97 protein-coding genes and 3 pseudogenes are annotated in these 113,594 nt (G+C 71.2%); 51 read left to right on the top strand and 49 right to left on the bottom strand.

From position 1 onward, the window contains the following. The first annotated feature begins 35 nt into the window (after nt 1-35). The 5 genes from JK363_RS25510 to JK363_RS25490 all read left to right on the top strand — a co-directional run bounded on the left by JK363_RS25510 (nt 36) and on the right by JK363_RS25490 (nt 4,103). Complete coding sequence (locus tag JK363_RS25510) at nt 36-845, top strand: pyrimidine reductase family protein (protein ID WP_201877579.1); 810 nt, start codon at nt 36-38, stop codon at nt 843-845. A 95-nt stretch (nt 846-940) separates the two neighbouring features. Next, nucleotides 941-1,414, top strand: a complete 474-nt coding sequence (locus JK363_RS25505) for an indole-3-glycerol phosphate synthase (RefSeq protein WP_201877578.1) — start codon at nt 941-943, stop codon at nt 1,412-1,414. 91 nt (nt 1,415-1,505) lie between these two features. Next, nucleotides 1,506-2,951, top strand: a complete 1,446-nt coding sequence (murC, locus tag JK363_RS25500) for a UDP-N-acetylmuramate--L-alanine ligase (RefSeq protein ID WP_201877577.1) — start codon at nt 1,506-1,508, stop codon at nt 2,949-2,951. A 12-nt stretch (nt 2,952-2,963) separates the two neighbouring features. Next, nucleotides 2,964-3,371, top strand: a complete 408-nt coding sequence (gene msrB / locus JK363_RS25495; RefSeq protein ID WP_201877576.1) for a peptide-methionine (R)-S-oxide reductase MsrB — start codon at nt 2,964-2,966, stop codon at nt 3,369-3,371. 75 nt (nt 3,372-3,446) lie between these two features. Continuing rightward, nucleotides 3,447-4,103, top strand: a complete 657-nt coding sequence (locus JK363_RS25490; protein WP_201877575.1) for a LysE family translocator — start codon at nt 3,447-3,449, stop codon at nt 4,101-4,103. Between the two features lie 38 nt (nt 4,104-4,141). Here the strand turns inward: JK363_RS25490 and treZ are convergent, their stop codons facing one another. The 4 genes from treZ to JK363_RS25470 form a co-directional block, all read right to left on the bottom strand. Next, on the bottom strand, nt 4,142-5,914 hold the full coding sequence (treZ, locus tag JK363_RS25485; RefSeq protein WP_201877574.1) for a malto-oligosyltrehalose trehalohydrolase: 1,773 nt from the start codon (nt 5,912-5,914) through the stop codon (nt 4,142-4,144). 146 nt (nt 5,915-6,060) lie between these two features. Next, nucleotides 6,061-6,969: a GNAT family N-acetyltransferase gene (locus tag JK363_RS25480; RefSeq protein ID WP_201877573.1), complete on the bottom strand. Its 909-nt coding sequence runs from the start codon at nt 6,967-6,969 to the stop codon at nt 6,061-6,063. 191 nt (nt 6,970-7,160) lie between these two features. Then, nucleotides 7,161-7,901 (bottom strand): response regulator transcription factor, encoded by a 741-nt coding sequence (locus JK363_RS25475; RefSeq protein WP_201877571.1) that lies wholly within the window; start codon nt 7,899-7,901, stop codon nt 7,161-7,163. Continuing rightward, the gene (locus tag JK363_RS25470) at nt 7,898-9,262 is read right to left on the bottom strand and encodes a sensor histidine kinase (RefSeq protein ID WP_236076091.1); all 1,365 of its coding nucleotides are present in this window, start codon (nt 9,260-9,262) and stop codon (nt 7,898-7,900) included. The genes JK363_RS25475 and JK363_RS25470 overlap by 4 nt, the downstream gene beginning before the upstream one ends. A 124-nt stretch (nt 9,263-9,386) precedes the next feature. Here JK363_RS25470 and JK363_RS25465 point away from each other — a divergent pair, with 124 nt between their 5' ends. After that, nucleotides 9,387-9,671, top strand: coding sequence for a hypothetical protein (locus JK363_RS25465; RefSeq protein WP_201877569.1), 285 nt, complete (start codon nt 9,387-9,389; stop codon nt 9,669-9,671). On the opposite strand, the gene JK363_RS25460 is transcribed toward JK363_RS25465, so the two are convergent. Beyond that, nucleotides 9,637-11,166 carry an FAD-dependent oxidoreductase gene (locus JK363_RS25460; RefSeq protein ID WP_201877567.1) on the bottom strand — a complete coding sequence of 510 codons (1,530 nt, stop codon included), beginning with the start codon at nt 11,164-11,166 and terminating at the stop codon, nt 9,637-9,639. The two genes, JK363_RS25465 and JK363_RS25460, sit on opposite strands and share 35 nt — an antisense overlap. 103 nt (nt 11,167-11,269) lie before the next feature. On the opposite strand from JK363_RS25460, the gene JK363_RS25455 reads away from it, so the two are divergent. Beyond that, on the top strand, nt 11,270-12,187 hold the full coding sequence (locus JK363_RS25455) for a LysR family transcriptional regulator (RefSeq protein WP_201877565.1): 918 nt from the start codon (nt 11,270-11,272) through the stop codon (nt 12,185-12,187). Nucleotides 12,188-12,403: 216 nt separating this feature from the next. Here JK363_RS25455 and treY read toward each other — a convergent pair whose 3' ends face one another. Both treY and glgX read right to left on the bottom strand, forming a co-directional pair. Beyond that, a complete protein-coding gene (gene treY, locus JK363_RS25450; RefSeq protein WP_201877564.1) occupies nt 12,404-14,944 on the bottom strand; it encodes a malto-oligosyltrehalose synthase in 2,541 nt (846 codons plus the stop codon). Between the two features lie 90 nt (nt 14,945-15,034). Continuing rightward, nucleotides 15,035-17,173 (bottom strand): glycogen debranching protein GlgX, encoded by a 2,139-nt coding sequence (gene glgX, locus JK363_RS25445; protein WP_201877563.1) that lies wholly within the window; start codon nt 17,171-17,173, stop codon nt 15,035-15,037. 244 nt (nt 17,174-17,417) lie between these two features. Between glgX and JK363_RS25440 the strand changes: the two genes are divergently transcribed. From JK363_RS25440 to JK363_RS25420, 5 genes are all read left to right on the top strand, one after another. Then, nucleotides 17,418-18,212: a Tat pathway signal sequence domain protein gene (locus tag JK363_RS25440; RefSeq protein ID WP_201877562.1), complete on the top strand. Its 795-nt coding sequence runs from the start codon at nt 17,418-17,420 to the stop codon at nt 18,210-18,212. A 55-nt stretch (nt 18,213-18,267) separates the two neighbouring features. Beyond that, a complete protein-coding gene (locus JK363_RS25435) occupies nt 18,268-19,593 on the top strand; it encodes a copper amine oxidase (protein WP_201877561.1) in 1,326 nt (441 codons plus the stop codon). An 88-nt stretch (nt 19,594-19,681) separates the two neighbouring features. Then, nucleotides 19,682-20,935: a DUF5919 domain-containing protein gene (locus JK363_RS25430; RefSeq protein WP_201877560.1), complete on the top strand. Its 1,254-nt coding sequence runs from the start codon at nt 19,682-19,684 to the stop codon at nt 20,933-20,935. A gap of 221 nt (nt 20,936-21,156) precedes the next feature. Beyond that, the gene (locus JK363_RS25425; protein WP_201877558.1) at nt 21,157-21,879 is read left to right on the top strand and encodes a 3'-5' exonuclease; all 723 of its coding nucleotides are present in this window, start codon (nt 21,157-21,159) and stop codon (nt 21,877-21,879) included. Nucleotides 21,880-22,023: 144 nt separating this feature from the next. After that, nucleotides 22,024-22,620 carry a TIGR03086 family metal-binding protein gene (locus JK363_RS25420; RefSeq protein ID WP_201877556.1) on the top strand — a complete coding sequence of 199 codons (597 nt, stop codon included), beginning with the start codon at nt 22,024-22,026 and terminating at the stop codon, nt 22,618-22,620. A gap of 21 nt (nt 22,621-22,641) precedes the next feature. Here the strand turns inward: JK363_RS25420 and JK363_RS25415 are convergent, their stop codons facing one another. Then, entirely contained in the window at nt 22,642-23,544 is a 903-nt protein-coding gene (locus tag JK363_RS25415) for a phosphotransferase (RefSeq protein WP_372444845.1), read from the bottom strand. Between the two features lie 143 nt (nt 23,545-23,687). On the opposite strand from JK363_RS25415, the gene JK363_RS25410 reads away from it, so the two are divergent. The 7 genes from JK363_RS25410 (at nt 23,688) to JK363_RS25380 (ending at nt 30,696) form a co-directional block, all read left to right on the top strand. Beyond that, nucleotides 23,688-24,587: a phosphotransferase enzyme family protein gene (locus JK363_RS25410; RefSeq protein WP_236076090.1), complete on the top strand. Its 900-nt coding sequence runs from the start codon at nt 23,688-23,690 to the stop codon at nt 24,585-24,587. 352 nt (nt 24,588-24,939) lie between these two features. Next, nucleotides 24,940-26,061 (top strand): hypothetical protein, encoded by a 1,122-nt coding sequence (locus JK363_RS25405; RefSeq protein ID WP_236076102.1) that lies wholly within the window; start codon nt 24,940-24,942, stop codon nt 26,059-26,061. Nucleotides 26,062-26,351: 290 nt separating this feature from the next. Continuing rightward, the gene (locus tag JK363_RS25400; RefSeq protein WP_201877552.1) at nt 26,352-27,233 is read left to right on the top strand and encodes a helix-turn-helix domain-containing protein; all 882 of its coding nucleotides are present in this window, start codon (nt 26,352-26,354) and stop codon (nt 27,231-27,233) included. After that, nucleotides 27,230-27,415, top strand: a complete 186-nt coding sequence (locus tag JK363_RS25395; protein WP_201877551.1) for a DUF397 domain-containing protein — start codon at nt 27,230-27,232, stop codon at nt 27,413-27,415. The genes JK363_RS25400 and JK363_RS25395 overlap by 4 nt, the downstream gene beginning before the upstream one ends. Before the next feature lie 190 nt (nt 27,416-27,605). Further along, the gene (locus tag JK363_RS25390) at nt 27,606-28,532 is read left to right on the top strand and encodes a carbohydrate ABC transporter permease (RefSeq protein ID WP_201877704.1); all 927 of its coding nucleotides are present in this window, start codon (nt 27,606-27,608) and stop codon (nt 28,530-28,532) included. Continuing rightward, nucleotides 28,529-29,398, top strand: a complete 870-nt coding sequence (locus tag JK363_RS25385; protein ID WP_201877550.1) for a carbohydrate ABC transporter permease — start codon at nt 28,529-28,531, stop codon at nt 29,396-29,398. The genes JK363_RS25390 and JK363_RS25385 overlap by 4 nt, the downstream gene beginning before the upstream one ends. After that, complete coding sequence (locus tag JK363_RS25380; RefSeq protein WP_201877549.1) at nt 29,398-30,696, top strand: ABC transporter substrate-binding protein; 1,299 nt, start codon at nt 29,398-29,400, stop codon at nt 30,694-30,696. The genes JK363_RS25385 and JK363_RS25380 overlap by 1 nt, the downstream gene beginning before the upstream one ends. Before the next feature lie 388 nt (nt 30,697-31,084). Here the strand turns inward: JK363_RS25380 and JK363_RS25375 are convergent, their stop codons facing one another. Next, nucleotides 31,085-31,453, bottom strand: a complete 369-nt coding sequence (locus tag JK363_RS25375; protein ID WP_201877548.1) for a peptidase inhibitor family I36 protein — start codon at nt 31,451-31,453, stop codon at nt 31,085-31,087. A 168-nt stretch (nt 31,454-31,621) separates the two neighbouring features. Continuing rightward, the gene (locus JK363_RS25370) at nt 31,622-32,626 is read right to left on the bottom strand and encodes a helix-turn-helix domain-containing protein (RefSeq protein WP_201877547.1); all 1,005 of its coding nucleotides are present in this window, start codon (nt 32,624-32,626) and stop codon (nt 31,622-31,624) included. Nucleotides 32,627-32,996: 370 nt separating this feature from the next. Here JK363_RS25370 and JK363_RS25365 point away from each other — a divergent pair. Both JK363_RS25365 and JK363_RS25360 read left to right on the top strand, forming a co-directional pair. Beyond that, nucleotides 32,997-33,383, top strand: a pseudogene (locus JK363_RS25365) (nucleotide disphospho-sugar-binding domain-containing protein); the annotation flags it as partial. Nucleotides 33,384-33,515: 132 nt separating this feature from the next. After that, nucleotides 33,516-34,541: pseudogene (locus JK363_RS25360) on the top strand (CDP-alcohol phosphatidyltransferase family protein); the annotation flags it as partial. Here JK363_RS25360 and erm read toward each other — a convergent pair. The 3 genes and pseudogenes from erm to JK363_RS25345 all read right to left on the bottom strand — a co-directional run bounded on the left by erm (nt 34,463) and on the right by JK363_RS25345 (nt 38,420). Next, on the bottom strand, nt 34,463-35,380 hold the full coding sequence (erm, locus tag JK363_RS25355; RefSeq protein WP_307821863.1) for an ErmE/ErmH/ErmO/ErmR family 23S rRNA (adenine(2058)-N(6))-methyltransferase: 918 nt from the start codon (nt 35,378-35,380) through the stop codon (nt 34,463-34,465). The pseudogene JK363_RS25360 and the gene erm overlap by 79 nt on opposite strands. 310 nt (nt 35,381-35,690) lie before the next feature. Continuing rightward, nucleotides 35,691-35,852 (bottom strand): hypothetical protein, encoded by a 162-nt coding sequence (locus JK363_RS25350; RefSeq protein WP_201877545.1) that lies wholly within the window; start codon nt 35,850-35,852, stop codon nt 35,691-35,693. Nucleotides 35,853-36,132: 280 nt separating this feature from the next. Continuing rightward, nucleotides 36,133-38,420 (bottom strand): annotated as a pseudogene (locus JK363_RS25345) (MMPL family transporter). A 351-nt stretch (nt 38,421-38,771) separates the two neighbouring features. Here JK363_RS25345 and JK363_RS25340 point away from each other — a divergent pair. After that, nucleotides 38,772-39,992, top strand: coding sequence for a S8 family peptidase (locus JK363_RS25340; RefSeq protein ID WP_201877543.1), 1,221 nt, complete (start codon nt 38,772-38,774; stop codon nt 39,990-39,992). Between the two features lie 158 nt (nt 39,993-40,150). Further along, on the top strand, nt 40,151-40,774 hold the full coding sequence (locus JK363_RS25335) for a mycothiol-dependent nitroreductase Rv2466c family protein (protein ID WP_201877542.1): 624 nt from the start codon (nt 40,151-40,153) through the stop codon (nt 40,772-40,774). Between the two features lie 10 nt (nt 40,775-40,784). On the opposite strand, the gene JK363_RS25330 is transcribed toward JK363_RS25335, so the two are convergent. From JK363_RS25330 to JK363_RS25305, 6 genes are all read right to left on the bottom strand, one after another. Next, nucleotides 40,785-42,284: a phosphodiester glycosidase family protein gene (locus tag JK363_RS25330; RefSeq protein WP_307821862.1), complete on the bottom strand. Its 1,500-nt coding sequence runs from the start codon at nt 42,282-42,284 to the stop codon at nt 40,785-40,787. A 214-nt stretch (nt 42,285-42,498) separates the two neighbouring features. Next, the gene (locus tag JK363_RS25325) at nt 42,499-43,191 is read right to left on the bottom strand and encodes a hypothetical protein (protein ID WP_201877541.1); all 693 of its coding nucleotides are present in this window, start codon (nt 43,189-43,191) and stop codon (nt 42,499-42,501) included. Continuing rightward, complete coding sequence (locus tag JK363_RS25320; RefSeq protein ID WP_201877540.1) at nt 43,188-43,865, bottom strand: pentapeptide repeat-containing protein; 678 nt, start codon at nt 43,863-43,865, stop codon at nt 43,188-43,190. Before JK363_RS25320 ends, JK363_RS25325 begins: the two co-directional genes overlap by 4 nt. A 63-nt stretch (nt 43,866-43,928) precedes the next feature. After that, nucleotides 43,929-44,102 (bottom strand): multiple cyclophane-containing RiPP AmcA, encoded by a 174-nt coding sequence (amcA, locus tag JK363_RS25315; protein WP_201877539.1) that lies wholly within the window; start codon nt 44,100-44,102, stop codon nt 43,929-43,931. Next, nucleotides 44,080-45,153 carry a cyclophane-forming radical SAM peptide maturase AmcB gene (gene amcB, locus JK363_RS25310; protein ID WP_268981087.1) on the bottom strand — a complete coding sequence of 358 codons (1,074 nt, stop codon included), beginning with the start codon at nt 45,151-45,153 and terminating at the stop codon, nt 44,080-44,082. Before amcB ends, amcA begins: the two co-directional genes overlap by 23 nt. 44 nt (nt 45,154-45,197) lie before the next feature. Next, the gene (locus tag JK363_RS25305; RefSeq protein WP_201877537.1) at nt 45,198-45,593 is read right to left on the bottom strand and encodes an ATP-binding protein; all 396 of its coding nucleotides are present in this window, start codon (nt 45,591-45,593) and stop codon (nt 45,198-45,200) included. 170 nt (nt 45,594-45,763) lie between these two features. Here JK363_RS25305 and JK363_RS25300 point away from each other — a divergent pair, with 170 nt between their 5' ends. Together JK363_RS25300 and JK363_RS25295 are read left to right on the top strand one after the other, a co-directional pair. Beyond that, nucleotides 45,764-47,119 (top strand): NsdA family TPR-like regulatory protein, encoded by a 1,356-nt coding sequence (locus JK363_RS25300; RefSeq protein ID WP_201877536.1) that lies wholly within the window; start codon nt 45,764-45,766, stop codon nt 47,117-47,119. A 1-nt stretch (nt 47,120) separates the two neighbouring features. Continuing rightward, nucleotides 47,121-47,693 carry an NUDIX domain-containing protein gene (locus JK363_RS25295; RefSeq protein WP_201877534.1) on the top strand — a complete coding sequence of 191 codons (573 nt, stop codon included), beginning with the start codon at nt 47,121-47,123 and terminating at the stop codon, nt 47,691-47,693. Between the two features lie 35 nt (nt 47,694-47,728). On the opposite strand, the gene JK363_RS25290 is transcribed toward JK363_RS25295, so the two are convergent. From JK363_RS25290 to JK363_RS25240, 12 genes are all read right to left on the bottom strand, one after another. Beyond that, nucleotides 47,729-48,487 carry a sirohydrochlorin chelatase gene (locus tag JK363_RS25290; RefSeq protein WP_201877532.1) on the bottom strand — a complete coding sequence of 253 codons (759 nt, stop codon included), beginning with the start codon at nt 48,485-48,487 and terminating at the stop codon, nt 47,729-47,731. After that, a complete protein-coding gene (locus tag JK363_RS25285) occupies nt 48,487-49,443 on the bottom strand; it encodes an ABC transporter permease (protein ID WP_201877531.1) in 957 nt (318 codons plus the stop codon). The genes JK363_RS25290 and JK363_RS25285 overlap by 1 nt, the downstream gene beginning before the upstream one ends. Next, nucleotides 49,430-50,239: an ABC transporter ATP-binding protein gene (locus tag JK363_RS25280; RefSeq protein ID WP_201877529.1), complete on the bottom strand. Its 810-nt coding sequence runs from the start codon at nt 50,237-50,239 to the stop codon at nt 49,430-49,432. Before JK363_RS25280 ends, JK363_RS25285 begins: the two co-directional genes overlap by 14 nt. A gap of 57 nt (nt 50,240-50,296) precedes the next feature. Beyond that, nucleotides 50,297-51,358: an aliphatic sulfonate ABC transporter substrate-binding protein gene (locus JK363_RS25275; protein WP_201877692.1), complete on the bottom strand. Its 1,062-nt coding sequence runs from the start codon at nt 51,356-51,358 to the stop codon at nt 50,297-50,299. Nucleotides 51,359-51,667: 309 nt separating this feature from the next. After that, on the bottom strand, nt 51,668-53,002 hold the full coding sequence (locus JK363_RS25270; protein WP_201877528.1) for a sulfate adenylyltransferase subunit 1: 1,335 nt from the start codon (nt 53,000-53,002) through the stop codon (nt 51,668-51,670). Nucleotides 53,003-53,004: 2 nt separating this feature from the next. Further along, nucleotides 53,005-53,952, bottom strand: a complete 948-nt coding sequence (gene cysD, locus JK363_RS25265; protein WP_201877524.1) for a sulfate adenylyltransferase subunit CysD — start codon at nt 53,950-53,952, stop codon at nt 53,005-53,007. Between the two features lie 91 nt (nt 53,953-54,043). After that, the gene (gene cysC, locus JK363_RS25260) at nt 54,044-54,616 is read right to left on the bottom strand and encodes an adenylyl-sulfate kinase (RefSeq protein ID WP_201877690.1); all 573 of its coding nucleotides are present in this window, start codon (nt 54,614-54,616) and stop codon (nt 54,044-54,046) included. Further along, on the bottom strand, nt 54,616-55,317 hold the full coding sequence (locus JK363_RS25255) for a phosphoadenylyl-sulfate reductase (RefSeq protein ID WP_201877523.1): 702 nt from the start codon (nt 55,315-55,317) through the stop codon (nt 54,616-54,618). Before JK363_RS25255 ends, cysC begins: the two co-directional genes overlap by 1 nt. After that, complete coding sequence (locus JK363_RS25250) at nt 55,314-55,514, bottom strand: hypothetical protein (RefSeq protein ID WP_201877521.1); 201 nt, start codon at nt 55,512-55,514, stop codon at nt 55,314-55,316. The genes JK363_RS25255 and JK363_RS25250 overlap by 4 nt, the downstream gene beginning before the upstream one ends. Then, complete coding sequence (locus JK363_RS25245) at nt 55,511-57,205, bottom strand: nitrite/sulfite reductase (protein ID WP_201877519.1); 1,695 nt, start codon at nt 57,203-57,205, stop codon at nt 55,511-55,513. Before JK363_RS25245 ends, JK363_RS25250 begins: the two co-directional genes overlap by 4 nt. Before the next feature lie 229 nt (nt 57,206-57,434). Then, nucleotides 57,435-57,518: a putative leader peptide gene (locus tag JK363_RS44735; RefSeq protein ID WP_309471194.1), complete on the bottom strand. Its 84-nt coding sequence runs from the start codon at nt 57,516-57,518 to the stop codon at nt 57,435-57,437. Nucleotides 57,519-57,610: 92 nt separating this feature from the next. Beyond that, a complete protein-coding gene (locus tag JK363_RS25240) occupies nt 57,611-58,144 on the bottom strand; it encodes a GNAT family N-acetyltransferase (protein WP_201877517.1) in 534 nt (177 codons plus the stop codon). Between the two features lie 346 nt (nt 58,145-58,490). Here JK363_RS25240 and JK363_RS25235 point away from each other — a divergent pair, with 346 nt between their 5' ends. The 4 genes from JK363_RS25235 to JK363_RS25220 all read left to right on the top strand — a co-directional run bounded on the left by JK363_RS25235 (nt 58,491) and on the right by JK363_RS25220 (nt 63,789). Beyond that, nucleotides 58,491-59,768, top strand: a complete 1,278-nt coding sequence (locus JK363_RS25235; protein ID WP_236076097.1) for a YhjD/YihY/BrkB family envelope integrity protein — start codon at nt 58,491-58,493, stop codon at nt 59,766-59,768. A gap of 139 nt (nt 59,769-59,907) precedes the next feature. Beyond that, complete coding sequence (locus JK363_RS25230; RefSeq protein WP_201877513.1) at nt 59,908-60,792, top strand: SDR family oxidoreductase; 885 nt, start codon at nt 59,908-59,910, stop codon at nt 60,790-60,792. 261 nt (nt 60,793-61,053) lie between these two features. After that, on the top strand, nt 61,054-62,175 hold the full coding sequence (rsgA, locus tag JK363_RS25225) for a ribosome small subunit-dependent GTPase A (protein WP_215911272.1): 1,122 nt from the start codon (nt 61,054-61,056) through the stop codon (nt 62,173-62,175). A 174-nt stretch (nt 62,176-62,349) separates the two neighbouring features. Beyond that, on the top strand, nt 62,350-63,789 hold the full coding sequence (locus tag JK363_RS25220) for a dihydrolipoyl dehydrogenase family protein (RefSeq protein WP_201877688.1): 1,440 nt from the start codon (nt 62,350-62,352) through the stop codon (nt 63,787-63,789). A 298-nt stretch (nt 63,790-64,087) separates the two neighbouring features. Here JK363_RS25220 and JK363_RS25215 read toward each other — a convergent pair whose 3' ends face one another. Then, a complete protein-coding gene (locus tag JK363_RS25215) occupies nt 64,088-64,570 on the bottom strand; it encodes a DUF456 domain-containing protein (RefSeq protein WP_201877509.1) in 483 nt (160 codons plus the stop codon). A gap of 86 nt (nt 64,571-64,656) precedes the next feature. Between JK363_RS25215 and JK363_RS25210 the strand changes: the two genes are divergently transcribed. Both JK363_RS25210 and JK363_RS25205 read left to right on the top strand, forming a co-directional pair. Beyond that, nucleotides 64,657-66,156, top strand: coding sequence for a protein phosphatase 2C domain-containing protein (locus JK363_RS25210; protein WP_201877507.1), 1,500 nt, complete (start codon nt 64,657-64,659; stop codon nt 66,154-66,156). 74 nt (nt 66,157-66,230) lie between these two features. Beyond that, a complete protein-coding gene (locus JK363_RS25205; protein WP_201877505.1) occupies nt 66,231-67,973 on the top strand; it encodes a pyruvate dehydrogenase in 1,743 nt (580 codons plus the stop codon). A gap of 16 nt (nt 67,974-67,989) precedes the next feature. Here JK363_RS25205 and JK363_RS25200 read toward each other — a convergent pair whose 3' ends face one another. After that, a complete protein-coding gene (locus JK363_RS25200; RefSeq protein ID WP_201877503.1) occupies nt 67,990-71,139 on the bottom strand; it encodes an alpha-mannosidase in 3,150 nt (1,049 codons plus the stop codon). 227 nt (nt 71,140-71,366) lie between these two features. On the opposite strand from JK363_RS25200, the gene JK363_RS25195 reads away from it, so the two are divergent. After that, nucleotides 71,367-71,789, top strand: coding sequence for an ATP-binding protein (locus JK363_RS25195; protein WP_307821861.1), 423 nt, complete (start codon nt 71,367-71,369; stop codon nt 71,787-71,789). Nucleotides 71,790-71,871: 82 nt separating this feature from the next. On the opposite strand, the gene JK363_RS25190 is transcribed toward JK363_RS25195, so the two are convergent. Then, nucleotides 71,872-73,065 (bottom strand): DUF2637 domain-containing protein, encoded by a 1,194-nt coding sequence (locus JK363_RS25190; protein ID WP_201877501.1) that lies wholly within the window; start codon nt 73,063-73,065, stop codon nt 71,872-71,874. Between the two features lie 217 nt (nt 73,066-73,282). Then, a complete protein-coding gene (locus tag JK363_RS25185) occupies nt 73,283-74,167 on the bottom strand; it encodes a (2Fe-2S)-binding protein (protein ID WP_236076088.1) in 885 nt (294 codons plus the stop codon). Nucleotides 74,168-74,253: 86 nt separating this feature from the next. Between JK363_RS25185 and JK363_RS25180 the strand changes: the two genes are divergently transcribed. Then, on the top strand, nt 74,254-74,976 hold the full coding sequence (locus tag JK363_RS25180; protein WP_372444844.1) for a GntR family transcriptional regulator: 723 nt from the start codon (nt 74,254-74,256) through the stop codon (nt 74,974-74,976). A 561-nt stretch (nt 74,977-75,537) separates the two neighbouring features. Here JK363_RS25180 and JK363_RS25175 read toward each other — a convergent pair. Both JK363_RS25175 and JK363_RS25170 read right to left on the bottom strand, forming a co-directional pair. Then, nucleotides 75,538-76,377, bottom strand: a complete 840-nt coding sequence (locus tag JK363_RS25175) for a hypothetical protein (RefSeq protein ID WP_372444841.1) — start codon at nt 76,375-76,377, stop codon at nt 75,538-75,540. A gap of 198 nt (nt 76,378-76,575) precedes the next feature. Further along, nucleotides 76,576-78,375, bottom strand: coding sequence for a PucR family transcriptional regulator (locus JK363_RS25170; RefSeq protein ID WP_201877683.1), 1,800 nt, complete (start codon nt 78,373-78,375; stop codon nt 76,576-76,578). Nucleotides 78,376-78,613: 238 nt separating this feature from the next. Here JK363_RS25170 and JK363_RS25165 point away from each other — a divergent pair, with 238 nt between their 5' ends. From JK363_RS25165 to JK363_RS44270, 6 genes are all read left to right on the top strand, one after another. After that, nucleotides 78,614-79,504 carry an FAD binding domain-containing protein gene (locus JK363_RS25165; RefSeq protein WP_201877499.1) on the top strand — a complete coding sequence of 297 codons (891 nt, stop codon included), beginning with the start codon at nt 78,614-78,616 and terminating at the stop codon, nt 79,502-79,504. Continuing rightward, entirely contained in the window at nt 79,495-80,070 is a 576-nt protein-coding gene (locus JK363_RS25160; RefSeq protein ID WP_201877498.1) for a (2Fe-2S)-binding protein, read from the top strand. Before JK363_RS25165 ends, JK363_RS25160 begins: the two co-directional genes overlap by 10 nt. A gap of 2 nt (nt 80,071-80,072) precedes the next feature. After that, complete coding sequence (gene pucD, locus JK363_RS25155; protein ID WP_201877497.1) at nt 80,073-82,463, top strand: xanthine dehydrogenase subunit D; 2,391 nt, start codon at nt 80,073-80,075, stop codon at nt 82,461-82,463. 90 nt (nt 82,464-82,553) lie between these two features. Next, on the top strand, nt 82,554-83,984 hold the full coding sequence (locus JK363_RS25150) for an NCS2 family permease (protein ID WP_201877496.1): 1,431 nt from the start codon (nt 82,554-82,556) through the stop codon (nt 83,982-83,984). A gap of 24 nt (nt 83,985-84,008) precedes the next feature. Beyond that, the gene (locus JK363_RS25145; protein ID WP_201877494.1) at nt 84,009-85,208 is read left to right on the top strand and encodes an XdhC family protein; all 1,200 of its coding nucleotides are present in this window, start codon (nt 84,009-84,011) and stop codon (nt 85,206-85,208) included. 197 nt (nt 85,209-85,405) lie between these two features. Continuing rightward, nucleotides 85,406-87,187: a glycoside hydrolase family 6 protein gene (locus JK363_RS44270; RefSeq protein ID WP_307821860.1), complete on the top strand. Its 1,782-nt coding sequence runs from the start codon at nt 85,406-85,408 to the stop codon at nt 87,185-87,187. Nucleotides 87,188-87,217: 30 nt separating this feature from the next. Here JK363_RS44270 and JK363_RS25130 read toward each other — a convergent pair whose 3' ends face one another. Continuing rightward, nucleotides 87,218-88,102, bottom strand: a complete 885-nt coding sequence (locus tag JK363_RS25130) for a phosphatidylinositol-specific phospholipase C (protein ID WP_201877492.1) — start codon at nt 88,100-88,102, stop codon at nt 87,218-87,220. A gap of 156 nt (nt 88,103-88,258) precedes the next feature. On the opposite strand from JK363_RS25130, the gene JK363_RS25125 reads away from it, so the two are divergent. After that, nucleotides 88,259-89,395 (top strand): winged helix DNA-binding domain-containing protein, encoded by a 1,137-nt coding sequence (locus tag JK363_RS25125; protein WP_215911270.1) that lies wholly within the window; start codon nt 88,259-88,261, stop codon nt 89,393-89,395. A gap of 26 nt (nt 89,396-89,421) precedes the next feature. Here the strand turns inward: JK363_RS25125 and JK363_RS25120 are convergent, their stop codons facing one another. The 3 genes from JK363_RS25120 to JK363_RS25110 form a co-directional block, all read right to left on the bottom strand. Next, nucleotides 89,422-90,786, bottom strand: coding sequence for a pyridoxal phosphate-dependent decarboxylase family protein (locus JK363_RS25120; RefSeq protein ID WP_201877488.1), 1,365 nt, complete (start codon nt 90,784-90,786; stop codon nt 89,422-89,424). 108 nt (nt 90,787-90,894) lie between these two features. After that, a complete protein-coding gene (locus JK363_RS25115; protein ID WP_201877487.1) occupies nt 90,895-92,082 on the bottom strand; it encodes a magnesium and cobalt transport protein CorA in 1,188 nt (395 codons plus the stop codon). Between the two features lie 659 nt (nt 92,083-92,741). After that, complete coding sequence (locus tag JK363_RS25110; protein WP_201877679.1) at nt 92,742-93,545, bottom strand: helix-turn-helix transcriptional regulator; 804 nt, start codon at nt 93,543-93,545, stop codon at nt 92,742-92,744. Nucleotides 93,546-93,693: 148 nt separating this feature from the next. Between JK363_RS25110 and JK363_RS25105 the strand changes: the two genes are divergently transcribed. Further along, the gene (locus JK363_RS25105; RefSeq protein ID WP_201877486.1) at nt 93,694-95,394 is read left to right on the top strand and encodes an AMP-binding protein; all 1,701 of its coding nucleotides are present in this window, start codon (nt 93,694-93,696) and stop codon (nt 95,392-95,394) included. Nucleotides 95,395-95,441: 47 nt separating this feature from the next. After that, nucleotides 95,442-97,133, top strand: coding sequence for an AMP-binding protein (locus JK363_RS25100; RefSeq protein WP_201877485.1), 1,692 nt, complete (start codon nt 95,442-95,444; stop codon nt 97,131-97,133). 30 nt (nt 97,134-97,163) lie between these two features. Here the strand turns inward: JK363_RS25100 and JK363_RS25095 are convergent, their stop codons facing one another. From JK363_RS25095 to JK363_RS25075, 5 genes are all read right to left on the bottom strand, one after another. Continuing rightward, complete coding sequence (locus JK363_RS25095) at nt 97,164-97,991, bottom strand: neutral zinc metallopeptidase (protein WP_201877484.1); 828 nt, start codon at nt 97,989-97,991, stop codon at nt 97,164-97,166. 84 nt (nt 97,992-98,075) lie between these two features. Then, nucleotides 98,076-99,032: an alpha/beta fold hydrolase gene (locus tag JK363_RS25090; RefSeq protein WP_201877483.1), complete on the bottom strand. Its 957-nt coding sequence runs from the start codon at nt 99,030-99,032 to the stop codon at nt 98,076-98,078. Nucleotides 99,033-99,193: 161 nt separating this feature from the next. Beyond that, nucleotides 99,194-99,880: a hypothetical protein gene (locus tag JK363_RS25085; protein ID WP_201877481.1), complete on the bottom strand. Its 687-nt coding sequence runs from the start codon at nt 99,878-99,880 to the stop codon at nt 99,194-99,196. Nucleotides 99,881-100,112: 232 nt separating this feature from the next. Continuing rightward, entirely contained in the window at nt 100,113-101,021 is a 909-nt protein-coding gene (locus JK363_RS25080; RefSeq protein ID WP_307821859.1) for a 2-hydroxy-3-oxopropionate reductase, read from the bottom strand. 38 nt (nt 101,022-101,059) lie between these two features. Beyond that, complete coding sequence (locus JK363_RS25075) at nt 101,060-101,905, bottom strand: TIM barrel protein (RefSeq protein WP_201877477.1); 846 nt, start codon at nt 101,903-101,905, stop codon at nt 101,060-101,062. Nucleotides 101,906-102,049: 144 nt separating this feature from the next. On the opposite strand from JK363_RS25075, the gene JK363_RS25070 reads away from it, so the two are divergent. From JK363_RS25070 to JK363_RS25060, 3 genes are all read left to right on the top strand, one after another. Continuing rightward, on the top strand, nt 102,050-102,319 hold the full coding sequence (locus JK363_RS25070) for a YkoF family thiamine-binding protein (RefSeq protein ID WP_201877475.1): 270 nt from the start codon (nt 102,050-102,052) through the stop codon (nt 102,317-102,319). Then, the gene (locus tag JK363_RS25065) at nt 102,316-102,711 is read left to right on the top strand and encodes a helix-turn-helix domain-containing protein (protein WP_201877473.1); all 396 of its coding nucleotides are present in this window, start codon (nt 102,316-102,318) and stop codon (nt 102,709-102,711) included. Before JK363_RS25070 ends, JK363_RS25065 begins: the two co-directional genes overlap by 4 nt. Before the next feature lie 446 nt (nt 102,712-103,157). Beyond that, on the top strand, nt 103,158-104,237 hold the full coding sequence (locus JK363_RS25060) for an LGFP repeat-containing protein (RefSeq protein WP_201877471.1): 1,080 nt from the start codon (nt 103,158-103,160) through the stop codon (nt 104,235-104,237). A gap of 64 nt (nt 104,238-104,301) precedes the next feature. On the opposite strand, the gene JK363_RS25055 is transcribed toward JK363_RS25060, so the two are convergent. Continuing rightward, a complete protein-coding gene (locus tag JK363_RS25055; protein WP_201877469.1) occupies nt 104,302-104,763 on the bottom strand; it encodes an NlpC/P60 family protein in 462 nt (153 codons plus the stop codon). Nucleotides 104,764-104,873: 110 nt separating this feature from the next. Between JK363_RS25055 and uraD the strand changes: the two genes are divergently transcribed. The 5 genes from uraD (at nt 104,874) to JK363_RS25030 (ending at nt 110,220) form a co-directional block, all read left to right on the top strand. Beyond that, nucleotides 104,874-105,386 carry a 2-oxo-4-hydroxy-4-carboxy-5-ureidoimidazoline decarboxylase gene (uraD, locus tag JK363_RS25050; protein WP_201877467.1) on the top strand — a complete coding sequence of 171 codons (513 nt, stop codon included), beginning with the start codon at nt 104,874-104,876 and terminating at the stop codon, nt 105,384-105,386. Next, on the top strand, nt 105,386-105,721 hold the full coding sequence (gene uraH / locus JK363_RS25045; RefSeq protein ID WP_201877465.1) for a hydroxyisourate hydrolase: 336 nt from the start codon (nt 105,386-105,388) through the stop codon (nt 105,719-105,721). The genes uraD and uraH overlap by 1 nt, the downstream gene beginning before the upstream one ends. Nucleotides 105,722-105,726: 5 nt before the next feature. After that, complete coding sequence (gene pucL / locus JK363_RS25040) at nt 105,727-106,608, top strand: factor-independent urate hydroxylase (protein WP_201877464.1); 882 nt, start codon at nt 105,727-105,729, stop codon at nt 106,606-106,608. 12 nt (nt 106,609-106,620) lie between these two features. Next, nucleotides 106,621-107,991, top strand: coding sequence for an 8-oxoguanine deaminase (locus JK363_RS25035; protein WP_201877463.1), 1,371 nt, complete (start codon nt 106,621-106,623; stop codon nt 107,989-107,991). Nucleotides 107,992-108,333: 342 nt separating this feature from the next. Continuing rightward, nucleotides 108,334-110,220, top strand: a complete 1,887-nt coding sequence (locus JK363_RS25030; protein WP_372444839.1) for an alpha-L-fucosidase — start codon at nt 108,334-108,336, stop codon at nt 110,218-110,220. A 75-nt stretch (nt 110,221-110,295) separates the two neighbouring features. On the opposite strand, the gene aceB is transcribed toward JK363_RS25030, so the two are convergent. After that, the gene (gene aceB / locus JK363_RS25025) at nt 110,296-111,915 is read right to left on the bottom strand and encodes a malate synthase A (RefSeq protein WP_201877460.1); all 1,620 of its coding nucleotides are present in this window, start codon (nt 111,913-111,915) and stop codon (nt 110,296-110,298) included. Nucleotides 111,916-112,124: 209 nt separating this feature from the next. Next, nucleotides 112,125-112,733 carry a nucleotidyltransferase family protein gene (locus JK363_RS25020; protein ID WP_201877459.1) on the bottom strand — a complete coding sequence of 203 codons (609 nt, stop codon included), beginning with the start codon at nt 112,731-112,733 and terminating at the stop codon, nt 112,125-112,127. A 295-nt stretch (nt 112,734-113,028) separates the two neighbouring features. Here JK363_RS25020 and JK363_RS25015 point away from each other — a divergent pair, with 295 nt between their 5' ends. Beyond that, the gene (locus JK363_RS25015; RefSeq protein ID WP_201877458.1) at nt 113,029-113,343 is read left to right on the top strand and encodes a DUF5955 family protein; all 315 of its coding nucleotides are present in this window, start codon (nt 113,029-113,031) and stop codon (nt 113,341-113,343) included. Nucleotides 113,344-113,594: the final 251 nt, after the last annotated feature.

Raw genomic sequence — 113,594 nt, 5'->3', positions numbered from 1 at the left:
TCTGTCCGAGAGGGAGGCATGTCACACTGCGCCGTATGCGACGCCTGTTCCCGTTGTCCACCGAGCCCACCACCGGATCCGCCGCGCCCCGCGGCCCCGAGGACCGTGAATGGGGGCTGGACGAGCTGGCCGACGCCTATGCCTACCCGGACCGGCCGCCGGGCCCCACGGGCGCCTTTCTGCGGGCCAACATGGTCTCCTCGCTGGACGGCGCCGCCCATCACGACGGCCGTTCGCAGCCGCTGTCCTCCGCGGCCGATATGCGCATCTTCGGGGTGCTGCGCGGGCTCGCCGACGCCGTGGTCGTCGGCGCGGAGACCGTGCGCCGGGAGGGATACCGCCCGGCGCGGGCCCGGGAGGCGTTCGCCGAGCGGCGGGCGGCGCTCGGGCAGGCCCCCGCGCCCGCCATCGCCGTGGTCAGCGCGAGCCTGGACCTCGACTTCTCGATGCCGCTGTTCACCGAGCCGGTGGTGCCGACGCTGGTGGTCACCGGCGGCCGGGCGCCCGAGGAGCGGCTGGCCGCGGCCCGCGCGGCCGGAGCCGAGGTGGTGCTCGCCGGAGACCGGGAGTCGGGGCGGGTGGACGCCGCGGCGATCGTGGCCGCCCTCGCCGAGCGCGGCCACACCCGGCTGCTGTCGGAGGGCGGCCCCAGGCTGCTGGGGCTGTTCACGGCAGCCGGGGTACTCGACGAGCTGTGTCTGTCGGTGGCGCCCATGCTGGCCGGGGGGGATGCGGCGCGCATCGTCAACGGTCCCGCTCTGGTGGAACCGGAACGATTCGCTCTCGCGTCCGTCCTGGAGGAAGCCGGTTTCCTTTTCACCCGCTACCGTCGGATTTACCAATAATGTTGCAGTAAACGCGTAAACGGACTGGATTCCTGGATTCCGGCTATTGGATCCGTGAATGGAGAAGGGCGCCTGCCGTGTTCACGAGCATTTTGATGATCGAGAAGCCCCTGACCCCTGCCGACGTGGAGTTCGTCACCACCCTGCACGGCGACGATCCGGTCTCCTTCATCGTGCTGATGCAGCCCCGGGGCAGTAAGGACCGGCTGCTGCGGGCCATTGACGACATCGCGCTGGGCGAGCTGGAGCAGGCCGCCCAGGAGCGTGAGGAACCGGAGGGCAGCGAGGCGCTGGAGCCCGCCGAGCGCGCCCTCACCCACTCGGTGGCGGCCCTGGAGAAGGCCGGATGCCAGGCCAGAGGCCATGTCGTCCAGCGCCGCCCGCTGGACGTGCTGCGCGGCGTCGTCGAGGAGACCGGCGCCGACGAGGTGATCGTGCTCACCGCTCCGCACTTCGTGGAGGAGTTCTTCCACCGCGACTGGGCCTCCCGCGCCCGCCACACGGTGGGCGTCCCCGTGCTCAAGCTGTTCTCCCACGCCGTCGACGAGGGGCAGCCGACGGGAGGCTGAGCCGGGCGGTCTCGGCCATGGGCGGGGCCGGGCGGCGCGGGGTGCGAGAATCGGGCCGACAGCTCGAACTGCGAACCAGGGAGACCCGTACATGGCACCGGCCGGCACCGCCTCCGACGCGCTGGATCGACCGCACTTCATCGGCATCGGCGGCGCCGGGATGTCGGGCGTCGCCAAGGTGCTCGCCCAGCGCGGCGTACAGGTCGCGGGCAGTGACACCAAGGACTCCCCGACCGTCGCCGCGCTGCGCGAGGCGGGCGCCACCGTGCACCTCGGCCACGCCGCCGAGCACATCGCCCCCGACGCCACCAGCGTCGTGATCTCCAGCGCCATCCGCCCCGACAACCTGGAACTGGTCACCGCCATCGAGCGCGGCATCCCGGTGGTGCACCGCTCCGACGCGCTCGCCGCGCTGATGGACGGCGCCCGGCCGATCGCGGTGGCGGGCACCCACGGCAAGACCACCACGACCTCGATGCTCGCGGTCTCCCTCGGCAGCCTCGGTCTCGACCCGACCTACGTCATCGGCGGCGACCTGGACGCGCCCGGTTCCAGCGCCCGCCACGGCAGCGGCGAGATCTTCGTCGCCGAGGCCGACGAGAGCGACCGCAGCTTCCACAAGTACGCCCCCGAGGTCGCCATCGTCCTCAATGTGGAGCTCGACCACCACGCCAACTACGCCTCGATGGACGAGATCTACGAGTCCTTCGAGACCTTCGTGGGCCGGGTCCGGCCGGGCGGCGCGCTCGTCATCTCCGCCGACCACGACGGCGCCCGTGAACTGACCTCCCGGGTGAAGGGCCGCGAGGGGCTGCGGGTCCTGACCTACGGCGAGGACGAGAGCGCGGACGTCCGCGTGCTGGACATCGTTCCGCACGGTCTGACCAGCCAGGTCACCGTGCGGCTCGCCGAGGTCCTGGGCGGTGCGGAGATCACCTTCGCCGTCTCCGTCCCCGGCCGCCACTACGCGCTCAACGCGGTGGCCGCCCTCACCGCGGGCGCCGCCCTGGGCGTCCCCGCCGCCGACCTCGCCCCCGCGCTCGCCGTGTACACCGGCGTCAAGCGGCGGCTCCAGCTCAAGGGCACCGCGGCCGGAGTGCAGGTCATCGACTCCTACGCGCACCACCCCACCGAGATCGCCGCCGACTTGGAGGCGATCCGGGGCGGCGCCGGTGAGGGGCGGGTCCTGGTGGTCTTCCAGCCGCACCTGTTCAGCCGTACGCAGGAGCTGGGCACCGAGATGGGCGAGGCCCTGACACTCGCCGACGCGTCCGTCGTCATGGACATCTACCCCGCCCGCGAGGACCCGGTCCCGGGCATCACCAGCGCCCTGGTGATCGACGCCGCCGCGCGCCGGGGCGCCGATGTGACCGCCGAGCACGACCGGGCCGCGGTGCCCGGGCTGATCGCCGGAATGGCCAAGCCCGGTGACCTTGTTCTCACCATGGGCGCGGGCGATGTCACCGACCTCGGTCCGGAGATCCTCGCCCGTCTGGAGAGCTCGGAGAGCCCGGAGAGCCCGAGCCGCGAGAGCTGAGGAGGTCCGTCGATGGGGTACGAGATCGACAAGCCGGAGGAGCAGTGGCGCGCGGAGCTGAGCCCGGAGGAGTACCAGGTCCTGCGCGAGGCCGGTACCGAGCGCGCCTTCACCGGTGAGTACACCGACACCAAGACGACCGGCGTCTACTCCTGCCGGGCGTGCGATGCCGAGCTGTTCCGCTCCGACACCAAGTTCGAGAGCCACTGCGGCTGGCCGTCCTTCTACGACCCGGCGGACTCCTCCGCCGTCGAGCTGATCGAGGACCGCTCCCACGGCATGGTCCGCACCGAGGTGCGCTGTGCCCGGTGCGGTTCCCACCTGGGGCATGTCTTCGCGGGTGAGGGCTACCCGACCCCGACCGACCAGCGGTACTGCATCAACTCCATCTCGCTGCGGCTGACGCCCCGGGAGAGCTGACGCCGTGGGCCGGGTGGTCCCGGACGGTTGACAAGGGGGTGGCGCGATCGGTGCGGCCGGGCCGACGATGGCCCGATGCTGAGTACGCTCATCGCCTTCCTGGGCGCCTGCACACTGATCGCCGCCGCACCCGGCCCGAGTACCGTCCTGATCATCCGGCATTCGCTCGCAGGCAAGCGGGCGGGCCTGATGACGGTCCTCGGCAATGAGACGGGGATCTTCATCTGGGGCCTGGTCGCCGCCTTCGGGCTGACCGGGCTGCTCGCCGCCTCCGAAGTGGCGTACAACGTCATGCGGATCACCGGCGCGGTGGTGCTGGTGGGCTTCGGCGTCCAGACGCTCCGCTCGGCCCGGCGCGCCAAGCGGGAGGGCGGGGGAGAGGAGCCGGGAACGGAGGCCGAGGAGGCCGTGGATCCCGCGCCGCGGGCACCCGGCTCCGGCCGGCGCTCGTACCGCGCGGGCCTGGTGATGAACCTGGCCAACCCCAAGGCGGCCGTCTTCGCGCTCTCCTTCCTGCCGCAGTTCGTGCCGTCCGGCGCGCCGAAGCTGCCCACGATGGTGGTGCTGGCGGCGGTGTGGGCGGTCTACGAGATCGGCTACTACTCGCTGTACGTCTGGTGCGTGAGCCGGATGAAGGGCCTGCTGAGCCGGGCCGTGGTGCGCCGCCGGATGGAGCAGGTCTCCGGCGGGGTGCTGGTGGCCCTGGGCGTACGCATGGCGGTGGAGGGCTGAGCCCTCGGGCCGAACGGCTTCGGGTTCGGCCCGGGGCGTCAGCCCGTCCCGTGGCGCAGGACGGCGGCCGACTCGGGCGGCAGCCGCAGGACGCCCTCCGCGCCCGGGAGCTCGACCGGTCGCCAGGCGGCCACCACCTCGGTGACCGCACCGGGCCCGGTCCCGAGCGGGATCCCGGCCGGGCGGTCCTGTGGATTGACGAGAACGTAAAGCGGGCCGCGCCGGAAGCCGAACCAGCCGTCGTCCGCCGCGGTCGGCACCCCGCCGGACGGCTCGGACGCCGGCCAGCCCGGATCGGTGAGCGCCGGCTCCGCGCGGCGCAGCGCGATCAGCCGCCGGTGCCAGTCGAGGAGTTCCGTATGCGGCTCCCGCTCCGGCTCCGACCAGTCGAGGCAGGACCGCAGCCGGGTGGCCGGATCCTGTGGATCGGGAATATCCGTCTCGGCCCAGCCGTGGGCGGCGAACTCACGGCGGCGTCCCCGCCGTACCGCCTCGGCCAGCTCCGGGTCCTGATGGCCGGTGAAGTACTGCCACGGCGTACCGGCGCCCCACTCCTCGCCCATGAACAGCATCGGTGTGAAGGGCGAGCACAGCACGAGGGCCGCCGCGCAGGCCAGCAGACCGGGGGACAGGGTGGCGGAGAGCCGGTCGCCGATCGCGCGATTGCCGATCTGGTCATGGGTCTGGGCATAGCCGAGCAGCCGGTGGGCGGGGGTGGTGAGGGTGTTCAGCGGGCTGCCGTACGCCCGGCCCCGGAAGGCCGAGTGGGTGCCGTCGTGGAAGAAGCCACCGGTCAGCGTTTTGGCCAGGGCACCGGCGCCCGCGGCGGCGAAGTCGGCGTAGTAGCCCTGACGCTCACCGGTGAGCAGGGTGTGCAGAGCGTGATGGAAGTCGTCGTTCCACTGCGCGTGCAGACCGTGGCCGCCGGACTCGCGCGGTGCCGTGGTGCGCGGATCGTTCAGATCGGACTCACCGATGAGGAACAGGGGGCGGCCGGTCCGGGCGGTCAGCGCGTCCACGGCCGCGGACAGTTCGGCGAGGAAGTGGCGCGCCCGGGTGTCGTGCAGCGCGTGTACGGCGTCCAGCCGCAGCCCGTCGAGCCGGAAGTCGCGCAGCCAGGCGAGCGCGCTGCCGATGAAGTACGCGCGGACCTCGTCGGAGCCGGGGGCGTCGAGGTTGACCGCGGCGCCCCAGGGGGTGTGGTGGGTGTCGGTGAAGTACGGGCCGTAGGCGGGGAGATGGTTGCCGGAGGGCCCCAGGTGGTTGTGGACCACGTCGAGCACCACACCGAGGCCGTGGCCATGGGCCGTGTCGACGAAGCGGGCCAGGCCCTCCGGGCCGCCGTACGGCTCGTGCACGGCCCAGGGGGCCACACCGTCGTACCCCCAGCCGTGCGTCCCGGGGAACGGACAGACCGGCATCAGCTGCACATGGCTGATGCCCAACGCGGCCAGATGCGGCAGCCGTTCGGCCGCCGCGTCGAAGGTGCCCGCGCGGGTGAAGGTGCCGATGTGCAGTTCGTAGAGGACCGCGCCCGGCAGCGGCCGCCCGAACCACTCCCGCTGCCAGGGGAAGCGGGAGTGGTCCACCACGGCGCTGAGGCCCTCGGGGCCGTCAGGCTGGCGGCGGGACCGCGGATCGGGCAGCGGCGGGCCGTCGTCGAGCGCGAAGCCGTAGGCCGTCCCGTGCCCGGCCCTGGCCTCGGCCCGCCACCACCCCTCCCGGGCGGGATCGCGCTGCATGGGACGCGTCACGCCCTCCACATGGAGCCCGACCCGCCCGGCGTGCGGCGCCCATACCTCGAAAAGCACCGGTGTCTCCTCATCTCGTGGCCGCTGACCTCGCGGCCTCGCCCGGGGTTCCGACCATGCTGGAGGACGCGGTGCCGGGTGCGCAGCAGGACAACACCGGTCAACCGGCAGGACCGGCCAACCGGGTCAGCCCGTCCGGTCAATCGTCAGACGAGGTTGATGACCTCCTGGGTGACCGGGTAGCCCGCCTTGGCGAAGTGGGCGGCCATGGGGGCGTTGCCTTGGTCGGTCGCGGCGGCGATGGCGGTGGCGCCCCGTTCCACCAGGTCATGGGTGCACTCCACCAGCAGGTCGTACGCGTAGCCGTGGCCGCGCTGCTCGGCGACGACCCCGATATAGCCGACGCAGGGGCCGTTCGGATTGTGTGCGGGCACCTGGATGCCGGCGACCTCCCCGCCGGGGGTCCACGCCAGCCGCCACCACTCGCGCGGTGATGGACACCAGCTGAGGAAGTCCATCAGCTCACGGACCGCGGCCTCGACACCGCCTTCGGCGATGGCCTTCAGATCGTGTGCGTCGAGGGTGCCCGGCATGATCCGGCGCAGCACCTCGGCCACCACCGCGTCCTCGGGCTCCGGCCGGAACTCCAGCCGCCCCGGCCGCTCCGGCAGCCCGTGGCCGGGCGTCCACTCGTAGCGGAAGCGCTCCACCAGCGGGGTGAGCCCGCCCGCCACGGCGGCGTCGACACGGGCCTGTGCCGCCGCCCGCTCCTCGGGTCGGTCGCGCCAGCCGGGCGGGACCATCAGGGTGTACTCGGCGTGATGCGGTGCGGTGCGCAGCAGTTCGGCGGCGGCCTCGTCTTCGCCGTCGGCGAAGTCGAACCAGTCCAGTGCGACGGGCTCGGTGCCGCCCGGCGCCGCCCACCAGGCGGCGCGGGCCACGACGCGCTCGTCGCGCAGCGCCACCCAGCTCCACTCGGGGCGGTACTCCCCGCCCTGGCCGACGGTGGCGTAGGTACGGCCGAAGCGAGCCCGGCCGACGAGCGCGGGGTCGGGCAGGGTGTGGAACAGATCGGCGTCGCTCTCGGTGAGCGCGCGGATGACCAGGTCGGTCATGGAAATCCTTCCGGGAAAGCGATGCGCTCCCGGGTCGGATACCTGATCAGACGCGGATACGCCCTGCGGACGGGGGGCGGGAGCGCGGAACGGTCGTCATGGTGTCCATGGCTCTTGCCTCCTTCCTGATCAAGGGCGTGCCCGCACTCTAGAAGCGCCGAAGGACTCGTGTCCACAGGTTTTTTCGAGCGTCAGGGGCCGAGGAGACCCGCGTCGTGGGTCAACAGGGCGATCTGGACACGGTTGTTGAGGCCCAGCTTGGTCAGGATCCGTGACACATGGGTCTTGACGGTGGGAACGCTCAGGAACAGCGCGGCGGCGATCTCCGCGTTGGACTTGCCCTCGCCGACGGCGACCGCCACCTCCCGCTCCCGGTCGTTCAGCCGGGTCAGCTGCTCCCGTGCCCGGTCCCGGCGGGGTTCCGGTCCGGAACCCGCCACATGCTCGATCAGCTGCTGGGTCACGGCCGGGGACAGCACCGGATCGCCCTCCGCGACCCGCAGCACGGCCGCCACCAGCTCGGCGGGCGGGGTGTCCTTGAGGACGAAGCCCGCGGCTCCGGCGCGCAGGGCGCGCAGCACATGCTCATCCGCGTTGAAGGTGGTCAGGATGATGACCTCCGGGGGCTGTTCGCGCCGCCGCAGCGCCTCGGTCGCGGCCAGACCGTCCATGGTGGGCATCCGGATGTCCATCAGCACGACGTCCGGGGCGTACTGGTCCACCAGGGCGGCGACCTGCGAACCGTCGGACGCCTCGGCCACGATCTCGATGCCGCAGGCGCCGCCCAGCATCAGCCGCAGCCCGGCGCGCACCAGCGCGTCGTCGTCGACGAGCAACACCCGGACGGGGGCGGATCCTTGGCCCGACGCGGCGGGCGGTGTGGACGCGGGGGCCGGGGTGGGCGCGGGGGAGTCCGGCGCGGAAGCACTCATGCGGGCCACGGTAGCCATGCGTAGAGCCGGAAGTCGCCGCTGTCCGACGGGCCGCTCTCCAGCCGCCCACCGGTCAGCTCCGCGCGCTCGGCGAGCCCGATGAGGCCCTGGCCCGCGCCGGGGATCGCCGGGAGCGCGGAGACGGAGCCGGAAGCGTCGGCGGCGGGGGTGGCCACGGGAGACGGGATGGCCGTCGGGGCGTCGGATCCCCGCTCCCCGGCGAGCACGGGCTGCTCCCCGGCGGGCACGGGCTGCTCCCCGGCGGGCACGGGCTCACGCACCGCACGTGATCGCTGGACCTGTTGGGGGACGGTGCGGTGGAGCGAATTGCGGATTTCCACGGTCAGCCCTTCGCCCCTGCTCCCGGCCGTCACCACCGTCACCTCGGCGTACGGGGCGTGCTTACGGGCGTTGGTCAGCCCCTCCTGGACGATCCGGTACGCCGTGCGGCCGGTGGCGCCCGGCACCGCCTCCGCCGCCGCGGTGCCGCCGATCCCGTCCCGCAGGATGACCCGCATCCCGGCCTGCCGAGACTCCTCGACCAGCCGCGGCAGATCAGTGAGGGCGGGCTGTGGCCGGTCGGGGGGAGCCGGATCCGCGGGATCGCTGTCCGGGGATCGCAACACCCCGATCACCTCGCGCAGATCCTGGAGCGCCTGGTGGGCACTGCTGCGGATCACCCCCGCGGCGCGGGCGACTTCATCGGGGGAGGCGTCCGATCGGTACTCCAGCGCGCCCGCGTGCACGCTCAGCAGGGAGAGCCGGTGCGCGAGCACATCGTGCATCTCCCGGGCGATCCGCTCACGGGTGAGCCGCTGGATCCGCTCGGCGCGCAGCGCCGCCTCGGACTCCGCGCGCAGCGCGCGCTCGCGCAGCGATTCGAGCAACTGGCGGCGTGAGCGCACGAACATGCCCCAGCCGATGACCCCGCCGATCAGCACCGCGCCCAGCAGCACCGACTCGAGGTATGCCAGGTCCGGGTCGGGGCGCAGGGCGGGGGTGATCAGCAGCTGCGCCACGGCCGCCACTCCGACCAGCGCGACGGTGCGCAGGGGTCGGTGGACGGCGACGGTGAACAGCGCCACCAGCAGCGGCCCCGATACGTAGAACGAGACGGCGCCGACGGCCAGCAGGGTCAGCGCGAGCCCGACCGGCCACCGGCGCCGCTGCCAGAGCGCGAGGCAGGCCAGCGCCCCGGCCATCACATCGGCGAACAGCACGTTGTCCGACATCGACGGATCCTCGGCCACCGATGCGGAGGCGAAGAGCGAGAAGAAGGCCGCCAGCGTGATGATGCTGGGGTCGACGAACCAGTCGCGTACGGTGCGGCGCGGTGGACGCGTGGTCGATGAGCTGCCCATGCGGACGAATGTAACGACGGGCGGGGGCGGGGTCGTCGCTCCCGGCAAGGGAAGCGACCAAAGTCGGGCGGCGCGATACCTTCGGCCGATCCGCCGCCCCGCACCCGGTGCCTAGCCTCGAAGCATGAAGAAGGTACTGGAGGGGGCGGGGTCGATCCTCGTGTTCTGGGGCCTCGCCGGGCTGGTGCATGAGCTGGTGGGCTGGTTCCGGTTCTGGGGCTTGCTGGGTCATCTGCCCTTCGTCGACGGTCATGAGTGGATCGCGAGCGCGGTGATCCTGGTGCTCGGCGTGGTCCTGGTCATGATTGCCGAGGGGATGGCCGGGCGTCCCCAGGGCCCGAAGATAACCGCGGCGGCGGAGACCGGCGCATCGGTCAGTGCTGATGGAGACCGCGCCCGGCCAGAGTGAGGTAGGTCTCGCCGACCGCCTCGGAGAGGGTGGGGTGCGGGTGGATGTGCTGGGCGACATCGGCGGGTTCGGCGTCCCAGCCCACGATGAGCTGGCTCTCCGCGATCATCTCCGAGACATGCGGGCCCACGAGATGAACGCCGAGAATGCGTCCGGCCGGCGCGGATGCCGGCTCCGATGCCTGTACCGGTGCCGATCCCGCTGAGACCGCCGATCCGGATCCTGCCGCCCGCTCGGCGACGACCTTCACGATGCCTCCCTGCCCGTGCACCATGCCCTTGGCGATGGCGGTCAGCGGCATGGTGTTGACCACCACCGCGTCGTCGCCCGCCCGAGCCCGGGCCGCCGCCTCCGAGAGGCCGACGGAGGCGGTCTGCGGGCTGGAGTAGGTCACACGGGGCACGGCGTCGTAGTCCACGGGGCGGGGTGTGCCGCCCGCCAGGGTCTCGGCCACCACCAGCCCCTCCGCGAAGGAGGCATGCGCCAGTCCGAGGGAAGGGGGAGGAAGTAGATCGCCCACGACATGGATGCCCGGCACCGCGGTCTCCAGCCGCGACCAGTCGGCAGGGGCGAGGAAACCGCGCTCGTCGGTGGCGAGTCCGGCGGCGGCCAGTTCCAGTCCGTCGGTGACCGGGGCACGGCCGACGGCCACCAGCAGCCGTTCGACCTCCAGGGTCCGTACCTCGCCACGGGCCGTGCGGACGGTGGCGCGCACCCCGTCGTCGTACGGCTCGGCCTCCTCCAGCCGGGCCCCCGTCAGCACCTCGATACCGCGCCGCTTCAGCCCGCGGGTCAGATGGCGGCTGACATCGGCGTCCTCCAGCGGCAGCAGCCGGTCCGCCGCCTCGACCAGGGTGACCTGCGCCCCCATGGAGCGGTGCAGGGAGGCGTATTCGACCCCGATGGCGCCTCCGCCCAGCACCAGCACGGAGGCGGGGAGACCGGGGGCGAAGAGGGCGTCATCGCTGGTGACGACCCGTCGGCCGTCCGGTGCCGGACCCGGGAGGGTGCGGGGCCGGGAGCCGGTGGCCACCACGATGCCGCGGCGTGCGGTCCACTCGCTCACCCCCTGCCCGTCCCCGGTGCCGGGAGTTCCGTCCGGCCCGGTGGCGGTCACCGGGGTGACGCGGACCGTGCGCGGGCCGGTCAGGGCGGCGGAGCCGCGCACCACCCGGACACCCGCGTGGGCGAGAGTTCCCTCCACTCCACGGTGGTTGCGGGTCACGATGTCATCGCGGGTCGCGGTCAGGGCGGACCAGTCCACCGCGTCCAGGGACGCCTTGACGCCCCAGCGCTCCCGGGCCTCCGCGATGCCGTCGACCAGTTCGGCGGCGTGCAGCATGGCCTTGCTGGGGATGCAGCCGCGGTGCAGACAGGTGCCGCCGATCAGATCGCGTTCGGCGAGTACCACTTCCAGGCCCAGGGCGGCGGCGCGCAGTGCGGTGCTGTAGCCGCCGGTGCCGCCCCCGATGACGATGACGTCGGTTTCATCCATGGACGTAACCCTCCGCCCGGGGCGCGGTATGAGTCCAAGGCATAGCTTTTATGATTCCGATGGATTCTCTGCATGGCGGATCTGCGCGGCACAGGGGGAGCGGATGAGTCTGCGGCAGATGGAATATCTGGTCACGGTGGTCGAGGAGGACTCCTTCACCGCCGCCGCCGAACTGCTGGGGGTCAGCCAGCCGACGCTGTCGCACCAGGTCAAGGCTCTGGAGGCGGAGGTCGGTGGACCGCTGCTCGAGCGGCTCTCGCGCGGGGTGCGGCTGACGGCCATGGGGCGTGCCTATCTGCCGCACGCCGAACGGGCGGTGCGCAGTGCCCGGCAGGCGCGGCGCGCGGCACAGGCCGCCGCCGGGACCGAGGGTGGCGAACTGCACATCGCCACCCTGCACGCCCTGGCGGTCGGCGTCCTGCCCGAGGTGTTCGCCCACTGGCGGCGTGAACACCCGGGTGTGCGGCTGGTGGTGCGCGAGTACGCGACCGGTGATGAGCTGTGTGAGCGGATGGAGCGCGGGGTGGCCGACCTGGCCATCGGCCACCGCCCGAAGCAGTGGCCGGGCCCCGTGGTCCCCCTGGGCCGGGAGGAGATCGTTGTGGTTGTCCCCGACGGAGACCCGCTGGCCCGGCGGGAGTCCATACGGCTGGCGGAGCTGGCGGACCGCGACTGGGTGCGCTGTGCGCTGGAGCCGGTGGTCGAGGGGCGCCGCTTTCTGGATCTGGCCTGTGAGCGGGCGGGGTTCGTCCCGCGCGACGGGGTGCACACCGAGCACTCCTCCACGGCCGTGCGGATGGCGTCCACCGGTGCGGGCATCGTCATCACCCCCGCGCATGTCGCCGCCGGGCACGGCTGCGCGGTGGTGCCCCTCGATCCGCCCTGGCACCGCGAACTGGCCGCGTTCTCACGGGTGTCCCTGACGGGCGCGTCCGCCGCCTTTGTCGATGTCCTCGGCCGCACGGCACATCTGGGCCGCGTGGCGGCCGCCCAGGAGCAAGGCCGGGACACCGTGGCGTGAGACAGCCCGTCCGCGACCGCTGTTGGATGTCCGACCGGTTGGCCTTGGTCGGTGGTCGGCACGGTCGGCACGGTCGGGCATCGGGCGGCTGGTCGCCAGGCAGGGGGACCGGCGCCACCGGCCGGGCCTGCTGTGTCTGCGGCGGTGGCCGGAACGCGGCCCGATGGCCGCCGCGCGCCGCACCGCGCCCCGGCCTTGCTCCCGGCTGTGGCTGTGTCACGCGCGCACCAGGAGGGCCACCGGGAGACGGGTCAGGAGTTCGCCCAGTGGACAGGGCCCCTCGGCCGTGCGGCCGGTCAGCAGGTCCCGCCAGTGGCCGGGCGGCAGCGGCAGCCGGGTGGTGCCCCAGCCGCCCGCCGCCGACAGGCGCCGGGACAGCCGGGTGACCACCGTGACCGCCCCCCCGGCCTCGGCCCCACCAGTCCAGGCCCCACCGGTCCCGTCCCCAGCGGTCCAGGCCCCGTCACCCGTGGTCCCGCCGGGTGTCCGGGCGAAGGCGACGCAGTGGGCGGCGGCCGGGCCTTCGGCCCGCAGCGGCAGATAGCCGCTTCCCGCGCCGAACCACTCCGGGTGTTCACGCCGTAGCCGTAGCGCCGCCGCGGTCAGCAGCAGCTTCTCGGCGGACACCCCGTCCGCCTCCCGTCCCGCGTCCAGGGCGACCAGCGCCTCGGGGCGCAGCTCGGGCGGGCGGCGGTTGTCCGGGTCGACCAGGGCGCGGTAGAGGTGCTCGGTGCCCATGTAGAGATCGGGGACACCCGGCATGGTCAGCTGCACCAGCGCGGCGCCGAGCGCGATGACCCGGGCCGGGGCGTCGAGTTCGGCGGCGATCTCCGCCCACACCGGTGCGCCGGGGTCGCCCGGCCCCCCTGCCGACTCCACGTAGCCGGCCACCGCCTCCTCGTATGCCGTGTCCCGCTCCGTCCACGTGGTGCGCACTCCCGCTTCCCGGACGCCCTTGAGCACCGCCGGGACCAGTCGCGCGGCGTCCGCGTGGCCCAGACCGAGCGCGGTCTGCCACACCGTCCACACCGCATGGGCGTCGGGGACATCCGCCCCGTCCCGCTCGCCCGCCTCCGCCCGTGCCTCCGTCAGCCGGCCCGCCATCAGCCCGCCCCACCACTCCGGAGCCTCGGTCAGCGCCGCGATCCGCGCCCGGACATCGGCACTGCGCTTGGTGTCGTGCGTGGACAGCACCGTCCCCGTCGCGGGCCAGTCGCGCAAGCGCCGTGCGGCGAAGGCATGGAACTCCTCGGCCGGGACGGCCGGGCGCCCGGGATCGCCGCCCACCTCCGTCGCCGAGAGCAGTGGGGTGTAGCGGTAGAAGGCGGTGTCCTCGACCGACTTGGCGCGCAGCGCCGCCGCGGTCTGCGCGAAACGCACAGAGAAGTCCCGGTGGTGCGGTCCGTCGCCGAGCCTGCCGAGCGCCGCGTCCCGCACGGTGTCCACGGCCCGCGCCTCCTCCGCCACCGCGAAGGCCGTCCTGGCGCCCCGCGCCGCCTCCTCCAGCAGCGCGGCGTCCCTGTCCGGCGCGGGCGCCCCGACGGTCACGTACGGGCGGTAGACGGGCAGCCGCACCAGCAGCTCGCGGACGGCCGTGCGCAGCGCCCAGGGCGCGTGGTCGCGGAGCCGGGGCGAGGCGTCACAGATCCGGGAGGCGGTCCGCACCAGCCGCGCCACCTCGGCCGCCAGCTCGTGCCGCACCACCTCGTGGGCGGCGCGGCGCACGGTGGCGGCCCAGTCGCCGCCCTCGTCCGCCCCGGCCGCCGTGAGGTCCTGGTAGATCATGGCCAGCGCGGCCGCCCCGTCCGGGTCGAGGAAGAGCCCGTCGATGTGGTGCAGCGCGTCGTAGCCGGTGGTCCCGGCCACCGGCCAGTCCATGGGCAGCCGTTCGTCCCGGGCGAGGATCTTCTCGACGACGATCCAGCGGCCACCGCCCGCCCCGTCACCGCCCGCCGCGGCCCGCACCTCCCGGTCCAGCCGCCGCAGATAGCCACCCGGGTCGGCGAGCCCGTCCGGGTGGTCCACCCGGAGCCCTTCGATCACCCCGTCGCGCACCAGCCCCAGCAGCGTGGCGTGGGTCGCCGCGAACACCTCCGGGTCCTCCGCCCGCACCGCGATCAGATCCGAGATGGTGAAGAAGCGCCGGTAGTTCAGCTCGGTCCGGGCCAGCCGCCACCAGCCCAGCCGGTACCACTGGGCGTCCAGCAGCTCGGGCAGCGGCAGTCCCGCGGTGCCGGGCCGCAGCGGGACGGTGTGGTCGTGGTAGCGCAGCACGGCGTGGTCCCCCTCGCCCTCCACCGCCAGCCTCTTGAGCTCCTCGCCGAGCGGGCCGCCGAGCACCGGCAGCAGCAGCTTCCCGCCGTGCTCCGCCCAGTCGATGTCGAACCAGCGCGCGTACGGCGAGGCGGGCCCCTCCCGCAGCACCTCCCACAGCGGCCGGTTGAGCCGCTCGGGCACGGGCGCGGCCATATGGTTCGGCACGATGTCGACGATCAGCCCGAGGCCGTGGGCCCGCGCCGTACCGGCGAGCGACCGCAGGCCCCGCTCACCGCCCAGCTCGGCCCGGACCGCCGAGTGGTCCACCACGTCATAGCCGTGGGTGGAGCCCGGCTGGGCCTCCAGTACGGGGGACAGATGCAGATGGGAGAGGCCGAGCGAGGCCAGATACGGTACGGCTCGCCGCGCCGCCTCGAAGGGGAAACCGGGCTGGAGCTGTAACCGGTAGGTGCTGGTGGGTGCCTTCGGGTCAGCCGTCATAGGAACGTATGTACCCACCTCGCGGGCTCCATGAGATGCCCGCGCACCCATACGGGTGCCCCGCCCGCTCCTCAGCCCAGCCCCGGGCGCCTACGCGGGGCGCTGGAGCACCATCAGGCTGCGGTCCACCAGCGTCAGCCGGTCGCCCGCCGCCACCTTCGCGCCACTGCCCGGCTCGACCCCCTCCGGTTCGGCGGTGTCCACGATGACCTGCCACGACTTGCCGTGGCCGACCGGCACCGTGAACTCCAACGGCTCGTGGTGCGGGTTGAACAGCAGCAGGAAGGAGTCGTCGGTGATGCGCTCACCGCGCACCCCCGGCTCGGAGATCGCGTTCCCGTTGAGGAAGACCGTCAGCGACTTGGCGTGGGCCGCCTGCCAGTCCCGCTGCCGCATCTCCTCGCCCTCATGGGTGAACCAGGCGATGTCCGACAGCTCGTCGTGAGTGCCCTCGACCGGCCGTCCGTGGAAGAAGCGGCGGCGCCGGAAGACCGGATGGTCGCGGCGCAGCCACACCAGCGACCGGGTGAAGCGCAGCAGCTCCAGCGCCAGGCGGTCCTCCTCGCCGCCGTCCTTGCCGCGGTTCGGCCAGGTCACCCAGGACACCTCGTTGTCCTGGCAGTACGCGTTGTTGTTGCCGCCCTGGGTGCGGGCGAACTCATCGCCGTGGCTGAGCATCGGCACGCCCTGGGAGAGCATCAGTGTGGCGATGAAGTTGCGCATCTGGCGCGCGCGCAGCTCCCGTACCTCCGGGTCGTCGGTCTCGCCCTCGACCCCGCAGTTCCAGGAGCGGTTGTAGCTCTCGCCGTCCTGGTTGGACTCCTCGTTGGCCTCGTTGTGTTTCTTGTCGTAACTCACCAGGTCGCGCAGGGTGAAGCCGTCGTGGCAGGTGACGAAGTTGACCGAGGCCAGGGGGCGGCGGCCGTCGCCCTGGTAGAGGTCGGAGGAGCCGGTCAGCCGGGAGGCGAACTCCGCCAGGGTCCGCGGCTCTCCGCGCCACAGATCGCGCACGGTGTCCCGGAACTTGCCGTTCCATTCGGTCCACAGGGGCGGGAAGTTGCCCACCTGGTAGCCGCCCTCACCGACGTCCCAGGGCTCCGCGATCAGCTTCACCTGGCTGACCACCGGGTCCTGCTGCACCAGGTCGAAGAACGACGACAGCCGGTCCACCTCGTGGAACTGACGGGCCAGGGTGGCCGCCAGATCGAAGCGGAAGCCGTCGACGTGCATCTCGGTCACCCAGTAGCGCAGTGAGTCCATGATCAGCTGAAGGACGTGCGGACTGCGCATCAGCAGGGAGTTCCCGGTGCCGGTGGTGTCCATGTAGTACCGCCGGTCGTCGGTCAGCCGGTAGTACGAGGCGTTGTCCAGCCCCCGGAAGGAGAGCGTCGGGCCCAGGTGGTTGCCCTCGGCCGTGTGGTTGTAGACCACGTCGAGGATGACCTCGATGCCCGCCTGGTGCAGCGCCCGCACCGCCGACTTGAACTCCAGGACCTGCTGGCCGCGGTCGCCCCAGGAGGCGTAGGCGTTGTGCGGGGCGAAGAAGCCGATGGTGTTGTAGCCCCAGTAGTTGGCGAGCCCCTGGTCGACCAGCCGGTGGTCGTTGACGAACTGGTGCACGGGCATCAGTTCGAGCGTGGTGACACCCAGCTCCGTGAGATGCTCGATGATCGCCGGATGGGCCAGCGCCGCGTAGGTGCCCCGCAACTCGTCCGGAAGCCGCGGATGGCGCATGGTCAGCCCCTTGACATGGGCCTCGTAGATGACGGTGCGGTGGTAGTCGGTGCGCGGCGGCCGGTCGTCGGCCCAGTCGAAGTACGGGTTGACGACCACCGAGGCCATGGTGTGCGGGGCGGAGTCGAGGTCATTGCGCTTGTCCGGCCGGTAGAAGTGGTAGCCGTAGACCTCCTCGCCCCAGTCGATCCGCCCGCTGATCGCCTTGGCGTAGGGGTCCAGCAGCAGCTTGGCGGAATTGCAGCGGTGGCCGAGCTCCGGTTCGTACGGGCCGTGGGCCCGGAAGCCGTAGCGCTGCCCCGGCATGATCCCCGGCAGATAGGCATGGCGCACAAACGCGTCGGTCTCGCGCAGTTCGACCGCCGTCTCCGAGCCGTCGTCGTGCAGGAGGCACAGTTCGATCCGAACCGCTGCCTCGGAGTACACCGCGAAGTTGGTTCCGGCGCCGTCGTACGTGGCGCCCAGGGGGTAAGCCTGTCCCGGCCAGACCTGCATGTGTCGACTCTTCCACTTCTCCTCCGGGGGCCGCGAGCACCCGTGGCACCGGACGGAACCGGATCGGAGGGGAATCCTTTCCCAACTGACCGGGTCCGACGGCTCTTTCGGCGGAACTTTCTGAAATGGCAGGCAACCTACGGCCACGGTGGTTCGTCCTACCGGGTGACCTTCGTATACGCGATTTACCGCTATGCAGAGGGATATGTCGACTGGGGAGGGGTTGGGGGAGAACGTGCGCACGATGATCCACCGTCACCTGGGCAAGGTGGTGGCCGGTGCCGCCATGGCGGTCACCGCCGGCGCGGCGCTGATCGCGGTGACACTGCCGGACAGCGCGTCCGGCGACGAGGGACAGGGTGGGGGAGGGCCGCAGGGTTCCGCGGCCGAGCAGGGCCAGGCGTCGCCGCGGCCCGGAGTAGTGGAGTCCGCGCCTGAGCAGGGAAAGAAGGGCGCCGGACGGGATCCGCTCACCGACGACGAGATGAAGCGCGCCCAGTCGCTCGCGCTCGGCCGCGGCCTGCGCGCCGAGGGCGAGAACGTCAAGGGCAAGACGGGCCCCGAGCACCTCTCCACCGACCTCGCCGAACTGGGGCCGGACGAGGTCGGCGCGGCCGATCCGCCCCGCCGCGCCGAGGTCACGTACTACGACTACAAGGACGACACGTATCTGACCAAGACGGTCGACCTCGGTACGGGCAAGGTCGAGCACACCGACACCCAGCGGGGGGTCCAGCCGCCGCCCGTCCATGACGAGGTCGTGGAGGCCGCCCGGCTGCTGATCAACGACAAGCTGGGCGCGGGTCTGAAGAAGGACTTCAAGGACGCCACCGGCAAGACGCTGATCGGCCCCGGTCAGCTGACCGTGACCGGCTTCGTCTACCGCGGGGGCGAGGACAGCACCGGACCGGCCGCCGTTCAGGACTGCGGCAAGCACCGCTGTGTGCGGCTGTTCACCCGGGTCGTCAACGGCCCCTGGATCGACGTCCGCCCGCTGGTGATCGACCTGAGCGACCGCTCCGTCGCCCGGCTGGGCTGACCCGTCCGGACGCTCGTCCACGCCCCTCCACACGTTGAACCAACAGGAGTCCTCCATGCCTGAAAGAAGGCTCCGCCGCGCCCGCCTCAGGGTCGCGGCGGCTGTCGGCGCCACGACGCTGCTCGGTACCGTGGCGGTCGCCGCGGGCCCCGCCCAGGCCGCCCCGAAGGCCCCCGCCAAGGCCCCCGCGCCGGCCGCGAACTGTAGCTCCGCCTACCAGGTCGAGCAGAAGCTGGACGGCGGCACCACCTGGCGGATGTGCTGGCACTACGAGAGCAACGCCGGGCTGGTGCTCGACAACGTCTCGTACCAGCCCAAGGGCGAGTCCGCCCCCATCAAGGTGCTGAGCTCGGCCAAACTGGGCCAGATCCATGTGCCGTACGACGACGGCCAGAACGAGTACGACGACCTCACCGGCCAGGGCTTCGCCCAGGGCCTGATGCAGCTCGACCCGGCCGAATGCCCCGGCGGCACCATCAAGACCGTCCGGGTGCCGGACGCCTGGAGCCCCGACCGGGAGAAGGTGAAGGGGCTGTGCGCCACCACCCGCGCCCGCGGCCACGCCTACCGCATGGGCGACGCGAGCAACCCGAACAAGGTCTACCAGCGGCAGGGCAAGGACCTGCTGCTCTACACCGTCAACCAGGTCGGCTGGTACGAGTACATCACCGAGTGGCGGTTCTCCGGCGACGGCACCATGTCCATGCAGGTCGGCGCCACCGGCACGCTCTCCCCGATGGACTACGACGCCGGTGACGGCCGCGGCTGGCCGCTCGGCAAGGGCGCCAAGGACTACGCCACCAGCCATGCCCACAACGTCTTCTGGCGGCTGAACTTCGGCCTCGACGGCTCGCCCAAGAGCAAGATCGAGCAGTACGACTCCAAGACCACCGCCACCGGCCGGGGGATCCCCAAGACCAAGACCACCCGCACCCAGATCACCAAGGAGCTCGCCGGGGACGCCGCCGAGGCGCGCTGGTGGCGCGTGGTGAGCACCGCGGGCAAGAACAAGGACGGCCACCCGCGCAGCTACGAGATCGTGCCCGGTCACACCACCAAGTACCAGGGCCGCAGCTACACCAAGCACGACGTGTACTTCACCGACTACAACAAGTGCGAGCAGTTCGCCAGCAACAATCTGCGCAACTGCGGCCGGGGCGCGGGCAAGTCCGTCGACAAATGGGTCAACGGCCAGAGCCTCAAACACCCGGTCGTATGGGTCAACATCGGTTTCCACCACATCGCCCGTGACGAGGACCAGGAGCCGATGCCGGTGCACTGGCAGGGCTTCCAGCTCGCCCCGCGCGATGTCACCGCTATGAATCCGCTCACGCCGCCCGCACTCTCCGGTCACAACGGCCATACAGAAGAGGATCGTTGACCGATAGGTCGATCGAGAGTGCTGCACCGCCTCCGCCCGCGCAGTAGTCTGCGTTGATCGTTGGACGGGGGCGGAAGGCGGTGCACAGGTGAGCTCGGGCGGGCTGGAGCTGCCCCCTGGTGGCGGAGGTCCCGGGGGTGACGGCTCCACCGAAGCACCTCCCGGCGCGGTGTCCCTGGCGCGGCCGATGGAGATCGGGGCGGAACTGGACTGGGGCGCCGATGCCTGGGCCGAGGTGCGGACACGCGCGCGCCGGGCCGGGCGTGCCTACATCTGGCTGAACCTGGTGGAACAGCGGCTGCGCGCGGTCGTCGGAGCCGTTCTCCGGCCCATCTACGAACCGGTCCACGGCGACGACTGGGTCATCGCCGCGGCCGGACCCGCCGGACAGGAGTGGGTACAGCGCGCGGTGGCGGTCCGGGAGGTGAGCCGCCGCAAGGGCTATCTGCTCGATCCGGCCGACGACAATGTGCTCAGCTTTCTCACCCTCCCGCAGCTGCGGGAGCTGCTGGTCCAGCACTGGCCGTGCTTCGAGCCCTACCTCGACGACCGGCGCGAGGTGGAACTCGCCCTGGACGAGCTGGAGGTCGCGCGCAACGTCGTCTCCCGCAACCGCGCGCTGTCCGAGACCGTCCTCGCCCAGGCCGAGCGCGCCTCGGCCCGGCTGCTGGAGATACTCGGCAGCGGCACCGGCACCCCCGCGGCGGACCGGCTGCCCATCGACGCCGTCGAGGATCTCGTCGGCGACCGCTACGCCGATGTGGTCGGGGTCCACTCCGACCGGGTGCGGCTCCAGCGGCAGCTGCCCGTCGAGGACCTCTTCGAGGGTGCCCGCCGCCTCGACGCGGTCGGCATCGGACTCAACCTCCTGGTCCAGAACTACTCCGGCCGCCGCCTGGTGCGGCTGGCCGAATCCGGCTGCCGGGCACGGCTGCTCTTCCTCAACCCCGCGAGCAGCGCGGTACGCCGGCGTGAACGCGAACTCGGCCTGAAGAAGGGCGAGGTGAGCCGCTCGGTGGAGATGAACATCCTCCATATGCGGCGGGTCCGGGCCCGGCTGCGCGACCCGGGCGCCTTCGAGATCCATGTCTTCGACGAGACCCCCCGCTTCACCGCCTACCTGGTGAACGGCGACGGCACCGACGGCCTCGCGGTCATCCAGAGCTATCTGCGCAAGGCCCGCGGTATGGAGGCCCCGGTCCTGGTGCTGCGCGGCGGCGGCCGCGGCCGCGATGTGGTGCGCGCGGGCCAGGACGCCGGTGCCGCGGTCGACGGCGGGCTCTTCGGCACCTACCGGGAGGAGTTCGAGAGCGTCTGGGGAGACTCCCGCCCGGTCTCCTGAGCCGTCCTGCCGTCTCCGGTGTTGTCGTACCCCGTCCGTACGCTCCTGCCATGTCGAACGCGTATACGACCCGGTGGGCCAACGACGTCTGCCGCCACCTCACCGGGCGTTGTCAGTGGTGCATGCGAAGGTGGTGCACACCAGGGGAAACCCATGGGTAACTGGGTTGACCGGTGATAACCGGGGAAAAACGGGGGAGTTATGACAAAGGGAGGGCAGCCATGGGCTGGCACCGTGAGCTTCTGATCGGATTCGATCTGGAGACGACCGGCACCGATCCGCACATGGCGCGGATCGTGACCGCGGCCGTGATCGAGGTGAAGGGCGGGGAGCCGATCGCGCGGCGGGAGTGGCTGGCCGATCCGGGGGTTCCCATTCCGGAGGGTGCCGTGGCGGTGCACGGCATCACCGATGAGAGGGCGAAGGCCGAGGGGCGGCCGGCCGCGGACGTGGTCGACGAGGTGGCGGACGCGCTGGTGGCCCACTGGCGCCGGGGCGCCCCGGTGGTGGCGTACAACGCGGCGTTCGATCTCAGCCTGCTGGCCGCCGAGTTGGGGCGGTACGGGCTGCGGTCGTTGAGCGAGCGGCTGGACGGGGCGGAGACCGGCCCGGTCGTCGATCCGTACACGATAGACCGGGCCGTCGACCGCTACCGCAAGGGCAAGCGGACGCTGGCGGCGGTCTGCGGGGAGTACGGGGTGGTGCACGAGCGGGCCCATGAGGCCGGGGCGGACGCGCTCGCGGCGGTGCGGGTGGCCTGCGCGGTCGCCGAGCGCCACCGCGAGGTGGCCGGGCTCGAGCTGTGGGAACTGCACCGCAAGCAGGTGGGCTGGTACGCCCGCTGGGCCGCCGACTTCCAGTCCTGGCTGCGCCGCAAGGGCACCCCGGACGCGGTGGTGGACGGGAGCTGGCCGCTGCGCGAGGTGGGGGCGGCGGTGGCGTAGGACGCGGGGCGGGAGCGCCGTACGGCGGTCGGCCGGACGGGGGCTCCGCGCGCCGATGAGTTTCCCGGCTCCGGCCGGTCCGTACAGGTAGAGGCAGGTAGAGGCAGGTAGAGGGATGAACGGACCGGAACGAGGAGGACCGCCGTGACGCACCAGAGCCCGATCGTCGATCTCGGCCCCGCGGCCCAGCGGGTGTCCGCACTGCTCAGCGGAGTCTCGGACGATCAGCTGACGGCGCGCACCCCGTGCGCCGAGTATGCGGTGGGGGATCTGCTGGACCACATGATGGGGCTGGCGCTCGCCTTCCAGGACGCGGCGCGCAAGAAGCCGCCGAAGGACCCGGAGCGGTCCGCGCCCGGCCGGGGGTCCGCGGCGCGGCTGGAGCCGGGCTGGCGGGCGGAGCTGCCGCGGCGGCTGGACGGCATGGCGGCCGCCTGGCGGGACCCGGCGGCCTGGCAGGGGAACGCGGAGGCCGGGGGCGTCACCCTGCCCGCCGAGGTCATGGGGTTGGTGGCCCTGGACGAGCTGGTGATCCACGGCTGGGATCTGGCCCGCGCCACCGGCCAGCCCTTCGACTGCGACAGCGGCAGCGCCGAGGCCGTCATCGGGCTGCTGTCGCAGTCCGCGCTCGAGGACCGTCCGAAGGAGCTGTTCGGGCCGGTCGTCCCGGTGCCGGAGAGCGCCCCACCGCTGGACCGCGCGGTCGGCCTCAGCGGACGCGACCCCGCCTGGTCTGCCTGAGCGACGGCGGCGGCGCGGTCGTCAGAACGCGTACCAGCGCACCGCCGGGTCACCCTCCCGCAGGGAGGCCACCCGGCGGGCGAACTCGGCCCGCGCCGCCGGATTGCCCGGTGCGTGCTGGGCCACCCAGGCACAGCTGGCGGTCTCCCGGGCGCCCCGCAGCACCGCGCAGCCGGGCCACTCCCGCACATCCCAGCCGTAGGCCGCCGTGAAGTCGTCGTAGGCGGCCGGGTCGAGGCCGTAGCGGTCCCGGCTCAGGGCCATGACCACGAGGTCGTGCTCGCGCAGATCGTGGGAGAAGGTCTCCAGGTCGACGAGGACCGGGCCGTCGGGGCCGATGTGCACATTGCGCGGCAGGGCGTCCCCGTGGATCGGTCCGGGCGTCAGCCGCGGTACCAGCTCGGCGGCCGCCGCGGCGAAGTCGTCCCGGCGGGCGCGCAGATACGCCGCGTCCGCCGGGTCGATCGCATCCCCGGCCAGCCGCAGCCACCGTTCCACCCCGCCCAGCAGCTCCCGCCGCGGCAGCTCCAGCGACAGCTCCGCGGGCGGCTCCGGCAGGGCGTGCACCAGATGCAGCAGCACGGCCAGATCGCGCGGTCCGGCGGGCCGGACGGGCTCGGGAAGCTGCTGCCAGTAAGTCACCAGATGACCGGAGAACGGAAGCGGTTGCTCCGAGCCGTACCGCCGATCCGGCCGCACCGCGGGCAGCCCCTCCCGCGCCAGCCAGTCGGCCACCTTCAGCTCCCGGGCCGCCCGGTCCCACATCTCCAGATCCCGGCTGACCCGCACCACCAGGGACAGGCTGTCGATCGCGAAGACGGCGTTCTCCCCGAAAGCCAGCAGCCGCGCCTCGGCGTCCCCGGCCCGATAGGGCGGCAGCGCCGCGCCGAGCACCGCCCGCGCCCGCTCCTCCGTGAACGCCACGTCCGCCACGTCATGCTCCTCATGTCTCCCTGCCAGTCCAACTGTCAGTCTCGCATCCGGCACTGGAGCCTGAACGCGTCGTTGGGCACCCCCAGTCGTTGCTGCCTTGACAGCAGGTCAGCCGCCTCGAAAGGCTGACCGGGATGGACTTCCAAGAAACCCATGAAGGGTTAACCGAGGACAACGCACGCCGAGCCATGCTCACCGCATGCAACTCAGCCGGACTGCCTACTCGCCCGGACGCGAAGCTTTTGCGGCTTGGGGAGAACGCACTGTTCGCGCTCCCCGACGTCGGTGTTGTCGTCAGGGTTGCTCGTTCGACAGAGATGGCTGACAGGGTTGCCAAGGAACTGGCCGTGGCACGCTGGCTCGCCGGACACAGGTTTCCCTCCGTACACCCAACGGATGCCTCCCAGCCCGTCGAGGCCGACGGCCGACTGGTGACCTTCTGGGAATACGTGCCGGACAGCTCCACACCCGACTCCGTCACCGTCCTGGCCGCGCTTCTCCGCGACCTGCATGCTCTGCCGAATCCGGACTTTCCGCTGCCCGTCCTGGATCCATTCCCCATCATGCGGCGCCGGCTGGATGTGGTCTCCGGAATCAGGCGTGAAGACGTGCGCTTCCTCACCGAAGCATGTGACAACGCAGAAGGCGAGTTCCGCGATCTTGTTGCCTCCTCGCCGCAGCAATTGGTGCATGGTGATGCCCATCGTGGCAACGTCCTGCTGGACGGTGGCCGCGCCCTGCTCATCGACTACGAAGCAACGGCCAAGGGTCCGCTGGCTTGGGATCTGGTTCCAACCGCCATCGCTGTCGATCGATTTGGCCTTGCCCCGGCCGAGTATGCGGACTTCGTCCGCACCTATGGCATCGATGTGACCAAGTGGCACGGCTATCCGGTGTTGCGTATCACCCGGGAGTTGGGCATGACGACCTGGTTGATGCAGATGGCCCAGTCCGGTCCGGCGGCAGACGAATTCGCGCTGCGGATGGAATCTCTGCGAAAGGGCGACCATGAACGGCGCTGGCATGCCCTCTAGTGGTGCTCGTGGGGACCTCTTCGCTCCCTACGCTTCCCGGCCGCATCTCCGTGTCACGACCGTCTACTCAACCTCTTGGGTCTGCGACCCGGCTCAAGTGCCACCGGGCGAGCACGCTCCGACGGAGTCACTCGCCTTTGGCCGACTGGCGCCTTTCTATGAACTGGCCCGGGAACAACTGCCACGAGTGCTCCGCAAGGAATCTCTCGACTGTTCGTCTCTCACATGTCAACGTTGGCAAACGGGATCGCCCTCGGCCGCCACGCTCTGGCACTTTCTGCATCCCTCCGGTCAGGTTCTGGTTGCATTAACGATGGACGTTCCTTTAAGCCTTGTCGAGTCCGTTCCGCTGATGGAAGACCTGTATTACGCGAGCATTGAGTGCTCGGGGGTGCCGCTGGAACAGCTCGTGGGCGAGCGTGTCGGCTACTGCCCGGATGTGGCGGATGGGCAAGCATCCGGCTTCCTCCCGGAGCGACATCAGTTGGTCTTCAGAAGCGTGCCCTCACCCGAGGATGTCCCCGACGACGACACCATCCAGCGGGTGATCTACCGTTCCGACCTCCCGTACCGGCCGGAGCACAGCTCGATCGTGTATCCCGCTGAACTCAACAGGAGGCCGACCACCGTTGGCGCTCTCGGGCCGTACGCGAGCCTTATCTGTGGTCATCAGGACTACATCGAGAACTGTGTTCTGCTTTCCGCTGTGCAGGCTGTGGGGTCGGCGGCACGTCTGCGGGAGATCCGGGATGTGGCATACGCCTATGGGCACCGCTTCCGGACCCGGTCCGACGCGGAACGCGATATGCACCGCCGCCGGACCACGCTGGAACATATCTCTGACGGCCTGAGTCATTTGGAACTTGAGCTCAGTTACAGCGTCGAGGCCGGTGGTGACATCGGAACTCTTGTACCGGCATTACGGGTGGAAGGTTTTCACAACGCCCTCTACTCGGCGATGGGGCTCACCGAGCGCTCCGCCACCATCGGGCAGATGCTGAGTCGGCTGAGTAATGCCATTGCTGCCGAGCTGACATCGGTCGAGAGCGCCGAGCAGCGAGCCGGTGATCGGCGTCGAATTCGAACCGTGGTGGCGGTAACTTTCGTCACCACGGTCACCGGTACGCTCAGCCTGCTATTTGGCTTCTTCGGTGTCAACGCCCAGCAGGTGGATCAGAAGCGATCCATGTTCGATGATCGCTATATGCCGATTTACGCCATCATTGCCCTTATTCTGGCCTGCGCCGTGGCGATCTTCGGCGGAATGAGGCTACACGAGCACTGGAGTGAGCGTCGGGAGCGCAGGCGCCTCCGAGCCTGGGAGACCATTCACGGCCTTCTGGCCCGTGAATTCGGCACGGTCATGCTCGATCCAGCCCTCATCGTCGCTACGGCACCAGACCCAAGGATCCCCGGCACCAGGACGCGACCGCCAGACGGGGAACCGCAGCCTTCCGGGGCTCCCACGCAGTAGTCGAGGGTGCGATGGAGCTGATGGAGTGTGAGGTGCCGGGCAAGGCGCGCGCCGAGCGGGGTGGAGCTGAAGCACTGAGTGAACACGCATACGGCGAAGGGGCCTTGGCGGGTGGCCGGTTGTGTCATGCATCCACTGTGGCCCGCAGATTTGTCGGCAAGCCGCAGTGGTGCTGCGTACGCTGAGTCAGTGTACGCACACAGATGGTGGACGGTACTCGTGACCGAACGTGAGCATGGGTTCGACCAGGAGCGTGACGCGGGGCGGGGTTGCACAGGAGGTGGCCAGCGATGGCCGAGGACAGTGTCAGCACGGATGGCGGAGCTGAAGCGGCGGGTGGAGGACCTACGTCGCCCTGCGGCGGGGAACCGGCCCCCTCCGACAGTCTGCGGACCTTCGGTGCGGTCGTCCAGGCCCTGCGGGAACACGCGGGGCTGAGTAGGTCGGAGTTCGCGGACCTCGTGCGGTTCTCGAAGCACACGATCGCGTCGGTGGAACAGGGTCGGCGCATGCCGGACCTGTCTCTTGTGGAACGTGCGGAGGAGACGTTGGGCAACACCGGCGCCCTGCGGAAGGCGGCTCGGCACCTGTGCCGACAGCCGGGGCTGGCCAGTTGGTTCCGGCAGTGGGCGCGACTGGAGGTGATGGCGATCAGTCTGGATACGTACGAGTGCCGGGTGATGCCAGGTCTCTTGCAAACAGAGGCGTACGCGCGGAAGTTGTTCGTAGATCAGCTGCCGCCACTGGATGATGAGCAGATCGAAGCCCAGTGGGTGGCTCGGGCGGAACGGCAACGACTGCTGTGGGAGCGGCCGAACACAACCTACAGCTTCATCCTGGAGGAACATCTCTTCCTGCGCCGCACCGGAGGGGTCGAGGTCACACGGGGCCTCATCGACCACGTACTGGAGGTCACCGAACGGCGGAATGTGGAGGTCCAGGTCATGCCATTGGTAAGGGAGACGCACTCTGGTCTGCATGGTCCTATCCGGCTGCTGGAGACCCCGGAGAACCTGTGTTTCGCTTACAACGAGGGGCAGGAGAGCGGCCAGTTGATCTCCGACCGCAAGGTGCTCAGCACCCTCCAACGCCGGTATGCCAGGATGCGTTCGCAGGCTCTCACTCTCGAAGACTCCGTGAGCCTCTTGCAGCGGATGCGAGGATCGCTATGAGCACTGAAGAATTGGCCTGGTTCAAGAGCAGCTACAGCAGCGGCTCTGGTGACGACTGTGTTGAAGTGGCCGCTTGTCCCGATGCAGTCCGCATACGCGACTCAAAGTACAAGCGGGGCCCGCAGCTTGCCTTTACTTCCACCGAGTGGGCCAGATTCGTCGCCTACGCCACCAAGCGCTGACCATCACGGCTCGCCTCGGGCCTCGAAGTGCGGGTGTGCAGCGTGTATCTCCTGCGCGCGGTCCGCTCTGTAGAAGGCTCGGCGATGACGTGGGCATCCTGGGTCTCCCTAAAGGGCTGTCCCGCCGTGGCGCCCCGCCCTGCTTCTCCTTGACCACCGCGTCCCGAAGGAGCCCCTGCCCGTGACACCCATGACCGCGACGGCGCGGCCGGAACGGAGACCGGACGCCGGAGCGTCCGGGGGTGGCGCGCCGGGGGTCCGGCGCGTCACGGGCCATGGCGCCTGGTTCCTGGTGCTGCCCGCGCTGATCCCGATCCTGCTGCTGAGCGTCGGCCCGCTGCTCTACGGGATCGCGCTCGCGTTCACCGACGCGCAGTCGGGCCGTACCGAGCCCACCGAGTGGATCGGGCTGCTCAACTTCCAGGATCTGGCGCGCGACACGCTGTTCTGGGAGTCGTTCCGGATCGGGCTGGTCTGGGCCGTTGCCGTCTCGGTGCCGCAGTTCGTGCTGGCACTCGGGCTGGCGCTGCTGCTCAATCAGAACCTCCGCTTCCGCTGGCTGGCACGGGCGTTGGCGATCGTTCCCTGGGCGATGCCGGAGGTGGTGGTCGGCGTCATGTGGCGGCTGGTCTACCACCCGGAGGCGGGCATTCTCGGGGAGACGCTGGGCACCCAGCGGGACTGGCTGGGCAGTCTGGGCACCGCGCTGCCCGCGGTGGTCGTGGTCGGCATCTGGGCGCGGCTGCCGCAGGTGACGGTGGTGCTGCTGGCCGGTCTCTCCAACGTTCCGAAGGAACTGCACGAGGCCGCGGCGATGGATGGCGCGGGTGCCTGGCGGCGCTTTCGCACCGTCACCTGGCCGGCCATCCGGCCGGTCGCTCTCGCCATCGGCGCGCTCAGCTTCATCTGGAACATCAACTCCTTCGCGCTGGTCTATGTCCTGACCGGCGGCGGTCCTGGCGGACGCACCCGGCTGCCGATGCTCTTCGCGTACGAGGAGGCGTTCCGCTACGGGCAGTTCGGCTATGCGGCGGCGATGGGGTGTGTGCTGGTCGCGGTGGTCTCGGTGCTGCTCGCGGTCCAGCTCGTCGGGCGGTTGAGGGGAGACGGCCGATGAGCGCCGGCTCGCGTCCCCCTCGTGCCCTCGTCGTGCGGCGCCGTGCGGCCCGCACCGGGCAGTACCTCGCCCTGCTGGGCTATCTGGTCTTCCTCGGCTTCCCGCTGCTGTGGCTGGTGTCCACCGCGTTCAAACCGCCGCGCGAACTGGCGACCCTCCATCCGGGGTGGATTCCGGACCACCCCACCCTCGACAACTTCCGGCAGGCGTTCGACGAGCAGCCGCTGCTGCGGGCCGGGGCCAACAGCCTGCTCGCCGCGCTGGCCGCCGCCGTCATCGCCGTGGTGATCGCGACCCCGATGGCGTATGTCATGGCCCGCCACCACCGCTCCCCGCTGTCCCGGGCGGCCACCGGCTGGGTGGTGGTCAGCCAGGCGTTCCCCTTTGTGCTGGTGATCATCCCGCTGTTCCTGGTCCTCAAGAACCTCCGCCTGGTCGACTCCCTCGGCGGGCTGATCCTGGTGTACGTGGTGTGGTCCCTGCCGTTCGCGCTGTGGATGCTCGCGGGCTACGTCCGGGCCGTACCGCGCGAACTGGAGGAGGCCGCGGCGGTGGACGGCGCGGGGCGGCTGCGCGCGCTGGTCTCGGTCACCATGCCGCTGCTGGCTCCCGGGATCGTGGCCACCGCCCTCTTCGCCTTCATCAACGCCTGGAACGAGTTCTTCTTCGCCCTCGTCCTGCTCAAGTCCCCCGAGAAACAGACGATGCCGGTCATCCTCACCCACTTCATCGGCGCGGAGGGCGTGGCCGACCTCGGGCCGCTCGCCGCGGCCTCGTTGCTGGCGACCCTTCCCTCGCTCGTCCTCTTCGCCGTCATCCAGCGGCGGATCACCAGCGGCACCCTGGCCGGGGCGGTGAAGCACTGATGCGCCGCCGGGGATTTCTGGCCGGGGCACTGGCCGCGCCCGCCACCACCGCGCTGCTGCCCGGCTGCGCACCCGGGCGGCGCCGTGCCACGGGCGGGAAGGTCAGGCTCCGCTTCCAGTCGCTGGCCTGGCAGAAGGAGTCGGTGGACGCCACCAAGCGGCTGGTGAGGGAGTGGAACGCGGCTCATCCGGACATCGCGGTGGAGTATGTCCAGGGCAGCTGGGACAGCGTCCACGACCAGTTGCTCACCTCCTTCGAGGCCGGTGAGGCACCCGACATCATCCATGACGCGGCCGACGACCTCGCCGACTTCGCGTACGGGGGGTATCTCGCCGACCTCGACGGGCTGCTCACGCGGCGGTTGCGGGACGACATCCCGGAGCCCAGCTGGGCGACCGTCAGCTTCGGCGGCCGTCGCTACGGGGTGCCCTTCCTCCAGGAGCCGCGGGTGCTCATCGCCCACCGCGCGCTGCTGGAGAAGGCACGGGTCCGCGTTCCCACGGTCCAACGGCCCTGGAGCTGGGAGGAGTTCGAGGACGCGGCGAAGGAGCTGACCCGGGGCGGGACGCACGGAGTGGCCTGGCCGCTCAAGGAGCCTGTCTCCGCCACCCTCAACCTCTCGCTGTCCACCGGCGGCAGGGTCTTCCACCGGGGCGCGGACGGAAAGGTCACCATCCGTTTCGACGCCGCCGATCAGCGGGTGCCGCGTACCATCCGCGACCAGGTGGTCCGGGACCGCACGGCCTCCAGGACCACCCTCGGCATGGGTGGCTCGGACACCCTGCCGGGCTTCTTCGGCGGGAAGTACGCGATGGTCCCGCTCGGCTTCTCCTACCGCCAGCAGATCGTGCAGCAGGCTCCGAAGGGGTTCGACTGGACCGTTCTGCCGTCCCCGGCCGGACCCGGCGGCGACCGGCGGCAGGGGGTGAGCCCGCAGACGCTGTCCATCGCAGCGGACAGCCCGTACCGGGAAGAGGCCGCGCGCTTCATCGACTTCCTGCTACGCCCGCCCCATATGGTGCGGCTCGCGCTCGGCGACTGGATGCTGCCGACGGGAAGCCGCGCCCTGCGCGATCCGGCGCTGCACACCCGCGGACACGGCTGGGCCACCGGCACCGCGCTGGCCGAGGCGCTGCGCCCGGCGCCCGCCCTGTCGGTGCGCGGCTATCCGGAGTGGAAGGACAAGGTGGCCACTCCGGCGCTCCAGGAGTACTACAGCGGGGCGATCGGGATGGACAGCCTGAGGGAGCGGCTGGTCGGCGACGGGAATCTGGTGCTCGCCCGCTATCAGCGGTAGGCGGTGCCCACCCGTCCGTTCCGCCGGGCGTGGGAAATCCTTTTACGAGACGTATCGTCTTGCCTGGCGTGGACGGTATGACCGCATCTGGCTGTGCGGGGAGCCGGTGCGCGCGGGGCGGCGGGCAGAGCTCGGCCACGGCCAGGGGGACGGACAGATGGGGGCGCGGGGTGTCCGGCGGTGTTCGCCGAACGAATGCGAACATCGCCGAACACCCCACAGCAGCGCGGCGCCGGACTCGGGTCGGACGGCCAACAGCAGCCGACGCGCGTCCCGCCGCCTCCGGCACCACGGACGCGGCGCCGGAGGCGGTGGGCGGCGGCAACGAAACAGTCCGGCGAGCCGAAGGCCCGATGTCACAGGCATCGGCACCACCGCGGCCAGTCTGCTACTGCGGCCGGAAGGAGCGGATCTGGTACGTACCCGCCAGGTTCCCGCCTTCGCCAGCCGCGGTGGAACCGACGCGTTCCTGATATGACACGCCCTTGTAGTACTGCTTGCGGTGCCCGGTGCTGTTGGCCACGGACAGGACGTTCCGACCAGCCCGGATGAAGCCGCAACCAACCGTGTCCGGACGGCTTGCGCTTGCCCAGACGCAGCGTTCCCCGGTGTAGTCGGGGCCGCTGAAGATGCAGAAATACCCTGTATCGCAATTGGGAGCGACCGGCGCGGGTGCCGCGCCGGCCGGGAGCGCCAAGCCGATTGCCGCCAGGCCCGTGACGGAGACCATGGCCAGGGTGGTCAGAGAGCGACGCATACAGAGTTCCCTTCCAGCCGTCTTCCAAGTACCCACGTGTGTGCTTCCCTTCGGTGAGGAGCGGAGGGCGCGGAGCACAGCACGGTGCCTTCCGCCCTCTTGTTCCCCTGTCTTCGCCCTCACATCGTGGCGCGCGCGGTCGGCCGCAAGTTGGTGATGCGTGCGGGGTTATTTGTCGCTCGACGCGGCCCGCTGAGCATCCGGCAGAGTGCGCAGCGCGGCCTTCCGGAGCTCTCTGGGCGCCGTGCCGTACGCGGCTCGGAAGGCGCGGCTGAAGTCCGGGAGACGCAGAAACCCCCACCGGGCGGCGATGGCGGTGATCGAGCGCCGCCGCAGACGGAGGTCGGTGAGGTCAGCATGGCAGCGTTCCAGACGGCGTCGGCGTATCGAGGCCGCCACGGTTTCCCCCTGCTGCCGGAAGAGCGTGTGCAGGGAGCGTACGGAGATGTGATGGTGTGCCGCGATATCCGACGGACTCAGGTCCGGATCACCGAGGTTGTGGTCGATGAAGGCGTTGACGCGGGCCAGCATGGCCTGCTGGCGGGTCTCGGCCGGAAGCGCGTCGTAGACTCCGAGGTGCTGGGCCAAGCAGGCGCCCGACAGGTCGAGCGTCATCACCCCTAATCGGCTCAGATCACGCGGGTCGCAGTCAGGGCCGTAGGCGTCCAGTGTGGTCATGAACCGGGAGAGAATCGCTCCCATGCCGGTGCTCGTCGACAACGGCTGGGCGAGCAGGCAGTGGACCTTGTCCGATGGGAGCGGCAGTTCCTCGCGCGGCAACTGCACGATGACCACCTGGGTATGGAGGCCGTTGTCAGGCACCGCGCCCTCGAACGGGTACGAGAGGTCGAAGAGCACCATGTCACCTATCACCAACCCGGAATCCTGGCGCCGCTGGCTGATCCACAGAGGTGTGCCGGAGACGAAGGTCAGCTGGTATGTGCCCGGGTCGGCCCGCCGGATGTCCGCCCAGGTGCGTCTCAGATATGCGGGCGGGCTGTTGAACGCGGCCACCCGTACCGGGCCGAGGTCCAGCACCGAGGCCCACGCAGGGAAGTCCACGGAGTTCGCGCTACTGAGGGTGAGCGGTGCCAGCTCACGGGAGACCAGCTCGCCCCAGAAGGGCAACTGCTCCTCCGCAGGCAGATCCTCGTTCGACACTTTCGACCACATGACACACCCCCGGAATCGGTACCGACGACCATGTACGGAAAACCCCCCAGCACATCTGGCCCGGACCGTCATGGCACTAAGGACGCGCCGGAAGTGCCGCGAACACCTTCAGCGACGCGGGATCGTCCAGAGCCTGCATCATCCCGACGTCCGCCTTCATCGACATCAGCGCCACCTGCCTCTCATTCCATGCCCGGTCGGGGACTTCAACAAGCGGCGACAACCAGCCCTCACGTGCAGAACTTGAGGTTCAGCGACGGCCAGGACCGGGCGCCCGTCCGCGGTTTCGGGCTGTGGGAGCACCGCCAGCGCCTTGGGCAGCCTGTCCCCGTCGATGCAGCCCTGGTTGAGCGCGCCGTACATCGCGCCGGTGCTCGGACAGCAGCGTCAGGTCGACCCCGCCAATGTCGAGGTGCACCGCTGGGTGCCGCAGCTGAGCGTGTTGCGCCAGGCCGATGTCTTCATCACCCACGCGGGCGAGGGCGGCAGCCAGGAGGGGCTGGCCTGCGGGGTGCCGATGGTCGCCGTACCACAGGCCGTCGACCAGTTCGGCAACGCCGACATGCTCCAGGGACTCGGTGTCGCCCGCCATCTGCCCAAGGAGGAGGCGACACCGGAAGCGCTGCGCGAGGCGGTGCTCGCCCTCGCCGACGACCCCGGGGTGGCCGACCGGTGCGCGGACGTCCGGAAGCGGATGGCGGGGGAGGGAGGCGCCCGGCGGGCGGCCGATCTGATCGAGGCCCGGCTGTCCACCTGAACCTGCCATCGACCCCATGCACACAGAAGACCGATACCCCCGGGAAAAGGTTGCGTCCCTCCGCCCTTGTCTCTTTTCCTACCGGCTTCTTAGCTTCGAGTAAACGCTTGTCAAACACCAGGAAGCTGAAGAATGACCCGAGACATACCGCCGCTCGCCGAGGTCCGCAGGATCACTGAGAAGAAGCGGGACGCGTGGTGGACCGTCGTGCTGGTGGACCCGGTGGCCACACCGCTCGTGCGCTGGACCGCGAAACACACCCGCGCCACCCCCAACCAGCTCACCTGGGGCGCGTTCCTCGTGGGTCTCGGCTCCGCCGCCTGCTTCGCCCAGGGCGACTGGAGATGGCTGCTGCTCGGGGCGCTGCTATACCACGTGAGCTTCATCTTCGACTGCATGGATGGCAAGTTGGCCCGGCTGACCGGGACCGGCTCGGTCTTCGGCGCCTGGCTGGACTTCGTCTTCGACCGGATCCGGGTTCTGGTCTGCGCGGTGGCGCTGATGGGCGGCCAGTACGCACGTACCGGTGAGGTGCTCTACCTCTGGCTCGCGCTGGCCGTGGCCTCGCTGGACGCGCTGCGCTACATCGACTCGCTGGAGATCTTCAAGATCCGGCACGGGATGCGCAAGCAGATCAAGGCGCGGATGCGGGCGGCGCGCAAGGCCGAGAACGCGGCCGAACTCGCCTTCATGGAGGACCTGCTCCGGGAGAACCCCGAGGCCGACGTCGAGCAGGACCGGGTCACGGTGGCCGCCCTGGAGGCGGACGGGACGGCGGCCACCGAGCCGGTCGCACTGGAGAGCCGGACCGCCGAATCGGCCGTTCCGGACGCGGCGCCGGTGGACGCCCCGGTGTCGCGCCGCCCCGCCGTCGTCGATCTGCACCAGGAGTTCCGGCGCCGGTTCCCGTGGTGGACCCGGTGCCGGAACGTCCTGCTGCGCCACCGCATCCGCGCTCATCTCATCAGCGGTATCGAGTTCCAGATGGGTGTGTTCATCATCGGCCCCGCCCTCGACGCGGTGGTGGCGACGACCGTTGTCTCGGGTGTGCTGCTGCTCGTCTTCGAGCTGGCCATCATCTACAAACTGCTGCTGTCCACCCGGGACTTCGCCCGCACCCTGGACTCCTTCGACGCGGCGGCTCCGCCCGCCCCGGCGCCGGTGGCGGCGTCCGCCACCCCGGCCACTCCGGTCAGCTCCTGAGCCAGGGTGAGCCACTGCGGGGGTGTCACATAGCCGACCACCACCTCCCGCTCCAGCCCCGCCCGCCGGAAGGCGGCGGTCAGCCGCCGGGCGGGACAGACCCGGCGCAGTGACGCGTACAGCGATCCGCCGACGCCGGAGAAGCCCAGCTCCACCAGGCCCGTGTAGGCGGTGCGTTGTTCCGCGTCCGGCAGCAGCGGCCGTGGACGGCGGATCAGCCGCATGATCCCGCCGTCCACCGCGGGCACCGGCCGGAAGGCGGTCCGCGCCACCCGGCCGCACAGCCGCCACTCCACCTCGGGCCAGGTCCGTACGGTCAGCAGGCTCCAGCGGCCGAAGTCACCGGTGCGCTTGCGGGCGTACTCCAGCTGGGTCAGCAGGGTCGCCGAGGTCAGCCCGGGCGCGCGCAGCGCCCAGTCGACGATGTCCGAGGTACGGGCGTAGGGCACATTGCCCACCAGGGCGAAGGGTTCGCGCGGCGGATGCGCGGTCAGGAAGTCCCGGTGGACGATGCGCGCCGCCGGGTAGGGGGCGAGCCGCTCGCGCAGCCCCGCGATCAGATGGCGGTCGACCTCATAGCTGATCAGCTCGCGGCAGAGCGGCGCCAGCGCCTCGGTGAGCACGCCCTTGCCCGCGCCGACCTCCACCAGGAGATCGCCGGGGCCGGGGCGGGCGGCGCGGACCACCCGGGCCACGGCGCCCGGGTCGGCCAGGAAGTTCTGCGAGAGGGTACGCCGCGCCCGGTCGCGTGCGGTGCGACGGGGCGCGGGGGAACGGTGTCGGTTGCGGGCCACGGCCACGGTCCTTCCGTAAGCCGGACGGGCAGCGGTGGCGGCATGACGGCAGCGCCGAACGGGCCCTGCCGCCCGTCCGGAACGAGTGATTCCTGAACTGGCGGGGGCTCTGGCCGAGGGCATACGGAAGCGGCGGATCGGGCGCTCGGAACAACGAGCGCCACACCTGTGGAGACCATCAGCGGCGCGAGAGGGGCTGGTCGCTCATGACGAACGACGGGTCGCTCATGAACATCACTCGCTCATGACAGCCGTTCGCTCACGACAACAGGTCGCTCACGATCACACGTCGCTCAGGACAACGGGCGGATCACAGACTCGCGGAGAGGCTGGGCGCGTCCGGGCCGGCCAGGGCACCGGGGCCGCGCCGCGGACGGCGGGTGAACAGGGCATAGGGGCACACACACGCCACCCCGGCACAGCCGCGGGTGATGAGGCGGGTGGACACGCCGATGCCGGGACTGCCGCCCATCGGTGTCCTCCTCCCAGTGCGCCCGTGCGGGCCGTGTGCAACACCACGGAACTCCGCCGTGACCCTGGCACCGTACGGACCGGGCGGCGGACGGCGCAACGGGTTTTTCCCGAGCCCGTCCGCCGGGTTCACCGCGGGTCCGTCGGCCGGGTTCACCGCGGGTCCGTCAACCCTCCCCGCCCCGTGTTCCGCGGCATCAGGAACAAGCCAGCACACGAAACCGGCCGCGCGGCCGAAAGGCCACGCGACCGGTTGACGTCGCGGCGGGGAGTCGGGGGCGTCAGATCCTGGCGTGCCGCGGGCGGTCGCCCAGTTCGGGGCCGTAACCGGGCGCCACGGCCGCCGGGGCCGGGGCGGGCGGCTGCGTCAGAGCCGCTTCGTCATGGGTCATATCGGGCAGCCACCCCAGCCACTTGGGCAGATACCAGTTGCGCTCGCCGAGCAGTGTCATCGCGGCCGGGAGCAGCACCCCTCGGATCACCGTGGCGTCGATGAGCACCGCGGCCGCGAGCCCCACACCCATCTGCTTCATGCTCTGCATCGACAGCGTTCCGAAGATCGCGAAGACGGCGACCATGATCACGGCGGCGCTGGTGACCACACCAGCGGTGGTGACCACCCCGTGCACCACCGCGTCCTTGGTGGTACGTCCGGCCAGCCACCCCTCGCGGATCCGGGAGACCACGAAGACGTGGTAGTCCATGCTCAGCCCGAAGAGGATCACGAAGAGGAACAGCGGCAGCCAGGACACGATCGCGCCCACGCCCTCCGCGCCCACCAGGCCGGCGCCCCAGCCGTGCTGGAAGACCGCGGTGAGGATGCCGTACGCGGCGCCCACCGACAGCAGGTTGAGCACGATCGAGGTCACCGCGATGGTCAGCGACCGGAAGGACATCAGCATCAGCAGGAAGGCGAAGACCACGACGAAGGCGAAGACCGGGGTCACGGCCGAGCCCAGCTTGTCGTTGAAGTCCTTGGAGGAGGCGGTGGAGCCGCCGATCGGGGCCTCCACACCGTCCACCGCGCCGAGGGTCGCCGGGCGCACCTCGTCCCGCAGGACGGCCAGGCTCCGCTCGCTCTTCTTCTCGTCGGAGCCGCCGATCAGCGGCACCTGGAGGACGGCCAGGTTCTCCTTGGTGTGGAAGGTCACCTCGACCGGGCCCTTGGAGGCGCCCTTGGCCACCGCGTCGGCACGGAAGCGGCCGATGGCCTCGCGCACCGGAGCGGCGTTGATGTCCTCGGCCTTGACGACCACCTCGGCCGGGTCGGGACCGCCGGGGAACGCCTCGTCGATGTGCTGGTAGGCGGCGATGACCGGCAGCCGGTCGCCGAACTCCTGGTCCATGGTGAGGTTCGCGGTGTTCATGCTCACGGCGGGGACGGCGATGGCGATCAGGGCACCGCCCGCGAGCGCCAGGGACAGCTTGGGCCGGCGCAGCACCCGCTTCAGCACCGCGCGCCAGACGCGGCTCTCGCCGTTGCCCTTGCGCTTGGCGCGGGCCAGGAACGGCACCCGCCCCTTCTCCACCCGCTCACCGAGCAGTGAGAGCAGCGCGGGCAGCACCGTCACCGAGCCCACCATCGCCACCGCCACCACCATCAGGGTGGCCAGGCCCATCGCCTTGAACTCGGCGATACCGGTGAAGAGCATGCCCGCCATCGCCACGATGACCGTGACACCCGAGACCAGGATGGCCCGGCCGGAGGTGGCCGCGGCGATGCGCAGCGCGGTCTGGGCGTCCCGTCCGGCGGCGCGCTCCTCGCGTTCACGCCGCAGGTAGAACAGGCAGTAGTCGACGCCGACGGCCAGACCCACCAGCAGCATCACGGAGTTGGCGGTGTCGCTCATATGCACCCAGTGGCTCACCACGGCCACCAGACCGGTGGTGGCCACGACGCGGTCATCGCCAGCGCCACCGGCAGCAGGGCGGCCACCAGGGCGCCGAAGGCGATCAGCAGAATGCCGAGGGCCACCGGCAGGGCCGAGTACTCGGCCTGCTGGAAGTCGTCACCGAAGGCGTCGTCGAACGCCTTCTGGCCGCTCGCGTCGCCGAACTCCTCGATCCGCAGGTCCGGGTGGGCGTCCTTGGCCTTGTCCACCGCGTCCAGCACCGGCTGGATGTGGTCCGACGCCTTCTCCGCGTCACCGCGCATATCGAACTGCACCAGCGCAGAACGCCGGTCGGCGGAAATGGTCTTGGTCCGGTACGGGGACGTCACGGCGGTGGCCTCACCGGTGCCGCGGACCGCGTCGATCACCGCGTCGACCGCCGTGCGGAACTCGGGGTCGTTCGCCGTGATCCCGTTGCCCTTGGCCTGGATCAGGACGGTTTCACCGGCGGCTTCGTCAATGCCCGCCTCGTCGAGAATCGTCGAGACGCGCCCGGCTTCGCCGGGAACCTGCTCGCTGTCCGCCACATCGACCCGTCCGGCCATCGACCCGACGGCCAGGGCGAGGATGACGAGCAGCACCCAGCCCCCGACCGCGGTCCACCGGTGCCGGGCGCTCCAACTGCCTGCGCGGGCCGCTATGCCGCGCGGTCTCGCCAAGCGGTCCGTATCCGCCACGACGTCCCCCTTTTCCTGTGGCGGCGGCCCCGTGCCGCCACCGCGGAAAACGCTAGGCCGCGGGGGCGCGGCCCCCCATCCTGCTGTCCGGTGAACCCATGGGCAGCTCTCTCCACCCTGCGGAGGGGGGACAGCCCTACCCTTTCGATTCAAGCCCCTTACACCTAAAGGGATTTGGCTTGATCGCCATGATGGCGGGAGTTGTCTGCGTCACAACTTCCGGGAGATCTTGAATTGACCGTGTCAATCGGTCAGGGTTTCGAGTCAGCCCGGGGCGACCCCACTTCGCTTCCCGGTGCGCGCACTCAGTGCGCTTCCCCCCCACCACCGCACGAGGAGGATTCCCTCGTAATGGCAGCACACAAGCAGCGCAACGCGCGTCGCATAGGTCTCGCCGTGGCCGCCGCGGCCGCCGTCACCGCCGGTGCCTTCGTGGCCATCCCGGCCGGCGCCGCCACCGACACGCCCGCCGAGGGCAAGGTCTACGGCGCCGAGTCCAAGAACGCCGTGGACGGCAGCTACATCGTCATGCTCAAGGGCGGCAAGTCCATCAAGGCCGCCTCCGAGGGCAAGGACCTCGCCAAGGAGTACGGCGGCAAGCTGCGCCGCAGCTTCGACTCCGCCATCAACGGCTTCTCCGCCAACAACCTGAGCGAGACCGAGGCCAAGCGGCTCGCCGCCGACCCGTCGGTCGCCAAGGTGATCCAGAACCACCGGTTCACGATCAAGGGCACCCAGGAGAACCCGCCGTCCTGGGGTCTGGACCGGATCGACCAGGACGACACCCAGGGCGACAAGAAGTACACCTACCCGGACACCGCGGGTGAGGGTGTCACCGCGTACGTCATCGACACCGGTGTGCGCACCTCGCACAAGGACTTCGACGGCCGCGCCAAGTCCGGCTTCGACGCCATCGACAACGACGACGACGCCGACGACGGCAACGGCCACGGCACCCACGTGGCGGGCACCATCGCCGGTGCCGACCACGGTGTCGCCAAGAAGGCCAAGATCGTTGCCGTGCGCGTCCTGGACAACGAGGGCTCCGGCACCACCGAGCAGGTCGTCGCGGGCATCGACTGGGTGACCGAGCACCATGAGGGTCCGTCCGTGGCCAACATGAGCCTGGGCGGCGGAGTGGACGAGGCGCTCGACGCGGCCGTGAAGAAGGCCATCGACGCCGGTGTCACCTTCGCGGTGGCCGCGGGCAACGAGTCCAGCGACGCCGGTCAGAGCTCCCCGGCCCGGGTGAAGGAAGCGATCACCGTCGCCTCCAGCACCGACAAGGACGAGCAGTCGGACTTCTCCAACTTCGGCAAGGCGGTGGACATCTACGCCCCCGGCTCGGACATCACCTCCGACTGGAACGACGGCGACGACGCCACCAAGACCATCTCCGGCACCTCGATGGCCACCCCGCACGTCGCGGGCGCCGCCGCCGTCTACCTCAGCGGCCACCAGGACGCCAAGCCGGCGGATGTCGCCAAGGCCCTGACCGACGGTGCCACCGCCGACAAGATCACCAACCCGAGCGAGGGCACGCCGAACAAGCTGCTGAAGGTCGTCAAGTAACGCCCTTCGGCCCCTGCGGCACCCCGGCCGCCGCGCCCACCCAGGTGGGCGCGGCGGCTGCTTTCCGCAGCAGGTGCTCCGTCGTCCGGGAATGGCCCGGGCGATGCACAGGGGATTGGCCCTCAGAACGGGGCCAGTGGCGAACTACGCTCGGATCCATGACCACTACGGACGCTTCCGCCACCACAGTCGACTTCTACTTCGACCCCGTCTGCCCGTTCGCCTGGATCTCCTCACGCTGGATCCTGGAGGTCGAGCGCCACCGGAACATCGATCTGCGGTTCCGGGTCATGAGCCTGTCGGTGCTCAACGAGAACCGGGAGGACCTGCCCGAGCGCTACCGTGAGCTGATCTCCAAGGGCTGGGGCCCGGTCCGCGTCTGCGTCGCCGCCGCCCAGCACCACGGCGAGGAGGTGCTGCGCGACCTCTACACCGCGATGGGCACCCGCCTCCACAACGAGGGCAACAAGGACCGCGAGGCCGTCATCGCCGAGGCCCTCGCCGAGGTCGGCCTCCCCGCCGAACTCGCGGAGGCGGCCACCTCCACCGACTACGACGACGCCCTGCGCAAGAGCCACCACGAGGGCATGGACCCGGTCGGCGAGGACGTGGGCACCCCCACTCTCCACGTCGACGGCGTCGCCTTCTTCGGCCCGGTGCTCTCCTCCATCCCGCGCGGCGAGGACGCCGTCCGCATCTTCGACGGCGCCCGACTGCTCGCGGGCTACCCCGACTTCTTCGAACTGAAGCGCACCCGCACCGGGGGCCTGGACTTCAGTTGACCGCACACGGCTACGGCAGCACCTGCACGGTGTCGCCCACCGCGCGCTCACCGGCCGCGTCCGACGGAACGTTGACCAACGCGCCGTCCACCGCCATGGCGCTCGACCCGCCGCCGTCGAGGTTCAGCGCTTCCCGCGCGCCCAGGGACCGCATGAACCGCGCGGCCTCCAGGAGGGTGAACCCCGCGCTGACGCCCGGCTGCCGTCCGTCCACGGTGGCCAGCAGCAGCCGTCCCCGCCCGTCGATCCCGGCCATGGTGCGCGGCTGCCGGGCGTTGGACCAGGCGTAGCCGAAGGCGGGGTCCCGCGGATCGAGGGTGCCCTCAGTGGCGGCGTCCACCGCGATCCGACCACCCTCGACCAGGGTGGGCGCGGCGCTGACCACGCTGTCGTCACCGTCCCACCGCACCTGGTGGCCGGAGGTGTCGCGGACCGTCTCCGTCAGCGCGATCCGGGTCCCCGGGCGGCCTTCGGCGGTCAGCCAGTCGGCCGCCGCGCCGGTGCCCTGGAGCACCGACCCGCCGTCCGGGACCGTACCGCCGCGGGCACCGGCCGCCACCACTCGCCCGTCGGCGTCCAGCACCACCTGGGCGCCGGGCCCGGTGGGCAGGTCGGTCCGGAACCGCGGGGTGAACGCCACGAGGTCGTCGGCCCTGGTGCAGGTGACGTCCTGACGGGGCCGCTCGGTCGGCACGCCGCCCGGGCGGCCGCAGTTGCGCACCGCGCCGGGCACCCGGTTGACGCCCTCCACCGCATAGCGGGACGACCCCGCGCGCGCCGTGACCGTCGAGGTCAGATCGGCGATACGGGCCCGCCGTCCGCCGTCCGCCAGGACCAGCGCGGCCCGCGAGCCCACGGCCATCGAGTCCAACGCACCGTGGTGCACGGAGAGTCCGGCCGTGGTGCCCGGTACGCCATCGGCACCGGAGGTGACGAAGAAGCCGCCGTTGACCGCCACCAGGGAACGCAGCCGGGCGGCGAGCGAGGAGGTCCTCTCCCGGTCCGCGACACTGCTGCCGTGCGTGGCCTCCACCGTGCCGGTGAACGCGCCCGGGTCGATCACCGCGAGATGCACACTCTGCCGGTCGGCGGGCTGCTGGGCGTCATAGCCGGTCCAGTCGGCCACCGGGTCGAACCCGCTCTCGGCCACCTTCGCGCTCACGCTCCGGGCCTCGTCCTGACCGCCGTACGAACCCACCCGCACCCGCCATCCCAGCGTGCCGTGCGGGGTGTCGCTGTATCCGGGCCAGTCCACCCGCTCCACCCGCGGCACGAACCCCGCGGCGCGCAGCCGCCCCGCGGTGGAGTCCGCCCACGAACGGCCACCCACCGGCGCGGAACCCGCGGCCCGGACCGTGACCGTCCACGACGGCTTCGCGTCCGTCTCCCGAAGGACACCGGTCCGTATCTGCACACCCGGGGCGACCGTACGCGTGGTCCACGTCGCGTCCGGGACCGGAGGCGCGGCCTGCGCCGGGGCACTCACGGCCACCGTCGCCACAACGGCCACCAGCGCGACCCCCGGCGGAACGGTCTCTGCTCGCTGCGCATGGCATCTCCCGTGACCCTCGACTCCGTGTCTGGGCCCGCCAGTCCAGCGCCGCCCGGGGGCGCGGTCAAGACGCGCGGAGGGCGGTACCCCGAACGTACGGTGAACGGCGGGACGGGAGTGTGATTGAGGCGCCCGTAGCGCGGCATTCGGACTTCACGCCGTGACACAACCTCTAGATCACTGAGGGGAGGATGCCACGCGGCCATCTCCCAAGCCAGAACGCAGCCACGGACGGTACGGCCAGGCCCTCGGTCGAGCCGTCGTGCGGCAGAAATTCGGTGGGGACGATGTAGCCTTCGCCGGGAGCCAGCCGGATACGGAGACAGGCCATCGCCTGGCCGTCGGCGACGAAGCGTCGGAGGTCGTCCGAGTGCGGATGGCGCTGCTCGTAATCCCGGTGAACCGCACGGCACACGGTCTGAGCGTCCATGAACCCAAGAACGATGTACCGGCTCCCGGGGCCGAGGTTGACGGCGAACCGTCGCCTACCGGTGTGCTTGGTCGCGTAGGAGAGCTTGTCCCAGTTGTCGAAGTGGAGACCGATCCGGCGGCCGTCAGGGTAGTTGTCGGTGGTGGTCAGCATGTTCGGCTTGCCCAAGGCTTGACCGAGGTACACGGTCTCTGGACCTTCCGGAGGAGCGATGGCGGAGTCCGGTGGTCTCACGATCTCCACCAGGATGTTGTCCTCGGTCCGAGGAGTGGCCGCGAGCGCATGCTCGAGGCTCGTCGTGATCTGGCTCCAGTGCCCGGAAGGAACAACGGCACCGAGTTCGTAGTCGGGATCCTCACTCATCGTGCGAACCTCGGTGAATTCGCAGCGCTCACGCAACCTCGTGAAACTCTCGAATAAGATGTTCAGGGTCATCCGATCTCCTGGCCGGTCAGTGGCCCGCTGAGGTCGTCTCCGTATGTCACGTCAAGCTCGGCCATGAGCGCGTTGGTCAGCTCTCCCCGCTGGCTCCTGTCGATGACGACCCTGCCCAACGAGGCGACACCACGCACGCTCGACAGGTCGTTGCCACGCAGATCCAGGCCCCGGTACCGGCCTCGGCCGAATTCCGTCAGCCGGAGCGTGCATCTGTCGAATACCACGTCTCCGAGATCGCAGTCCATGAACGATGTCTCGGAGAGGACACATCGGGAGAAGGCCACCGGTCCGATGGCGCGGACCTGATCAAAGGCTGTGTAGTCGAGTCTGCAGTTCTCGAAGAGAACATCTTCGAGCGTGAGGCCGACGAATGAAGCGCCCATGATCTTGCAGTCCCGGAATGCGACTCGGGAAAGTTTGCTGTCGTTCCAGCGAGCGGAATTGAGCTCGCTGCCATCAATCTCGATGGAGTGCAGGCGCAGGGCTTCGAACCGGACGCGCGAGGCACGCAGCCTTGCGATGTGCCCTGTGGTGAGCCTGGTGTGGGCGAGGTCGAGTGCCCGGAGGTCGGCGTCGGCGTAGCGGAATTCCCGGACGATTCCCTGGTCGCTCTCAAGAGCGGCGGTTTCAGACAGGTTGCATACCGACTCCTTGAGGTCGGGAAGGGTCACACTGATACGGCCGAATGTGCGGCGGTGCACAAGCTGTCTCCATCTTCGAGGCTTCCCGGCAGGTCACTTCTTGTTCCAGTTGTCCCAGGTCGGGCGATTGTCAAACGTGGGTGTCGAGTTGGCCCAGGTGGGCCTGTTGTCGAAGTTTCCGGCGGAAGCGTAGTCGACGGTGTCGATGAGCACCTTGAAACCGTCGGCAGCGTCCCGTACGAGTTCAGCGGCTGTGCGTACGGACATGATTGGTCACTCCTTCGAAGAGGGCGATTTTTGAGGTGGTGCAGTAGCGCGTACGAGTGCCGTCCAGCCGACCATCGTGTTCGAAGTACCGGTTGGCAGGGTGGGCACCGCCGCAGAAGCCGTACACGGGGCAACTCGCCCGGCAGGCGTTCACGCCGCGCCAGAACTCTTCCAACCAGGGTGTGCGTCGATCGGCCTCGACAAGCAGGTGGTCCAGACCGTGACGGAGGACGTTGCCGGTGGTGAAGTCTCCGAACCGGTCGTCGGTGAATCCCGCCAGCTCGGGGGAGAGCAGCACGACACCGCCGTCGTGTGCGACCGTGGGAAGTGGGTCCCACAGCTTCGTGGTGGGGACGTGAGTGCCCGGCGGCCCCTGAAGGACAGCTCCCGCGAACTCCAGTACCCGAGAGGCCTCACGCAGCCGGATCGCCGGGTGTGCTTCCCAGGCCGCGGTCAGAGCCGCCCAGAATTCCACGACCCGTCCGTAGTCGCGTTCTACTGCTCTGGTGTTGACCCCCTCCTGTTCCTCGATATTGACCCCGAGAGTGTGGCAGCCCAGGTCCACGAAGAACTGGTAGAACTCGAGTGCCTGCGCGGGGTCTGGATCAGTGACGACCGCGATGGCGGAGAACGGGATGCCGTGAGCCCTCAGCCTGTCGACGCCGCGCATGATGATTCGGTGCGCGGGATGACCCGCACGGGTGACCCGTGAGGCGTTCATGTCTTTCGGTCCGTCGATACTGACGCCGACCGCGACCCTCCGTTTCAGCAGAAACTCACACCAGTCGTTGTCGATCAGCGCTGCGTTCGTCTGCACGGTGTGTCTGACATTTGCGAACGGTGCCATGAGGTCATCAAGATGCCTTCGGCCAGCGGACAGTGGCTCTCCTCCGTGCCAGACGACCTCGAATTCGGGGTTCTGCCCAGCCCATATGTTGACCGGTGTGGCCACCGCTTCGGCCACTTCCACCGACATGAGGTGCCTCGTCTTCCGGAACGGCAGATAGCAGTATCGGCAGTCGAGTGGTTGGCAGAGCGTTGTCGGTTGCATGATGACCGAACGGGGCACCTCTGCGATGCGGTTGATGGGGCGCGTCACGGCTTCGCCCCACGAACTTCGAACTCAGCCCACACCTTCTTGCCCCGGCCTGTGTGCTCCCAGCCATGATGGGAGGCAAAGTGGCCGACTAGAGCCAGCCCATGGCCCCCTTCATCGACGGTCAAAGCGGGCTGCCGCACCGGCAAATCGGGACTGCTGTCATGCACGACGAGCAGCAGGTACCCATCGTCGTAGTAGACGCTGAGGCTGATGGCTCCGCCCACGTGGACCACCGCGTTCGTGATCAGCTCGGAGGCCACGAGCTTGACGGCCTCGCTCATCTCGACGTCCAGTCGTATGCCCCATGCGCCAACATGCGCCAAAACACTGTCCCTGGCATGCGGGACGGCGGACGGATCGCTGGGTACGAGAATCCGAGTGCTGCGGCCCATCAGCGGCTGCCTTTCCACGAGCGGCGCCGTCTCCGGGATGGACGCGGTGACGGGCGGTCGATGTTGTTTCCGGTGGCTACTGCCTAGTGAAACGTCGACTACGCAGAGTCGCTACGCTGGGAAGGAAGCCAAGCGGTATACGCGGTTTACCGCTTCGTCCGGGGGAGGCCATGGCAGTGCCGAATCAGCCCAACTCACGCCTGGGCGAGGTCATCACCGCAACAGGTTGTACCTACGAGGCACTCGCTCAAGATGTGCGCCGCATCGCCGCGGAGAACGGCGAGACCATCCAGACCAACAAATCGGCTGTGTCCCACTGGGTGCATGGCACACGTCGACCTTCCGGGCGGACCGGGCGGTACCTCGCAGAAGCCCTCTCCCGCCGCTCCAAGCGCGTCGTCACGTTGGCAGAGATCGGTTTGCGTGATGCAGGCGACTCCCTCGATGCCGATGCCGATCCCGTTGTCACCGCGACCGACTTGGGCCGGGCTGATGTCGAGCGGCGCCAGTTCCTGGCCGTGGCGGCCTTCACCACCGCTGGTGTTGCCATGCCGCTCGGCTACGACCACGACGCTGTCTCCCGGATGCTCCGCGCCCGTACCTGCACAACCATGGTCGGGTTGGAGGACGTAGGAGTGGTGCGTGATATCACGGCCGCCTTCGCCGCAGCGGACGAACGTCTCGGCGGCGGCCACGGCCTGACCACCGTCACCGCCTATCTCGCCGATACCGCCGCTCCCATGCTTCGCGCGCGGTATCCGTCCGAAGCATTACGCCGAGCAGCCTTCGGCGCCGTCGCGGAACTGGCCTACCTTGCGGGCTGGAAACACCACGACCTGGGCCAGGAGGGTGCTGCACAGCGTTACTACCAGGTTGGCTATCAACTCGCTTGCGAAGCTGACCCCCACGGGCACGCGGCATGGATGATGCGAGCTCTGGCCCACCAGGCCCTCAGCCTCAAACAGCCCCACCACTGCGTCGACCTTGTGGAAGGTGCCCTCGGCCGCGGAGTCGGCCGCGTCGATGGCCGGACCGAAGCGCTGCTGCACATCACCCACGCACGCGCCTACGCTGCAGTCGGGGACAAGGCCGCAGCCGCCCGTGCCCTCCTCGCCGCTGAAGACGCCCTCCTCCGGGACGATGCACCACAGCCCAGTTTTTCTCTCGTCACCGGCCCCGCCGCCGGTACCGTAGCCAGCCACACCGCCCGCACTTTGACGGACCTGGGTGACCACCTCGGCACGGAACGGCAGCACCGTGCCGCACTGACCCGCTGGGACCCCGAAAAGTACCGGCGCGTCCATGCCCTGACCCATGCTGACCTGGGCGATAGCCTCGCCGCGCAAGCCCGTGCCGACGAAGCCGTGGCTGCCTGGACCCGAGCCATGGACCTCATCGACGGCATGGCCTCCGATCGCACCCGCAAGGCCGTCTCCTCCATCAGAGCCACGCTTGCGGTCTACCAGCGGCGGAAAGTCCCCGGTGCTGCCGAACTCGCGCGGCGCACTCGCGACGCCCTGTTCTAGCATGCCCAGCAACCCGGCCGACGAAGGGACCACCGTGGCGCAGCCTCACACCGACGATCAGCCTCGCGCCCTCAAACCCGCTTTCCAATCGATGACCTTGCTGGTCGCTGCCGTCATCGTCCATGACAGGAGCGCACATCGCGTCGCCCTTCTCCAGCGCAGTGAGAACGCCAAATTCGCTCAGGGCATGTGGGACCTCCCCGTCGGCAAGAGCGAACCGGGAGAGCCCATTACCGAAACCGCCGTCCGCGAGCTCTACGAGGAAACCGGCCTGGTGGTGAAGGCTGAATCCCTGAAGGTCGCCCACATCATTCACGGCGCTTGGGGCGTCGAAGCACCCAACGGGTTCCTCACCGTCGTCTTCGCTGCCCATGAGTGGTCGGGCAAGCTGGAAAATCGCGAGCCCGAGAAGCACGCCCAAGTCTGCTGGATCGATGCCTCGGCTCTTCCCGAGGCGTTCGTGGGCACCACCGGCAGTGCACTGCGCCGGTATCTCCAGGGTGGCCCGGAAATCTCTCTCGACGGCTGGAGCGGACCGGACACGACTTGCTCGCCGACCTCGATTCCCGGATGAATGACCGCGGTACCACGCCTTGGAGGGCGCGCCGGTCAGGCGCTCAGCAGGGCCGGGGCGGCGGCGCGGGACTCGTCGTAGCGGTGGAGCAGGAGGCGGGCCAGTTCGGGGGCGGGGCCGAGGACACCGGCGAGGAGGTCGGCGCCCGCCTCGCGGGCGCCGTGGGCGATGCGGTCCGGGAGGCGACCGGGGGCGATGACGTACGGGGCCACGGCCACGCGCCGGACGCCCTCGGCGCGCAGCGCGCGCACCGCGTCCTCGGTGCGGGGAAGGGAAGCGGAGGCGAACGCGGGTCGCACGGCACACCATCCGGTGTGCCGCCACTCCCGCGCGATTTCAGCGATCACCGCGATCGCCTCCGGGTCGGTGGAGCCCGCCGAGGCCAGGACGACCCCGGTCGAGTCTCGGTCGGCCGGGCGCAGACCGGCCTGGTGCAGCCTGCGTTCCAGCGCGTCGGTGAGCAGCGGGGACGGGCCCAGCACCGCGGTCTGCCGGACGGTCAGCCGGGGGTGTAGGGCGGTGGCCTCGCGCAGTACCGCGGGGATGTCGGACTTGGCGTGGAAGGCGCGGGTCAGCAGCAGGGGGAGCGCGGCGATGTCCGTCACGCCCTCGGCGGCGAGCCGGGCCAGGACCTGGCCCACCCGGGGCGCGTTGAAGTCCAGGAAGGCCGCCTCCACCCGCAGCCCCGGCCGCAGCGACCGTACCCGCGCGCAGAGCGCGTCGACGGTCGCCGCGTGCCGGGGGTCGCGGCTGCCGTGGGCGATGACCAGCAGGGCCGGGGACGTGGCGGACATCAGTGGGCGCTCGCCAGCAGACCGCGGCTGCGCAGCACGCGGCGTTCGATCGGGGCGAAGACCAGCAGCTCGATGGCGATGCCGACGACGAGGATCAGGGTGATGCCGAGCAGCACCCCGGCCATATCGGAGTTGTTGCGCTGGTTCTCCAGGTACTGGCCGAGTCCGAGCCCGAGTTCGGGTGACTTGGCGATGATCTCGGCGGCCATCAGCGAGCGCCAGGAGAACGCCCAGCCCTGCTTGAGGCCCGCGACATAGCCGGGCAGCGCGGCGGGCAGCAGGATGTGCCGGGCGCTGACCAGACCGCGGGCGCCCAGGGTGCGTCCGGCCCGCAGGAACAGCGGGGGCACCTGATCGATCCCGGCGACCAGGCCGTTGGCGATGGAGGGCACCGCGCCGAGCAGGATGACGGTGTACATCATCTGGTCGTTGAGGCCCAGCCAGATCACCGCGGGCGGCACCCAGGCCACCGAGGGCAGCGACTGCAACCCGGACAGGATCGGGCCCAGCGCGGCGCGGACGAACTTCACCCGGGCCACCACCAGCCCCAGCGGGGTGGCGATGGCCAGCGCGATGAGGAAGCCGAACAGTCCCCGCGAGACGCTGGTCCAGATGATGTCCAGCAGCTCGCCCTGGAGCCACAGCTGCCGCAGCGCGTCCCAGACCAGGCCCGGGTCGGGCAGCTTGTAGTCGTCGGTGACCTTGGCCACGACCAGCAGCTTCCAGATGACGACCACCAGGGCGACGGCCACGATCGGCGGCAGCACCTTCTGCACCAGCACCTCGGTCGGCGAGGTGCGCCGGATCTGCACGGTGTCCAGGGCGTCGAGACCGGCTTCCAGGCCCTCCATGTCCTGGGCGTCCTTCTTCCGGGACGCGGCGATGCCGGTCGCGGTCGTGCCGGTCGCGGTCGTGTCGGTGGCGTCGGTCGCGCCGGTGGTCTCAGGCCCGGCCATGGCGGCGGATCTCCCCACGCAGTTCTTCGGTGATCTCTATGGACAGGTCGGCGACGGCGGCGTCCTCGATCCGGCGCGGCTGCGGAATGTCCACCGCCCAGTCGCGGACGACCCGGCCGGGGCGCGAGGACAGCAGCACCACGCGCTGGGCCAGCCGGACGGCCTCACGGACGTTGTGGGTGACGAACAGGACGGACACTCCCGTCTCGCTCCAGATCCGGGTCAGTTCGTCGTGCAGCACATCGCGGGTGATGGCGTCGAGCGCGGCGAACGGCTCGTCCATCAGCAGCACCCGCGAGTCCTGCGCCAGCGCGCGGGCCATCGCCACGCGCTGCCGCATCCCGCCGGACAGCTCGTGCACCCGCTTGCCGTAGGAGCCGCCGAGCCGCACCAGCTCCAGCAGCCGTTCCGCCTCGGGCCTGCGGTCGGGCCGGGGCACCCCGCGCAGCCGCAGGGCGAGTTCGATGTTCTTGCCCGCGGTCAGCCACGGGAACAGGGCGTGCTCCTGGAACATCAAGGCCGGCCGGCCGCCGGGGACCTCGATGGTCCCGGCGGTCGGCTTGTCCAGATTCGCGATCAGGTTGAGCAGGGTCGACTTGCCGCAGCCCGAGGCCCCCAGGATGCAGACGAACTCCCCGGGCCGCACCGTGAGGTTGATGTCGTCGAGGACGGGCTGTACGGCGCCGGCCCGGCCGAACGCCTTGTGGACGTGGTCGATGCGTACTGCCGGGTCCGCGGCGATCGTCGCGGCGGCGCCCGCCGGATGGGCCTTCTCGGTGGTCAGTGCCGGGGACATCCGGTCACCTCCTGGTGGGTGCGTAACGGCGTACCGTGCGTACGGGGAGCGGGCGGGCTACTGGGTACCGAGTCCGGCGGCCGACACCGTCGGCTTGCCCTCGGCCTTGAGGACCTTGTTGAGCAGGGTGAGGTCGTAGATGCCCTTGAGGTCCGGCTTCTCCAGCAGACCCGCCTGGACCGCGTGGTCCGCCTCGGTGTTCAGCGTCCGGGCCAGCGGGTCATCGGTGACCTGGATGCTCTTCCACGCCGGGTCGATCACCTCCGGCGGCAGCGGCTTGCCGGTCTCCGCCTCGAGCGCGGCGTTGGCCGCCTTCTTGGCCTGACCGGGGTTGGCCTTGATCCAGTCGTTGGTCTTCACCGAGCCGCGCAGCACGGCCTCGACGACCTTCGGGTGCTCCTTGAGGAACGACTGCTTGACGATCAGGTTGGTGATCACGAACTTCTTGTCCGGCCACAGCGAGGACTCGTCGAGCAGCACCTTGCCGCCCTCGGCGACCAGCTTGGAGGCGGTCGGCTCAGGCACCCACGCACCGTCGATGGCACCGGACTTGTAGGCGTCGGGGGTCACCTTGTTGTCGGAGCGGACCACCGACACATCGCCCTTGCCGCTCTGGGCGTCGACCTTCCAGCCCTTCTTGGCGATCCAGTTGAGGAACGCCACGTCCTGGGTGTTGCCCAGCTGCGGGGTGGCGATCTTCTTGCCCTTGATGTCGTCCTCGGACTTGATCTTCTTCGGGTTGACGACCAGCTTGACGCCGCCCGAGACCGAACCCGAGATGATCTTGAGGTTCTCACCGTGCGACTTCACATAGCCGTTGATGGACGGCGAGGGGCCGATCCAGCCGATGTCGATGGAGCCCGCGTTGAGCGCCTCGATCTCCGAGGGCCCGGCGTTGAAGACAAACGGCTGCGCCTGGGTGCCGCCCAGCGCCTGCTGGATCTGACCGCCCTTGCGCAGCCCCACCAGGGCGGTGGCATGGGTGAGGTTGGCGAAGTAGCCGATCTTCACCTTGTCCAGCCCGTCGACCTTCTTGCCGCCCGCGGCGGGGAGGGCGGAGGCCCCCTGGTCGTCGTCCTTTTTCTGGGACCCGTAGCCGCAGGCGCCGAGCGCGCCCATCAGCAGCGGGAAGACGGCGGCTGCCGCGAGGAGCCGGATGCGGCGGCGCGGGAGTCCGGCTGGTCGGGAGGGGGCAAGGCGGTCGGCGTACGACACGGGAGGTGTTCCTCTCGCAGGGCCGGGCTGCGTCAGAGGACGCCCGGCAGTTCGCAAGGTCTTCGGATCCGGTGGAGCGGAGCAGGGGACAGCGGCATGGGGCCACGCATCAGCACGCACATCGCCCGACCCCTCCCTGGCCGCTGCCTCGGGCGCCGCTGCCGACGCGGCCGCCCTCCTTCGCGAAGGTCGAGAACGCTTCTCCGGCCATGATCAGAAATCCCACCCGTCGTCCTCGGACTCGTCCTTGACGGGCTCGGGGGAGGCGAACGACTCGCCGACCATGCCCGCGGTGAGCGTGGTGCCGTCGCTGGGGTCGATGAGGATGAAGGAGCCGGTGCGGCGCGAGTCGGCGTAGGAGTCGACCGGCAGCGGTTCGGCGGTGCGGATCTTCACCCGGCCGATGTCGTTGGCGACGAGCTGTCCCGGGTGCGGGTGCAGGGACAGGTCGGACAGCGTGAGCCGGGACGGGATGTCCTTGACGATCGCCTTGACCGTGCGGGTCCCGTGCTTGAGCAGCACCCGGTGGCCGACGGTCAGGGCCTGGTCGGCGACGTGGCACACGGTCGCCTCGATGTCCTGCGTGGTCGCCGGGGCGTCCTTGCTGGGCACGATCAGGTCGCCGCGCGAGATGTCGATGTCGTCCTCCAGCAGGAGGGTCACCGACTGCGTGGTCCAGGCGACGTCGACCGGCTCGCCCAGCAGCTCGATGCCGGAGATCCGCGACGCGCGGCCGGACGGCAGCACCGTCACCGCCTCACCGACGTGGAAGGAACCGGCGGCGATCTGGCCCGCGTAGCCCCGGTAGTCCGGGTGCTCGGCGGTCTGCGGCCGGATCACGAACTGCACGGGCAGGCGCGCGTGGCAGTGGCTCAGGTCGTGGCTGACCGGGACCGTCTCCAGGTGCTCCAGGACGGTCGGGCCGCCGTACCAGTCCATGGTGGCGGACGGCTCCACCACGTTGTCGCCGGCGAGCGCGGAGATCGGGATGGCGGTGACCTCGGGGACGCCCAGCTCGGTCGCGTACGCCGTGAACTCCTTGGCGATCGCGGCGAAGACGGGCTCCTTGTAGTCCACCAGGTCCATCTTGTTGACGGCCAGCACCACGTGCGGCACCCGGAGCAGCGCCGCGATCGCGGCGTGCCGGCGGGTCTGCTCGACGACGCCGTTGCGGGCATCGACGAGGATCACCGTCAGCTCGGCGGTGGAGGCGCCGGTGACCATGTTGCGGGTGTACTGCACATGGCCCGGGGTGTCGGCGAGGATGAACCGCCTGCGCGGGGTGGCGAAGTAGCGGTAGGCCACGTCGATGGTGATGCCCTGCTCGCGTTCGGCGCGCAGGCCGTCTGTCAGCAGCGCGAGGTCCGGGGCCTCCTGACCGCGGTTGCGGGAGGCGTGCTCCACGGCCTCCAACTGGTCGGCGAGGACCGACTTGGAGTCATGCAGCAGCCGGCCCACCAGAGTCGACTTGCCGTCGTCGACGGAGCCGGCCGTGGCGAACCGCAGCAGGGTGGTGGCCGAGAGCTCCTCGGTCGTGATCGTGCTCATGCTCAGAAGTACCCCTCGCGCTTGCGGTCTTCCATCGCGGCCTCGGAGAGCTTGTCGTCGGCACGCGTGGCGCCGCGCTCGGTCAGCCGAGACGCGGCGATCTCGGTGATGACCTGCTCCAGGGTCACCGCGTCGGAGTCGACGGCGCCGGTGCAGGACATGTCGCCGACGGTGCGGTAGCGCACCTGCCGCTTCTCGACGGTCTCGTCGTCCTTGGGCCCGCCCCACTCGCCGGCCGTCAGCCACATCCCGCCGCGCTTGAACACCTCGCGCTCGTGCGCGAAGTAGATCTCCGGGAGCGCGATGTCCTCGCGGGCGATGTACTGCCACACGTCCAGCTCGGTCCAGTTGGAGAGCGGGAAGACACGGACATGCTCGCCGGGTGCGTGCCGGCCGTTGTAGAGGTTCCACAGCTCGGGGCGCTGGCGGCGCGGGTCCCACTGCGAGAACTCGTCACGGAGGCTGAACACCCGCTCCTTCGCGCGGGCCTTCTCCTCGTCGCGCCGTCCGCCGCCGAAGACCGCGTCGAACTTCTCCGCCTGGATCTTCTCGGTCAGCGGCAGCGTCTGCAGCGGGTTGCGGGTGCCGTCCGGGCGCTCCTTGAGTACACCGCGGTCGATGTAGTCCTGCACCGACGCCACGTGCAGCCGCAGGCCGTGCTCGGCGACGGTGCGGTCCCGGTAGTCGATGACCTCGGGGAAGTTGTGCCCGGTGTCCACGTGGAGCAGCGAGAAGGGCACCGGCGCCGGGGCGAACGCCTTGAGCGCCAGATGCAGCATGACGATGGAGTCCTTGCCGCCGGAGAACAGGATCACCGGCCGCTCGAACTCGCCCGCCACCTCGCGGAAGATGTGCACCGCCTCGGACTCCAGCGCGTCCAGGTGCGACAGCGCGTAGAGGTCGCCGCCCTCGGCCGCACCGGCGCCGTTGATCGCAGCCACGGTCGTCATGCTGTGCCCCTTTCGCTCACTTCTCCGCCCGCGCGGCGCAGAGGCGCGGGTATCGCTGCCGTGTGCGGGCCGCTGGCCGCGCGGGCGTCGCTCACAGCAGTCCCCTCTCGCTGAGCAGCGACCGAAGCGCCGCCGCGGATTCCTGTACGCCCTGCTGGTGCGTCTCGATGCGCAAGTCCGGGTCGGCCGGGGCCTCGTACGGGTCGTCGACGCCGGTCAGCCCCGAGATCTCGCCTGCCGCCTGCTTGGCGTAGAGCCCCTTGACGTCCCGCTCCGAGCACACCTCGACCGGGGTGGCCACATGCACCTCCAGATACGGGGTGCCCTCCTTCTGGTGGCGACCGCGCACCGCCTCGCGGCTGTCCGCGTACGGGGCGATCACCGGGACCAGCACCTTCACTCCCTGGGAGGCCAGCAGTTCGGCGACGAAGCCGATCCGCTGGACGTTGGTGTGCCGGTCCTCGCGGGAGAAGCCGAGCCCCGCGGAGAGGAACTCACGGATCTCGTCGCCGTCGAGCACCTCCACCCGGTGGCCCTCACCGCGCAGCCGTTCGGCCAGGGCGTAGGCGATCGTGGTCTTCCCGGCGCTGGGCAGGCCGGTCAGCCATACGGTGGCTCCGGTGTGCAGGGGCGCGCTCATCTCGTTCTCCTGGTCGACAGCCATCAGCCGTGCAGCCCGCATTCGGTCTTGGTGCTCCCGGCCCAGCGGCCGGAACGTGCGTCCTCGCCCTCCAGCACCCGCCGGGTGCAGGGCGCGCAGCCGACCGACGGATAGCCGTCCATCAGCAGGGGGTTGGTGAGCACCCCGTGCTCGGCCACGTACGCGTCCACATCCGCCTGCGTCCAGCGGGCGATCGGCGAGACCTTGACCTTCTGCCGCTTGGCGTCCCAGCCGACGACCGGGGTGTTCGCCCGGGTCGGGGACTCGTCGCGGCGCAGCCCGGTGGCCCAGGCGTCGTACCCGCGCAGCCCCTCCTCGAGCGGCTTGACCTTGCGCAGCGCGCAGCACAGGTCGGGGTCGCGGTCGTGCAGCTTCGGGCCGTACGAGGCATCCTGCTCGGCCACCGTCTGGCGCGGGGTGAGCGTGATGACGTTGACGTCCATCACGGCGGCCACCGCGTCCCGGGTGCCGATGGTCTCGGGGAAGTGGTAGCCGGTGTCGAGGAAGACCACATCGACACCGGGGAAGGCGCGGGAGGCCAGATGGGCCACCACCGCGTCCTCCATCGAGGAGGTGACGCAGAACCGCGGACCGAAGGTGTCGGCCGCCCAGCGCAGGATGTCCGGCGCCGGGGCGTCCTCCAGTTCGCGGCCCGCCCGCTCCGCGAGCGTCTCGAGATCGTCTGTCTGCTCAATCCGGGTCATATCGACGTGCCCCCTTCTCCGGCCGGTTCGCGCCGCAGGCCCTTGGCCAGCAGCCCGAGGAACGACAGCCGGAACGCGCGATTGCAGGAGGCGCATTCCCACCCTGCGCCCTTCCCGTGGGAGGTCCCCTCCTCGGAGGGGCGCAGGTCCTCGTCCCCGCAGTACGGGCAGTAGAACGGCGCCGCACGCTCACTCATGACAGCGCCTCCTCACCGGCCCGCGCGGCCCAGGTGGCGAACCGCTCGCCGTCCTCGCGCTCCTCCTGGAAGCGGCGCAGCACCCGCTCGACGTAGTCGGGCAGTTCATCGGCGGTGACCTTCAGACCGCGCACCTTGCGGCCGAAGCCGGGCTCCAGGCCCAGCGCGCCGCCCAGGTGCACCTGGTAGCCCTCGACCTGGTTGCCGTTCTCGTCCATGACCAGCTGGCCCTTGAGACCGATGTCCGCGACCTGGATGCGGGCGCAGGCGTTGGGGCAGCCGTTGAGGTTGATGGTGATCGGCTGGTCGAATTCGGGCAGCCGCCGCTCGAGTTCGTCGATCAGCGTGGAGCCGCGGCCCTTGGTCTCGACGATGGCCAGCTTGCAGAACTCGATACCGGTGCAGGCCATGGTGCCGCGGCGGAACGGGGACGGCTTGACCTGGAGGTCCAGCGCCTCCAGCCCGGAGACCAGCGACTCCACCTGGTCCTCGGCCACATCGAGCACGATCATCTTCTGCTCGACGGTGGTGGTCAGCCGGCCGGAGCCATGGGCCTCGGCCAGATCGGCGATCTTGGTGAGGGTCGAGCCGTCGACCCGGCCCACGCGCGGGGCGAAGCCGATGTAGAAGCGGCCGTCGCGCTGGCGGTGGACACCGATGTGGTCACGCCACTGCTGGACGGGCTGCTCGGGTGCGGGCCCGTCGCTCAGCGGACGCTTCAGGTACTCGTCCTCCAGCACCTGGCGGAACCTCGAAGGGCCCCAGTCGGCGACCAGGAACTTCAGCCGGGCGCGGTTGCGCAGCCGCCGGTAGCCGTAGTCGCGGAAGATGGCGACGACCCCGGCCCAGACGTCCGGGACATCCTCCAGCGGGACCCAGGCGCCGAGCCGGACACCGATCTTGGGGTTGGTGGACAGACCGCCGCCGACCCAGAGGTCGAAGCCGGGGCCGTGCTCGGGGTGGCGCACACCGACGAACGCCACGTCGTTGATCTCGTGGACGATGTCGAGGACCGGGGAGCCGGAGACCGCGGACTTGAACTTGCGCGGCAGGTTGGAGAACTCCTTGCTGCCGATGTAGCGGCGGTGGATCTCCTCGATGGCGGGGGTGCCGTCGATGATCTCGTCCTCGGCGATCCCGGCGACCGGGGAGCCGATGATCACGCGCGGGGTGTCACCGCAGGCCTCGGTGGTGGACAGCCCCACGGCCTCCAGCCGCTTCCAGATCTCCGGAACGTCCTCGATCCGGATCCAGTGGTACTGGATGTTCTGCCGGTCGGTGATGTCCGCGGTGCCGCGGGCGAACTCCTGTGATATCTCGCCGATGACGCGCAGCTGCTCGGTGGTCAGCCGTCCGCCGTCCACCCGGACCCGCATCATGAAGTGCGTGTCGTCCAGCTCCTCGGGCTCCAGTACGGCGGTCTTGCCGCCGTCGATCCCGGGCTTGCGCTGGGTGTACAGACCCCACCAGCGCATCCGGCCGCGCAGATCGGCACCGTCGATCGAGTCGAAACCGCGGTGGGCGTAGATCGTCTCAATGCGTGTCCGCACATTGAGACCGTCGTCGTCCTTCTTGGTCTGCTCATTGCCGTTGAGCGGGGTGAAGTGCCCCGCGGCCCACTGGCCTTCGCCGCGGTGGCGTCCGGCCTTGCGGCGGGTTGATGCGCTAGCGCGTTCCGGGGTGGCGGCCATGGCGGTGGGTGTCCTTCTGAGCGGCTCTGGTGCGGCGGATGGTGCTCGCGCGCACCCTCTGACCTGCGATTGCGCGCAGGCGGGCACGGCGCTTCGGCGGTACCGGGTGCGGTGGTGCGACGGTGGAGGTCCCGCGGGTGCGCCCGCCCACGTCGTCGGGGGCGGTGGCTGGGGCGTCGGGGACTGTGGGGTGCTGCCCGGGGCTTTGAGGGGCCCTGAGAGATGCGGGTCAGCCCGCCGGACAGATCGCGCTGGACATGCGACCGAGGTCGACGTGGCGTCGACTCACCAAGGCAATTCCAGCTCGAGACATGGAGGAAGCGTGGCACGGTGGTCTCCGGGGAGTCCACCGCTATCCACTATCTGGACGAGAGTGTCTTGTATCGCGAGACGATGTGGGGTGGGTCACGCCTCCGTCTCGGTCTTGATGTCAAAGATCCGGAAACCGCGCCGCTGGTAGTTGTCCCGTGCGTGCGGCCCGTCCTTGGTGCAGGTGTGCAGCCACACCCGCTTGGTCGGCGGCTGTCCCGGCAGCCGCTCGCCCTGGTCCCAGGCGCGGCGGATGCCCCAGGTGAGCAGATGCCCGCCGATCCGGCGACCGCGGAAGGCGGGCAGCAGCCCGAAGTAGGTGATCTCGACCACGCCCTCGTCCTGGCGCTCCAGCTCGATGTACCCGGCCGGGGTGCCGCGCTCGTACGCCACCCAGGTCTCCACGCCGGGCCGGTCCAGGAACTCCTCCCAGCGCTCACGTGACCACTCCAGCCGATCGGTCCAGGAGACATCGGCGCCGACGGAGGTGTACAGAAAGCGGCTGAATTCCGGGCTCGGCACCTCCGCCCGGACGATCCGTACCCCCGCGTCGGCGGCGGGCTCCCGCGCCGGGCTGAGATCCGCGGGCGAGGTCTGTTCCAAGGACCACGTGGTCACTGTGATGCTCATGGCGGACAGACAACCACGGACCGGCCCGCCCCGGGGTGCCGGGGCCGCGGCTGGTCCGGGCCCGCGCGTCCGCCCGGTTGCAACGCGGCGCAACCTTTGCGCCGGTCCGTATCCGGAACGGACAGTGAGCACGGCGGGCGGAGGGCGGTGCCGAGTCGGCGCGGCATCCCCTCCGCCGACGCAACCGGCACGGGACACCGCTGCCGACGCACGGGAAGGTCGCCGTACGGGCAGGCGGGAACCCGCCCGATACGGTGAGAAGGTGCAGCCAGCAAAAGAACTGTCCAAGCCATCCGGTCGGCTCCACAAGGCCCGCGCCCTCTATCGCAACGTCTCCAAGCGCAGGATGGTCTGGCTGCTGCTCAAGGACACCGTCCACTCCTGCATGGAGCACCGGGTCACCGGGCTCGCCGCCGAGGCGGCCTTCTTCACCCTGCTGTCCCTGCCTCCGCTGCTGCTGGGTCTGATCGGTCTGCTCGGCTACTTCGACGCCTGGACCGACACCGGCACGGTGGCCACCATCCGGCAGAACATCCTCGACGCCTCCGGGACCGTCCTGTCCGACAAGGGCGTCAAGGAGATCGCCCGGCCCCTGCTGGACGACGTCATCGAGGGCGGCCGCCCCGACGTCATTTCGCTCGGCTTCGGTATCGCCCTGTGGTCCGGATCGCGCGCGGTGAATGTGTTCGTGGACACCATCACCATCATGTACGGGCTGGAGGGGCGCCGCGGGATCGTCAGGACCCGGCTGCTCGCCTTCCTGCTCTACCTGGTCGCGCTGGTCGTCGGGGCGGTGGCGCTGCCGCTGATGGTCGTCGGCCCGGAGGCGGTGGTGGACCTCTTCCCGGCCAGCAGCGATCTTGTGCGGGCGCTGTACTGGCCCGTGGTGATCCTGCTGTCCGTCGCCTTCCTCACCACGCTGTACCACGTGTCGGTGCCGGTGCGCTCGCCCTGGCGCGAGGACATCCCCGGTGCGCTGGTGGCCCTCACCATGTGGGTGCTCGGCAGTTTCCTGCTGCGTATCTACCTGGTCCACACCGTGGAGGGCCCGACGATCTACGGTTCGCTGGCCGCGCCGGTCGCCGTGCTGCTGTGGATCGGTGTGTCCGCCTTCGCGGTGCTGGTGGGGGCGGCGGTCAACGCCGCGATCGACCGGGTCTGGCCGTCGGTGGCCACCGCCGCCGGACGCGCCGAGCAGGCCGCCCGCGTCCGGGAGCAGGCGGTACGGTCGCGTGCGCGGGAACAGCGCACGGCGGACGACGGAGCGGCGGAGATCACCCCGCCGTCGGAGTTCCCCGAGCGCTGGGCCCAGTTCCTGCCGCACGCCGACATCCGGGCCCGGCTGCACGCCAGGCGGGAGTCGGGGGAGCGGACCGCCGGGAAGGGCGCCGAGCGCGGCGCCGCGAAGCCCGCGGAGCAGATTACCGAGCAGACCGCCGAGCAGACCGCCGAGCAGACCGCCGAGCAGACCGCCGAGAACGGCGCCGAGCGGACGAGGCGCGCGGAGAAGTCCGAGCGCGCGCCCCGGCAGGGCACCCGGCGGCCGGAGGCCGACACCGCGGCGGACGGTTCCGCGGAGACCACGGCGGACGGCGGCCGCCGCGCCGGAACGCCCCCGCGGTAGGGCCCGACGGACCCTGGCCCCACCGTCGACAGACGAGACGATCCGTCTTGCCAGTCCGACCTGCCCCGTGTATGTTCATGGCGTCTAGCGAGACGAGCCGTCTCGTATTGAGGTCGAGAACTCCAGGAGCCGCATCTCCATGACCGCCACCCCCGCCGCAGGCCGCGTCTGGTTCATCACCGGTGCGAGCCGGGGACTGGGCCGGGCCTTCACCGAAGCCGCCCTCGCGGCGGGCGACCGCGTTGTCGCCGTCGCCCGCACCCTCACCACCCTCGAGCCGCTGGCCGCCGAGCACGGCGACCGGCTGCTCGCCCTCCCGCTGGACGTCACCGACCGCGCGGCCGTCCACACCACCGTCGACACGGCCGTCCGTCACTTCGGCCGCCTCGACATCGTCGTGAACAACGCCGGGTTCCTCGCCATGGGAATGGTCGAGGAGTTCGGCGAGGCCGAGGCCCGCGCCCAGATGGACACCAACTTCTTCGGTGCCCTGTGGGTGAGCCAGGCCGTCCTGCCCACCCTGCGTGCCCAGGGCAGCGGCCATATCGTCCAGATCTCCAGCATCGGCGCGCTGGGCGGCTACCCCCTCACCGGGCTCTACAGCGCCAGCAAGTTCGCCCTGGAGGGGATGAGCGAGGCGCTGGCGGCGGAGGCCGCCGCCTTCGGCGTCAAGGTCACCCTCGTCGAGCCCGGCGGCTACTGGACCGATCTCTACACCACCGGTCTGGTCGCCACCGAGCCGATGGATCTCTACGCGCCCCTGCGCGCCGAGTTGGAGAAGCAGTTCGCCGAGTCGTCCATCGACAGCCTGCCGCATCTTGCCGCCGAGGCCGTGATGAAGCTCGTGGACAGCGACGACCCGCCGCTGCGGCTGCTGCTCGGCAGCGCCGTCTACGACATGGCCTTCGACATCTCGCGGAAGCGCATGGACACCTGGGCGGCCTGGGAGGAGACCAGCCGCGCCGCCGAACGGGGCGTCGAGGCTCCCGAAGGCTACGGAGCCCCCGCCGCGGACGGAGGGTGACCCTCCGAGGGCACCCGGAAAAATCCGTGGTGCCGACCCGGCCGCCGGACTACAGTGAGCCCGACCCGATCCGGCGGCCGCCGGCCGGCCCGTGATCCGACGAGGAGAGAAGGAGGTGTGACCCGATGGCTGTCTTTGCGATGGGCGCTGCCCGCAACCAGGAGTTCATCACGTCCACCTCCGTGGCCTCCGGCTGATCCCACGTCATATCCCCGTGCCGCAACGGCACGCGCCGGGGCCACCCTTGTGAAGGGTCACCCCTTGTCATCCTCTTTCGCTTCGTCGTCTTCTTCGTTCACCACCTCTGACCCGCTCGCCCCGTACGGCTGGGACGAGGGCTGGGAGGCCGCCTTCGCCCCGTACGCCGAGCAGGGGCTGCTGCCCGCACGGGTGCTCCGGGTGGACCGCGGCCAGTGCGATGTCATCACCCCCGCCGGTACGGTCCGGGCCGACACCGAACTGGTCACGCCCCATGACCCGATGCGGATCGTGTGCACCGGTGACTGGGCCGCCGTCGACCCCGACGGCGATCCGCGCTATGTGCGGACGCTGCTGCCGCGCCGTACCGCCCTGGTGCGCTCCACCTCCTCCAAGCGGTCCGACGGACAGGTGCTGGCCGCCAACGTCGACCACGCGGTCATCGCCGTCTCCCTCGCCGCCGAGTTCGACCTGGGCCGCCTCGAGCGGTTCGTGGCCCTGTCCTGGGAGAGCGGTGCCCAGCCGGTGGTCGTCCTCACCAAGGCCGACCTGGTGCCCGACCCCGCCGCCCTGGCCCATCTCGTCGACGACGCCGCGACGGCCGCGCCCGGGGTCCAGGTGCTGCCCGTCAGCTCCGCGACGGGGGAGGGGGTGGACGTCCTGTCCGCCGTTCTCGCCTCCGGTACCGCCGTGCTGCTCGGCCAGTCGGGCGCGGGCAAGTCCACCCTGGCCAACGCGCTGGTCGGGGAGTCCGTCCAGGACGTCCAGGAGATCCGGGACAGTGACGGCAAGGGCCGCCACACCACGACCACCCGCGATCTGCTGCCCCTGCCCTGGGGCGGTGCGCTCATCGACACCCCGGGGCTGCGCGGGGTGGGGCTGTGGGACGCCGGAAGCGGTGTCGCCCAGGCGTTCGCCGAGATCGAGGCGCTCGCCGAGGAGTGCCGCTTCCACGACTGTGCCCACCGCACGGAGCCCGGGTGCGCGGTACTCGCCGCCATCGACGACGGCTCGCTGCCGCACCGGCGGCTGGAGAGCTACCGCAAGCTGCTGCGGGAGAACGAACGCCTCGCGGCCCGGACCGACGCCCGGCTGCGGGCCGAGATCCGGCGGGACTGGAAGCAGAAGCACGCACTCGGCCGCCACATGATGGAACGCAAGCGCGGACCGCTGCGCAAGCCCTAACGGGACCTTCGGCGTTGCCCCGTGCCCATCGCGGCACGGGGCAGTCCCCCCGCCGTACCGCGGAACGGCCCGGGATGCCGATTCGGGTGGATCCACGTGGTAACTCGAGACCAGGATGGTCCTGAGGTGCCACAGGTCGATCACACCGCCGGATTCGGCAGAGAGCGGGTTGCGATGAACGACGCCATGGACGAGTACGACGTCGTGGTCCTGGGCGCGGGCCCGGTCGGTGAGAACCTGGCCGACCGCGCCCGCGCCGCGGGGCTCTCCACGGCCATCGTGGAGAGCGAGCTGGTCGGCGGCGAATGCTCGTACTGGGCCTGTATCCCCAGCAAGGCGCTGCTGCGCCCGGTCATCGCCCGCGCCGAGGCGCGCCGCGCCTCCGGGCTGCGCCAGGCGGTGGGCGGCCCGCTGGACAACGCCGCCGTATTCACCCACCGTGACTCCTTCGTCTCGGACTGGAAGGACGACGGTCAGGTCGGCTGGCTGGACTCGGTCGGTATCGATCTGATCCGCGGCAAGGGGCGGCTGACCGCACCGCGCCAGGTCACCGTCACCGGCCCGGACGGACAACAGCGCGTGCTCACCGCCCGGCACGCGGTGGGCATCTGCACCGGCAGCCGGGCCGCCCTGCCGGATCTGCCCGGACTCGCCGAGGCCCGCCCCTGGACCAGCCGCGAGGCGACCAGCTCGGCCACGGTGCCGCGGCGGCTGGCGGTGGTGGGCGGCGGGGTGGTCGCCGTCGAGATGGCCACGGCGTGGAACGCCTTCGGCTCCGAGGTGACCATGCTGATCCGCGGCTCGGGGCTGCTGGAGCGGATGGAACCGTTCGCGGGCGAGCTGGTCGCCGAGGCGCTGACCGAGACCGGAGTGAAGATCCGCACCGATACGTCGGTGACGGACGTACGGCGGGACGGCACGGACGGAACCGTCACTCTCACCCTCGAGGGCGGGGAGACCGTCGAGGCGGACGAGGTCCTCTTCGCCACCGGCCGGGCACCGCGCACCGAGGATGTGGGCCTGGAGACGATCGGACTGCGGCCGGGCAGCTGGCTGGACGTGGACGACACCCTGCGGGTGCGCGATGTGCCCGGTGGCTGGCTGTACGCCGTGGGCGATGTCAACCGCCGCGCGCTCCTCACCCATCAGGGCAAGTACCAGGCCAGGATCGCGGGCGCGGCGATCGGCGCGCGGGCGCAGGGCGTTCCGCTGCTGGAGACCGACCGCTGGGGCGCGCACGCGGCGACCGCGGACACCGCCGCCGTACCGCAGGTGGTCTTCACCGACCCGGAGGTCGCCGCGGTCGGGCTGACCGCGGCCCAGGCCGAGGCCCAGGGGCGCAGCGTCCGGGTGGTCGACTACGACATCGGCCAGGTCTCGGGCGCGGCGCTCTACGCGGACGGCTACCGGGGCCGGGCGCGGATGATCGTCGACCTGGACCGGGGTCATCTGATCGGGGTCACCTTCGTGGGACCCGGGGTGGGGGAACTGCTGCACTCGGCCACGGTGGCGGTGGCGGGCGAGGTGCCGGTGGAACGGCTGTGGCACGCCACTCCGTCCTTCCCGACGATCAGCGAGATCTGGCTCCGGCTGCTGGAGGCGTATCGCGGCTGAGCGCTCCGCGGGAAGTGCCGCGAGGTGCCGTCGTGTGTCTGCGGCTGCGTCGTGGCCGGTCGCGCCCACGCGGCGGAGCCGCATATCGACACAGCCCCGCACCCCTTCGGGGCGCAACCGAACCACACCGGATGTCAGCGAGGCCGATGGGCGGCTGGCGGCTGGCGGGTGACGGAGTGCGGCGGTGCGGCGGGGGCTCGGGGCTCCCGCCGCACCGGGGTGCGCGCGCCGGGGCGCCCTTGCTCACTGCCATACGCCCCCGGTCCGTTCCTGATGGGGCCCATGAGGCCCATGGCGCTCAGTGCAGGACAACCGCCGCCAGCCAGCCGCCCGCGACCAGCAGACAGGCGAACAGCTCCACCAGCACACTGATGCCGATCGCCCGCATCACCGTCCGCGTGGACAGCCAGGCGTCCCCGTGCCCGCCCAGCCGGTGCCGCTCCGCGCCGTAGATCCCGGCCACGAAGCCGACGGGCGCGCCGATGACCGGGATGACGAAGAAGCCGACGATGCCCGCGATCCCGGCCAGCAGAAACGTCCGGCGGGTGATGCCCGCCCCGCGCATCCGGCGGGCGGGCAACAGCCATTTCACGGCCTGATCGAGCAGCAGCAGCGCGGTCGCCCCGACCAGCAGGGCCCAGGCCGGGCCGGTCTTCTCGGTCAGCGACCACCACAGCACCGCGGCCCACACGATGACCGGGCCCGGCAGACCGGGTACGACCACGCCGACCAGGCCCAGCAGCATGACCAGGCCGCACAGGACCAGCTGCCATGTCGCCATATCCCCAGGCTGCCGGAAGCGGCGGCCGGACGGCCATCGACCGCGGCGTGGTGTTGCGGTGAAGCCTCCCTGTGGACAATGTGGGGATGAGCCAGCAGGGGGACAAACCCGGTCACGAGGACGACTGGTGGCGCGAGTTGTACGACCCGTGCCGGGCCGACGCAGGGCCCGCCGCGGCGACGGACACCGTGGACGACCGGTTCGACTCGGCCGCCCGCACGCTCGGCTGCCGCCCCGGCGGCACCGGGCAGCGGCCCGCCGCGGGGGCTCCGTGGCGGCCGCGGGAGGAGCCGGGCGGTGCCGCACCGGGCCCGGACGCCGCGGAGGGAGATGGCCCGCAGGGGTGGCGATCTCCCGGCGGCGGTGAAGGGCCCGGCGCCGCACCGCCCTCTCCCGCCCCTACCGCGCCGTCTTCCCTCGCCCGTACCGGATCCGCCCGTACCGGACCGGCCTCCGGAACGGACTCCCCTGGAACGGACACCCCCGGAACGCGTCCTTCGGCCGTATCACCCCCGATCCCCTCGCCCGCCAAGCCCTCCGCCCCGCCCCCATCCCCGTCCCCGTCCGGCGCGCCCCCCGCCGACCCCGCCCGGCCCTGGCGGACCGCCGCGGCCGGATTCGTCGGGAGCGGACCGCCCACCTACGAGGCCGAGCCGACCACTCTGCCCGTCGCCGACCCCGAGGAACTCGGCGATCTTGTGCCCGACACCGTGCTGGACGGCGCCCGCTACGGCACCTTCACCCTCCGGGCCGTCTCGCTGCGCGGCGACTCCGCCCGCTACCGCGGGGATCCCCGGCGGGACGCGCTGCTGACGGCACGGTTCGGGACCGGTGACGGCGCCCTGGTCCTGGCGGTCGTGGCCGGTGGCGTACGGGCGGCCCCCAGGGCGCAGCAGGCCGCGCGCGAGATGTGCGACTGGATCGGCGCGGCGGTCGGCCGCAGCCGCGTCCGGCTGGCCGACGATCTGCACACCGCCGACCGCGGCGCCCTCAAGTCCGGGCTGCACCGGCTGACCGCCCGCGGCTACGGCAGACTGCGCGCCCGTGCCACCGTGCTCGGCCTGGACCCGGCCGAGTACACCGTCTCGGTGCGCTGTCTGCTGCTGCCCGCCCATCCGGCCTGCCGCACCCGAGTGTTCTTCGGCGCGGGCGGGGGCGGGCTGTTCCGGCTGCGCGAGGGCGGCTGGCAGGACCTGGAACCGACGCCGGGGGAGGGGGACACCGTGGGCGGGCCGGTCCCCGGCTACGCCGACCGGCGTCCGCCCGTGGGCGCGCCGCCCCCGGACGCGGACGGCCCGCCCGCATCCGCAGCGGACCCGGCCTCCGCACCTGACACCCCGCCGGACGCCCCGGTCGGCGGACCGTTCCTCTTCCGTACGTCCGTCGCCCGTCCGGGCGACACCCTGCTGCTCTGTGGTGAGGGCCTCGCCGACCCGCTGCGCGGCGAGGCCGCGCTCGCCGACCACTTGGCCGAACGCTGGGCAACGGCCGAGCCGCCGGGGCTCGCCGCGTACCTCGCCGACGCCCAGACCCGGGTGAAGGGCTACGCCGACGACCGTACGGCGGTGGCCGTCTGGGAGGCGTGAGCGCGCCGTCCATGGGTTGATGTACAGGGGTCGACGAACCCCGGCAACCCAGGGCGGAAGGGACGAGGCGCGCGATGGGCAAGCAGACGGTGGCGGAGCAATGCGTGGACATCCTGGTGCGCGCCGGGGTGCGGCGGCTGTACGGGGTGGTCGGCGACAGCCTCAACCCCGTGGTGGACGCGGTCCGCCGCAACGCCGCCATCGAGTGGATCCAGGTCCGGCACGAGGAGACCGCCGCCTTCGCCGCGGGCGCCGAGGCCCAGCTGACCGGCACCCTCGCCGCCTGCGCGGGCTCCTGTGGCCCCGGCAATCTCCACCTCATCAACGGGCTCTACGACGCCCATCGCTCGATGGCCCCGGTCCTGGCCCTCGCCTCGCACATCCCCAGCAGCGAGATCGGCACCGGCTACTTCCAGGAGACCCACCCCGACCAGCTGTTCCGCGAGTGCAGCCACTACTGCGAACTGATCTCCAGCCCCCAGCAGATGCCGCGGGTCCTCCAGACCGCCGTCCAGCACGCGATCGGCCGCGGCGGGGTCAGCGTGGTCACCCTGCCCGGTGACATCGCCGCCCGACCGGCCCCCGAGCGCGCCGAGGAACACGCGCTGGTGACCTCCCGGCCCACCGTGCGCCCGGGAGACGCGGAGATCGACGAACTGGCGCGCATGGTGGACGCGGCGGACCGGATCACGCTCTTCTGCGGCAGCGGCACCGCCGGGGCACACGACGAGGTGATGGAGTTCGCCGAGCGGGTGAAGGCACCGGTGGGCCATGCCCTGCGCGGCAAGGAGTGGATCCAGTACAACAACCCCTTCGACGTGGGGATGAGCGGACTGCTCGGCTACGGCGCGGCGTACGAGGCCACCCATGAGTGCGATCTGCTGATGCTGCTGGGCACCGACTTCCCCTACGGCGCCTTCCTCCCGGACGATGTGACCACCGTGCAGGTCGACGTACGCCCCGAACACCTGGGCCGCCGCTCCAAACTGGACCTCGCGGTGTGGGGCGACGTCCGCGAGACCCTGCGCTGTCTGACGCCGAAGGTGCGCCCCAAGACCGACCGCCGCTTCCTGGACCGGATGCTGAAGAAGCACGCGGAGGCGCTGGAGGGCGTGGTCCGGGCGTACACCCGCAAGGTCGAGAAGCATGTCCCGATCCACCCCGAGTACGTGGCCTCGATCCTGGACGAGGAGGCCGCGGACGACGCCGTCTTCACCGTGGACACCGGGATGTGCAACGTCTGGGCGGCCCGCTATCTGACCCCCAACGGCCGCCGCCGGGTGATCGGTTCGTTCACCCACGGCTCGATGGCCAACGCGCTGCCGCAGGCCATCGGCGCCCAGTTCCTGGACAGCCGCCGCCAGGTGGTGTCGATGTCCGGCGACGGCGGATTCACCATGCTGATGGGCGACTTCCTCACCCTGGTCCAGTACGACCTGCCGGTGAAGGTGATCCTGTTCAACAACTCCTCGCTCGGCATGGTCGAGCTGGAGATGCTGGTGTCGGGGCTGCCCGCGTACGGCACCACCAACCACAACCCGGACTTCGCGGCCCTCGCCGACGCGGCCGGGGTCTACGGCGTCCGGGTGGAGAAGCCCAAACATCTGCGGTCGGTGCTGCGGGACGCGCTGCGCCGCAAGGGGCCCGCGCTCGTGGACATCGTCACCGACCCCAACGCACTGTCCATCCCGCCCAAGATCAAGGCGGAGATGGTGACCGGATTCGCGCTGTCGGCCAGCAAGATGGTGCTGGACGGGGGCGTCGGCAGGATGGTGCAGATGGCCCGCTCCAATCTGCGCAACCTGCCGCGCCCCTGATCCGGCCCCGCCCCGCTCAGCCGCGCACGGGTGTCAGCCGCAGGGTGAGGATCTGGTGCGGCCGCAGGGCCAGGCGCAGCCCGGCCGCGCCGGTCGCCGCCGGCCGCAGCGGACGCTCCAGCAGATCGGTCACCTCCGCCCGGGTCACCGGGAAACCGGTCACCAGCGTGCCCACCGCCCGGCCGCCGTGCGATGCGTACAGCCGCACCACCACATCGCCGCTGCGGTCCTCGGAAAGCTTGACCGACTCCACGGTGATCGCCGGATTGTCCACCGACACCAGCGGGGCCAGGGCCGGTGGACCAGAAGGCAGCGCGCGTAGTGGCAGGTTCAGCGCAAGCCCCTCGGCCACCGCGTCCCCCACATCAGCGCCCGGCAGCAGGGCGTAGCGGAAGTGGTGGGTGCCGAGGTCGGTCTCCGGGTCCGGGCTGTGCGGGGCGCGCAGCAGGGTCAGCCGTACGGTCGTGCCCAGCACCTCCCGCTCGTCACCGTCGCCCTCGGGCACCGGGTGCGCGGTGCGGGTCACATCGTGGCCGTAGGTGGAGTCGTTGAGCAGCGCGGCCCCGTACCCGGGCTCGGCCACCCGCAGCCAGCGGTGGGCGCAGATCTCGAACCGGGCCGCGTCCCAGCCGGTGTTGGTGTGGGTGGCGCGGTCTACATGGCCGAACTGGATCTCCGCGGTGGACACCCGGGCGTGCACATCCAGCGGGAACGCCGCCTTGAGGACCTTCTCCGACTCCTGCCAGTCCACCTCGGTGGCGATGTCGAGACGGCGGCTGCCCGCGGCCAGGGTGAGGTCCTGGACCACCCGTGAGGAGCCGAAGGAGCGCACCACCCGCACCGTGGCGCGCAGCGGTCCGGACTCGGTCAGCTCGACATGCTCCGCGTCGGTGAGATCGGTGCGGGTGCGGCGGTAGTGCCGGTCGATGTCCCAGGCGTCCCACTGGTTGGGGTGGTCGGGGTGGAGCTGGAGCAGATTGCCGCGGGCGCCGGGCGCCAGCACCTCGCGGCCCGCGTCCAGGTCCAGCACCGAGGTCAGCAGCCCGTCGGCGTCGATGGTCACCCGCAGCCGGTCGTTGTCGAGCACGATGCTGTGGCCGTCGCTCAGCGCGGTCACCCCCGGTTCGCCCCGGGTGGCGGCGGCCGGAAGCGCCGCGGCGCCCAGCCCGGCCACCCGCACCGGCACCGCCGTCCGCCCGCCACCCAGCGCCTGGGAGGGGGTCTCCGGCGGGAGGGCGGCGGCGGTCTCCGCGTCCACCACGGCCACCTCCTCGCGTTCGTACGGCGAGGCGTTGAGCACCGCGGGACCGCCACCGTCCAGCGCCGCCACCGCCGCCGCGACAATCCCCTCCAGCTCCGCGAACACCCGCTCATAGGTCTCCCGCGCCTCGCGGTGCACCCAGGCGATCGACGAGCCGGGCAGGATGTCATGGAACTGGTGCAGCAGCACTGTCTTCCAGATCCGGTCCAGATCGTCGTACGGGTAGGCGTAGCCGGGCGCGTGCAGCGCGGCCGCGGTGGCCCACAACTCCGCCTCCCGCAGCAGGTGTTCACTCCGCCGGTTGCCCTGCTTGGTCTTGGCCTGGGTGGTGTACGTGGCCCGGTGCAGCTCGAGGTACAGCTCGCCCGACCACACCGGGGCCTTGGCGCCGTACTCCCGCTCGGCCTCGGTGAAGAACACCGACGGCTTGTGGATCTCCACCCGGGGTGACCCCTCCAGCGAGCTCAGCCGCCGCGCCTTCTCCAGCATCTCGCGGGTGGGGCCGCCCCCGCCGTCGCCCCAGCCGAAGGGCACCAGCGAGCGGGTGGCGAGGCCCTTGTCGGCGAAGTTGCGCTCCGCGTGGGCCAGTTCGCTCGCGTGGAACTGCGCGTTGTAGGTGTCCACCGGAGGGAAGTGGGTGAAGACCCGGGTGCCGTCGATGCCCTCCCACCAGAAGGTGTGGTGCGGCATCTTGTTGGTCTGGTTCCACGACAGCTTCTGGGTGAGGAACCACCGCACCCCCGCCAGCTTCGCCAGCTGCGGGAAGGCGGCCGTGTAGCCGAAGGAGTCCGGCAGCCAGATCTCCTCGGTGTCCACCCCGAGCTCCTCCAGGAAGAACCGCTTGCCGTGCATGATCTGCCGGGCCAGCGCCTCCCCGCCGGGCATATTGGCGTCCGACTCCACCCACATCGAGCCGACCGGCGCCCAGTTGCCGTCCGACACGGCCTTCTTGATGCGCTCCCAGATGTGCGGCTGGTGCTCCTTGACCCATGCGTACTGCTGCGCCTGGGAGCAGGCGAAGACCAGCTCGGGGTAGTCGCCCGCGAGCGCGGTGACATTGGCGAAGGTGCGGGACGCCTTGCGCACGGTCTCGCGCAGCGGCCACAGCCACGCCGAGTCGATATGGGCGTGCCCGGCCGCCGAGACCCGGTGGGCGCTGGCGTGTGCGGGACGGCTGAGCGCGTCGGCCAGCTCGGCGCGGGCGGCGGCCGCGGTGCCCGGTACGTCGTGCAGATCGAGCGCGTCGAGCGCGTTCTCCAGGGCGCGCAGGATCTCGTGGCGGCGCGGCCGGTCCGTGGGCAGTTCGCGCATCAGCTCCGACAGCACCTCGAGGTCCAGCACCAGATGCCAGACGTGCTCGTCGAGCACGGCCAGATCCGCGGAGGCGAACCGGTACAGCGGGCGGTCCCCGGCGGTCAGGACGTCGCCCAGCTTCGTCGGCACAAAGCCGCCGCGCAGCACGGCCGGGTTGGCGGCCGCCTCCAGCAGCAGCCGCACCGGTTCACCGCCCTCCGCCGGGGCCGCGACCGGGATGTGGCGGTTGCGCGGATGGATGCCCTTCAGCGGCACCCCGTGGGCGTCGTACACCAGCCCCTCGGCCTGGAACCCGGGCCCGTCACCGGTGAAGCCGGGGTCGATCACGGCCTCGACCCGGCGCCCGGCCCACTCCGCCGGGACCGCGCCCTCCAGCCGGAACCACCAGGTCGACCAGGGGCTGCCCCAGTCGGTGCCGGTCTCGAACCGCTCGTACGCGGCCTCCAGCGCCTCACCGACCGGTACCGGTTCACCGGGCGCCCGCCAGGCGAACAGCGCCAGTGGCACCCGCTCCGGGTACTGGGCGGGCCGGATGAACTGGTTCAGCGCCCGGTCCAGGCGCCCTTCCACCAACAGTCGGTCGTCGTGCATCACGGCTCCTCGGGCTCGGCGCTGAGCGGATCACTCCTGACAGTTCCCTCGGTGTGTGGGCGGCAACACGCGGGCATGCATTCCCGTGACCGTGTTCGACGGCATTCAACGCTGGACGCCTCTCAGGGCGGCCGGGGCGGGGGAGGATGAAGCGTCAGTGTGTACGGCCGGGCAGGCTGCCGGTCGGCCGGCCGGATCCGGGGACGAAGGCTGCGGAGGCTGTCCAGGTGGAGCGTCGTGGCCCGGTCCTCGAGCGACGATTGGCGCGGGACGAGCTGGACGCGGTGGCGGAGGTCCGGGCGGAGCTGCGGCAGTTGCTGCGGCACTGGGGCGGACCGGGCCGGGCGGATCTTGCCGAGCTGCTCATCAGCGAGCTGGTGACCAACGCGCTGGTGCATACCGGCCGCGGGGCCCAGGTCACGGCCGCCCTGGAGGACGGGGCCGCCGCGCGGGTCGCGGGCCGATTACGGGTGGAGGTGCGGGACTTCGACTCCCGCCATCCGAGGCTGCGGGCCCGCCCGCCGGAGGACGCCACCTCCGGGCGCGGGCTGCTGCTGGTGCACTCGCTCGCGGACGCCTGGGGCGTACGGACGCACGGGGTGGGCAAGGCCCTGTGGTTCGAGCTGGAGGCCGACGGCGTCGTGGAGTGACGCACGGCGGCGGGCGGACGACGGCGGAGAAGTGCCCCGCCGACGCCGTCGCCCGTCCGCTTCGCCGCTCAGCGCTCAGTGCTCAGCCGAAGGCGCGCTCGATCTGCGCCAGCTTCTCCTCCAGGGAGTCCAGCCGGGGAATGGTGAGGGTGTCGTCCTCGGCGGTGAGGTCGACGGTGCGGGGACGGTCGGCTTCGGCGTCCTTGTCCTTCTCCTTGTCCAAGGCCCCGTCCTGGTCACCGAAGCCGAAGCTGAAATCCCGGTCGCGGTTCCAGTCCCCGCTGTCGGTGTCAGCGGCGGTCGCAGTCGCGGTCGCGGTCGCGGACTGGAGGGCGGGCCGGGTGGAGGACGAGGACAGCCGCGTCTGCTCGGCGGTTCCCGCCGGCTCCAGCACCTTCTCCCCTATGGCAGGCTCCGAACTCAGGCTCGCGGGCCGGTCGGTGGCGACGGAGACGTCCACCTGACGGCCGCCGCGGCGGCCCCACGCCCGGTGCTGCCGGTTGATCGCGCGGATCCGGGCCCGGTCCAGCTTCTCCTGCTCGCGCTCGCGCTTGCGGTTGTTCTCCTTCTCGCGGCGGTCCTCACGGACCTCCTCGACCGCCTCGTCCAGCGTGCGCACACCCTCCAGCAGCATCAGCGACCAGGCGGCGAAGGTCTCACGGGGGGCGCGCAGCCAGCGGACGATGCGGATCTGCGGCAACGGCCGCGGCACCAGGCCCTGTTCACGCAGTGCCGAGCGGCGGGTCTGCTTGAGCGCGCGGTCGAAGAGGACCGCGGCCGACAGCGACATGCCCGCGAAGAACTGCGGGGCGCCCGCGTGGCCCATACCGCGCGGCGCGTGCACCCAGTTGAACCAGGCCGCGGCGCCCGCGAACATCCACACCAGCAGACGTGAGCCGAGCGCCGCGTCACCGTGGCTGGCCTCGCGCACCGCGAGCACCGAGCAGAACATGGCGGCGCCGTCGAGACCGAACGGGACCAGGTACTCCCAGCCGTTCGTGAGCGCCAGGTTCTCCCGGCCGAAGCCGACCAGACCCTGGAACGAGAGCGCGGCGGCCACCCCGGCGCAGCAGAACAGCAGCACATACGAGGCCATCCCGTAGATGGCCTCCTTGCGCCGACGGCGCTCCTCGCTGCGCTCCCACGAATCCGCGGGCGCGCCGTCCGCCTTCTTCTCGTTGCGGCCGCGGGCGAGAACCACCACCGCCCCCACGACACCGAGCAGTGCCACGAGGACGGGCAGGGCCCAGCCCAGCGATATCTCGGTCAGTCTCATCCGGTGCCCCTTGCCTCGCTTCCGTGAAGTCCTGGCCGCAGTGCGGCCTACACGCGCGACATCCTGGCGGAATCCGGCCCGGCCTCGAGCGGTTTCCGGACAAGAGGCCGCCAAGTGGGCGGGGCGGCACGCGGATAGGTGCGTTACGGTTCGAACGCTCGCTCTGTGCAAGCGGCTTGATTCTATTCACGGAACGCGATCACGGGTAATCCGTACCTCAGTTCGCGCCTCGGCGGGCGATGCGCTCCGCGTCGGCGGTGCGCGGACAGGTCAGACACGGCTCGTCTGGCCGCAGGGTGTAGAAGAGACAGCAACTGGCCCGGTTCCGGGTGACGACCGGTCCGCCCTCGGCCCCGGCGAGCGGACGGAACGCGGCCCCGGCCGGATAGAGGTCACCGGGCCCCGGTAGCAGCGCGGTCAACTCGGCCACCGCGCGCGGCTCTTCGCCCAGCAGCCCGCCGACGTGCCACAGTCCCTCGGTGATCTCGTCCGCCGCCATCCGCCACAGGGCGCGGGTGCCGCGGCGCATCCGTGGCCGGAAACCGTCGAGCACCGGGCCGAGGTGTTCGGCCACGGCCGTCCGGAGCTCGGCGCGCAGCGCCTCCTCGTCCATGACCGGCCGGGCGCCGGGCAGTGCGGCCGCCCTGTCGTCCGGCAGACACGCGAACCCGGCCGTACGCACCGCGATCCGGCCCCGAGTCCGGTGGTACGACACCTGGTGGACCGTCAGCCGCGGTACGCGGCGGTGCAGAAACCACGGCACGGTGAACAGCAGACAGATGTGCCAGGCGTAGCGGTGCAGCCCGAACCCGGCGATCACATCCGGCCGGGCCCGCTGTCCGTAGTCGCGCTCCACCTGGGCCTCGTCCCAGGCGAGAAAGGCGTCGAGCGCGGGTCCGCCCGCGGCGAGGTCCGCCGCGTGCACCCAGCCGCCGCCGGTGGGCGGCACCGCGCCGGTGCTCACCGTGACCGCGCAGGAGGGCAGCACCTCCGCCAGCCGCTCGTACGCGCCGAGCAAGGCGCGTGTGCCGACGGGGCCGGTGCCGACGGGGCCGGTGCCGACGGGTTCGGTATGGAACGGGCGGAGCGCGGGCACGGACATGCGGGACCACCGATTCGTGGACGCGGTGCGAGGTTAGCCTAACCTTACTTGATCTGATCCGGGCTTTGACCTCACGCGGCAGCCGCATATCGTTTCGATGGCATGTCAGGAGGAGCCGAGTGGAGCAGGCCAAAGCGGAGGCGGCAAGGGAGCCGCAGCCCCCGTCCGGTGTGCCCGCGGCACGCCGGTCCCTCCGGCGTCACTCCGTCCGCGGGCAGATCCTGGACGCCCTGCGGGACGCGCTGGTCGGCGGTGAGCTGACCCCGGGTGAGGTCTACTCCGCCCCGGCCCTCGCCGAGCGCTTCGGTGTCTCGCCCACCCCGGTGCGGGAGGCCATGCAGCAGCTCGCGGGCGAGGGCGCCGTCGAGGTGGTCCCCAACCGCGGCTTCCGGGTCGCCCGGCGCAGCGCGCGTGAGCTGGCCGAGCTGGCCGAGGTCCGTGCCCTGCTGGAGGTCCCCGTGATGCTCGGCCTGGCCCAGGCCGTCACGCCCGAGCGCTGGGCCCTGCTGCGGCCCTTCGCCGAGGCGACCGCGGCCGCCGCCGCCAAGGGCGACCGGGCCGCTTATCTGGAGTCGGACCGCACCTTCCACCAGAGCGTGCTGAGCCTGTCCGGAAACCAGCAGCTGGTGATCGTCGCCGACGAACTCCACCGCCGCGCCCAGTGGCCCCTGGCCTGCGGCCGCCCGGTCCGCACCGCCGACCTGGTGGCGGACGCCGCCGAACACATGGCCCTCCTGGACGCCCTCGCCGCCCGCGACCTGGACGTCGTCGAATCCCTGGTCCGCGAACACTTCACCACCGGCGCGTAACCGGCCTGCGGCCGGGGTGAGGGGGCGGGGCCGCGCTTCGGCCCCACGCCCGGCCCCCGGCGCCCGGCCCCCGGCGCCCGGCCCCCGGCGCCCGGCCCCCGGCGCCCGGCCCCCGGCGCCCGGCCCCCGGCGCCCGGCCCCCGGCGCCCGGCCCTCGGCCGGGCCAGCCCCTGCGGACGCCAACCCGCGGCCAGCGCGCCGGGCCGCGGCTCGCTGCGCGGGGTGCCGGGGTTCGGGTGAGACTCCGTCGGGCGGTGGGGTTCGCTCACCGGTGGGCGGTCGTCACGCCTGGCCGCGGTGAGTCCCGGGGTACCGCCTCCGGGTGCGGGGGCCGGGTCGCGGGGGTTCGGGCGGGACCCGGCTGGGGCGGTGTGGGTCCGTTCAGCGGTGGGAGGTCACCACGTCGGGTCCGCGGTGGGCGCGTGGGCGCCACTGCGGGGTGGCGGGTTCCGGGGCCGGCGCTCGGCTGCCGCGGACGCGGCGCGGCAGCCGGGGCGTGATGTGGGGTGCCGGGCGGCCCCCCACGGATCGCCCGGCACCCGGGCCGCCGACCCCGTGGTGTCAGGGACGGTGGCCGTCGAGGGGTGGTTCGGTGTGGCCTAACTGCTCGGCCAGCCACACCGGGACACCGCCGAGCAGCCGCACCAGGCGGCCCGCTTCCGTGCGCATCCGTCCGGCCTCCTCCGGGTCCGGCTCCACGTCGGCCAGGGCCGCCAGGGCCGGGGCGATGCCGACCAGGTAGCCCAGCTCCTCGCGGATGCGGAGCGATTCGGCGAAGCCGTGCCGGGCCTCGGGGAGATTGCCCTCCTCCTCCGCCATGGCGGCCAGGTGGCGCCAGGTGGACGAGGTCAGCAGCTCGTCACCCTGGGCGGTCGCGCCCGCGTGAGCGCGCTGGAACGCGGCTTGGGCGCCGGTCGGGTTGTGGGCGAGGTGCTGGGAGATCAGCCCGCGGCGGAGGTCCAGCAGCGGGCGGGTCGGGGAGCCGGGCGCCAGCAGCGCCGCCGCGCGGCCGAGCGCGGTGCGCGCCTCGTCGGCCCGGTCGCGGACGCTCAGCAGGGTGGAGGCGTACGCGAGATAGCCCCGCTCGCACGCGGTGGCGCCGCGCTCGGCGTCGGTGAGCGCCAGGGCCTCCGCGGCGCGCAGCGCGTCCTCGGCCGCGTCCCACCCCGCGGAGGTGTACATGCACCGTTCGGTCAGGATGACGCTGCGCTTGAGCGCGGCCGAGGCGTCGTCCTCGGCGTAGGGCGTGAGCAGTTCGGCGGCGTCCTTCCAGAGGCCGCGCGAACGCAGCCGCCAGACCGCCGTGTCGAGCGGGGCGTCCCCCCGCCCGGCCGGAGCGTGGGAACGTGCCTCGGAATCGGAGTTTGACGATCCAGGTGGTGACATGGCGGTGTCCGCCACATTGCCCTCCCCAAGCGCGCCATCGAGCCGGAAGCCGTGATGCGAATCTCAGCATGAATGCGCTGGCGCGGCCAAGGGGTTGGTGTGAACGAATTCACAAACCCCTGACCAGGGCGGTGGCTCCTAGGCGCATCGATGGGGCGCGGGGGTGCGCATGGGGCTCGTGGGAGCTTGTCGGCTCACTCCGGAACCCAGGCGTCAGCTCATGCGCAGCGCGAGGAAGAAGTCCAGTTTGTCCTCGAGCCGGGACAGCTCGCGCCCGGTCAGCTGCTCTATCCGGCCGACCCGGTAGCGCAGGGTGTTGACGTGGAGGTGCAGCCGCGCCGCACACCGCGTCCACGACCCGTCGCATTCGAGGAACGCCTCGAGGGTGGGGATCAGTTCGGCGCGATGACGGCGGTCGTACTCGCGCAGCGGGTCGAGCAGCCGCGCGGTGAACGCGCGGCGGACGTCGTCCGGGACGAAGGGGAGCAGCAGGACGTGCGAGGCCAGCTCCTGGTGACCGGCGGCGCAGACCCGGCCGGAGCGGGCGGCCGCGACCCGGCGGGCGTGCCGGGCCTCCTCCAGGGCGCCGCGCAGCCCGTCGGCGGAGGGGACGGCGGCGCTCACCCCGAGGGTCAGCCGGCCGTCGCCGTCCAGACCGCGGGAGAGCGGCTCGCGGATGGCGGCGAGCAGTGTGTCCGCGTGCAGCCCGGCGTCCAGGACGGGGCCGGACGCGGAGGTACCGTCGGCGTCCGCCGCCTCCGTCGCCTCCGTCGCCTCCGCCGCCTCCGATGGTGACACGTCCGGATGGGCCGGAAGCGGTACGAGCGCCACCGCCTCCTCACCGGTGTGCGCCACCGCGATCCGGTCCGAGGGCTCCGGCCCGGTCGCCCGCGGATCGACCAGGATCTCCTCCAGCAGCGCCTGGGCGACCGGCCCGCCGGGGATACCGCGGCCCGCGGCGCCGCCGGGGGCGGCCTCCTGCCCGTGCTGCCCGTTCTCCCCGTTCGGCCCGGTGAACCCCCACTCCACCCGGGCCACCACCACCTGCCAGTGCGGCGCCGAGCCGAGTCCGGGGAGCAGAACGGGGGCGGCCACCCGCAGCCGGGCCGCGATCTCGGCGGGCGGGGCGCCCGTCTGGACCAGCTCCAGCACCTCCTGGGCCAGCCGCCGCCGCACCGTCCGGGCCGCGTCGCGCCGGTCGCGTTCGACCGCGATCAGCTGGGTGACCCCGTGCAGCAGATCGAGCCGCTCGCCCGGCCAGTCACCCGCGTCCGCGGCGACCGCCAGCAGCCAGTCGGACAGCACGGTGTCGCGTATGTCCGTGGACTCACCGCTGCGGATGGGGAAGAGGGAGTACAGGGCGCCGTTGGCGGCGGTGACCCGGTGCGGGCCGCGCCGCCCGGTGCGCCGTGCCGCGAGGAGTTCGCCCGCCAGCTCGGCCCGGATCTCCGGCGGCAGCTCGGGGGAGGGGCCGGGGGCGCTCGGGCCGGCGATCCGGCGGCCGGTGGAGGACAGCACCCAGGCGGGCAGATCGAGATCGGAGCCCAGCAGATCCAGGACCACTTCGGGGCCGCCGCCCGCGGGGCCGGAGGTCATCAGCCGCCGATGCCGCTCCACCACCGCCGCGAGGTCCCCGGCCCGCTCACCGGAGACCTGGCGCACCACATGCTCGGTGATCGACGCGAACGAGACGTCCTCGACCACCGAGAACAGCGGCAACCGGTGCTGTGCGCAGGCGATCACCAGATCCTCGGGCACCGCGCCGAGCTCCGCCTCGCCCGCGGCCAGACCGGCCACCCCGGCGGCGGTCAGGATCCGTACGAACCGCTCGGAGTCGCCCGGCGCACGCCGCCAGGCCAGACCGGTGAGCACCAGTTCGCCGCCGGACAGATAGCGGCTGGGGTCCCGCAGATCGGTGGTCATCACGCCGCGGACGGTGCGGTCCAGCTCGTCCTCGCCGCCGAGCAGGCGCAGGCCCAGCGCGTCGGTCTCCAGCAGTGCGCGCAGCCGCATGGTGGTGCCAGCCGATCCTGTTGTTGTCACCGGTCGAATACCGCGAGGATTCCGCTCCCCGCTCTTCGTTCGAATCTACAAGACCAGCCCGCTGGCCAGCCAACTGCTTCATGCCTTCGGTGACTGCACCAGGTGGCCCACAGCTCGGTCTACTGGCGGTAAGCCGCGTGCAGAGTTCTTGGGGGAAGCCGGGTTGCCGTCCTCCCGCCCCCGCTCGCCGAACCGAGAAGAGTGACCGATGGACTTTCTGCGCCCCGCCGGCTGGCAGGAGGCGCTCGCCGCAAAGGCGGAGCACCCCACGGCCGTGCCCATCGCGGGCGGCACCGATGTGATGGTCGAGATCAACTTCGACCACCGCCGTCCCGACTTCCTGCTGGATCTGAACCGTATCGGCGAACTGGCCGAGTGGGAGGTGGGCGAGCGTACGGTCCGGCTGGGCGCCGGGGTCCCCTACACCCGGATCATCGAGGAGCTGCGGACCGAGCTGCCCGCTCTCGCGCTCGCCTCGCACACCGTCGGCTCCCCGCAGATCCGCAACCGCGGCACGGTCGGCGGCAACCTCGGGGCCGCCTCGCCCGCCGGGGACGCCCACCCGGCGCTGCTGGCGGCCGGTGCCGAGGTCGAGGTGGAGTCGGTGCGCGGCACCCGGCTGATCCCGGTCGAGGAGTTCTACACCGGGGTCAAGCGCAACGCCCTGGAGCCCGATGAGCTGATCCGGGCGGTGCACATCGAGAAGGCCGACGGACCGCAGCAGTTCTCCAAGGTCGGTACGCGCAACGCCATGGTCATCGCGGTGTGCGCGTTCTCCGTGGCGCTGCATCCGCGCACCCGCACCGTCCGTACCGGTATCGGCTCGGCCGCGCCCACGCCGATCAGGGCGCGGGAGGCGGAGGAATTCCTGAACGCCGCGCTGGCCGACGGCGGTTTCTGGGACAGCGGCGCCGTCATCACCCCGTCGATCGCCCGGCAGTTCGCCGAGCTGTGCTCCGGTGCCTGCAATCCGATCGACGACGTCCGCGGCAGCGCGGCCTACCGCCGCCACGCCGTGTCGGTGATGGCCCGCCGCACGCTGGGCTGGACCTGGCAGGCGTACCGCGAGGGGAACGGGAGGACCGTACAGTGCGCGTGAAATTCACGGTCAACGGGCGGCCGCAGCAGGCCGACGACGTCTGGGAGGGCGAGTCCCTGCTGTACGTGCTGCGTGAGCGGATGGGGCTCCCGGGCTCCAAGAACGCCTGTGAGCAGGGCGAATGCGGCTCCTGTACGGTCCGTCTGGACGGTGTCCCGGTCTGTGCGTGCCTGGTCGCGGCCGGTCAGGCCGAGGGGCGCGAGGTGGTCACCGTCGAGGGCCTGGCGGAGTTCGCCGAGCGGCGCGACGCCACCGCCTCCGGCGACGCTACGGAGCGGACCACCGGCACCGGTCTCGACGAGGCCCGGCGCTGGCAGCCCGGCCCCGGTGGCACCACCCCGCTGGCACCCGTGCAGCAGGCGTTCATCGACGCCGGGGCCGTCCAGTGCGGCTTCTGCACCCCCGGACTCCTCGTCGCCGCCGACGAGTTGCTGGAGCGCCATCCCGACCCGTCCGACGCCGATATCCGCGAGGCCCTGTCCGGCAATCTGTGCCGCTGCACCGGCTACGAGAAGATCCTCGACGCGGTCCGCCTGGCGGCCGCCCGCACCGGGGAGGAGGGCTGACCATGGGAGCCGGTCCCACCCCCGGAAGGATCACCCAGACCAGCAGCGCGACCAGGGGCGCCATCGGTGAGTCCACCCTGCGCCCCGACGGCACCCTGAAGGTCACCGGGGAGTTCGCGTACTCCTCGGACCTGTGGCACGAGGACATGCTGTGGGGCTTCACCCTGCGCAGCCCGTACGCCCACGCCGAGATCCGCTCCATCGACACCGCCGAGGCGCTGGCCGTGCCCGGGGTCCACGCCGTGATGACGCATGACGACCTCCCGGCCGCCACCCACTACGGGCTGGAGATCCGCGATCAGCCCGTGCTCGCCAAGGACCGCGTCCGCTACCACGGGGAGGCCGTGGCCATCGTGGCCGCCGACCACCCCGAGACGGCCCGCCGCGCCGCCGCCAAGATCAAGGTGGGGTACGCGGAGCTGCCGCCGGTCGTGGACGAGGCCACCGCCATCGCCCCCGATGCCCCGGTGCTCCACCCGGACCGCCACGACCGCTCCGATCACTATGCCGCCCACGTACCGCACCCCAACATCGTGCACCGGCAGCCCGTCCGGCGCGGCGATGTCACCGCCGCCCGCGCCCGTGCCGATGTGGTGGTGCGCCGCGACTACGAGGTCGGGATGCAGGACCAGGCGTTCCTGGGGCCGGAGTCGGGGCTCGCGGTACCGGCCGAGGACGGCGGCGTCGACCTGTACATCGCCACCCAGTGGCTGCATGTCGACCGCGACCAGCTGGCGCCGGTCCTGGGGCTGCCCGCCGACAAGGTGCGGCTGACGCTGTCCGGCGTGGGCGGGGCGTTCGGCGCGCGTGAGGATCTGTCCATGCAGGCGCACGCCTGTCTGCTGGCGCTGCGCACCGGCCGCCCCGTGAAGATCGTCTACAACCGCTACGAGTCGTTCTTCGGCCATGTCCACCGGCACCCCGCCACACTCACCTATGAACACGGCGCCACCCGCGACGGACAGTTGCTCTACGTGCAGTGCCGCATCGTCCTGGACGGCGGGGCGTATGCCTCCTCCTCCCCGGCGGTGGTCGGCAATGCCGCCTCCCTGGCGATCGGCCCCTACGTCGTCCCGAACGTCGACGTCGAGGCCATCGCCCTCTACAGCAACAACCCGCCCTGCGGTGCCATGCGCGGCTTCGGCGCCGTCCAGGCGTGCTTCGCCTACGAGGCGCAGATGGACGCCGTGGCACAGGAACTCGGCCTGGACCCGGTGGAGTTCCGGCAGCGCAACGCCATGTCCCAGGGCGCGGAGATGCCCACCGGACAGATCGTGGACTCCCCGGCGCCGGTGGCCGAACTGCTGCGCCGCGTCAAGGCGATGCCGATGCCGCCCGAGCGTCAGTGGCTGGCCGCCGACGCGTCCACCGATGTCCGGGAGCTGCCCGGCGGGCTGTCCAACACCACCCACGGCGAAGGGGTGGTGCGCGGGGTCGGCTATGCGGTCGGCATCAAGAACGTCGGCTTCTCCGAGGGGTTCGACGACTACTCCACCGCCCGGATCCGGCTGGAGGTGATCAACGGCGAACCGGTGGCCCTGGTGCACACCGCGATGGCCGAGGTCGGCCAGGGCGGTGTCACCGTGCACGCCCAGATCGCCCGTACCGAACTGGGCGTCAGCCAGGTCACCATCCATCCCGCCGACACCCGGGTGGGCTCGGCCGGTTCCACCTCCGCCTCCCGCCAGACGTATATGACCGGCGGCGCCATCAAGCACACCTGCGAGGCGGTGCGGGAGGAGGTGCTGCGGCGCGGCCGGGAGCGGCTCGGCTCCCACCACCCCGCGTGGGCCACCGCCGAACTGCTGCTGGAGGGCGGCAAGGTGGTCACCGACGGCGGTGAGGTGATCGGCGATCTCGCCGAGATCGTCGGCGATGAACCGATCGACCTGGAGCTGGAGTTCCGGCACCGCCCCACCGAGCCGTTCGACCTGGAGACCGGCCAGGGCTTCGGCCATGTCCAGTACTCCTTCTGTGCCCATCGCGCGGTGGTCGAGGTCGACACCGAACTGGGCCTGGTCAAGGTGATCGAGCTGGCCGCCGCCCAGGACGTCGGCAAAGCGCTCAATCCGCTCTCCGTCGTGGGCCAGATCCAGGGCGGCTCCACCCAGGGCCTCGGCCTCGCCGTCATGGAGGAGATCGTGGTCTCCGACGGCGCCCGGGTCCGTAACCCCTCCTTCACCGACTATCTGATCCCCACCATCCTCGACACCCCGACCATCCCCGTGGATGTCCTCGAACTGGCCGACGACAACGCCCCGTACGGGCTGCGCGGGGTCGGCGAGGCGCCCACCCTCTCCTCCACCCCGGCCGTCGTGGCCGCCATCCGCGCGGCGACCGGCCTCCCCCTGAAGCGGGTACCGGTCCGGCCGGAGCATCTGACCGGTACCTGAACCCCCCATCACCACCGACCGGGCCGTCCCCCGGGTCGTGGATGCCGATGCACCATCCCAACCCCCTATGACACTTGGGAGTGGCACCGCATGACCCAGCACGCCATCAAGCCACCGACCACCCCGGAGGGAACGGCCCGCCGGTCCGGTCTCGACCGGTACTTCCACATATCCGACCGCGGATCCACTCTCGCCAGGGAGATCCGCGGCGGCGTCACCACCTTCATGGCGATGGCGTACATCCTGCTGCTCAATCCGCTGCTGCTGTCCGGTGAGGACGTCCAGCACGACCACCTCGCCCAGAGCGCGCTGATCACCGCCACCGCGTTCGCCGCCGCCGTCTCCACCCTCCTCATGGGCTTCATCGGCAAGGTGCCGCTTGCGCTCGCCGCCGGGCTCAGCGTCTCCGCCGTCCTCACCGGCCAGGTCGTGCCCCATATGAGCTGGCCGCAGGCGATGGGGATGTGTGTGCTGTACGGGACGGTGATCGTGCTGCTGGTGGTCACCGGACTCCGCGAAGTGATCATGAACGCGATCCCGCTCGCCCTCAAACACGGGATCACCATCGGCATCGGCATGTTCATCGCCCTGATCGGGCTGGTCAACGCCGGTTTTGTGGGCAAGGGCGGGCCGCTGACGCTCGGCGTGGAGGGAAAGCTCGCGGGCTGGCCCGTACTGATCTTCTGCGTCACCCTGCTGCTGATCTTCATGCTCCAGGCCCGTGAGGTGCCGGGCGCGATCCTCATCGGCATCGTGGCCGGCACCGTTCTCGCCGTTGTCGTCAACGCGGTGGCCGGGCTCAGTCCCAAGACCTGGGGCGGGCGCGCCCCCGAACTGCCCGCCCACGCCGTCTCCACCCCGGACTTCAGCCTCTTCGGACAGGTCGAGTTCGGCGGCTGGGGCAAGATCGGCGGCATGACGGTCGGCATGATCGTCTTCACCCTGGTGCTGGCCGGGTTCTTCGACGCCATGGCGACGATCATCGGCGTCGGCACCGAGGCGAAGCTGGCCGACGAACGGGGCCGGATGCCGGGGCTGAGCAGGGCGCTGTTCGTGGACGGCGCGGGCGGCGCCATCGGCGGGGTGGCCGGGGCCAGCGGCCAGACCGTGTTCATCGAGTCCGCCACGGGCGTCGGCGAAGGGGCCAGAACCGGGCTGTCCAGCGTGGTCACCGGGCTGCTCTTCGCCTGCGGGCTGTTCTTCACCCCGCTCGCCCAGATCGTGCCCGGCCAGGTCGCGGCCGCCGCCCTGGTGGTCATCGGCGCGATGATGATGCAGAACGCCCGCCATGTGGACTGGGCCGACCGCTCGGTGGCCGTCCCGGTCTTCCTGACCGTCGCCCTGATGCCCTTCACGTACTCCATCACCGCCGGGGTCGGCGCGGGCGTGATCGCCTACACCGCGATCAAGGCCGCGCAGGGCAGATATCGGGAGCCCGGCGTGTTCATGTGGATATTGACGGCCGTGTTTGTCATCTACTTCGCTCTGCATCCGATCGAGACCTGGCTCGGGGTCCGATAGCGGCCGTACAAGGAGCTGATCACCATGCTGGACATCGCTGCCGAACTGCATCGCTGGTGCGAGGAGGGGCGTGACTTCGCCGTCGCCACCGTGGTGGCCGTCAGCGGCAGCGCACCCCGGCAGCCGGGCGCGGCCCTCGCCGTCGACGCCGACGGCACGGCCATCGGCAGCGTGTCCGGCGGCTGTGTGGAGGGCGCGGTCTACGAGCTGTGCCAGGAGGCGCTGAGCACCGGCGAACCGGTCAGGACCCGCTTCGGCTACTCCGACGAGGACGCCTTCGCGGTGGGTCTGACCTGCGGTGGGGTCATCGACGTCCTGGTCACACCGGTTCCGGCGGCGGACACCGTGCGGCGCCCGGTCCTCGCCGCCGCGGTCCGCTCGGCCGCGGCGGGAGGTGAGGCCGCGGCCGGAGGCGAGGCGGTGGCGCTCGCGCGGATCGTGGACGGCCCGGACGGACTGCTGGGCCGCGCCCTGCTGGTCCGCCCGGACGGGACGTACGAGGGCACCCTCGGCGGACCCGAGGGCGCCTCCGCGGCCGACCGGGCGGCGCTGGACCGCACCGCGGCGGGGGAGGCGCGCGCCCTGCTGGACGCCGGCCGGACCGCGAGCGTGGTCATCGGCGCCGAGGGCAGCCGCTGCGGCAGCCCGGTCACCCTGCTCGTCGAGTCCAGCGTGGCCCCGGCCCGCATGATCGTCTTCGGGGCGATCGACTTCGCGAGCGCCCTGGTGCGGATCGGGAAGTTCCTCGGCTACCACGTGACGGTCTGCGACGCCCGTCCGGTCTTCGCGGCGGCCCACCGCTTCCCGGAGGCCGACGAGGTGGTCGTCGACTGGCCGCACCGCTATCTCGAGACGGCCGAGGTGGACGCCCGGACCGTGCTCTGCGTTCTCACCCACGACGCGAAGTTCGACGTCCCGCTGCTGGAGCGGGCGCTGCGGATGCCCGTCGGCTACGTCGGCGCGATGGGCTCCCGCCGCACCCACCTCGACCGGCTGCGACGGCTGCGCGAGGTGGGCCTGAACGAAGTGGAGCTGGCCCGGCTGCGCTCCCCGATCGGGCTCGACCTCGGCGCCCACACCCCCGAGGAGACGGCCCTGTCCATCGCCGGCGAGATCGTCGCCGCCCGCCGGGGCGGCAGCGGAGTGCCGCTGACCGGGGCGCACACCCCCATCCACCACGACACCGAACGGGCCCCCGCGGACCGGATCGGGTCGGTCGCCTGACGTTCATCCGATCTAAGGCCACTCCTGGGCGGGAAAGCGGTACCGCCACCTGGCGTACAGCCGCGTTGCCGGGTCCGATTTTCTGAGTGAGAGTCAGATTTGACCCGCCCGCAGCCCTCTGGAGTGCGCCTGTGCGTAGCAAGCGGAAAAACCTCGCCGCCCCGATGGCCGTTCTGGCCGCAACCGCCCTTCCCCTGATGACCAGTTCGACCGTGCACGCGGCCGCGCCCCAGGGCGTCGGCGACGCCCTGCGCGGCAGCCGTTTCTACGCCCCGCCACCCGAACGGGACCCCTACAGCCAGGTGACCCGGCTCGCCTGGCGGGGCGAGAGCCGTGAGGCCAGGGGGCTTCTCTCCATGGTGCGAACTCCCCACGCCCTCTGGTACGGGGACGAGAGCCCCGAGGAGGTGGAGCGGATGGTCCGGACGACCACCCGCAGCGCCGAGGCCCATGGCACGGTGCCGGTCCTGACGCTGTACGACGTCCCGGGCCGGGACTGCGGCAGCTACTCCTCCGGTGGCGCGCGGAGCACCGCCGAGTACCAGGCGTGGATCGACGCCGTCGCCCAGGGCATCGGACAGCGCAAGGCGCTGGTCGTCCTGGAACCCGACTCCCTGGCACTGCTGCCGTCCGACTGCGAGCAGAACGCGACCGGCGAAGACGGGGACAACGCGGCCGACGACGAGCCGGAGGAGGCGGAGGCGAGCACCCTGCCCGCCGAGGCCGATCCGGCCGCCCCCGCGGACGATCAGGCCACGGACGCGGGCACGGACGCGGGCACGGACGCGGGCACGGACGCGGGCGCCGGTGCGAGCGCAAGTGCCGGTACCGGGGGCACGGATACGGGCGAGGGCGAGCTGCCCCCGCTGCCCGACCCGGGTACGGAGTCCACCCCCGCCACCGGAGCCCAGCCCAGCACGTCACCCGCGGCCGAGAAGCCTGCCGCCGAGAAGCCCGCGGCGGAGAAGCCCGCGTCCGAGAAGCCCGCCGCCGAGAAGCCCGCGGCCCAGACCCCGGCAGCCGAGAAGCCCGCCGCTCAGACGCCGTCGTCCCCGAAGCCCTCCGCGACCCAGTCCCCCGCGGCCGAGTCCCCGGCGGCGCAGGCCCCCGCGTCCCAGACCCCGGCTCCCGAGCCCTCCGCCTCGAACGAAGCCTCCGCTTCGGAGTCGCCCGGCATCCTGCCCAGCCCCGAACCCTCCGCCTCCGGAACGGCCGCCGCCGATCCCGCCCTCCCCGACACCGGCAACCCGGAGGTCGTCGGTGATCTCGAGAACCCGGACGACCTCGAGGGCCTCGACCAGCTCATCGACGAGGAGGACCCGCAGACCGCCGCCCGCTATTCCGAGATCAACTACGCGGTCGACGTCCTCACCGCGCTCGGCGAGACCGCGGTCTATCTGGACGCGGGCCACGCCGGCTGGCATTCCGTCAGCAGCATCGTGCCCCGCCTCCTCAAGGCCGGGATCGACCGTGCCACCGGCTTCGCGCTCAATGTCTCGCACTACCAGACCGACGCGGCCAACGCCTGGTACGGACGGCTGATCTCCTCCTGTCTGGCCTACGCCGACGAGGGCGGGGACCCCGCGGACTGCGCCGACCGCAACTGGTCCCACCGGCGTGCCCGGACCTGGGTCCAGGAGCATGCCCCCGACGATCCGGCGCAGCTGAAGCACTTCGTCACCGACACCAGCCGCAACGGCCAGGGCCCGTGGACCCCGGAGGGCAGTGACCACAGCGATCCCGAGCCGTGGTGCAACCCGCCCGACCGGGGTCTGGGCGTGCGCCCGACCACCGAGACCGGCGATCCGCTCCAGGACGCGGCGCTGTGGGTGAAGACGCCGGGTGAGTCCGACGGACGGTGTCTGCGCGGCACGGGCGGGCCCGAGGACCCGGAGCGGGGCACGGTCGACCCCGAGGCGGGGCAGTGGTTCCCCGACCAGGCCCTGGAGCTCGTACGGTTCGCCCGGCCGTCGCTCTGATCCGTCCTGATACGTCCCCCGGTACGTCCGTCAGACGGGGTTCTTCCGGATGAGGGCGTCGACCAGGCCGGAGGCGGTGTTCGGAAAGTCCATCGGGACGATGCCGAGCCCCGTCCAGCCCTGGGTTCCGGCGCCCTCCAGGAAGCTCCCGACCTTGGGGTTGAGCCGGTCCGCATTGGAGCGGGGCGGCAGCAGCGCGGCGGTGCTGACGTAGTTCATGAACAGCTTGCCGGGCTGCTCGACCGCCTTGCGGAACTGCGCCTCGATCTTCGGGTACTTCCCGAACGGCTCCGCCATGTAGTCGTCCTGGATGTCGAAGAGCTGGGCGTCGCCGTACCGGATGCCCGGCATCGCGCCGGAGTCGCCGAGCAGCACCACCCTGCCCCGGGCCTCGCCCAGGGTGGGGAGGGTGCTGTCCAGGCGGAACAGCGAACGCCAGCCCTTGTCGAGGTAGCTGTCGAAGATCCGGCGGAACTCCTCGGCGTTCTCCTCCGAGTACTCCTGTTTGACCCGCATCAGCACGGTCTCCGTCGGATGAGCGGAGAGGAAGGAGCGGCAGGCGCCCAGCACATCGTCGAAGTTGAGGTGCTGGTAGTAGGGGCCGTGATGGATCGGGAAGGCGTTCTCATAAGCCCGGCAGCGGATGTCCAGGAAGCGGATGCCGCTGGTCAGCTGGTCGCCGATGGCGGTGTTCTGGCACTCGGTCCACGGACCGCCGTGGCGGGCGCCGGAGTCATGGGTGCCGGGCAGGGTCAGCCGCTGGACGGGGGTGGAGTCGGCCACGGCGGAGAGCCAGTCCTGAGGGGCGAGCCGCCGGGGTGGCGCCGCGGTGGCCGTCGCCGTACCGCCCGCGGTGGATATCAGCCCCGCGGCGGAGATCGCGGCCGTGCCCTTGAGGAACCCTCGCCGGTCCATACGCATACTCCCGTCGTTTGTTACTCGCCCGTTCGTCGGTGCCGCTGGGCATCGAAGCACAAGTCGCCCCGAAAAGCCGTACGTTGGGCCGGAGCGTCAGAAGTGGCGGGGGATGGAGGACAGCGGCTGTCCGCAAGGGCTCGTACCGTGCGGGGTATGACACACCCCGTGCTCGGCCCCCGCGCGCTCAACCGGGCGCTGCTGGAGCGACAGCTGCTGCTGAACCCGTCGGCGTCCCTGACCGCCCTCGAGACGATCGAGTGGCTGGTCGGTATGCAGTCCCAGGCGCCGGGTGCGCCGTACCTCGGGCTGTGGACCCGGCTCGACGGCTTCTCCTTCACCGAGTTGGAAAAGCTGATGACGGAGCGGCAGGTGGTGCGGATGGTGCTGATGCGCGGCACCGTGCACCTGGTGAGCGCCGAGGACGCGCTGCGGCTGCGTCCGCTGGTGCAGCCGATGCTGGACCGGTCGTTCCGGCAGACGCCCTTCGCGCGCGGGGTGCGCGGTGTGGAGCGGGAGGAGCTGGTGGCGGTGGCGCGGGAGCACGTGCGTCGGGACGCGCTGGGGCCCGCGGAGCTGCGGCGGGAGCTGGGCGCGCGCTGGCCGGAGGCGGACCCGGGCGCGCTGGTGAACGCGCTGCGGCTGTGGGCGCCGCTGGTCCAGGTGCCGCCGCGCGGTCTGTGGAGCCGTGGCGGCGGGCCCCGCTACACCAGCGTGGAGGACTGGCTCGGCCGGCCGATGGAGACCGGCTCCCCGGCCGCCGCCCTGGAGGCGGTGGTGCTGCGCTATCTCGCCGCCTTCGGACCCGCGACCGTCGCCGACGTCCAGAAGTGGTGCGGGCTGACCGGGCTGCGTGAGGTGCTGGAACGGCTGCGTCCGGGCCTGCGCATCTTCAGGGACGAGGGCGGGCGCGAGCTGTACGACATACCGGACGCGCCGCTTCCGGACCCCGGGACGCCGGTTGCGGCGCGGCTGGTGGCCGACTTCGACAATCTGCTGCTCTCGCACGCCGACCGGGCCCGGGTGATGGACGACGCCTACCGGATGCGGGTGATGGGCGTCAACGCCGTGGTGCGCGGCACGATCCTGGTGGACGGCTTCGTCGGCGGTATCTGGGGCGTCGACCGCACCGGCAAGGGCGACAGCGCCACGGCGACGCTGACGGTCTCACCGTTCGTCCCGCTGACTGCCGACGATCGGGAGGCCCTGGAGGGCCGAGCGGCACGGCTGCTCGACGCGACCGATCCCACGGCCGCCACCCGCGCGGTGCGGATCGAGCGCCCGGCGCCCTGAACCCCCTCCGCTGTCGAACCCCGCCGTCAGGCCCGCCGGGCCAGCTCCTCGACCCGGCTGTGCAGTTCGGTCACATAGTCCTCGGACTCCGGCTTCATCAGCACACTGCGCAGGATCCGCGCGCCCTCGGCGTCGGCGGTCAGCTTGGGGTGGCGGCCGGTGAACGCGCGGGCGTCGGCCCGGAGCGTGGAAAGGAAGACGGGGTGCTCGCCGGTCATGCCCTCCTGGAGGATCCGGGCCGAGGCGCGGTCGATCGCGGAGAGCGCGGCCGGTTCGGTCACCGGGAAGTAGCTGACGATGTCCAGCTCCGGCGGCTGGTACAGATCGAGCAGCTCGGAGCCCTCGATCAGCTCCGACCAGGTGAGCGCGGCCCGGCGGCCGGCCGCCAGCACCTGGCCAAGACCCTCCGGGGTGGGCGGCAGCAGCTGGAAGGTGAGCCACAGTGCGGCCGCCGAGGCCCCGGCGCGTGAGCACTCCAGGCTGATCTCTCCGAGGTGCAGCTCCTCGGAGGTGAAGTAGGTGTAGGGGGAGTCATGGAGGTAGAAGCGGCCGACCTCCGGATCCGCGAACAGCACCGCCCCGCAGCCGTAGGGCTGGAGCCCGTGCTTGTGCGGGTCGACGACGATCGAGTCGCACCGCGCGATGGCCCGCCAGGGCGCCTCGGCCAGCCCGGCCGGGCCCTCGGCTCCGGCCAGCAGGGTGAAGAAGCCCCCGTAGGCGGCGTCCACATGGATCCGTACGCCGTAGCGTTCGCGCAGCGCCAGGGCACGGTCGATGGGGTCGATCGCGCCGAGGCCGGTGGTGCCCGCGGTGAGCACGACGGTGCCCACCCGGCCCGTGGCCAGCAACTCCTCCAGCGCGTCGAGGTCGATCCGGCCTCGGCCGTCGGTGGGCACGGCATGCCCCTCGACACCCAGCACACCGCACATCCGGCCGTGGGTGTAGTGCGCCTCGGCGCTGTAGGCGACGCCCCGGTCGGGGTGGAGTTCACGGGCGACGAAGAGCGCCTCGAGGTTGGCGACGGTGCCGCTGGTGGTGAGGTGGCCGAGATGGGTGTCGTAGCCGAACATCGTGGCCAGCTGCTCCACCACCTCCCGCTCCATCCGCGCGGTGGCCGGTCCGCCGTCCAGTGCGTGGTTGTTGGGGTTGATCTGCATGGCGGTGAGATAGCCGACCATGGCGGCGGGGTGCGGGGGCTTGAGCATCTGCCCCGCGTAGCGGGGGTGGAAGAACGGGTAGTTCTCCTTCAGCCGCTCGGTGAAGGTGCCGAACACCTCGGCGAACCGCTCGTCGTCGATCTCCAGCGACGGATGGGAGCGGAACGGGCCGTACGCTTCCGCCCACGCGCGGTTCGCCTCCACGGCTTGGCCGAGCCAGTGTCCCAGGTCCATGCGGTGTCCGGCCTTCCCTCGCGCTCGTGGGGATGTTTGGGGTCAAACGTATGTCCTCGTGGATCCCGTGGCAACCGTCCGGTCGCCGGGGGCGACGAGCCGGACGGCTCAGAGCCAGCCCCGCCGCTTGAAGACGCGATAAAGGCCGGTGCAGACGATGGCCATCAGGACGATCGCGAAGGGGTAGCCGAACGCCCAGTGCAGCTCGGGCATCTGCGTGAAGTTCATCCCGTAGATGGTGCCCACCAAGGTCGGGGCGAAGAGGATGGCCGCCCACGCGGAGATCTTCTTGACCTCCTCGTTCTGCTCGAAACCGGCCTCCGCGAGCGCCCGCATCTCGGCGTTCTGCTGCTGGGTCACCAGCGTGGCGTTGACCGCCAGGATGTCGGTGAGCGCCGAGCGGAAGCCGTCCACCCGCTCGCTGGTGTGGGTGACGTGGTCGGCGACGTCCCGCAGATAGCGCTGGAGCTCCTCGTCGGTGCCGTACTTGTCGAACCCGGCCATCAGCCCCCGCAACATCCCCACCAGGGGGCGGGTCGCACGCTGGAACTCGACCATCTCACGGGAGAGTTCGTAGATCCGGCGGGACGCCTGCGGGTCGCCCCGGAACACCTCGGTCTCGATCTCGTCGATGTCGTTCTGCACCCCCGCGACGACCGGGGCGTAGCCGTCCACAACCGCGTCCAGGATCGCGTACAGCACCGCCTCCGGGCCCAGCGCCAGCAGCTCGGGTGTCGATTCCATCCGGGTGCGCACCGCGGACAGATCGGGGGCGGCGCCGTGCCGGACGGTGATCACGAAGTCCGGTCCCACGAAGATGTGCAGCTCGCCGAAGTCGACCTCCTCCGGCGCGTCCAGATAGCGGGCGGCGCGCAGCACCACGAACAGCGTCTCGCCGTAGCGCTCCAGCTTGGGCCGCTGATGCGCCTCCATCGCGTCCTCGATGGACAGCTTGTGCAGATCGAACTCCTCGGCCAGCGACAGCAGCTCCGCCTCCGACGGCCGGTACAGCCCGATCCACGCCATCGCGCCCGGCTCCTCGCGCAGCCGGCGGTAGGTGGCGGCCAGGGTCCCGGGGGTGCCCACCCGGCGGCCCCCGCGGTAGACCGCGGCGTCCACCACGCTGCGATCGTCGGCGGGCGCGCCGTCGGACGCCACCGGCAGGGGTTCGCCGCGCGGCGGGCCCGGCCGCCCGGGGGAGGGCCGCGGAGCGGAGTTCGCCTCACGGGCGGCGGTGGGGCGCAGCCAGGGGTACCGCCTCGAGGACCGCGGGGTGCGGGAGGAGCGCTCGGACATGGCAGGTCCTTTACGGGTAGCGGGCGCGGAAGCGGAGTGTGGGGCACACCGCCGGGCACCGCCACCGGACCGGGCTGGGAATCGCGCTCGCCTGGCGCTCAGAACAGCCGGGCCGGGGTGGCGCCTCGCGGCGTACGACTGGGAGGTTCACCGTGCATCGCGGACCTCACCTCCTCGCCGTGGCGCGCGGGCGCAGAGCACTGACCACGAGCAGGATATCCCTCCCCGCGCCCACCCGCGCGGTGCGCCCGCGCGACTCCGCGCGCGGCCGCACTACCTGGGACGCCCCTGAGCCCGGCCGCGCCTGCGCGGGCTCGGCCCCGCTGGGACCGTGGCGCCGCGGCCCGTGCTTGCGGGCGCTTCGGGTGTGGGGCGGGGCCTGTGGCCGCGCGGGCCCAGGGCGCCCCCTGAGCCCGGCCGCGTCCGCCTGCGGGGGCCTGGCTTCTGCCGGGGCCGTCGCGTCGCGGCCTGCGGTGTGCGGGCGGCACGCGCCATCGGCCGCGCAGTCCGCCCCACCGCCCCCGCCGTCGGTCGGTGGCATGCCAGGAGTCGCGGGTGCCAGGAACCGGGCGCGGTGCGGCGGCCGGTTCCTTGGGCGCGCCGCGTGCGCAGACGGCATCCGCCACACCTCGTGCGGCCGCAGGCCGCCCGGCAGGCTTCTACGGGAGGAGGCCCGCTCGGCGGGCCTCTACTACCGCGTGGAGGCGGGTGTGTGCCCCCAGCTTCCGCATGGACGAGCGCAGATAGCTCTTCACGGTCTCCGGGCGCAGCCCCAGCCGGTCCGCCGCGGAGGAGTTGGTGGCGCCGGCGGCCACGCACGCCAGTACGTCCACCTCGCGCGGCGACAGCTCCACCGGCTTGCGGCCGGGCGGCACCCGGGTGCCGCCCGACGAGGCCCGGGCCAGCCGTCCGCATGCGCTGAGGAGTTCCCGCCGCAGTTGCGGATCGGCCACCCGGTGCGCCAGCGCCCGCAGATCGACATGGGCCTCGCGTACCTCCTCCCACAGCGCGGGATCCGCCTCCGCGGCCGACGGCTGCTGCTGCGCCACGTCCATCAGCCGCTCCGCCTCGTCCCGCACCGCGAGCGACTGTTCCAGTTCGCGCGCCGCCGCCACCGCCGCGCTCAGCGCCCGGTCGCCGAGCACCAGCGGCTGGCGCAGCGCGCCGTAGAGCACCCCGCGCACCCGGCCGCGGACCACCACCGGCACCGCCAGCATCGAGCGCAGCCCCTCGGCGCCCACCGACGCGTCGTACTCATGGCTGATCGCCCGCGAGGCGGGGTAGTCGGCCACCGAGAGCGGCCGGGACATGGTGAGCACCTTGCCGCCCAGGCCGTTCCCGGAAGCGATGGCAAGCCCGCGCAGGGAGTTGGTGGTGGTGCCGGTCAGTTCGGAGATGCGGAACTGCCGTGAGCCCGCGCACAGCCCGCCGAACGCCACGGGCAGTCCACCGCTCCGGCGCATCCGCAGCAGTGTTGTCCGTACGTCGACGGTCCGGTCCGAATCCGCCACGGCCACCTCCCCGAAATACCGCCACCCCCGTCCGGGGGTGGTGAGACTCAGATCACCCGTCGCACGATGCTAGCGAGCGGTACGGCATTCAGGAGGACATGTGACAGCAAACAGTCCGTCTCACGGCTTCCGCGTGGCACGGGACTTCCTGCTCGAGCACCGGGAGGACTACCCGGCGGCGTACGAGGGGTTCGACTGGCCGCGCCCGGAACGCTTCAACTGGGCGCTGGACTGGTTCGACCGCATCGCCGAGGGCAACGACCGCACCGCTCTGCACATCGTCGAGGAAGACCGCACCGAGACCCGAGTGAGCTTCGAGGAGATGCGCCGGCGCTCGGACCGGGCGGCGGGCTGGCTGCGCGACCTCGGTGTCGAAGCGGGCGACCGCATCGTGGTGATGCTCGGCAATCAGCGCGAGCTGTGGGAGACCGCGCTCGCCGCGATGAAACTGCGCGCCGTGGTCATCCCCGCCACCCCACTGCTCGGCCCGGTCGACCTGGTCGACCGCGTGGAGCGCGGCCGGGCGAAGCACGTCATCGTCCGGGCCGAGGACACCGGCAAGTTCGACGGGGTGACGGGCGACTACACCCGGATCTCGGTCGGTGGTCTGCGGGAGGGCTGGCTCGCCTACGAGGACGCCGGGACGGCCGGGCTGACGGCGGAGGACGAGCCGGACGAGCCGTTCGTGCCCGACGGGCCGACCCTCGCCGACGACCCCCTGATGCTGTACTTCACCTCCGGCACCACCGCCCGCCCCAAACTCGTCCAGCACACCCATATCTCGTATCCCATCGGCCATCTGGCGACGATGTACTGGATCGGGCTGCGGCCGGGCGATGTCCACCTCAACATCTCCTCCCCGGGCTGGGCCAAGCACGCCTGGTCCAATCTCTTCGCGCCGTGGAACGCCGAGGCGACCGTCTTCGTCCACAACTACACCCGGTTCGACGCCGCCCGGCTGATGGCCGAGATGGACCGCTGCGCCGTCACCACCTTCTGCGCCCCGCCCACCGTCTGGCGGATGCTCATCCAGGCCGATCTGACCCAGCTGCGGCGCCCCCCGCGCGAGGCCGTGGCCGCGGGCGAACCGCTCAACCCCGAGGTCATCGAGCATGTCCGGCGCGCCTGGGGCGTCACCATCCGGGACGGCTTCGGCCAGACCGAGACCGCCGTCCAGGTGGCCAACACCCCCGGCCAGCCGCTGAAGACCGGTTCGATGGGACGGCCCACCCCCGGCTTCTCCGTCGTCCTCCTCGACCCGGTCACCGGGCAGCCCGCCGACGAGGGCGAGATCTGCCTGGACCTCACCGGACCCGGTGGCCGTCCGGTCGGCCTGATGACGGGGTACGAGGGCGACGAGGAGCGCACCGCCGAGGCCACCGCGGATGGCTACTACCGCACCGGCGACATCGGCTCGCGCGACGCCGACGGCTACATCACCTACATCGGCCGGGCCGACGATGTGTTCAAGGCGTCCGACTACAAGATCTCACCGTTCGAGCTGGAGAGCGCGCTGCTGGAGCACGAGGCGGTGGCCGAGGCCGCGGTGGTGCCCGCCCCCGATCCGGTGCGGCTGGCGGTGCCGAAGGCGTACATCGTGCTGGCCGACGGCTGGGAGCCCGGCCCCGACACCGCCAAGGCGCTGTTCGCCCACTCCCGGGCGGTGCTGGCCCCCTACAAGCGGGTCCGCCGCCTGGAGTTCGCCGAGCTGCCCAAGACCGTCTCCGGAAAGATCCGCCGCATCGAACTGCGGGAAGCCACCGCGCGTGGCGACGGCATCGAATTCCATGAGGAGGCTTGAGCCCTCATGACCGCCTCCCCCCACGCATCCCCGTACGAGGAGACACCATGACCGCCCTGTCGTACGCCAGCGGCGTAAGCGAGCTTCCGCTGCTGGGCGACACCATCGGTGCCGATCTGGCCCGTACCGTCGAGCGGTTCGGCGACCGTGACGCGCTGATCGACATCCCCTCCGGCCGCCGCTGGACCTACGCCCAGTTCGGCCGGGCGGTCGAGGAGGTCGCGCTCGGGCTGATGGCCAAGGGCGTCGGCAAGGGTGACCGGGTCGGCATCTGGGCCATCAACTGCCCCGAATGGGTTTTGGTGCAGTACGCCACCGCCCGTATCGGCGCCATCATGGTCAATATCAACCCCGCCTACCGCGTCCACGAACTGCGGTATGTGCTGCGGCAGGCCGGGATCTCCGTGCTGGTCTCCTCCATCGAGCACAAGACCAGCCACTACCGCCGCATGGTCGAGCAGGTGCGCTCCGACTGCCCCGCCCTGCGCGATGTGGTCTACATCGGCGACCGCACCTGGGACGGTCTGGTGCGCGCGGGCTCCGAGGTGCCGCCTTCGAGGCTGGCCGAGCGGGAGGCCCTGCTCTCCTGTGACGACCCGGTCAATATCCAGTACACCTCCGGCACCACCGGCTTCCCCAAGGGCGCCACGCTCTCCCACCACAACATCCTCAACAACGGCTACTTCGTGGGGGAGATGGTCGGTTACACCCACCAGGACCGGATCTGTCTGCCGGTGCCCTTCTACCACTGCTTCGGCATGGTCATGGGCAACCTGGCGGCCACCAGCCACGGCGCCTGCATCGTCCTCCCCGCCCCGGCCTTCGACCCCGCGGCCACCCTCGCGGCCGTCGAGCGGGAGCGCTGCACCTCGCTGTACGGCGTGCCCACGATGTTCATCGCCGAGCTGGGCCTGCCGGACTTCGCCACGTTCGATCTCTCCTCACTGCGCACCGGGATCATGGCGGGGTCGACCTGTCCGGTGGAGGTGATGCGGCGGGTGGTGTCGGAGATGCATATGGCCGAGGTGTCCATCTGCTACGGCATGACCGAGACCTCACCGGTGTCCACCCAGACCCGGCGCGACGACGACCTGGAGCGCCGCACCGGCACCGTCGGCCGGGTGATGCCGCATGTCGAGGTGAAGGTGGTCGACCCGGCCACCGGGGTGACCGTCCCCCGCGGCACCCGCGGTGAACTGTGCACCCGTGGCTATTCGGTGATGCTCGGCTACTGGCAGGAGCCCGGGCTGACCGCCGAGGCCATCGACAGCGCCCGCTGGATGCACACCGGCGACCTCGCGGTGATGGGCGAGGACGGCTATGTCGAGATCGTCGGCCGGATCAAGGACATGATCATCCGCGGAGGGGAGAACGTCTATCCACGGGAGATCGAGGAGTTTCTGCACACCCATCCCAAGATCGCCGATGTGCAGGTGGTGGGCGTGCCCGACGAGAAGTACGGCGAGGAGATCATGGCCTGCGTCATCCTGGCGGACGGCGCGAAGCCCCTCACCCGTGATGAACTCGCCCGCTTCTGCCGGGGACGCCTCGCGCACTACAAGGTGCCGCGCTATCTGCGGCTGATGGACGCCTTCCCGATGACGGTCAGCGGCAAGGTCCGGAAGGTGGAGCTGCGGGAGAGCGGCGCCCGTGAGGTGGCGCCGCTCCCGGAGTCCCGTACCGACCCCGACCTGGCCGACCGCGGTGGCGCCGAGCAGGCGCGGTCGGCGCCGCTCTGACGGCGGCGTTCCCCCGCGGTCGGCCGTGGCTCACTGCCCCGCGTTCGGCAGACAGCCCTTCACCCCGGACTGCGCGCCCTGGTTGAAGGCCGACACCCGCTGGGCCGCGTCGCCGTGGTCGGAGGTGTTGGTCCAGGGCGTCTGGTCCGCGAGGACGGTCAGGGCGTCGGACAGTTCTTCGGTGTCGCCCTCCTCGAAGGTGAGGGTGTTGTCGCGGGCGGCACCGAAGAGCACCGCCCCGGCCAGACAGTCGGCCTGGAGCTCACGTGCCAGGTCGACCAGGCCCGCGTCCAGCCGGTTCTGGACGGCATGGCCCCACTCGTGGGCGATGACCAGGTACACCCAGGCATCGCCCCGCTGGTGGCCGCCGCGCATCAGATCCATGTCCCACGCTATGAAGTCCCCGGCGGGGCAGTAGACGGCGTTGTCGTCGGGCAGCGGTTCGGAACCGCAGGCGGGCGCGTCCGACGCGGCGCCGTCGTACGCCCCCTGCACCCGCGGGGCGTTGTAGGTGCCCGTGAAGAACTCGGACCAGTGGCTGGACCAGTAGGTGGTGGTGACGGACACCGCCGCGTCGATGTCCCCTTCCACGGTCTCCGAGCCGCCCCCGCCGCCGCTCGCAGAGCTCTCGCCCACCGGCCCCGGGGAGGTGGCGGGCGGGGTACCGGCCGGGGTGGTGGCCGGAGTGCCGCCGGACGTACCACCCGGAGTACCGGCCGGGGTGGTCGTGGTGGGCGCGGGGGAGCTGCCGGAGGGACGCGGCGGCGGGCTGTCGCCGCCCCCGCAGCCGGTGGCCGTCAGCAGGGTCAGGGTGGTGAGCAGGGCGGCGGATAATCTGAGGTACCACGGAGCAGCCATCGTTCGCCTCCGGCCGGTCGTGCGGATGGGTCGGGTGAGCCAGTGAACGGTGGAGGGTGGTGTCTCAACGGAAGCGTTCGCCGGTCAGTTGCGCAAGTCCAGGTGATGGACGAAGTCACGGGTCTCCTCCGCCAGTACGCGCGGGCGCTCGAGCAGCATCGCGTGGGTCGCGTCGACCGTGCGCACCCTGAGGGAGGGCCGCTCGGCGGCGAGCGCCGTGAGCTCCCGGTCCAGCCCCTTGACGTAGGCCGCCATCAGCTCGTCGTACCAGGCCAGTTGGTCACCTTGGTCCGCGAGCCGTCCGGCGCGCACCACCAGCAGCGGACGGGTCGTCCGGCGGTAGAGGGCCACCATGTCCAGCTCGTCCATCGCGTCGAGCATCTCCACGGCGCGCTCGCGCTCGGGCCGCAGCGCCAGCCGCCCGTCGCCGGTCTCGGCCAGGGAGCGCCGGAGCCCCTCCTCCAGCAGCTCGGGCGCGAACCCCAGCTGGTCCGCCATGGCCCGGTGATAGCCGCGGACGGCCTCCAGACCCTCGGGCGGGAGGACCCGGCCCGCGCCCGCCCGGCTGACCTCATGGGCGCGCGCCAGCCGTTCGCGCACCGTCTCCGGATCCAGGCCGACGTACTGCTCGGGCCGCCCCTGGCCGAAGCCGTCGAGGTTGACCGCGCCGGGGGTGTGCGGGTGGGCGTCGGCGTAGAGCGCGGCCACCATGCCGCCGAGGGAATGGCCCACGGGCACCGCGTCCGGGATGCCGCAGGCGTCCAGTACGGCGTCGACATCGCCGAGCACGGCCGGGATCGTCCACGGCCCGGACCCCGCGGAGGAGTGGCCGTGGGCGCGCAGATCCATGGCGACGACACGGTGGTCGGCGGTCAGCTCGGCCGCGACGCCCTGCCAGTCGGCGAGCGTACGGCCTGCGCCGTGGAGCAGCAGCAGCGCGGGGCCGGTGCCGCCGTGGTCACGGACGGCCAGCTCGGCATCGCCGTGCCGCACGGTGCGGTCGGACGGGACGGAACCGGCGGGCGGGGCGGAAGAAGGCATGACGAGGCGCTCCCTCAAGGGTCGCGGACAAGGGTGGGAAGCCGATCCGACATGGGATCGGGGCACCACGCTAGGGCGTGCGGAACGCCCGAAGATCATCCGGGAAGAGGAGGTGAAACCGCCCTCCGCGAGCCCATAATGAACAAGGGGCACGGCGGAGTTCAGCGCTCCGGCGGCCCCGTCCGGATCAGCACGTCCGCCGGGTCGTTCACCGGCTGCGGAGTGCCGGTCAGATCCATGATGAACAGCGGGATGCGCAGGGCGTCGCCGCGTGCTCGCGCGTCCCGGGCGTAACCGGCCAGCGAGAAGAAGACGCTCAGGGCCGATCGCTGGAGTCCGTGCAGCCACAGGCATTCGACGTCCCGCAGCTCCGCGGGGCGGGTGGCCGGATCGACCCGGGCGACCAGGCCCTCGCCGTACAGATCCACCCCGGCCTCCGGGTCCTCCGGGTGCCGCGGATCCGTGAAGCCCAGCCACTTCAGATACTCGGCGGCGGCGGTGACCGCGTCCCGGGCGGTGCGGATGGTCACCGGCCGGAAGGCCGGGCGCGGCACCGCGGGACCGGACGCCGGGGCCGCGACGGGCGACGGGGGAGTGACCGGGACCCGGACCAGACGTCCGCAGCCGCATCCGAACTCCGGCTGCGGCCAGTGGCCCCGGCGGCCGCACGACGGACAGTCGACCACCACCCAGATGTTCTGCCAGGTGCGGTGCTCGATCTCCTCGGGCGCGCCGTCGCGCAGCACCGGGAGGGTGAGCGGGGCGCCGCAGGAGCAGGGGAAGGTCGGCGGGGTGAAGGACTGCTCGCGACGGCACGCGGGGCAGCGCACCGGCACGCTGTCGGTCATCTCGGGGCTCCGGGAGGTCCATGGGACGGGCGGGGGCCTATCAGGCCCTGATGTCCCATGCTCCACGAAGCGGGCGCCCGGCGGGCGGAGTTGGGGGTTTTGTGCCCGGTGACAGGGCAGGCGTGGGGGAGCCCGGCCGGGTGCTGTTCCGGTTCCCGGGCGGCGGTACCGGCGGGCGCGACTGGGACAGTCGCCGGTCACCGCCGCCCGGGGGCTTGGGGTGTGCGGGGCGTCAGCGGCCGGTGGCCACCGCCCCGGAGAGCCGTTCGACACCGCGCAGCAGGGCGGAGTGGTCGAGGCCGCCGTCGCCCTGGGCGCGCAGCGCCGCGACGAGCTGGGCCACCACGGCGCCCACCGGCAGCGCGGCGCCGACATCGCGAGCCGCGGCGGTGACGATGCCCATGTCCTTGTGGTGCAGATCGATCCGGAAGCCGGGGGCGAAGTCGCGGCGGAGGAAGTTGTCCTTCTTGCGCTGGAGGACGGTGGATCCGGCGAGCCCGCCCGCGAGGACGTCGAGCGCGGCCCCGAGGTCCACCCCGGACTTCTCCAGGAACACCACGGCCTCGGCGCACGCCTGGATGTTGGCCGCCACGATCAGCTGGTTGGCGGCCTTCACGGTCTGACCGGCGCCGTGCGGTCCGCACCGGACCACGGTCTTCCCGAGGGCGGCGAAGATCGGCCGGGCCCGCTCGAAGTCCTCCGGCTCCCCGCCGACCATGATGGACAGCACGGCCTCCACCGCCCCGGCCTCGCCGCCGGAGACCGGTGCGTCCAGCACGCGGATGCCCTTGCCGTCCTCGGCGGCGGCCCGCGCCACGGCCTGGGAGGTCTGCGGGGTGATGGAGGACATGTCGATCAGCAGACTGCCGGGGCGGGCATGCGCCAGTACGCCGTCCTCGCCCAGCACGACCGCCTCGACCTGCGGCGAGGCGGGCACCATGGTGATCACGACATCGGCGTTCCGGACGGCGTCGGCGACGGAGACGGCGGGGGTGCCACCGGCCGCGGCCAGCCGGTCCAGCTTCCGCTGTTCCAGGGTGAATCCGGTGACGTCGTAGCCCGCCTTGATCAGGTTCTCGGACATGGGGGAGCCCATGATGCCGAGTCCGATCCAGGCGATGGCGGGAAGGGTTTCGCTCACGGTCCGGCCTTTCTCGTGTCGTTCCGTCATGGGTCGGTTCAGTGCCGGTCGGCCGGGTCCCCGGCCAGCCAGCCGAAGGACTCGGCGCTCGGCCCGTCCGGCTTGTACTCCAGCCCGATCCAGCCGTCGTAACCGGCAGCGCGCAGCTGGTCCAGGAGCGCGGGGATGTCGAGTGCGCCGGTGCCGGGCGCGCCACGGCCGGGGACATCCGCGATCTGCACATGGCCGGTGCGGTCCGCGTAGGTCTCGATGACCCGCGGCAGGTCCTCGCCGTTCCTTGCCAGGTGGTACAGGTCCATCAGGAAGGCGGCGTTGTCCAGGCCGGTGGCCTTGTTGACCCGCTCCGCCACCTCGACCGCGGCGGCCGCGCTCACCAGCGGGTAGTGCGGGGACTCCGCGGCGCCCAGCGCTTCGATCAGCAGGGTCGCGCCCACCCGGTCGGCGGCGCGGGCGGCCAGTGTCAGGTTCTCCAGCGCCAGGGCGTCCTGGGCCTCGGGGTCCACGCCCTCGATCCGGTTGCCGTACAGCGCGTTGAGCGCGGTGCAGCCGACGGACCGGGCGAAGTCGGCGGCGACCTCGACATTGGCGCGGAAGCGGTCGGACTCCTCGCCGGGTAGGGACAGCGCCCCGCGGTCGGGGCCGGGCAGCTCACCCGCGTAGAAGTTGAGCCCTACCAGCCGGGTCCCGGCGCTCTCCAGCGCGGCGCGGAGCGCGTCGAGTTCGGCCCGGCCGGGGGTGGGGTCCCGGGGCCAGGGCCACCACAGCTCGACCGCGGTGAAGCCCGCGGCGGCCGCGGCCGCCGGGCGCCGAAGGAGGGGGAGCTCGGTGAAGAGGATCGAGAGATTGACGTCGACGTGCTCGAAGCGCCGGTCCGTACGGTCCATGGGCCCTCGGCTCCTTCCGTTCAGAGATATCAGGGATTTCATATAGCGGAAGTTGCTTTCTGGATTACGGAAGCATGCGGCGGTGTTCGCGGAGCTGTCAAGAGGGGCTGCCCGAGGCGCCCCCGGGCGCAGTAGGTTGGCGGCGTGAGATTGAGGGTTGAGTTCACCACCGAGCCGTTCGACCTCGACGAGGTGCCGCCGCATGCCGTGGTGGCCCGGGAGACCGTGCAGTCCGCCGCGCTGGACGCCGTGGACGTCGGCCCGTTCGGCAACACTGCCGAGGGCCGGGCGGACGCCGTGCTCGCCGCCGTGGACCAGTTGCTGCGCAAGTCCCTGGAGGCGGGCGCCACCCGGGTCTCGCTCCAGGTCAATGTGATCGGCGAGGCCGACGGGGGCCGGGAGGGCGAGGCGTGAGCGCGCCGGAGGACCACCCCTTCGTCTCGGCGGTCAAACCCCTCGTCGACGCCATGGGCGGCGAGATGATCGCCCCGGAGCGGGCGCGCGGCGACGATGTGGTGCTCTCCTGGGAGGGCCGTGCGGTGGTGGCCGTCCGGCTGCCGCATCTGTCCGACTCGCTCGACCACATCCTGGCCGATCTGCAACGCCGCCACGGTGTCCCGCTCGCCGACCTGGACCGCAGGACCAAGCAGTCGGTGGTCCGCCTCCTGGAGCAGCGCGGCGCCTTCTCGGTGCGCCACGGGGTGGAGACGGTGGCGAGCGCGCTGGGGGTCAGCCGCTTCACCGTCTACAACTACCTCAACCGCGAGAAGGGCGGCGAGGCCACAAAGCCCCCGGTCAACGAGTGATGACGAGGACGACGGCCTCACATCGGGGCCGTGTCTCTCACACTTTCTCACAGAGGTGTGGCGGGGTTTCCCGGGAGCCGATCGAAGGCGCGGTGATGAGGTCCTCGGGGTCGGCGAATGCGCGATTGGCCAGGGTGGTCCGGCGGAGGATGGACCAGATTCCTTCGACCGGGTTGTAGGGCCCCAACCCGGGAGAGGTGGGTAAAGCCGGGTAAAGCCTCGGGGCACCCCCCAAATGGGTGACGACAACGTCGAAGCGCCTCCCAAGAATTGTTATGAGGAGGTAAACGCGATGAGTGCCTTGTGACTGCAAGTGGCTCGGCGGTGTACCTCGTCCACGGAAGCGTAGGCAGCGCGTGACACAGCGCCATCGGCGCAAGCCGGCCTCAGTACGCTTCGGTGCCTCAGATCCCACAACCCTCTTCAGGTAAGAGGTGTGATGCCCTATGCGCGCGCAAGTGATCGTCAAGTTCTGGGGGGACGGCGGCGAAGAGCTCGGCGGCAACACCATTCAAGGCCCGGTCGCAGACGCCTCATTTGACTGGACATCGTTGTTGGGCGTTCTGTTCTCAGCCGCCAAAGACTTCCTGAGCGGAGGATGGCCGGCTGTCGAGTCAGATCTGAAGAAGCTCTACGACCAGGTCACCGGCGATGTCGGCGACAGTAAGACACTGCCGCTTCACGTCAGGCAGGGCGGCAATATAGACGGGATCACGGTGCCTGTAAGCCGGGCCTTGATCTACTTCCATGCCTGGACCGGAGATGACATCAAGCCCTCCTTCGGCCGAGTTCTCCCTCGCGAGAGTACCATCCTGGATTTGGGCGAAAGTCGATTCACCCGCGGAGACTTCAACTACGAGTATCGGTTCGAGATCCCCTTCGCAACGATCGACGCAGACAAGTATTTGGTCAGTTTCGGCACAGGCGACAGCGGCACATTCCAGGATGCAGCCATCGGATACACGGTGGAGACGGTTGTCGACCCGCCGAGTACGCCTGTTATGTCAATCAATGACAAGTGGACACAACTGGGCGGCGCGGCAGGGTTGCTGGGTAACGCCAGTGGTCCCGAGCAGCAAACGCCCGCACCATATAACTTTGGGCGATGGCGGCCGTTCGAGCATGCGCTTGTTTATTGGACTCAAGGGCGGGGTGCCCATGAAGTCCACGGGGCTATCCGCGACAAATACGCTCAGGTGCGATGGGAACAAGGAGTCCTTGGATTCCCGATCACCGACGAGCTGACGACGCCTGACAATACAGGCAGGTTCAACCACTTCGAACGCGGCTCCATCTACTGGACACCCGCCTTGGGCGCGCATGAAGTGCACGGAATGAACCGCTCTGTGTGGGCCTCTCTCGCGTGGGAGCGTGGCTGGCTCGGCTACCCGACAACGGACGAGATTCAACTGCCCGACGGCAGCCGGGCAAACAACTTTGAGCACGGATCGATCCGGTGGACGCCACAGACAGGCTCGATCCCTTCGCGTTTGCGGCTTCCGCTGCCCACGTGGGCCGTCATCTAGTTGTCCGCCAAGGCTGGCGGCGCCGCGCCCCCATAAAGGGAGAGCGGGTTGGCCCGAAGCTGCCTCAACCGCGAGAAGGGCGCACCACCCGCTTGATCCCCACCAGGGTCCGGTAGCGGGGGCGCGCCGCGAAGGCCGCCAGGGGCCAGACGGCGGGCCGCCCCACCTCGGCGCACAGATGCAGGACCGCGTCCGGGCCCGCGAGGACGCCCACATGCGCGCCGAAGGCGTCGTCGGTGGCATTGAAGAGCAGCAGGTCGAGCGGGCGCGCGGCGGTCACGCGCACCGTGGACTCCGTGTCGGCCCACAGCTCGCTCGACCGCAGCTCCGGGGGCCGCAGCCCGAAGTGGCGCAGCACCGCGTAGGCGAACAGCTGGCAGTTGGCGCCCTCGGCGAGGCCCGGCCGCTCCGTCACCTCCGGCGAGCCGGGATGGCGCGCGCCCGTGTACGGCACCGACCACAGCTCCGCGGGCACCGTGGTGAGCAGCGGCGCGGCCGCCGGTGCGCCGCCCTCCGGTCCGTTCATCGCCGCTGTCTCCCCCTCGGTCGCGCCGGTGGCTCGTGCGGTCGATGATGCCACCGAAAGTTTTCAACAAAGTGTTGACGTTCGAGGCCGGGGGCTCCTAGCTTGCCGATGTGACTACCAGCGCACCGCCGGGCCTGGCCCGGTTCAACTCCGCGGCCGAGAGCGATGCCGCCGGGCTGCTGCACGAGGTGTGCACCGGCCGGGCCTGGGCCCGGGCAGTAGCCGCCGGGCGGCCGTACGCCACCGTCGAGGCGCTGCTCGCCGCCTCCGACGCGGCCATGGCCCGGCTGACCGCCGACGATCTCGCCGAGGCGATGGCCGGACATCCGCCCATCGGCAGACCCACCCCGGGCGACGCCACCTCGGCCCGCGAGCAGAGCGGGGTTCGCGACGAGCTCCGCGCCGAGCTGCTCGCACTCAACCTGGCCTACCAGGAGCGCCACGGCCATGTCTTTCTGATCTGCGCCACCGGACGCACCGGCGAGGAGATGTTGGCCGCTCTGAGCGAGCGGATCGGGAATGACGCGGACACCGAGCGCGAGATCGTCCGTGCCGAGCTGGGAAAGATCAATCGCATCCGGCTCATCCGCCTCCTGGAGGCCGCAGCGGAAGGAGAACGGTGATGGCAACCGCCACCTCCGTGTCCACCCACATCCTGGACACCAGCGTCGGCCGCCCGGCCGCGGGTGTGGACGTGGAGCTGTCCGTCCGGGCCGCGAGCGGCACGGACTGGACCCCGCACGCCACCTCCGCCACCGACGCCGACGGCCGCTGCAGGGATCTGCCCGCCCTCCCCGAGGGCACCACCGAGGTACGGCTGCGCTTCGCCACCGGGCCGTATCTGCCGCACGCCTTCTTCCCCGAAGTGGCGGTCGTCTTCGCCGTCGAGCCGGGTGAGCACTACCACGTACCACTGCTGCTCACCCCGTTCGGCTACTCCGTATACCGAGGGAGCTAGCACTGATGCCCGAGCTCGGCCAGAACCAGTACGGCAAAGCCGAATGCCGCGTCGTCCGCGTGGTGCGCGACGGCGCCGTCCATCACATCAAGGACCTGAACGTCTCGGTGGCGCTCTCCGGAGACATGGACGAGGTCCACCTCTCCGGCAGCAACGCCCATGTGCTGCCCACCGACACCACCAAGAACACCGTGTACGCCTTCGCCAAGGAACACGGCATCGCCTCGGCCGAGCAGTTCGGCATCCACCTGGCCCGCCACTTCGTCAGCAGCCAGGAGCCGATCCGCACCGCCCGAATCCGGATCGAGGAGTACGCCTGGGACCGGATCGAGACCTCCGGCGAGGCCCGGCACTCCTTCGTCCGCTCCGGCCGGGAGACCCGCACCGCCCAGATCTCCTACGACGGGACGCGCTGGGAAGTGCTCTCCGGGCTGACGGATCTCACCGTCCTGAACTCCACCGACTCCGAGTTCTGGGGCTACGTCAAGGACAAGTACACCACCCTGCCCGAGGCCCGCGACCGTATCCTCGCCACCGAGGTGCACGCCCGCTGGCGCTCCGGCTGGAGCGATGACACCCTGCCCATGCCGGACTGGGAGCGGGCCTACGCCGAGACGCGCGGCCATCTGCTGACCGCCTTCGCCGAGACCTACTCGCTCTCGCTCCAGCAGACGCTGTACCAGATGGGCGCCCGGGTCATCGAGCAGCGGCCGGACATCGACGAGATCAGGCTCTCCCTCCCCAACAAGCACCACTTCCTGGTGGACCTGGAGCCCTTCGGCCTCAAGAACGACAACGAGGTGTACTTCGCCGCCGACCGGCCCTACGGCCTGATCGAGGCCACCGTGCTGCGCGACGGTGCCACGCCCCGGATCCCCACCGACTGAAGGGCGCCGCGGATGAACCGCATCGTCATCGAGAACTGCGCCGTCGCGACCGTGGACGCCGACGACACCGAGTACGCCTCCGGGCATCTGGTCGTCGCGGGCAACCGCATCGAGTCGGTGGGCGCCGGACCCGCGCCCCGGGAGCCGGCGGGAGTCGTCCGCCGGATCGACGGCACCGGCCATCTGGCCACCCCGGGCCTGGTCAACACCCATCACCACTTCTACCAGTGGCTCACCCGCGGTCTCGCCCAGGACTGCAACCTCTTCGACTGGCTGGTCGCGCTCTATCCGACGTGGGCGCGGATCGACGAGGAGATGGTCCACGCGGCGGCCCGCGGCTCGCTCGCGATGATGGCGCGCGGCGGGGTCACCACCGCCATGGACCACCACTACGTGTTTCCGCGCGGCACCGGCGATCTGCTCGGGGCCGAGATCCGCGCGGCGCGTGAGCTGGGGGTGCGGTTCACCGCCGCGCGCGGCTCCATGGACCGCGGGGCCTCCGACGGCGGGCTGCCGCCGGACTTCGCCGTGGAGACCACCGAGGGCGCGCTGACCGCCACCGAGGAGGCGATCGACACCCACCACGACGGCTCCTTCGACTCGATGCTCCAGATCGCGGTCGCGCCCTGCTCACCCTTCTCCGTCTCCACCGCACTGCTCCGCGAGGGCGCGGTCCTGGCCCGCCGCAAGGGCGTACGGCTGCACACCCACGGCTCGGAGACGGTGGAGGAGGAGAAGTTCTGCCACGAGCTGTTCGGCATGGGGCCCACCGACTACTTCGAGTCCACGGGCTGGCTGGGCGAGGACGTGTGGATGGCCCACTGCGTCCATATGAACGACGCCGACATCGCCGCCTTCGCCCGGACCGGCACCGGGGTGGCCCACTGCCCCTCGTCCAACGCCCGGCTCGCAGCGGGGATCGCACGGGTGCCGGACCTGCTCGCGGCGCGGGTGCCGGTCGGTCTCGGCGTGGACGGCACCGCCTCCAACGAGTCCGGTGAACTCCACACCGAGCTGCGCAACGCCCTGCTGGTCAACCGGCTCGGCAGCCACCGCGAGAAGGCGCTGACCGTACGCCAGGCGCTGCGTCTCGGCACCTACGGTGGCGCCCAGGTGCTGGGGCGGCAGGACCAGATCGGATCCCTGGAGCCGGGCAAACTGGCCGACCTGGTGCTGTGGAAGCTGGACGGCATCGGCCACTCGACCATCGCCGACCCGGTCGCCGCCCTCGTCCTCGGCGCGGCGGCCCCGGTCACCCTGTCGCTGGTGAATGGCGAACCGGTAGTGGAGGGCGGGCGGTTGCTCACCGCCGACGAGGACGAGATCGCGCGCACCGCGCGCGACGAGGCGCACCGGCTGGCCCGTATCGCGGCCGGCGGGTGACCCTGGGCTCCGGCCGGGAGGGACGGCTCCCGGCCGGACGCGGGCCCGGCGTTCGCGCCGGGGCCGTGGCGGCGACCGCACCCGGCGACCGTGGGGCTCCGGCCCGCGGTCTCCGGGTGCGGTTCCTTGTGTGCCCCGGGTTCCTTCTGCCGAATGGGCTTCTTCTGCCGAAGCTCCGATGATTCATCGGAGGGGTTGACCTGGGGAGGCAGGCTTCGGGCGGGCGATGGCCCAAATCCAGGCGATACACGGCCCGTTGACATCCCACCTTTCCGGCTCTAGGTTCCGGTACGCGGCTGGCCAGCCCTCCTGTCCGACCTCCGCACGAGCACAGGAGCCGCCATGCGTATGCCCGGACGTCCCCACCGATTCCTCCGATCCTTCCGATCCCGACCGCCCAGACCGAGGCACGGGCTGTGTGTGCTGCTCGGTCTTGCGCTCGCGACGATCCTCACCGGCCCCGGCCTCCCCCCGGCCGCCGCCGCGCCCGCTCCCCGGACGGCGTCCCCGGCCGCCGGTCCCGGGACCGACTACGCCACCGACGACCCCTTCACCGCCGACCGCACCACCTGGTGGCGGCAGGACCGCTTCGGGATGTTCATCCACTTCGGCGCCTACTCCCAGCTGGAGGGCGAGTACACCCGGTCCGACGGCACGGTCTGCCGCGACGCCGAGTGGATCAAACGGAGTTGTGCCATCCCGACGCGCCGGTACGAGGACGTCGCCCAGGGCTTCGACCCGTCGGCCTTCGACGCCAAGGCGATCGTCAAGGCCGCCCAGGACGCCGGACAGCGCTACATCGTCATCACCTCCAAGCACCACGACGGCTATGCGATGTGGCCGACCCGGCAGAACGGATGGAATCTGCGCGACCACTCCTCCTTCGACCGGCGCCGGGACATCCTGGCCGAGTTGAAGTCCGCGGCCGACGACGCCGGGATCAAACTGGGCTTCTACTACTCGATCTGGGACTGGCACGACCCCGACTTCGCCGACCCCGCCACCTTCCCGAAGTACGAGAAGCGGATGTACGCGCAGCTCAAGGAGCTGATCGACGGCTATCATCCGGATCTGCTGTGGTTCGACGGCGAATGGGACACCGACAACCCCGTCAACCGCTGGTCGTCGCGGGACGGTGAGCGTCTCGAGGCGTATCTGCGCGGGCTCGACCCCGGCCTCGTCATCAACAACCGGGTCGGCAAGCGGCGTGTGGTGGACGGCGACTACGGCACCCCCGAGCAGGAGATCCCCGACGCCCCGGTGGACGGCCAGCTCTGGGAGAGCTGTATGACCCTCAACGATCACTGGGGGTACGCCCGGTACGACCAGAACTGGAAGTCCCCGGCCACCCTCACCCGCAATCTGCTGGACATCGCAGGACGCGGCGGCAACTACCTGCTCAACGTCGGCCCCGACCGGCTCGGCCGGGTGCCCCAGCCCTCCGTCGACCGGCTGCGCGCCATCGGCTCCTGGCTGCGGACGGCCGGTCAGGGCCGGGCGGTGTACGGGGCGGGTGCCGCCGGGCTGGTCGCCGAACCCTCCTGGGGAGCGGTCAGCCGACGGGGCAACACCCTCTACGCGTCCGTCCGTTCCTGGCCCGCCGCCGGGCAGTCCCTCCACCTCGGCGCGACGACACCGTTCCGGGTGACCGGCGCCCGGGTGCTGGGCAGCGATCAGCGGATCACGGTCACGGAGGCCGGGGACGGCTTCGACCTCACCCCGTCCGGTGCCGCGCCGGACCCCACCGCCTCGGTGATCGCGCTGACGGTGAAGCCCCCGGCGTCCGCCCCGCCGGGCGACGGCACGGGGCTGAAGGCGGAGATCTTCGCCAATGACACCTTCACCGGGCCGCCCGCCGTCACCCGGACCGACCCAACCGTCAACCACGCCTGGAGGTACGCCGGTTCACCGGATCCGGCGGTGCCGGCGGATCACTTCGGGGTCCGCTGGACGGGCTCTCTGAAGCCCCGCCACAGTGAGACCTACACCCTCACCACCGTCTCCGACGACACGGTCCGGGTGTGGATCGACGGACGGCTGGTCATCGACTCCGCCACCCCGCACGAGCCGCGTGTCGACAAGGCGACCGTCGCGCTGCGCGCCGGACACCGCCACACTCTTCGGATCGACTACACCGAGCGGACCGGTGAGGCTCATATGAAGCTGCTGTGGTCCAGTCCGAGTCAGACCCAGCGGATCGTGCCGCGTTCTCAGCTGTCCCCTTCGTGACACTTGTCGTGAGCGCACCGCGGGGCCCCGGACCGCCGACCGGTCCGAGGCCCCGTCGCGTGCCGTTCGTATGCTTCAGTCCAGCAACTCGTAGGCGGGCAGGGTGAGGAACTCCGCGTAGTCCTCGTCGAGCGCGACCTTCAGCAGCAGATCGTGCGCCTGGTTCCACTTTCCGGCTCCGTAGCCCTCCGGGCCGGTCTCCTCGCGGATCGCCGCGAGTTCCTCGGCGGCCACCCGGCGCACCAGGTCGGCTGTGGCTTTCTCGCCGTTCTCGAACATCACACCGGCGTTGATCCACTGCCAGATCTGGGAGCGGGAGATCTCGGCGGTGGCGGCGTCCTCCATCAGGTTGAAGATGGCGACGGCGCCCAGTCCGCGCAGCCATGCCTCGATGTAGCGGATCCCGACCTGGACGGCGTTGCGCAGCCCGTCGTGGGTGGGCTTGGCGGCCACCGAGGAGATGTCGATCAGCTCGGCCGCGGTGACGGTCACCTCCTCGCGCAGCCGGTCCTTCTGGTGCGGCCGGTCGCCGAGGACCGCGTCGAAGCAGGCGCGGGCGACCGGGACGAGATCGGGGTGGGCGACCCAGGAGCCGTCGAAACCGTCGCCCGCCTCACGGTCCTTGTCGGCCCGGACCTTCTCCAGGGCGACCGCGTTGACCTCCGGATCGCGGCGGCTGGGGATGAACGCGGCCATCCCGCCGATCGCGTGGGCGCCGCGCTTGTGGCAGGTGCGCACCAGGAGTTCGGTGTAGGCGCGCATGAACGGAGTAGTCATGGTGACCGCGTTGCGGTCGGGGAGGACAAACGCGGGGCCGCCGTCGCGGAAGTTCTTGACGATGGAGAAGAGGTAGTCCCAGCGGCCCGCGTTGAGCCCGGAGGCATGCTCGCGCAGCTCGTAGAGGATCTCCTCCATCTCGTAGGCGGCGGTGATTGTCTCGATCAGGACGGTGGCGCGGATGGTCCCTTGCGGAATGCCCACGTAGTCCTGCGCGAAGACGAAGATGTCGTTCCAGAGGCGGGCCTCCCGATGCGATTCCGTCTTCGGGAGGTAGAAGTACGGGCCCTTGCCGCGCTCCAGCAGCCGCTGTGCGTTGTGGAAGAAGTAGAGCCCGAAGTCGACCAGCGCACCGGGCACCGCGCGGCCGTCGGAGTCCCGCAGATGGCGCTCGTCGAGATGCCAGCCGCGCGGCCGGGTGACCACGGTGGCCAGCTCCTCGTCCGGTCGCAGGGCATAGCTCTTGCCCTCGGGGGAGGTGAAGTCGATCCTGCGCTCATAGGCGTCGATCAGATTGAGCTGACCGCCGATCACATTCGCCCAGGTGGGAGCGGAGGCGTCCTCGAAGTCGGCGAGCCAGACCCGGGCCCCGGAGTTGAGGGCGTTGATGGTCATCTTGCGGTCGGTGGGGCCGGTGATCTCCACCCGGCGGTCCTGGAGGGCGGGCGGCGCCGGGGCGACCCGCCAGTCCGGGTCCTCGCGGACGGCGGCGGTCTCGGGGAGGAAGTCCAGGCTGCTGGTGCGGGCGAGTTCGGCACGGCGCTCCGCGCGGCGGGCGAGCAGGGCGTCGCGGCGCGCGGTGAAGCGGTCGTGCAGCGCGGCGAGGAAGGCCAGGGCCGCGTCGGTCAGCACCTCGCCCTGGCGGTCCAGAGGTGCGGTGCCGACAACGGCCAGCGGGGACGGCGCTGGTGCTGGCATGGGCGGACACTCCTTAGGAGGCGATGCGTGGCACGGGGTGCCGGGGGATGAGGAGAAGGGCGGTGCGACGCGTACGGGCAGCGTGGCGTCCCACAGACCTTCTGGCCTGTGGATACTAATTTCCTTATGGTGGAACTTCAATCTTTTGTTGAAGGGTGAGCTCCCCATCACCCCATCGGGTTCCCCATGACCCTCGGTGCCACCCCGGCTCACTCCAGCAGCGTCAAGTCCTCGGTGGTGTCGATGTCATCCGGACGAGCGATGTCCGAGCAGTCCACGAGCGTGAGCGCCCCTTGGTGCGCCCGCAGATAGCCGCGCGCCCCGCGGTCGCCCCGCGCGTCCGCGGCCACATCGGCCCACCGGTCCGCCCCGAACAGCACCGGATGGCCCCGCACTCCCTCGTACTCCGCGGCCGCCAGGCTGTCCGGCGAGCGGTACGCGGCCAGCAGCCGGGCCACCGCCTCGGCGCCGACCCCGGGTTGGTCCACCAGCGTGACCAGCGCCGCCGCCGCCCCGGTCCCCGCGAGCGAGGCCAGCCCGGCCCGCAGCGAGGAGCCCATCCCGCCCTCCCAGTCCGGGTTGTCGACCAGGACACAGCCCGGCAGTTCGGCCCGCGCCCGTACCTCCTCGGCGGCGGCGCCCAGCACGATGTGCACCGGGGCGCACCCGCCCTCCCGCAGCGCGCGCGCCGCGTGCTCCACCAGCGGCCGCCCCCGGTGCCTCAACAGGGCCTTCGGCCGTCCGCCCAGCCGCCGTCCGCCGCCCGCCGCCAGCAGCACTCCGGCGACCTGCGCATTGTTACGTGAGGTGCGATCCATGGGCCCTGCTTACCGCACCGAACGCCGCTGCGGACGATCCATCCCAGCCGGTCTGATTTTCGCTCTCCGTATGGCGCGGCGTGCGCACCGTGGCGTTAACTGAGCCGCGGCCCCTTGTGCCCGGTCTTGTGTCCGGGCTTGAGTCCGGACACGGCACCTGGCGGCCGTATGGGAGAGAGGGAGAGGGGGCAGGCTCGTGCACCAGTGTGCGAGGGGGCGAAGGGCAGTGTTGTCCGAGGATGGCGCGAGGCTCTGGGGCGCACCCGATGCCTCGTCAGTGGAGGACGCCACGGTCATGGAAGCCAGCCGAGTGTCCGGCACCGACGACGACCCGAGAGCGGCCGAGCTGCGCCTCGCCGTCGCCCGGCTCAGGCGTGACCTGGCGGCCCATCCGGCCGAATTACCCGACCGCGCGATCGCGGACGACGAACTGGCCGCGCTGGACGCCATGGCCCGCACCGGGGCTCCCGAGCTGCCCCGGCTGCGCCGCTCCCTGCTGCTCATCGCGGGCGCCCTCGGCTCGGTCAGCGCGCTCGGCCCCGCGCTGACCGGTGTACGGGTCGCGATCGACCTCTTCGGCAGCGTGCCGCAAGGCCGCGGGAGGGAGTGACCCCAGGGCCCGCCGTGTCCGCGGGGCCCGGTCCGTTCGTCCGGGGCGGACCGGGCCCCGCCGCCGGCGCCGTGGGCCGCCGGGCCCCAGGCCCTGTCCGGTGGATCTTATCGGGCCCGCGACGCCTGGCACCGCGCCTCGCTGCGTTGTCGGAGTCGCCCAAGTACGCCCAGTACGAGGGCGCTCCTCCGCCTTGCGATGCACGGCACCAGACGCCGCGGGCTGATCCTCAAAGATCCGCTGGACAGGGC

This window comes from Streptomyces coffeae (assembly GCF_016741875.1).
In the GTDB taxonomy this organism is placed as follows: Bacteria; Actinomycetota; Actinomycetes; order Streptomycetales; family Streptomycetaceae; genus Streptomyces; species Streptomyces coffeae.
This window is presented reverse-complemented; position numbering and strand designations above follow the sequence as displayed.

What these genes read in the sequence shown, in the direction of transcription:
- JK363_RS25510 (WP_201877579.1), top strand. Translation starts at nt 36, where the DNA reads ATGCGACGCCTGTTCCCGTTGTCCACCGAGCCCACCACCGGATCCGCC.
- JK363_RS25505 (WP_201877578.1), top strand. Translation starts at nt 941, where the DNA reads ATGATCGAGAAGCCCCTGACCCCTGCCGACGTGGAGTTCGTCACCACC.
- murC (WP_201877577.1), top strand. Translation starts at nt 1,506, where the DNA reads ATGGCACCGGCCGGCACCGCCTCCGACGCGCTGGATCGACCGCACTTC.
- msrB (WP_201877576.1), top strand. Translation starts at nt 2,964, where the DNA reads ATGGGGTACGAGATCGACAAGCCGGAGGAGCAGTGGCGCGCGGAGCTG.
- JK363_RS25490 (WP_201877575.1), top strand. Translation starts at nt 3,447, where the DNA reads ATGCTGAGTACGCTCATCGCCTTCCTGGGCGCCTGCACACTGATCGCC.
- JK363_RS25480 (WP_201877573.1), bottom strand. Translation starts at nt 6,969, where the DNA reads ATGACCGACCTGGTCATCCGCGCGCTCACCGAGAGCGACGCCGATCTG.
- JK363_RS25475 (WP_201877571.1), bottom strand. Translation starts at nt 7,901, where the DNA reads ATGAGTGCTTCCGCGCCGGACTCCCCCGCGCCCACCCCGGCCCCCGCG.
- JK363_RS25470 (WP_236076091.1), bottom strand. Translation starts at nt 9,262, where the DNA reads ATGGGCAGCTCATCGACCACGCGTCCACCGCGCCGCACCGTACGCGAC.
- JK363_RS25465 (WP_201877569.1), top strand. Translation starts at nt 9,387, where the DNA reads ATGAAGAAGGTACTGGAGGGGGCGGGGTCGATCCTCGTGTTCTGGGGC.
- JK363_RS25460 (WP_201877567.1), bottom strand. Translation starts at nt 11,166, where the DNA reads ATGGATGAAACCGACGTCATCGTCATCGGGGGCGGCACCGGCGGCTAC.
- JK363_RS25455 (WP_201877565.1), top strand. Translation starts at nt 11,270, where the DNA reads ATGAGTCTGCGGCAGATGGAATATCTGGTCACGGTGGTCGAGGAGGAC.
- treY (WP_201877564.1), bottom strand. Translation starts at nt 14,944, where the DNA reads ATGACGGCTGACCCGAAGGCACCCACCAGCACCTACCGGTTACAGCTC.
- glgX (WP_201877563.1), bottom strand. Translation starts at nt 17,173, where the DNA reads ATGCAGGTCTGGCCGGGACAGGCTTACCCCCTGGGCGCCACGTACGAC.
- JK363_RS25440 (WP_201877562.1), top strand. Translation starts at nt 17,418, where the DNA reads ATGATCCACCGTCACCTGGGCAAGGTGGTGGCCGGTGCCGCCATGGCG.
- JK363_RS25435 (WP_201877561.1), top strand. Translation starts at nt 18,268, where the DNA reads ATGCCTGAAAGAAGGCTCCGCCGCGCCCGCCTCAGGGTCGCGGCGGCT.
- JK363_RS25425 (WP_201877558.1), top strand. Translation starts at nt 21,157, where the DNA reads ATGGGCTGGCACCGTGAGCTTCTGATCGGATTCGATCTGGAGACGACC.
- JK363_RS25410 (WP_236076090.1), top strand. Translation starts at nt 23,688, where the DNA reads ATGGACTTCCAAGAAACCCATGAAGGGTTAACCGAGGACAACGCACGC.
- JK363_RS25405 (WP_236076102.1), top strand. Translation starts at nt 24,940, where the DNA reads ATGGAAGACCTGTATTACGCGAGCATTGAGTGCTCGGGGGTGCCGCTG.
- JK363_RS25400 (WP_201877552.1), top strand. Translation starts at nt 26,352, where the DNA reads ATGGCCGAGGACAGTGTCAGCACGGATGGCGGAGCTGAAGCGGCGGGT.
- JK363_RS25395 (WP_201877551.1), top strand. Translation starts at nt 27,230, where the DNA reads ATGAGCACTGAAGAATTGGCCTGGTTCAAGAGCAGCTACAGCAGCGGC.
- JK363_RS25390 (WP_201877704.1), top strand. Translation starts at nt 27,606, where the DNA reads ATGACCGCGACGGCGCGGCCGGAACGGAGACCGGACGCCGGAGCGTCC.
- JK363_RS25385 (WP_201877550.1), top strand. Translation starts at nt 28,529, where the DNA reads ATGAGCGCCGGCTCGCGTCCCCCTCGTGCCCTCGTCGTGCGGCGCCGT.
- JK363_RS25380 (WP_201877549.1), top strand. Translation starts at nt 29,398, where the DNA reads ATGCGCCGCCGGGGATTTCTGGCCGGGGCACTGGCCGCGCCCGCCACC.
- JK363_RS25375 (WP_201877548.1), bottom strand. Translation starts at nt 31,453, where the DNA reads ATGCGTCGCTCTCTGACCACCCTGGCCATGGTCTCCGTCACGGGCCTG.
- JK363_RS25370 (WP_201877547.1), bottom strand. Translation starts at nt 32,626, where the DNA reads ATGTGGTCGAAAGTGTCGAACGAGGATCTGCCTGCGGAGGAGCAGTTG.
- JK363_RS25350 (WP_201877545.1), bottom strand. Translation starts at nt 35,852, where the DNA reads ATGGGCGGCAGTCCCGGCATCGGCGTGTCCACCCGCCTCATCACCCGC.
- JK363_RS25340 (WP_201877543.1), top strand. Translation starts at nt 38,772, where the DNA reads ATGGCAGCACACAAGCAGCGCAACGCGCGTCGCATAGGTCTCGCCGTG.
- JK363_RS25335 (WP_201877542.1), top strand. Translation starts at nt 40,151, where the DNA reads ATGACCACTACGGACGCTTCCGCCACCACAGTCGACTTCTACTTCGAC.
- JK363_RS25325 (WP_201877541.1), bottom strand. Translation starts at nt 43,191, where the DNA reads ATGACCCTGAACATCTTATTCGAGAGTTTCACGAGGTTGCGTGAGCGC.
- amcA (WP_201877539.1), bottom strand. Translation starts at nt 44,102, where the DNA reads ATGTCCGTACGCACAGCCGCTGAACTCGTACGGGACGCTGCCGACGGT.
- amcB (WP_268981087.1), bottom strand. Translation starts at nt 45,153, where the DNA reads ATGCAACCGACAACGCTCTGCCAACCACTCGACTGCCGATACTGCTAT.
- JK363_RS25305 (WP_201877537.1), bottom strand. Translation starts at nt 45,593, where the DNA reads ATGGGCCGCAGCACTCGGATTCTCGTACCCAGCGATCCGTCCGCCGTC.
- JK363_RS25300 (WP_201877536.1), top strand. Translation starts at nt 45,764, where the DNA reads ATGGCAGTGCCGAATCAGCCCAACTCACGCCTGGGCGAGGTCATCACC.
- JK363_RS25295 (WP_201877534.1), top strand. Translation starts at nt 47,121, where the DNA reads ATGCCCAGCAACCCGGCCGACGAAGGGACCACCGTGGCGCAGCCTCAC.
- JK363_RS25290 (WP_201877532.1), bottom strand. Translation starts at nt 48,487, where the DNA reads ATGTCCGCCACGTCCCCGGCCCTGCTGGTCATCGCCCACGGCAGCCGC.
- JK363_RS25285 (WP_201877531.1), bottom strand. Translation starts at nt 49,443, where the DNA reads ATGGCCGGGCCTGAGACCACCGGCGCGACCGACGCCACCGACACGACC.
- JK363_RS25280 (WP_201877529.1), bottom strand. Translation starts at nt 50,239, where the DNA reads ATGTCCCCGGCACTGACCACCGAGAAGGCCCATCCGGCGGGCGCCGCC.
- JK363_RS25275 (WP_201877692.1), bottom strand. Translation starts at nt 51,358, where the DNA reads ATGGGCGCGCTCGGCGCCTGCGGCTACGGGTCCCAGAAAAAGGACGAC.
- JK363_RS25270 (WP_201877528.1), bottom strand. Translation starts at nt 53,002, where the DNA reads ATGAGCACGATCACGACCGAGGAGCTCTCGGCCACCACCCTGCTGCGG.
- cysD (WP_201877524.1), bottom strand. Translation starts at nt 53,952, where the DNA reads ATGACGACCGTGGCTGCGATCAACGGCGCCGGTGCGGCCGAGGGCGGC.
- cysC (WP_201877690.1), bottom strand. Translation starts at nt 54,616, where the DNA reads ATGGCTGTCGACCAGGAGAACGAGATGAGCGCGCCCCTGCACACCGGA.
- JK363_RS25255 (WP_201877523.1), bottom strand. Translation starts at nt 55,317, where the DNA reads ATGACCCGGATTGAGCAGACAGACGATCTCGAGACGCTCGCGGAGCGG.
- JK363_RS25250 (WP_201877521.1), bottom strand. Translation starts at nt 55,514, where the DNA reads ATGAGTGAGCGTGCGGCGCCGTTCTACTGCCCGTACTGCGGGGACGAG.
- JK363_RS25245 (WP_201877519.1), bottom strand. Translation starts at nt 57,205, where the DNA reads ATGGCCGCCACCCCGGAACGCGCTAGCGCATCAACCCGCCGCAAGGCC.
- JK363_RS44735 (WP_309471194.1), bottom strand. Translation starts at nt 57,518, where the DNA reads ATGTCTCGAGCTGGAATTGCCTTGGTGAGTCGACGCCACGTCGACCTC.
- JK363_RS25240 (WP_201877517.1), bottom strand. Translation starts at nt 58,144, where the DNA reads ATGAGCATCACAGTGACCACGTGGTCCTTGGAACAGACCTCGCCCGCG.
- JK363_RS25235 (WP_236076097.1), top strand. Translation starts at nt 58,491, where the DNA reads ATGGTCTGGCTGCTGCTCAAGGACACCGTCCACTCCTGCATGGAGCAC.
- JK363_RS25230 (WP_201877513.1), top strand. Translation starts at nt 59,908, where the DNA reads ATGACCGCCACCCCCGCCGCAGGCCGCGTCTGGTTCATCACCGGTGCG.
- JK363_RS25220 (WP_201877688.1), top strand. Translation starts at nt 62,350, where the DNA reads ATGAACGACGCCATGGACGAGTACGACGTCGTGGTCCTGGGCGCGGGC.
- JK363_RS25215 (WP_201877509.1), bottom strand. Translation starts at nt 64,570, where the DNA reads ATGGCGACATGGCAGCTGGTCCTGTGCGGCCTGGTCATGCTGCTGGGC.
- JK363_RS25210 (WP_201877507.1), top strand. Translation starts at nt 64,657, where the DNA reads ATGAGCCAGCAGGGGGACAAACCCGGTCACGAGGACGACTGGTGGCGC.
- JK363_RS25205 (WP_201877505.1), top strand. Translation starts at nt 66,231, where the DNA reads ATGGGCAAGCAGACGGTGGCGGAGCAATGCGTGGACATCCTGGTGCGC.
- JK363_RS25200 (WP_201877503.1), bottom strand. Translation starts at nt 71,139, where the DNA reads ATGCACGACGACCGACTGTTGGTGGAAGGGCGCCTGGACCGGGCGCTG.
- JK363_RS25190 (WP_201877501.1), bottom strand. Translation starts at nt 73,065, where the DNA reads ATGAGACTGACCGAGATATCGCTGGGCTGGGCCCTGCCCGTCCTCGTG.
- JK363_RS25185 (WP_236076088.1), bottom strand. Translation starts at nt 74,167, where the DNA reads ATGTCCGTGCCCGCGCTCCGCCCGTTCCATACCGAACCCGTCGGCACC.
- JK363_RS25170 (WP_201877683.1), bottom strand. Translation starts at nt 78,375, where the DNA reads ATGCGGCTGCGCGCACTGCTGGAGACCGACGCGCTGGGCCTGCGCCTG.
- JK363_RS25165 (WP_201877499.1), top strand. Translation starts at nt 78,614, where the DNA reads ATGGACTTTCTGCGCCCCGCCGGCTGGCAGGAGGCGCTCGCCGCAAAG.
- pucD (WP_201877497.1), top strand. Translation starts at nt 80,073, where the DNA reads ATGGGAGCCGGTCCCACCCCCGGAAGGATCACCCAGACCAGCAGCGCG.
- JK363_RS25150 (WP_201877496.1), top strand. Translation starts at nt 82,554, where the DNA reads ATGACCCAGCACGCCATCAAGCCACCGACCACCCCGGAGGGAACGGCC.
- JK363_RS25145 (WP_201877494.1), top strand. Translation starts at nt 84,009, where the DNA reads ATGCTGGACATCGCTGCCGAACTGCATCGCTGGTGCGAGGAGGGGCGT.
- JK363_RS44270 (WP_307821860.1), top strand. Translation starts at nt 85,406, where the DNA reads ATGACCAGTTCGACCGTGCACGCGGCCGCGCCCCAGGGCGTCGGCGAC.
- JK363_RS25130 (WP_201877492.1), bottom strand. Translation starts at nt 88,102, where the DNA reads ATGGACCGGCGAGGGTTCCTCAAGGGCACGGCCGCGATCTCCGCCGCG.
- JK363_RS25125 (WP_215911270.1), top strand. Translation starts at nt 88,259, where the DNA reads ATGACACACCCCGTGCTCGGCCCCCGCGCGCTCAACCGGGCGCTGCTG.
- JK363_RS25120 (WP_201877488.1), bottom strand. Translation starts at nt 90,786, where the DNA reads ATGGACCTGGGACACTGGCTCGGCCAAGCCGTGGAGGCGAACCGCGCG.
- JK363_RS25115 (WP_201877487.1), bottom strand. Translation starts at nt 92,082, where the DNA reads ATGTCCGAGCGCTCCTCCCGCACCCCGCGGTCCTCGAGGCGGTACCCC.
- JK363_RS25110 (WP_201877679.1), bottom strand. Translation starts at nt 93,545, where the DNA reads ATGCGCCGGAGCGGTGGACTGCCCGTGGCGTTCGGCGGGCTGTGCGCG.
- JK363_RS25100 (WP_201877485.1), top strand. Translation starts at nt 95,442, where the DNA reads ATGACCGCCCTGTCGTACGCCAGCGGCGTAAGCGAGCTTCCGCTGCTG.
- JK363_RS25095 (WP_201877484.1), bottom strand. Translation starts at nt 97,991, where the DNA reads ATGGCTGCTCCGTGGTACCTCAGATTATCCGCCGCCCTGCTCACCACC.
- JK363_RS25090 (WP_201877483.1), bottom strand. Translation starts at nt 99,032, where the DNA reads ATGCCTTCTTCCGCCCCGCCCGCCGGTTCCGTCCCGTCCGACCGCACC.
- JK363_RS25085 (WP_201877481.1), bottom strand. Translation starts at nt 99,880, where the DNA reads ATGACCGACAGCGTGCCGGTGCGCTGCCCCGCGTGCCGTCGCGAGCAG.
- JK363_RS25075 (WP_201877477.1), bottom strand. Translation starts at nt 101,905, where the DNA reads ATGGACCGTACGGACCGGCGCTTCGAGCACGTCGACGTCAATCTCTCG.
- JK363_RS25060 (WP_201877471.1), top strand. Translation starts at nt 103,158, where the DNA reads ATGCGCGCGCAAGTGATCGTCAAGTTCTGGGGGGACGGCGGCGAAGAG.
- JK363_RS25055 (WP_201877469.1), bottom strand. Translation starts at nt 104,763, where the DNA reads ATGAACGGACCGGAGGGCGGCGCACCGGCGGCCGCGCCGCTGCTCACC.
- uraH (WP_201877465.1), top strand. Translation starts at nt 105,386, where the DNA reads ATGGCAACCGCCACCTCCGTGTCCACCCACATCCTGGACACCAGCGTC.
- pucL (WP_201877464.1), top strand. Translation starts at nt 105,727, where the DNA reads ATGCCCGAGCTCGGCCAGAACCAGTACGGCAAAGCCGAATGCCGCGTC.
- JK363_RS25035 (WP_201877463.1), top strand. Translation starts at nt 106,621, where the DNA reads ATGAACCGCATCGTCATCGAGAACTGCGCCGTCGCGACCGTGGACGCC.
- JK363_RS25030 (WP_372444839.1), top strand. Translation starts at nt 108,334, where the DNA reads ATGCGTATGCCCGGACGTCCCCACCGATTCCTCCGATCCTTCCGATCC.
- aceB (WP_201877460.1), bottom strand. Translation starts at nt 111,915, where the DNA reads ATGCCAGCACCAGCGCCGTCCCCGCTGGCCGTTGTCGGCACCGCACCT.
- JK363_RS25020 (WP_201877459.1), bottom strand. Translation starts at nt 112,733, where the DNA reads ATGGATCGCACCTCACGTAACAATGCGCAGGTCGCCGGAGTGCTGCTG.
- JK363_RS25015 (WP_201877458.1), top strand. Translation starts at nt 113,029, where the DNA reads ATGGAAGCCAGCCGAGTGTCCGGCACCGACGACGACCCGAGAGCGGCC.